The following is a 114,480-nucleotide window of genomic DNA, read 5'->3' as shown; positions in this document are numbered from 1 at the left end:
ATCGCGAACAGTACCGCAAATCGGGTGAGCCGTACATCATTCATCCGATTCAGGTGGCGGGGATCCTCGTCGATCTGGAAATGGACCCTTCCACAATTGCGGGCGGATTTCTGCATGACGTGGTAGAGGACACGGATGTCACCCTCGACGACCTGAAGGAAGCATTTTCTGAAGAAGTGGCGATGCTTGTCGACGGCGTGACGAAGCTCGGTAAAATTAAGTATAAATCTCAAGAGGAGCAGCAGGCGGAAAACCATCGAAAAATGTTTGTCGCTATGGCTCAGGATATCAGAGTCATATTGATCAAGCTGGCGGATCGCCTTCACAATATGCGGACGTTAAAGCATCTTCCGCAGGAAAAGCAGCGGAGAATTTCAAATGAGACGCTGGAAATTTTCGCTCCGCTGGCCCATCGGCTCGGGATTTCTAAAATCAAATGGGAGCTGGAAGACACCGCTCTCCGTTATTTGAATCCTCAGCAATATTACAGAATCGTCAACCTCATGAAGAAAAAGCGCGCGGAACGCGAACTTTATGTCGAAGAGGTTGTCAATGAAGTGAAAAAACGCGTCGAAGAAGTGAATATCAAAGCGGACTTTTCAGGACGTCCGAAGCATATCTACAGCATTTACCGCAAGATGGCGCTGCAAAATAAACAGTTCAATGAAATATATGATCTGCTTGCCGTCCGTATTCTTGTCGGAAGCATTAAAGACTGCTACGCCGTCCTCGGCATTATTCATACGTGCTGGAAGCCGATGCCGGGCAGATTCAAAGATTATATTGCGATGCCTAAGCCGAATATGTATCAGTCGCTGCATACGACCGTAATCGGGCCTAAAGGCGATCCGCTGGAAGTGCAGATCAGAACGTTTGAGATGCATGAGATCGCTGAATACGGGGTGGCCGCACACTGGGCATATAAAGAAGGCAAGGCTGCAAACGAAGAAGCGACATTTGAGAAAAAACTGTCCTGGTTCCGTGAAATTCTGGAATTCCAAAACGAGTCTACCGATGCGGAAGAATTTATGGAATCGCTGAAAATCGATCTGTTTTCTGACATGGTATACGTATTTACGCCAAAAGGCGATGTCATTGAACTGCCATCAGGCTCTGTGCCGATTGATTTTTCCTACAGGATCCACTCGGAGATCGGCAACAAAACAATCGGGGCGAAAGTGAACGGAAAAATGGTGACGCTTGACCATAAGCTCCGGACGGGCGACATCGTCGAGATTCTGACGTCCAAGCATTCTTACGGTCCGAGTCAAGACTGGGTCAAACTGGCGCAGACGTCCCAGGCGAAACACAAAATCCGCCAATTCTTTAAGAAACAGCGCCGTGAAGAAAACGTCGAAAAAGGCCGTGAGCTTGTCGAGAAAGAAATTAAAAATCTTGATTTTGAAGTGAAAGATGTTTTAACACTCGAAAATCTTCAAAAAGTTGCCGACAAGTTCAATTTCTCAAATGAAGAGGATATGTACGCGGCGGTCGGATATAACGGCATTACCGCTCTTCAGGTGGCCAACAGGCTCACCGAAAAAGAACGGAAGCTCCGTGACCAGGAAGAGCAGGAAAAAATCGTTCAGGAAGTCACTTCCGAGCCGAAACATTATCCGCAAGGGAGAAAACGGGAAGCGGGTGTGCGCGTAAAAGGCATTGACAACCTTCTCGTCCGCTTGTCGAAATGCTGCAACCCGGTGCCTGGCGACCATATTGTCGGTTTTATTACAAAAGGGCGCGGTGTATCTGTTCACCGGGATGACTGTCCGAACGTCAAAACGAATGAAGCGCAGGAACGTCTGATCCCCGTTGAATGGGAGCATGAATCACAGGTTCAAAGACGCAAAGAATATAACGTTGAGATTGAGATTTTGGGGTATGACCGTCTCGGGCTTTTAAATGAGGTGCTCCAAGCCGTAAATGAAACGAAAACCAACATCTCCTCTGTCTCCGGCAAATCCGACCGCAATAAAGTCGCTACGATTCATATGGCGATTTTTATTCAAAACATCAATCATCTGCACAAAGTGGTCGAGCGGATTAAGCAGATCAGAGACATCTATTCAGTCCGCCGGGTAATGAACTAAAAGGAGCTTGCTATGAAATTAGTTGTTCAGCGTGTAACAGAAGCGAGTGTGACGGTTGAGGGCGCTGTCGCCGGCCGGATCGGACCCGGTATTATGGCGCTTGTCGGCATCACTCATGAAGATACAGAAGAAGATGCCGCTTACTTGGCGGATAAAATCGTGAATCTTCGGATTTTTGATGATGAAAGCGGCAAGATGAATTTATCGCTTTTGGATACGGGCGGGGAGATTTTATCCGTTTCACAGTTTACGCTTTACGGCGAAACGAAGAAAGGGAGACGCCCGAATTTTATGAATGCGGCTAAACCGGATCAGGCTGTGCTCCTTTATGAAAAGTGGAACGAACTCCTTCGGGAAAAAGGAGTCAAAGTGGAAACCGGAATATTCGGAGCCATGATGGATGTTCAGCTGACGAATTCCGGGCCGATTACATTGATTATGGATTCTAAACAATAAAAAAGCTGCCGTTCGGCAGCTTTTTTTTATGATTGAAAATAATGTTCCAATCCGCTTTCAATTCCGTCTGTCACTTTTTCCTGATAAGAGCCGCTATGTATGATTGTTTCTTCTTGCGGTTGACTGAGATAGCCGAGCTCATACAGCATGGCAGGCTGTTTATTTTCCCTCAGGACGTAATAATCGCCAAACAGAACGCCGCGATCCGGGATAGGGGAACGCTTCACTACTTCAGAATGGACGTCTGAGGCAAGCTGGCGATCCTTAGACGGACTGTAATAATAAGCCGTGCTTCCCCGTGTTGACGTATCGGCATAGCTGTCATAGTGAATGCTGATAAAGGCATCCGCATTCCGGTAATGAGAGGTTGAAACCCTGGCCTGCAGGCTGATAAAAGTATCATCCTGTCTGGTGATATACACGTTTGCACCGGCGGCCCGCAATTTTTGGGCCAGCAGCTTAGCGGTTTTAATGGTTACGTTTTTCTCAAACTTTCCGGAGTAGCCGATCGTTCCGCTGTCTTTTCCTCCGTGTCCGGGATCAACGACGATTGTTTTGTTTTTAAGTGAGCCGCTGCCGCCTGACGTGTCGGGAGAAGGTGCTTCACCTGTTTCCTCACCGCTTTTTAACGTTTGTACGACCCAGTTTGCCACATATGCGGTTTGTCCGTTTTCAAGCCGGACTTCATACCATTTGCCGCTTGAGCCGACAATCGGGTAGGCTGCGCCTTTATCTGCTCTTTTTACGATAGAAGCGGAAGTCGAGGCCGAGCTCCTTAAGTTGGTGCCGCCGTAAACAATATACGCTTTTTTCGAGGAGCCTGAGCCCGCAGAACCGTCTCCCGAGCCGGATGCGCTGTCCGATGAGTCAGAATCCTTTATGATGTAGTGGCTTGCTGCCCAGCCTTTTTGCCCGTTTGCTTCAATTTTCAGCCAGCCGTGGTCTTCACTTAAGATGGAAACCTTTGTTCCGCGTGATAATTTAGTCATAATCGCTGAATCATGTGACGCTGCACTTCTGACATTCAATGAAGAAACGCCGACAGTCCCGTTTTTTGACCCGCTTCGGGCGGAAGTGGCTTTCGTATCCGATCCGCCGCTGTCCGCGGTGACGTATTCGGAAGAAACCCATCCGGTTGTGCCTTGATAAGAAATGTTCACCCATCCGCTGTTCTTGTCCAGCACGGATGCATGTGCGCCTTGCGGAAGTTTGCCGATGACTTCATATGATGTCCCCGGGCCTTTTCTGATGCGGAGGTCAGGATCGGTGGAAGTGACCGTTCCGCTTGTTGCGGATGAATGGTCTGCTCCCCCGGCTGTTTTTGATATCAGCCAGGAAACGACCCATCCGGTTTTACCGGGGCTCAGCTGAAGCTGCACCCAGTCTCCCTCTTCTTTAGCGATCGGGTATCTTTCCCCTTTTTTTACTTCAGCCTTAATTCCATAGCTCAGGCCGGGACCGCCTCTGACATTGATCTTGTCTGTCGCGATGACCGCTTCTCCCTCTGCGGCGATTGCGGTGTGGAATGACGGAAGAAGCGCTGTGATGATGACGCCGCATAAAATAAGAGCAAGAGTTCTCTTCTTCATGGCTGTCCTCCTTTCTGAACTAACTAAAATACATTCTTGTATAATATCGTATTTTCCTTGCTGAATGTTAAATAAAAATAAAATGGTTTGTTTATACTAGTCATAAATACAGCGAAAAGGTGTGCAAATCATGAAATATCAACCAAAAATGGGACGCGCGCTGCACGATGCGGAAGGAAATCTGCACTTCAGTGATCAGAGCGATAGCGAAAAGGCGGGTTTTCTTGAAGAGACGGCGACGGAGTTCGGTCTCTTATCGAAAGAAGCGGTCGCAAGGAAAAACAGACGGAATAAAACTTGACAGGGGAGTGCAATCCCATTATTATAATAGAAATTGATGTACATAAGTCATGATAACGATTTTGAACCGATAATGGAGAAGAGTAGGTCAGAATGCATGGAGAAGAGAGGAACCGTCCCGGGCTGAAAGCGGATCCGCACTGCATCTTTCTCGAAACAACACTCCGGAGGTTCCCTGCTGAACGCTTTTGCAAGTCATTAGGCAGCGGACGTGAACCTGCGTTAAAGGTCAGAGCGGGGATGCTTCGGCATTCCAACTAGGGTGGCACCACGGGTATAACTCTCGTCCCTACTATACATGTATAGTAGGAGCGGGAGTTTTTTTATTTGAAGAAAGACATTAAGGAGGCCTGTAACATGGCATATCACATTCCAAGAGGCACACAGGACATACTGCCGGGTGAATCAGACAGATGGCAGTTCGTCGAACAAATTATGAGGGAGACGTGCCGCACTTATCAATATAAAGAAATCCGCACGCCGATTTTCGAGCATACGGAATTGTTCGCAAGAGGCGTCGGTGAGTCTACAGATATCGTGCAGAAAGAAATGTACACGTTTGAAGACCGTAAAGGGAGAAGCCTGACGCTTCGGCCGGAAGGAACAGCCGCCGCAGTCCGCGCGTTCAATGAAAATAAATTATTTGCGAACCCGGTGCAGCCGACGAAGCTTTATTATGTCGGACCGATGTTCCGTTACGAACGTCCGCAGACAGGGCGTTTCCGCCAATTCTATCAATTCGGAATTGAAGCGATCGGCTCCAAAGATCCGGCCGTGGATGCAGAAGTCATTGCGCTTGCGATGAGTATTTACCGTAAAGCCGGTTTGAAACATGTCAAGCTTGTGCTGAACAGCCTTGGTGACCAGGACAGCCGCAAATCCTACCGGGAAGCGCTCGTCAAACATTTTGAACCGCGCATCGGAGAGTTTTGCTCAGACTGCCAGTCGCGCCTGCACACAAACCCGCTCAGAATTCTTGACTGCAAGAAAGACAGAGAGCATGAACTGATGAAAACGGCTCCGTCCATTCTTGATTACTTAAATGAAGAATCAGCCGCTTATTTTGAGAAAGTAAAACAATACTTAAACGATCTCGGCATCCCGTTCGAAATAGATCCGAACCTTGTCAGAGGGCTTGATTATTATAACCATACCGCTTTTGAAATTATGAGCAATGCCGAAGGATTCGGAGCGATTACAACCCTTGCCGGCGGGGGCCGCTATGACGGGCTTGTTGAACAGATCGGCGGACCTGAAGCGCCGGGTATCGGATTTGCGATGAGCATCGAACGTCTGCTGGCAGCCATTGACGCTGAGAAAACAGAGCTTCCCGTCAATCAGGGGATTGACTGCTACATCGTGACGCTCGGAGAAAAAGCGAAGGATTATTCCGTTTCCCTCGTGTACAAACTGAGAGAAGCGGGCATCTCAAGTGAAATCGATTATGAAAATAAAAAGATGAAGGGCCAATTTAAAACGGCTGACCGCCTCGGCGCACGTTTTATTGCGATTTTAGGGGAAGATGAGCTTGCCCAAAATAAAATCAATGTAAAAGATGCGGAAACAGGAGAGCAGCGTGAAGTGGTGTTAGACGAGCTGATACAAGTGTTAAAGGCAGATCAAAAGCAGTGAAGGAGAGGAACGCTATGTTTGGAAGAACATATTATTGTGGCGAGATAACTGAAAAAGCGATTGGCGAAACCGTCAAACTGAAAGGATGGGTGCAGAAGCGGCGCGATCTCGGCGGCTTGATTTTCATTGATTTGCGCGACCGCTCGGGTATTGTGCAAGTCGTGTTCAACCCTGACGTATCGAAGGAAGCCCTTGCCGCAGCGGAAGCAATCAGAAACGAATATGTGCTTGATATCGAAGGCACTGTTTCTGCCCGTGAAGAAGGCACGGTGAATCCCAACCTGAAAACCGGTAAAATTGAAATCAAAGCTGAAGCGGTGACGGTGCTCAGTACGGCGAAAACGCCTCCGTTTCCGATCAGTGACCAGGCGGCTGACGTTTCTGAAGACGTCCGGTTAAAACACCGCTATTTGGATTTGCGCCGCCCGGCGATGTTTCAAACATTGCAAATGCGCCACCAAGTCACAAAATCCATCCGCCATTTCTTGGATGAAAACGGATTTCTTGATATTGAAACACCGATTTTAACAAAAAGCTCTCCCGAAGGCGCCCGTGATTACTTAGTGCCGAGCCGGGTGCATGAAGGAGAATTTTACGCCCTTCCGCAATCGCCGCAGATTTTTAAACAGCTTCTGATGGTGTCGGGCTTTGAACGGTATTATCAAGTGGCCCGCTGCTTCCGCGATGAAGACTTGCGTGCCGACCGCCAGCCGGAATTTACGCAGATTGATATCGAAATGTCCTTTATGAGTCAAGAGGACATCATGGCTCTGGCGGAAGAGATGATGGCGAAAGTCATGCTTGAAACAAAAGGTGTTGAAGTACCGCTTCCGCTTCCGCGAATGACATATGAAGAAGCGATGAACAGCTACGGTTCCGACAAGCCTGACACCCGCTTCGGCATGCTGCTGACGGACGTGTCAGACATAGTGAAAGATACTGAATTTAAGGTGTTCTCATCAGCCGTGGCAAACGGCGGCGTTGTAAAAGCGATCAATGTCAAAGGCGCTGCCGGCGACTATTCCAGAAAAGATATCGATGCGCTCGGCGTTTTTGCCGGAAATTACGGCGCGAAAGGTCTCGCTTGGGTGAAAGTTGAAGCCGACGGCGTAAAAGGCCCGATTGCGAAATTCTTTGATGAAGAGAAGCAGGCAAAACTGGCTGAAGCGCTTGAAGCTTCTGAAGGCGATCTGCTCCTGTTCGGCGCTGATAAGTTTGAGGTTGTGGCTCAATCCCTCGGCGCGCTTCGCTTAAAGCTCGGCAAAGAACGCGGCCTGATTGACGAAAGCCTCTTCAACTTCCTGTGGGTTGTGGACTGGCCGTTACTGGAGCATGACGAGGAGGAAGGCCGTTTCTATGCGGCTCACCATCCGTTTACAATGCCTGTCCGTGAAGATCTTGACCTGATTGAAACGGCGCCTGAAGATATGAAAGCGCAGGCTTACGACCTTGTCTTAAACGGCTATGAACTCGGCGGAGGCTCAATCCGTATTTTTGAAAAAGACGTTCAGGAAAAAATGTTCGGGCTTCTCGGCTTTACAAAAGAAGAAGCGGAGGAGGAGTTCGGATACCTTCTTGAAGCCTTTGAATACGGCGCCCCTCCGCACGGCGGAATCGCGCTCGGCTTAGACCGTTTGGTTATGCTTCTTGCGGGCCGCACAAACTTAAGAGATACGATCGCTTTCCCGAAAACGGCAAGCGCAAGCTGCCTTCTTACGGAAGCGCCCGGCGAAGTGAGCGACGCCCAGCTTGAAGAACTTCACCTTTCTGTCAAAAGAAAAGTGAAACAGTAAAGATCAGCAGTTTGTTTCTTGAAAATCAAAATCTGCTGTGATATGATTTTGACAAGTTAAATAAAGTCCTGATGTGTTAGTTGTACACCTAGTTTTGACCGAACATTTTTTTGATTTGGGAGCCCGCATTTTTAAATGGCGTACATGCCTCTTTTCATTCGTTAAGAGGACTTACAAGATTTAAAAAAGGGCACCCACCTGCTGAGAGCGGGTTCAAAACGAAGGAAAGCTGCAACGGCACAATTGGGACTTTATTTTTTGTGCGCTAAAACCAGCGGCTTTTTGACAAGCCGAGTTTATAAAACCAGAATGTGGAGTGAGGTTCTTGTTACATCAGTTTTCCAGAAATGAGCTAGCGATTGGAAAAGAAGGGCTGGACACGTTAAAAAACAGCACGGTGGCCGTTCTCGGCGTCGGCGGAGTCGGTTCATTCGCAGCCGAAGCATTGGCGAGGTCCGGAGTGGGGCGGATCGTGCTTGTCGATAAAGATGATGTTGACATTACAAACGTAAACCGCCAGCTGCATGCGCTCTTGTCGACGGTGGGACAGCCGAAAACAGACTTGATGAAAGCGCGGATCGCGGATATTAATCCGGATTGCGATGTCGTCGCCTTAAAAATGTTTTATACAGAAGAGACATATGAGCAGTTCTTTGAGTATCCGCTTGATTACGTCATTGACGCGTCGGATACGATTCATTATAAAATTCATCTGATGAAAGAATGTCTGAAACGGAATGTTCCGCTGATTTCAAGCATGGGAGCGGCGAATAAAACAGACCCGACACGCTTTCAGATTGCTGATATTTCAAAAACCCATACCGATCCGATTGCCAAAGTCGTCCGCACAAGGCTTCGCAAAGAGGGCATTAAAAAAGGCGTACAGGTCATTTTTTCTGATGAAAGCCCGATCGTCATCCGTGAAGACGTCAGAAAAGAAGTCGGGAATGATGAAGCGAAAATCCGCAAAGCGCAAATGCCGCCGTCTTCCAACGCCTGGGTTCCGTCAGTGGCCGGTCTGATTATGGGCGGACATGTTGTCATGGAACTCTTAAAGGACATCGACATTAAACGGGTTAAAGATAAATAAAAAGAAAAACAGCCTTCTTCAGGAAAGGCTGTTTTTTTTATTTGAATCCGCCGTTTACACGAAAGATTTTGGCCGGTATCAAAAAAGACAAGAACACATAGGGTGTCCTTGTCCGGTTATTTTTTCTGCTTCATCAGTTTTTCATACACTTGCTTTATGGCGGCTTCAAATTTCCCCGTTTGTTTCGGTTTATAGTATTGCTTGTTTTTTAACGGTTCAGGCAAATATTGCTGTTCGACCCATCCGTTCTCGAAATCGTGAGGATATTGATAGCCGATCCCGCGTCCGAGCTCTTGGGCCCCTTTATAGTGGGCGTCTTTTAAATGTTTCGGCACATCGCCGATTTTACCTGTCCTGATGTCTTTGAGCGCCTCATCAACGGCTGAGATGGCGGAGTTTGATTTTGGCGAGAGGCATAATTCGATTACCGCATTGGCCAGCGGAATTCTCGCTTCCGGAAAGCCGATCCGTTCTGCGGTCTGAATCGCGCTCAGCACCCGGGGGCCTGCCTGCGGGCTTGCGAGGCCGATATCTTCATAGGCGATCACGAGAAGCCTTCTTGATATGCTTTCAAGGTCGCCGGCTTCGATCAGACGGGCCAGATAATGAAGGGCGGCGTTTGCGTCCGAGCCTCGGATCGATTTTTGGAAGGCGGATAAGACGTCATAATGCGCATCACCGTTTTTATCATGAGTATAGCTTTTTTTCTGCAGACATTCTTCCGCCGTCTCCCGTGTAATCCGGATCGTGCCGTCGCTTGATTCCTTTGTGGAGAGGACGGCAAGCTCAAGTGCGTTCAAAGCTGAGCGGACGTCTCCTCCGCACCCTTGCGCGAAATGATCCATCGCGTCGTCGTCCACCGAAACGCTGTAGGAACCGAGCCCCCGGTGTTCATCTGTGAGCGCTCTTTCCAATGCCTGCTTGATCAGATCGGGTGTTAACGGTTCAAGCTCAAATATCTGGGTCCGGCTTCTGATGGCCGGGTTAATGGCATGATAAGGGTTGGCGGTCGTCGCGCCGATTAAAATAATCATGCCGTTTTCTAAATAGGGCAGCAGAAAATCCTGCTTTCCCTTATCAAGCCTGTGCACTTCGTCAAGGATTAAAATGACCTGGCCTGACATTTTCGCTTCCTGTACGACAATCTCCATGTCTTTTTTATTATGAATGACGGCATTCAATTTCCTGAATGCGATGCTTGTCGATCCTGCGATCGCTGTGGCGATGGACGTTTTTCCGATGCCCGGCGGTCCGTACAGGATCATGGATGATAAGTGCTTTGCACGCACCATTCTGCCGATGATTTTATCCTCTTTGACCAAATGTTCCTGGCCGATAATGTCTTCGATATTGGCAGGCCGCATCCGATACGCCAATGGTTTCATGAACATCTCTCCTTACATATACAGGGTAACGGAAAACGGACGATTAGAAAAGCGAATTGCGGCGGGCCCCGTGTTTCAATGAAAATTAGGATAAGTTATGTTATAATAACAGTTGGTCTATAAGATACTAAACAGATTATTCATATCCATTTACTTGTATAAATTAACAATTAGAATTGACTGGGGTGTTCATATTGAAAATATCGACAAAGGGAAGATACGGGCTCACCATTATGATTGAATTGGCGAAAAAGCACGGAGACGGTCCGACGTCGCTCAAAAGCATCGCCCAAACAAACAGCCTTTCTGAGCATTACTTGGAACAGCTTGTATCACCGCTCAGAAACGCCGGACTTGTAAAAAGCATCAGAGGCGCTTACGGGGGGTACGTGCTCGGGGGCCAGCCTGAAGAGATAACGGCCGGAGATATTATCAGAGTGCTGGAAGGGCCGATCAGCCCGGTAGAAGTGCTTGAGGATGAAGAGCCTGCCAAGCGGGAGTTATGGATCCGCATCCGCGACGCTGTAAAAGACGTGCTGGACAGCACGACGTTAGAAGACCTTGCGAGCTACACGGACGGCGAGCAGGAAGCTTATATGTTCTATATTTAAACCAGAGGTGTACAGACAATGGAACGGATTTATTTAGATCATGCCGCGACTTCCCCGATGGATGAGCGTGTGCTCGAAGAGATGAAGCCCCATTTCTTCGGCAGTTTCGGCAACCCGTCAAGCATTCATTCATTCGGGAGAGAATCCCGGAAATGGGTCGATGAAGCGAGAGCGGACATCGCGCGCGAAATCAGTGCGAAAGAACAGGAAATTATTTTCACAAGCGGCGGCACGGAGGCTGATAATTTAGCGATTTTCGGAACGGCTGCCGCCCGGAAGAATGAAGGAAAGCATATCATTACGACCGCTATTGAGCATCATGCTGTATTGCACGCCTGCGAAAAGCTGGAAGAAGACGGCTTTGAGGTGACATACCTCATCCCCGGCCCTTCAGGACGGATCAGTGCAAATCAGGTGAAAGAAGCGCTCCGTGATGATACAATCCTTGTTACCGTCATGTATGGCAATAACGAAGTCGGTACCATTCAGCCGATTGACGAAATCGGAGAGCTGTTAAGCGGGCATCAGGCCTATTTTCACACAGATGCCGTCCAGGCATTCGGTTATATGCCGATTGACGTGAAAAAAAGCAGAATTGACATGCTGTCTGTTTCCGGTCACAAGCTTAACGGGCCTAAAGGGACAGGCTTTTTATATGTAAATCAAGAGGTGAAGCTGTCACCGATTCTTCTCGGGGGAGAGCAGGAACGAAAGCGCCGCGCGGGGACGGAAAATGTACCGGGCATCGCCGGCTTAAAAGAAGCGGTCGTCCTTTCAAACCGTGAGAGGGAAGAGAAAACAGCGAAGTATAAGGAGTTTAAGAACATCATCATGAGCACGCTGGAAAAATCCGGCGTCACAGCGGAGGTGAACGGAGATGCCGAGAAATGCCTGCCTCATATTTTAAACCTTTACTTTCCCGGTGTGCCGGTGGAAGCGCTGCTGGTCAATCTTGACATGGAAGGCGTTGCCGTCTCCAGCGGATCTGCTTGTACAGCGGGATCCGTTCTTCCGTCCCATGTGCTTACGGCCATGTTCGGAAGTGAGAGCGGCAGGCTGACTTCGTCAATCCGCCTCAGCTTCGGCCTCGGCAATACGGCGGAACAAATCGAAACAGCCGCCGAAAAGCTTGCCGCCGTCGTTAAACGGCTTGCTTAAAACGGCGGACTTACGTTTTTAATGGAGTGAATGCAAATGGAAAAACGGCCGGAGGATACAAGAGTCGTAGTCGGCATGTCCGGCGGCGTGGACTCTTCCGTGGCGGCCCTTCTGCTGAAGGAGCAGGGCTACGATGTAATCGGAATCTTTATGAAAAACTGGGATGATACGGACGAAAACGGTTTTTGCACGGCGACGGAAGATTATGAAGACGTCATCCGGGTCTGCAACCAGATCGGAATTCCGTATTATGCCGTCAATTTTGAGAAGCAATATTGGGAAAAGGTATTTCAATATTTCCTTGATGAATATAAAGCCGGAAGAACCCCCAATCCGGATGTCATGTGCAATAAAGAAATTAAGTTTAAGGCTTTCTTGGATCATGCTCTGTCACTCGGCGCGGATTATCTTGCGACGGGCCATTACGCCCGCGTGGACAGAAGCGCAGGTACAGTGCGCATGCTCCGCGGTCTGGATGAAAACAAGGACCAGACTTATTTTCTGAATCAGCTCAATCAGGAACAGCTCAGCAAAGTCATGTTCCCGATCGGTGATCTGCAAAAAAGCCGCGTGCGGGAAATCGCCAAAGAAGCGGAACTTGCGACAGCTGCGAAAAAAGACAGCACGGGAATCTGCTTTATCGGCGAACGCAACTTCAAAACGTTTCTCAGCCAATATCTCCCCGCTCAGCCGGGCGATATGATGACAATGGACGGAGAAGTAAAAGGGCGTCATGACGGTCTGATGTATTATACTATCGGACAGCGCCACGGTCTTGGAATCGGCGGAAGCGGCGAGCCGTGGTTCGCCGTCGGTAAAGATCTTGAAAAAAACATTCTGTATGTTGATCAAGGATTCCATAATCCGCTTCTGTATTCTGATAAGATCACGGCGACAAATGTCAGCTGGACGCGTCCCGGTCTGATGGACGGCGGCGAAATGACATGCACGGCGAAATTCCGCTACCGTCAGGAAGATCACAAAGTAACGGTGAAAATGACGGGTGATGATGAAGCGGAAGTCATTTTTGACGGGCAGGTACGCGCCGTTACGCCGGGACAAGCCGTCGTTTTTTATGACGGAGAAGAGTGCCTCGGCGGCGGAACGATAGATGACGTTTATAAAGACGGAACAAAACTGTGGTACGTATAACACATGTAAAAAACCTCAACTCGCATGTTGGGGTTTTTTAGCGAAAGGAAGTTAAAAATGGATTATAATAAAATCGGGATTGACGCCATGCAGGAGGGCGATTTTGAAAAAGCGGCAGAGGCTTTTACGAAAGCGATTGAGGAAAACGGGCAAGATCCGGTGCCGTATATCAACTTCGCAAATCTGCTTTCTTCTGTGAACGAACTCGAACGGGCGCTTGCATTCTATAACAGAGCGCTTGAATTGGACAATTCGGCGGCAGCCGCTTATTACGGTGCGGGAAACGTATATGTGATGAAAGAATCGTTTTCCGAAGCGAAGGATATGTTTGAAAAAGCGCTTCGCTCCGGAATGGAAAACGGAGATTTGTTTTATATGCTGGGGACCGTTCTCGTTAAATTAGAGCGGCCGAAGCTTGCACTGCCATATTTGCAGCGTGCCGTTGAATTAAACGAAAATGACACGGAAGCACGCTTCCAGTTCGGAATGTGCCTCGCAAATGAAGAAATGCTGGATGAAGCTCTGGCGCAGTTTGAGACGGTGATCGAGCAGGACCCAAGCCACGCGGACGCATTTTATAATGCCGGGGTCGCTTACGCGTACAAAGAAAATCGTGAAAAGGCGCTTGAGATGCTGGAAGGCGCAATCGGCATACAGCCTGATCATATGCTTGCGCTTCATGCGAAACAGCTTATCACCCAGTCATAACAAAAGGAGGGAAGGCTCGTGGATCAGCTGAACATCGAAGAACAGCCGTATGTAAAAGGCGTCATTCATACGGTCATTTATCACAATGACACCAACCTGTATACAGTGCTGAAAGTCAAGGTTGCAGAAACGTCTGAGGCGATCGAAGACAAGGTCGTATCCGTAACGGGCTACTTCCCTCTGCTGCAAGAAGATGAGACCTACACATTTTACGGAAAAACCGCCACGCATCCTAAGTTCGGCCTGCAATTTCAGGCTGAACACTTTAAAAAAGAAATTCCGACCACAAAAGAAGGGATCATTCACTATTTATCAAGTGATCTGTTTGAAGGAATCGGAAAAAAAACGGCAGAAGAAATCGTCAAAAAGCTCGGAGACGGCGCGCTCAATAAAATTCTGACGGATGCGTCGGTGCTTTACGATGTGCCGAAAATGTCGAAAAAGAAAGCGGATAAGCTTGCCGGAGAGCTGCAGCGGCATCAGGGGCTTGAGCAGATTATGATCTCTCTGAACCAATACGGTTTCGGGCCCCAGCTATCCATGAAAATATATCAGGCCTACGAAACGGAAACACTGGAGAAAATTCAGGAAAATCCTTATCAGCTTGTAAAAGACGTTGAAGGCATCGGCTTTGTGAAAGCTGACGAGCTGGGCGGAAAAATGGGTCTGTCAGGAAACCACCCGGAGCGGATCAAAGCGGCAATCTTATATACGATTGAATCGACCTGTCTTTCAGAAGGCCATACGTACATAGAGACAAAGCAGCTGATAATCAATACGCAAACGCTCCTGAATCAGTCAGCTGAAGGCGGCCGCGTCACGGAAATGGATGCGGCTGACGGCATCATCGCCCTCGGGGAGAGTAAGGATATCGTCATTGAAGGAGAGCGCTGCTATTTTCCGTCCTTGTTTTACGCCGAACAAAATGTCGCAAAACGCGTGCTCGACATTGCGGCTCAGACGGAGTATGCCGATCAATTTCCTGAATCGGAATTTCTGCTTGCACTCGGTGAACTGGAAGAACGGATGAATGTTCAATACGCACCAAGCCAAAAGGATGCCATTCAAAAAGCGCTGTCTTCACCGATGCTTTTACTGACCGGAGGACCTGGGACGGGGAAAACGACCGTTATTAAAGGAATCGTGGAATTATACAGTGAACTGCACGGAGTATCGCTTGACCCCGGTGATTATAAAAAAGACGAGGCGTTCCCGGTGCTGCTTGCCGCGCCGACGGGAAGAGCCGCAAAACGGATGAGCGAATCTACGGGTCTGCCGGCTGTTACGATACACAGGCTGCTCGGCTGGAATGGCGCTGAAGGGTTTACCTACAATGAAGATCAGCCGATAGAAGGGAAACTGATCATTATAGACGAAGCGAGTATGCTCGATATCTGGCTCGCCAGCCATTTGTTTAAGGCGCTTCCTAAGCACATTCAGCTCATTGTCGTCGGTGATGAAGACCAGCTTCCTTCAGTAGGACCGGGGCAGGTGCTCAGAGACCTTTTGGCTTCTGAGGTACTGCCGACCGTGCGCCTGACAGATATTTACCGTCAGGCTGAAGGATCATCCATTGTGGAACTTGCGCATGATATGAAAAAAGGACTGCTTCCAAAGGGGCTGACCGCGCCGACAAAGGACCGCTCATTTATCCGCTGTAATTCTTCACAGATTAAAGAAGTCGTGGATCAGGTCGTCTCGAACGCGTTAAAAAAGGGGTATACCTCCAGGGATATTCAAGTGCTTGCCCCGATGTACAGGGGAAAAGCGGGAATTAACGAGCTGAATATGCTTCTTCAAGACATCATGAATCCGCCGAAAGAAAAAAGGCGGGAGCTGAAATTCGGTGATGTCGTCTACAGGACGGGCGATAAAATATTACAGCTTGTCAACCAGCCGGAAAACAATGTGTTTAACGGCGATATCGGCGAAATCGTATCCATTTTTTATGCCAAAGAAAATACGGAAAAAGAAGACATGGTCGTCGTCTCGTTTGACGGCAACGAAATCACCTTTACGAAAAAGGATTTCAGCCAGTTTACCCACGCTTACTGCTGTTCCATTCATAAGTCGCAGGGAAGCGAATTCCCGATTGTCGTCCTGCCTGTCGTCAAAGGCTACTATCGAATGCTCAGGAGAAATCTGCTTTATACCGCCATAACAAGGGCGAAAAAATTTCTGATTCTTTGCGGAGAAGAAGAAGCGCTTGAATGGGGCGTCAAAAACAATGATGCCACCGTCAGACAGACGTCGCTTAAAAACAGGCTCACAGAGCAGACTGAAGAGATGGATGCAGAACTGGCCGCCCTGCAAAAAGAGCTGCCGTTCAGTGTATATGATGCGAACATCGGAATGGAAGGCATCACGCCGTTTGACTTTATGGAAGAAAAAGCGTAAATAAAACCCGGAGCATAAACATGCGCCGGGTTTTCGCCTGTGGAAGTCATTTCAAAGTATGCTGCCCGGCTTCTTGGCAAAACCTATACGTGTTCAACAAAAGGTGGTTGATCACACTTTGAGAACATGCCATGCAGCTGAAGGACGAACAGTATATGACGAAAACACCGGGCGCAGTCTCGGGATGATATCGGATGTATGTTTCTCTCTTGACGGCCGGTTTCTCGGTTTCGTGCTGGAGCAGAAACGCCTGTTTCACAACCGCCATCTTTTTTTAGAGGCAAGTGATATAAAAGAGATGGATCAAGAAGCCGTAGCTGCCGGTCATGCTCATTTGCAGCCTTTGCCGAAGAGCTGTTTCACCTTTGAACAGATTAAGATGCAGCCGGTGAAATCGCCTGATGGTGAAATGTTCGGTTTGCTGGAAGATGTATACTTTTGTTTGGACAGGGGCATAATCGTAGCATATGAACTCTCGGACGGCTTCTTTTCAGATCTGGCTGGCAGACGCCAAGTGCGCCGCGCCGCCGATACGCTTATTGAAGCGGGGAAAGAAGGCATCGTCCTGAACGGATAAGAGGTGTAGTCTGTGCTTGTATGTCCGAACTGCAAAAGTAAAGATATCGGCAAAATCGGCGTAAACCAATACTATTGCTGGGGCTGCTTCATTGAGCTGACGGTGGCCAAAGGCAAAATTGCGACACATCAAGTAGAGGAAGACGGCACGTTAAGCAGTCTTGATGATTTGTTTTCTGAAGACGAACGCAGTATCAATTTTTAAAGTTGAAAGGAGATACGCGCGATGGGCAGAACAATGACCTCTCTGTTGGCTTTAGGAGCTGGAGCCGTTATGTATCGTATGGCTTCTCAGTCCGATATGCTGAATAAAAAAGGTATGAAACGGATGAGAAGACGAGTCATGAAAATGTTTTAAGCAGAAAAAAGGATACTTCTCCGGAAGTATCCTTTTTACGTTTGTCTCGCTTCCAGCCGTCTGGCTGCGAGAGACAGGCAGTAATTGACCGCGAAATACATCAGGGCCGCCAGCAGAAAGATCGGGAAAAAATATCCCCCGTCAGCGCTTTGTCCGTTTAAAATCTGCGCGTTATGAATCAGTTCGGGCAGAGCGATGACGACCGCAAGTGACGTATCCTTTAATAAGGAGATAAACTGGCTCACAATCGGAGGAACCATACGCCTGAGCGCCTGCGGCATGACGACGAGAAAAAGAGTCTGCGTGTACGTCAGTCCTGAAGAACGTGCCGCTTCAATCTGTCCTTTGTCAACGGATTGCAAACCGCTTCTGATGATTTCTGACAGCATGGCCGATTCAAAAATCGTCAGCGCCGTAATGGCGGCCGCGGTAATTTCCAGTTTGATCCCGATTTCCGGAAGGGCAAAAAACGTAAAGAAAATGATTAATAACAGCGGCAGGTTGCGGATGGTTTCCACAATGGCCGCTATAATGCCCGAGACGATAGGAATTTTCGCATAGCGCAAAGTGCCGGCGGCAAGCCCGAAAATAAAACTCAGGACAATGGAGATCAGCGCAACATAAAGTGTGACCAAAAAGCCGTCCCATAAAAACAGCAGATGGTCAGGTGTATAGGCGCCGCTAAAATCCATGTTTTTCACTCTCCTTCTCTAATAACTCTTTCCGAGACGTCTTTCCAAATAGTGAACCCCGATGCTGAGCGGGATCGTTACTATCAAATAAAAAAGCGCGACGAAAATATAGACATCAAACACGACAAGAGTGCTTGAGGAAACGAGATCCGCCTGATACATCAAATCGAGTCCCGCCACCACTCCGAGTATTGATGAGTTTTTGACAAGGTTGAGAAATTGGTTTCCGAGCGGGGGAATCACGATTTTTACGGCCTGAGGAAGAATGACGTATCTCATCGCCTGACTGTATGTGAAGCCTGACGATCTGGCCGCTTCCATCTGCCCTTTTGAGACAGTCTGAATTCCGGCTCTGATGGCTTCTGCGATAAAGGCAGACGTATAAATCGTCAGCGCAATCGTTCCCGCCTGAAAGCCGTCCAGTCTCAGCCCAGCGTTCGGAAGTCCGAAATAAAAAACGAATGTGATGAGGAGAAGCGGGATGTTGCGGATAAATTCCACATACGCAGTGCCGATCCATTGAAGGGGTTTGAAAGCCGTGATTCTCATGACTGCGATCAGAACGCCCAGCGCAAAGCTGCCTGCCAGCGCGATGAAGCTCGCAAGCAATGTGTGCAGGAAACCGTCAATATACATATCGAAGTTTTCCGTTAAAATTGAAAAGTTCATCTATGTCACTCCTTATAAAACGGGGATGAGCATGCCTGCTCATCCCGCGGTCCTTTCTATTTTGCCGGTTCTTCTTTAATCCATTTTTTATAGATTTTTTCGTACCTGCCGTCGGCTTTCATTTTTTTCAAAGAGGCGTTGATTTCCTTGATGAGTCCGGATTGGCCTTTTTTGACGGCGATTCCGTAAGGTTCATCGGTGAAGGTTTCGCCTGTCAGCTGATATTGTTTATTTTCATCTGCCATGCCGTATAAAATCGCATTATCGGTTGTGAGCGCATCTCCCTGTCCCGCTTTAAGCGCAGTGAACGCTTCGGCGTAATTTTCAAATTCCAGCACTGAGGCGTCAGGCGCTTTTTCTCTGATGTTTTGTGAGGAAGTAGAGCCTTTTACCGCCAATACTTTTGAGCCTTTTCCCAGGTCTTCGGTGCTTTTGATGCTGCTTCCTTTTTTGACGAGCAGGGATTGCCCGGCTTCAAAATAAACATCTGAGAAATCAACTTCTTTTTTCCGCTCATCCGTTATTGTCATCGTGGCGGTGATGGCATCGATATCGCCGTTTTGCAGCATCGGAATTCTCGTTTTTGACGTCACTTCTTTAAATTCCGCTTTCTTCTCATCCCCCAGAATATCTTTTGCGAGCTGTTTTGAGATATCAATATCGAAGCCTTCAATATCACCGGAGCTTGGGTTTTTCAGCCCGAATAACCTCGTGTCGGTTTTGACGCCGAAGATGATTTTGTCTCTGTCTTTAATAGAGGCTAACGTGTCTTTTCCCGTTCCTTTTGAATCTCCGGACGTTTCTTTCCCTCCGCAGGCGGCCAGCATAAAGACGGCCAGCAGTGATATCAATCCCAATGACAACCATTTTGTTACGCGTGACATAAGCACTCCTCCGTTTCTTTTCAGTGATTTAAAATACGGCTTAAGAATAAACGCGCCCTCTCTTCACGGGGGCTTTCGTAAAATTCAACCGGTGCTGCTTCTTCTAAGATGGCTCCGCCGTCGATAAACACGATGCGGTCCGCCACTTCTTTTGCGAATCCCATTTCATGTGTGACGACTGCCATGGTCATGCCTTCCTTTGCGAGTGTTTTCATGACATCCAGCACTTCCCCGATCATTTCCGGATCAAGCGCGGATGTGGGTTCATCAAACAGCATAATTTCGGGCTTCATCGCAAGCCCCCTGGCGATGGCGACACGCTGCTGCTGGCCGCCGGAAAGCTGTGAAGGATAAGCGTCCGCTTTTTCCGGTATACCGACTTTTTTCAAATAGTATAAGGCCGTTTCTTTTGCTTCTTCTTTTGATTGCTTAAGCACTTTGATCGGTGCGAGCATGATGTTTTGCAGAACGGTTTTGTGCGGGTACAGATGAAAATGCTGGAACACCATGCCGATATTGCGGCGGACCTTATTTATATCCGTTGTCTTGTCATGGATGGAGACGCCGTTTACCGTTAAGGCGCCTCCATCAACTGTTTCCAGCTGATTAATGCAGCGGAGAAGCGTGCTTTTTCCCGATCCTGAAGGTCCGATGATAACGACGACTTCCCCTTTTTTAATGTGCAGATTAATGTTTTTCAGCACGTGGAAATGTCCGTAGTGCTTATTTACATCCTGAAATGAAATCATGGCCATCCTCCTTAAAAAAACATGAGTCATATTGACTGGACAGTTTTTGAAATCCTTTAACACATTACGATGGTTATACAGATTTTTATGAATATTATTTAGATTATTTCGTAATTTCTGATAATTGTTTCTATCAAGAGGTCTGCGTCATAAGGCGGAGTTTATGAAACGGGAATAATTCCGGCTTTCTGTCAAAAGATAAAGCAAGAGGTGAAACGTCATGCTTCAAAAACCGCTGCAGCTCTTAATGTGGACGGCTGTATGTCTGCTCGTTTTGTTAACAGTGTATGTCTTTTGCATGCTCGATATGTTATGGTCTCCCATTTGGCTTGTTATAAAATCTCTCTTTATTCCTATATTCATCGCAGTATTTATTGCTTATCTTTTACTTCCGATTACTGAATGGCTTCATAGAAAAGGGATGCCTAGAACTTTAAGCCTGCTTCTGATTTATTGCCTGTTTTTCGGCGGAATCGGCTGGGGGGTTTATAAAGGGGTTCCTGTTTTAATTGAACAGCTGCAGGATCTGTCTGAGAGCATTCCCGGTCTTGCCAAAAACTACAACAGCATGCTGAAGCATCTGCATAATCACACGGATCATTGGCCTGACGGCATGCACCATCGAATGGACAAAATGATTCAGCAGACAGAAACGTTTCTTGCCGGCACGATTGAAAGCACGATCAGAAGCATCCGTTTCGTGCTTGATTATATCCTGATCGCGGCGACGATTCCTTTTCTCGTGTTCTATATGGTGAAGGATATAGACGTCATGAAAAAGACAGTCTGGTATTTGACGCCGAAGTCCTGGAGAAAAAGGGGGAGTGAATTTCTGCGGGATGTGGACGACTCTCTCGGTGATTACATCCGCGGTCAGCTTCTCGTTTGTTTTTTGCTCGGGCTAATAGCCGGCGTTTCATTTTGGCTGTTCGGGCTTCCTTATCCGCTGATTTTGGGTCTTGCCATCGGGATTACGAATGTCATCCCGTATTTCGGTCCGTTTATCGGCGCTGTACCGGCGCTGCTCCTTGCGCTGGCGATTTCTGCTAAAGCTGTGATCATCGTAATCGTCACGATTTTTATTCTGCAATTTATAGAAGGAAACATTTTGAGCCCGCTTATTGTCGGGCGCAGTCTCAGAATGCACCCCGTCGTGATCATGCTGGCGCTCCTTGCCGGAGGAGAGCTCGCGGGCATTCCCGGCATGATTCTCGCTGTTCCGGCGGCAGCCGTTTTAAAAGTGACGGCCATACACTTTTTGCGGATCAGGACGGAACATTGACATTCGGGTTCTGCTTGTCTATAATTTCGAGTAGAATACATACGAATCTCGAGTGACGGATATGAGTACGCCGAAGCCCTGTTTAAGAGAGAAGCTCCGATACGCTGAAAGGAGCTTCAGCAGAAGATCGGCCGAAGCTAATCCTGAGTGCAGTTAAAGGCTGCCGCAGTCCTGCGTTACGGGATGAAAGGTGACAGGCCTTTTTCGGCCTGTAATCAGGGTGGTACCGCGAGACAGCTCTCGTCCCTGTGTGAACGCATGGTTTGCATAGGGAGAGAGCTTTTTTGCTGTCGCAAAAGAGAATTTCGGGTAGTGATAAGGAGGAATATAGATGAAACACTTAACTTCTGCTGAAGTGCGTCAAATGTTTTTAGATTTCTTTAAAGAAAAAGGCCATGCCGTTGAACCGAGCGCCTCATTGGTTCCGCATGAAGATCCGTCTTTATTATGGATCAACAGCGGCGTTGCGACGCTGAAAAAATACTTTGACGGCCGCGTTGTGCCGGAGAATCCGAGAATTGTAAACGCGCAAAAATCAATCCGAACAAATGATATTGAAAATGTGGGGAAAACGGCGCGCCACCACACGTTCTTTGAGATGCTCGGAAACTTTTCCATCGGTGATTATTTTAAAGAAGAAGCGATCACGTGGGCATGGGAGTTTTTAACGAGCGAAAAGTGGATCGGCTTTGATCCGGAGCTGCTGTCTGTAACGGTTCACCCTGAGGATGAAGAAGCTTATACGCTATGGGCGGAAAAAATCGGCGTTCCGGAAGAAAGAATCATCCGTCTGGAAGGGAACTTCTGGGATATCGGCGAAGGCCCGAGCGGACCGAATACGGAAATTTTCTATGACCGCGGCGAGAAATACGGCAATGACCCGTCAGATTCTGAATTGTATCCGGGCGGCGAAAATGATCGCTATCTTGAAGTATGGAACCTGGTATTCTCAGAGTTCAACCACAACCCGGACGGCACGTACACACCGCTTCCGAAGAAAAACATTGATACGGGTATGGGGCTTGAACGGATGGTCTCCGTGATTCAGGATGTCTCGACAAACTTTGACACTGATTTGTTTATGCCGATTATTGAAGCAACAGAGCGCATTTCCGGAGATGCTTACGGAAAGGATGCAGTGAAGGATACGGCCTTTAAAGTGATCGCCGATCATATCAGAACGGTCGCATTTGCGGTAAGCGACGGGGCGCTGCCTTCGAACGAAGGGCGCGGGTATGTACTGAGACGCCTCTTGCGCCGGGCAGTGCGATACGCGAAAACCCTCGGTATCAGCCGTCCGTTTATGTACGAGCTAGTACCGACTGTTGCAGGAATTATGGACGCTTTCTATCCGGAGGTGAAAGAAAAGCAAGAGTTTATCGCCAAAGTCATCAAAACGGAGGAAGAGCGCTTCCACGAAACATTAAACGAAGGTCTGGCCATTTTATCCGACGTGATAAAGAAAGAGAAGGAAAAAGGCAGCGGCATCATCTCCGGAAAAGACGTATTCAAACTGTACGATACGTACGGATTCCCGGTTGAATTGACGGAGGAATACGCGGAAGATGAGCAAATGACGGTTGACCATAAAGGCTTTGAAGCCGAAATGGAAAAACAGCGTGAACGGGCGAGAAATGCGCGCCAAGATGTAGGAAGCATGCAGGTTCAGGGCGGCGCATTGCGCGATATTACCGCAGAAAGCACATTTGTCGGCTACAGTGCCGTAAAAGCTGAAGCGAAGGTGATCGAGCTTCTTCATGACGGGCAATTAATCAGTGAGGCGCATGAAGGGGATACCGTCCAAATCCTTCTTGACAAAACGCCTTTCTATGCTGAAAGCGGCGGACAGATCGGTGACAGAGGAGTGCTGAGAAGCGAGCAGGCTGTCGTAACCATTAAAGACGTGAAAAAAGCTCCGAACGGTCAGCATGTACACGAAGGCACGGTGGATAGCGGCACGATTCAAAAAGGTGCAAGCGTGACGGCTGAAGTTGAAGATCAAATGAGAAGCGGCGTGGTGAAAAACCATACGGCTACCCACCTTCTGCACCAGGCGCTGAAAGACGTTCTCGGCACACATGTCAACCAAGCGGGTTCACTCGTTACCGAAAACCGTCTGCGTTTTGACTTCTCTCATTTCGGTCAAGTGACGAAAGAAGAACTTGAACGCATTGAAGGAATCGTCAACGAAAAAATCTGGGAGAGCATTCCGGTAGCGATTGATTTGAAACCGATCAATGAAGCGAAAGAAATGGGCGCGATGGCCCTGTTCGGCGAGAAATACGGCGATATCGTCCGCGTCGTACAAGTCGGAGATTACAGCCTTGAGCTTTGCGGCGGATGCCATGTCACGAATACGGCTGAAATCGGCCTGTTTAAAATCGTATCCGAATCAGGGATCGGCGCAGGGACACGAAGAATTGAAGCCGTAACAGGAAAAGGCGCTTATCAGGAAATGAACAGCCAGCTCAGCCTTCTGCAGCATGCTGCGGACGAGCTGAAATCAAACGTAAAAGACGTACCGAAGCGAATTCAGTCTCTTCAAGCGGAGCTGAAGGAAGCGCAAAGAGAAAATGAATCATTGCTCAGCAAACTCGGCAATGTGGAAGCCGGAGCCATTCTGTCTAAAGTAAAAGACATCGGCGGCGTAAAAGTGCTGGCTGAAAAAGTAAATGCGAAAGACATGAACCACCTTCGCACTATGGTGGATGATCTGAAAGCGAAGCTCGGTTCTGCGGTCATCATTCTCGGCGCCGTGCAAAATGAGAAAGTCAACCTTTCAGCAGGCGTGACGAAAGACCTGATCGAAAAAGGCCTTCATGCCGGCAAAATGGTCAAACAAGCGGCTGAAGTCTGCGGAGGCGGAGGCGGAGGCCGTCCGGACATGGCGCAGGCCGGCGGAAAGCACCCTGAAAAATTGGAAGAGGCGCTCGCATCTGCGGTAGATTGGATAAAATCCGTTTTATAATCCTTTCAAGTAGTGTAGAATGATGATAAGATGAGGACCTCAGGCTGAACTTTGCCTGCGAATTTGGGAAAGAGGTGCAAAACGGTGAGCTCGTTTGATAAAACGATGAAATTTAATTTCTCCGATGATTCTGCTGAAACAAACGTCGAAGAAGTGCTGAATACGGTATATGATGCGCTTCAGGAAAAGGGGTACAATCCTATCAACCAGATTGTCGGATACTTGCTGTCTGGAGATCCTGCATACATTCCTAGGCATCGCGACGCCCGGAACTTAATTCGCAAACTGGAACGTGACGAATTAATCGAGGAATTGGTAAAATCCTATCTAGAACAGCATAAAGAGGCGTAAATACATTCATGAGAATATTGGGACTTGATCTTGGAACGAAAACACTCGGCGTAGCTTTAAGCGATGAAATGGGCTGGACCGCTCAAGGCATTGAGACGATAAAAATAAACGAGGCTGAAGGAGATTACGGTCTGGACCGTTTATCCGAGCTGATGAAAGACTATAATGTAGAGAAGATCGTGCTCGGTTTTCCGAAAAACATGAACGGGACGATCGGTCCGAGAGGCGAAGCCAGCCAAACATTTGCGAAACTGCTTGAAACAGCGTACAATGTCCCTGTTGTGCTGTGGGACGAGCGTCTGACGACGATGGCGGCTGAAAAAATGCTGATCGCGGCTGACGTCAGCAGGCAAAAACGAAAAAAAGTCATTGATAAAATGGCGGCTGTCATGATCCTTCAAGGATATCTGGACAGTTTAAACTAAGAGGTGAAAAAAATGGAACACGGCGAAAAACACATTACAATTGTCGATGATCAAGGCAACGAACAGCTTTGCGAAGTGCTGTTCACATTTGAAAACGACACATTCAACAAATCTTACGTACTTTATTATCCGATTGATGCTCAAGACGATGATGAAATCGAAATTCACGCTTCAAGCTTCGAACCGAACGAAAATGGTGAAGACGGCGAACTGATGCCGATTGAAACCGATGAAGAGTGGGAAATGATCGAAGAAACGCTGAACACGTTTTTAGCGGAAGAAGACGAAGAATAAAATGAACGGAAAAAGCCGGAGCGCATATGCGCTTCGGCTTTTTTTTGTAATAAATTGCCGAATGCACATGAATCATGTAGTATAAGAGCTGTTGGGAGGAAAATACTTGTATGAATATCAATCAGACTAAACATTCATTTCCGCGTAAAAACAAAAAAACGACGATAATACTGTCCTCCGTGATCGCTCTGCTTATCATCATTTGCGGTGCTTTTTTCTATGGGAAATCTCTGCTGTCTCCGGTTGACAAAGGCAGCAAAACGGCAGTCAATATTAATATTCCGAGCGGTTCTTCCGTTTCGGCAATCGCTGAAATTCTTGAGGATCAGCATGTCATCAAAAGCAAAAAAGCATTTCAGCTGTATGTGAAGTATAAAGGCGCTTCCGGGTTTCAGGCGGGATTTTACCACCTGAATAAAGGAATGGATGCGGATGCGATTATCAAAAAACTGACCGCGGGATCAACGGGATATGCCTTTCAGATATCCGTTCCTGAAGGAAAACAGCTTACGCAGATTGCGGAGGCGATCGCAAAAGAAACTTCATATTCAAAAGAAGAGATCATGGCGAAACTGGATGACAAAACATTCATCGGCAAACTGAAGAAACAGTTTCCTGATACGATAACGGACGCACTTTCAAACAAGAAGCTCAAGCATCCGCTCGAAGGCTATCTGTATCCGGCCACATATCCGTTTAATGATCCGGATGCATCGCTTGACACGATTTTGACGGCAATGGTTCAGGAAACAAACACCCGTATCGAAACGTATAAATCTGAATTGGAAAAAAAGAAACTTTCCGTCCATAACGCGCTGACGATGGCATCGCTTATTGAAGAAGAAGCCACCGCCAAAGCCGACCGTCACAAAATCGCCAGCGTTTTTTACAACAGGCTCGAAGAAAAAATGCCGCTGCAGACTGACCCGACGGTATTATATGCGGCCGGTAAGCATAAAAGCCGGGTCTACTACAAAGACCTGAAAATTGATTCTCCGTTTAATACGTATAAACATAAGGGGCTGCCGCCGGGACCGATTGCAAATGCCGGTGATTCATCATGGGAAGCGGCTCTCCGCCCTGACAAAACGGATTATCTCTATTTCCTTGCAAAATCAAACGGCGAGGTTGTTTTCACCAAAACATTAAAAGACCATAATAAAGCGAAGGAAAAGTATATTTCCAAAAAAGACAGCGAATAAAAGGAGGGCAAAAGCTCTCCTTTTATTCCATTCTGAAAAGTTTTATGATAAAATATATCGGGTTGTTTACTTATGGATAAAGAAGTGTCTTAAGAGAGTGTCCCCGCGGATTCGTCAGGGGCACTCCTTTTTAGAACGGAGGCTGTTTGCCGTGAATGATCGGTATGAACAAATAAACGAGTATATAAACGCGATGCTGAAGCCTCGGCCTGATAAAGTGAAAAAGCTTGAAGCCTATGCAAAAGAGCACCATGTTCCGATTATGGAAGAAGCGGGCATTGAAGTGCTGCTTCAAATGCTGTCGATTCAACAGGCGAAAAACATTTTGGAAATCGGCGCGGCAATCGGATATTCCGCCATACGGATGGCGCTTGAGCTTCCGGATGCGAATATTTACACGATTGAACGGGACGACAAACGCTATGAAGAAGCTGTGAACAATATAAAAGACTTTGAAATGGAAAACCGGATTCGCGTAATGCACGGGGATGCGCTGGAACTTTCTGAGTCTGTCCGTGTCACGGCTCCTTATGATGCCATTTTTATCGACGCGGCCAAAGGCCAGTACACGAACTTTTTTGAGCTCTATGAACCGATGCTTGCGCCGGATGGAGTCATTTTTACGGACAATGTTCTGTTTAAAGGGCTGGTGGCACAAAATCACTCGGACATTGAGCCGAAAAGAAGACGGAAGCTTGTTGAAAAAATTGATCAATATAACCAATGGCTGATGGACCGGCCTGACTATCAAACGGTCATACTGCCGGTCGGAGACGGCATCGCCATCAGTAAAAAGAAGAGGTGAAGGATCATGAAAAAACCTGAACTTTTGGTGACTCCGACTTCTGTACAGGATATTCTTCCGCTCATTCAAGCGGGCGCAACGGCCCTGTTAGTCGGAGAACAGAGAAACGGCCTGAGACTGGCCGGTGAATTTTCAAGAGAAGATATAAAAGAAGCCGTAAAGACAGCTCATCAGGAAGGCGCGAAAGTGTACGCCGCCGTCAATGCTATTTTTCACAACGAAAAAGTGGACGAGCTGAACGGCTATCTTGCCTTTTTGCAGGAGGCCGGCGTTGATGCGGCTGTTTTCGGTGATCCGGCCGTTTTAATGGCGGCGCGTGAAGCGGCTCCCGAGCTTAAACTGCATTGGAGCACGGAAACAACGGGAACCAACTACTATTCCTGCAATTACTGGGGACGCAAAGGCGCACGGCGGGCAGTGCTGGCTAAGGAATTAAATATGGACAGCATCATTGACATAAAAGAAAACGCCGAAGTGGAAATTGAAATTCAAATCCACGGCATGACGTGCATGTTCCAATCGAAGCGTTCTTTAGTGGGCCATTACTTCGAATACCAAGGTAAAGTCATGGACATCGAACAGAAGAAAAAAGAAGCGGGGATGTTTCTGCATGACAAGGAACGGGGCAATAAATACCCGATTTTTGAAGATGAAAACGGCACGCACATCATGAGCCCGAACGATGTGTGCATGATTGATGAATTAGAGGACCTGATGGACGCCGGCATCGATTCTTTCAAAATCGACGGAGTTTTGAAGTCTCCTGAATACTTAACTGAAGTGACCCGCATGTACAGAGAAGCAATCGATTTGTGCTTCGAAAGCCGAGAGACATACGAAGAGAAAAAAGAGAGCTGGATAGAGCGGATTGAAAGCATTCAGCCTGTGAACAGAAGCATCGATACAGGATTCTTCTTTAAAGAAACGGTCTATTAAAAAGGAGGGTGCAACGGATGACAGCCGTAAATCAAACCATTTCCAAAGTCGTAAACGGAAAACGCGTCATTACGAAAAAACCTGAACTCCTTGCTCCGGCAGGAAACCTTGAAAAATTAAAAATTGCCGTTCATTACGGAGCGGACGCGGTTTTTATCGGAGGACAGGAATACGGACTCCGCTCAAATGCGGATAACTTCTCAATAGAAGAAATCGCAGAGGGCGTAGAATTTGCCAAAAAATACGGGGCAAAAATATATGTGACAACAAACATTTTCGCCCATAATGAAAATATGGACGGTCTGGAAGAATACTTAAAAGCGTTGGGAGACGCAAAAGTTGCCGGAATTATCGTCGCTGATCCGCTGATTATTGAAACATGCCGGAGAGTGGCCCCGGACGTAGAAATTCACCTCAGCACACAGCAGTCCCTTTCCAACTGGAAAGCGGTGCAGTTCTGGAAAGAAGAAGGGCTTGACCGCGTAGTGCTTGCCCGTGAAACGAGCGGACTGGAAATTAAAGAAATGAAGGAAAAGGTGGATATTGAAATTGAAACCTTTATCCACGGCGCCATGTGTATCGCTTATTCAGGCCGATGCGTGCTGAGCAATCACATGACGGCCCGGGATTCCAACCGCGGCGGCTGCTGTCAGTCCTGCCGCTGGGATTATGACCTGTATCAGACAGACGGTGCAAACGCGGTCGCGCTCTACGACGAAGAAGACGCTCCGTTTGCGATGAGCCCGAAAGATTTAAAATTGATTGAATCCATCCCGCAAATGATCGAGATGGGCATCGACAGCCTGAAAATTGAAGGCCGGATGAAATCGATTCATTACGTTGCGACGGTTGTCAGCGTGTATCGCAAAGTCATCGACGCATACTGCGCTGATCCTGAAAACTTTGTCATTCAAAAAGAATGGCTGGATGAGCTGGACAAATGTGCAAACCGGGATACCGCGCCTGCTTTCTTTGAAGGCACGCCCGGGTATGAAGAGCAGATGTTCGGTGAACACGGAAAGAAAACAACATTTGATTTTGCCGGTCTCGTGCTCGCGTATAACGAGGAAACTCAAATGGTGACGCTCCAGCAGCGCAATTTCTTTAAACAAGGTGACGAAGTGGAATTTTTCGGTCCTGAAATCGACAATTTCACATTCACAATCGGCACTATTTGGGACGAAGACGGAAACGAGCTTGATGCTGCCCGCCATCCCCTGCAAATCGTTACATTTAAAGTAGACAAAAAGATTTATCCGAGCAACATGATGAGAAAGGGGAAGTAATCACCAATGGGTAAGAGTCCTGTAGTTATAGGCATCGCAGGAGGTTCCGGATCAGGAAAAACAAGCGTCACCCGTTCCATCTATGAACAGTTTAAAGGACACTCGATTTTAATGATCCAGCAAGACCTTTATTATAAAGACCAAAGCCATCTTCCGTTTGAAGAAAGGCTGAACACAAACTATGATCACCCGCTCGCATTTGATAATGACTATTTAATCGAGCATATTCAAGAGCTTTTGAATTACCGGCCGATAGAAAAGCCGATTTATGATTATAAACTGCATACGCGTTCTGAGGAAACCATTCCGGTTGAGCCGAAGGATGTCATTATTCTGGAAGGCATTCTCGTTCTCGAAGATAAAAGACTTCGCGACCTCATGGATATGAAACTTTATGTCGACACGGACGCGGATCTCCGTATCATCAGACGGATTATGAGAGATATTAACGAAAGAGGCCGCTCGATCGATTCTGTCATTGAGCAGTATGTGTCCGTCGTCAGACCGATGCACAATCAGTTTGTTGAACCGACGAAACGCTACGCGGACATCATTATTCCGGAAGGCGGACAAAACCACGTCGCGATTGATCTGATGGTCACGAAGATTCAAACGATCCTTGAACAAAATGCAATTTTGTAATACCATAGCATAGACATAAATAACTCAGACCATATTATGTATAGGCTGGAAGGGAATGAGACAGTTCCCTTCTTTCCCTGTTTATAAACCGAAACATTTGCAGAAAACACACATTCAGTTTAAGATAAACAGTACCTATATGGGAGAGAAGAACGAGGACTGCCCTGTGTTCTCATTCTTGATTTTTTCGTTTATGCTCTCATACATAATCACACGTTATTGTTGAGGGACAACCACCAAGGAGTGAAGGAACATGGCACAAGAAAAAGTTTTTCCGATGACTCACGAAGGAAAACAAAAACTAGAACAAGAATTAGAGCAATTGAAAACGGTTAAACGTAAAGAAGTAGTAGAACGCATTAAAATCGCAAGAAGCTTCGGAGATCTGTCAGAGAACTCTGAGTATGATTCTGCAAAAGAAGAACAGGCATTTGTGGAAGGGCGCATCACGACGCTTGAAAACATGATCCGCAATGCGAAAATCATCGAGGACGACGGCGGTTCAAATGTAGTCGGTTTGGGAAAAACCGTATCATTCATCGAATTGCCGGACGGTGAAGAAGAATCTTACACGATTGTCGGAAGCGCTGAAGCTGATCCGTTTGAAGGGAAAATTTCAAACGACTCGCCAATCGCCAAAAGCCTGCTCGGCAGAAAAGTGGACGAAGAAGTGACAGTTCAGACGCCGGGCGGAGAAATGCTCGTGAAAATTGTGAAAATTTCATAAGATCCGTTTAACAATGAAACACCTCGTCCAAAATGTGGATGAGGTGTTTTTTTATGATCGTATCAAAAAGGCTGAAAGCGGCCGTGATTTGTTTTCTGCTCGTGTTTTTCTTTCTGCTTGCGAGGCTGGCTGAAATTCAGCTGTTTTTCACAGAATCTTTTTCAAAATCCAATATTAATCTGATTCAGGAAAGCGTCAAGCAGCGGACGGAAGAAGTCCTTATTTCAGACGGACGCGGCTCTTTTCTTGATCGGAACGGCAAAGAACTGACCGGAAAAAAGCAGCCTGCCGTCATACTGTTTCCCTTTCTCGTGACGCAGGATTGGCCGGTTGACCGGGTATCTGACATTCTCGGAATGAAACAGGGGGAGCTCAGGCAGCTGCTCACGGAAGCGAAAAAACCGGTGGTCCTGAACAGCAGAAAAATAAAACATTTGACGAAACAATCCGTGTCAAATATCAATTCTTTGAAATATCCCGGCATTTACGGCGTATATATGAAAGACAGCAAGGAAACAAACATAGCCGCTCATCTGTTGGGCGCGACAAACCAGGACCCTGAGCTTTTGAAAAAGAAATACCCCGGCAGGAAGGAACTGCCGATCACGGCAAAGATCGGGACAAGCGGGATGGAGCGGACGTTTGATGAGTTTTTACTGGCGGATCAGGACACAAAACTTTTGTATCATGTCGACGGAAGGGGAAACCCTTTATTCGGAATGGACGTCAAATATACGGCTGAAGCAAACGCGTTTTATCCGCTGCAAGTCAAAACCTCCATCGACCGCAATATTCAAAAAGCAATGGAAGATGTATTGAAAGACCGCGGGTTAAAAAAGGGGGGAGCCGTCCTTTTAGACATTGAAAAAAGCAGTGTGCTCGGAATGGTATCAAAGCCTGACGCCGACATGTCAAAGCAGCAGACACTGCAAAATTACATGCTGACGCCGATTTATCCGGGATCAGTGTTTAAAACGGTGATCGCCGCAGCCGCAATAGAACAAAACGAAGTGAAGCCGGGCACATCCTTTAACTGCAATCTCAACCTGTACGGAGAGCCGGGGGATGACAAAGGCACGCTCAGTTTTGGAGAAAGCTTTGCCCAAAGCTGCAATTATACGTTTACAAGTCTTGCGGAAAAATTGATCAAAAAAGATGATTCCGTTATTGAAAACATGGCGGAAAAACTCGGTCTCACACAGCGGGCGGGCTGGGAAGGCAAGCTGTACCGGGAAGACGGATTCAGGCAGCTGTATAATGAAAAAAGCGGGGTCATTTGGGGAGATGACAAAGACAAAACCGTAAAAAAAGCCGTCGCACAGACGGCGATCGGGCAAAAAAACGTGAAAGTCACGCCTCTTGAAGTCGCCAATATGATGGCGGCGATCGCGCGCGGCGGTGAAAAAAAACAAGTCAAAATCGCGGACAAAATTGAATACAAAAACAAAACGACGATGGCGTCATTCAAAGATCAGCCGTTAAAAGGGGAAAACATCGACAAATATACGGCGCAGCAGCTTCAAAAAATTCTCAGAGAAGTCGTCACCTCACCGAAAGGAACCGGCCGAAGGTTTCAGGATCTGCCGTATGAGATAGCAGGCAAATCGGGAACGGCCCAGACGGGAATGTTCACAAAAGATAAACAGACGCTTTACCACAAATGGTTTGCGGGATACTTTCCCGCGGACAAGCCGAAATACGCTCTCGTGGTGCTGCACATGGACACGCCGGGGGATAAGGCTCTGACAAATACAGTGTTTTATGATATTGTTAAAAAGGTACATGAAAATGAAATAAATCAGACATAGAACAACCGCTCAGCCCATGTTAAAATATATGCTGAGCAAGAGGGATAAAGGAGTGCAGAATGATTGAGCAATAAACAATCTCGTTTTGAAAACCGTGATAAGCGCAGAAAAGCAAATATGGTGCTTAACATTTTAATTGCTATCGTATCTATTCTTATTGTCGTCGTTGCCGTCAGCCTCTTCATCAACAGTCCGTCGAGCGACGTGAGCGAAAAAGCGGACACGAGCCAAAAGCAGGAAACACCTGCATCAGGCAAGACGAAGCAGACATCCGATGAAGACATAAAAGACAGCAAAAAAGATACGGCATCAGACGATGACAAAAAAGATAAACAGGATAAGGACACATCTGATTCATCTTCAGACTCTGACAGCAAAAAAGACGATGATTCATCGAAAAGTGATGACAGCAGCAAAAAAGACTCTGTTTCAAGCGATCCTTTTAAAGGCGCAAAAATAACAGAGGGCGGCTCATCAAGCGATGTCGAGAAAACAATTGTTAACCCAAAATGGAAAGCGGTCGGCACAAAGCAGACGGGAGAACATGCGGCGACGTATGACTCAAGCTCTGAAGACTGGTCCGAAATGCTTGACGCCATCTCTTACGCAACAGGCGTGTCAAAAGATCATATGACAGTGCTGTGGCTCGGAAACAATGGAAGCCCGCAAGATGCGAAGGGTAAAGTTTTAGACAAAACGAACGGCAAAAAGTATCAGGTCACCATCACTTGGAAAGACAAAAAAGGCTGGAAGCCGACAAAAGTAGAAACCTTAAAATAACCGCAAAAAAGCAGCTGATTATTCAGCTGCTTTTTTCTGTCATACGTCAGCTGAAAAATGCACCGACGCGCTGTAAAGGATTCTGCCGTCAACGGCCGTCACCTGATGGGATACGGAACGGACGCGAAGCATAATCGCCTGGTTGTTTTCAATCTGAACGTTTATTTTCTTTTCAAGCTCCTGCAAAGATGCCGCTTCGAAAAATTCTACTTTATCTTTGATTAAATCCAATTGAAAATTCATCAGTACAGATCCTCCTGATTTTTCTTCTGAGTCAATGAAAGTATAAGCCTTTCTGCCGTAATTGCGCAATAATCCCAAAGTATTTTAGTACCCTTCCATTCTTTTTTGTGATAGGATAGGAACTGTTCCACGATTAATCCATACTATACTCATAGGAATTATAAAATATGGAGAGTGAAAAATATGGGCCGTGAATTTATTCCTTTATTTGAAGATTGGGCAGCGACTTATGATGCCACAGTGCACGGGGCTGACAAACAATATGCCGCTGTTTTTAAAGGATATGACAACATTCTTGACAGCATTGTCGCACTTTCAGGTTCAAACGTTTTAGAGTTCGGACCGGGAACGGGGAATTTAACGGCGAAATTAGCCGCTGCGAACAAAAAGGTGTTTGGTGTAGAACCGTCTCCGTCAATGAGAAAACTGGCGGCTGACAAGCTTTCTGACAAAGCCGTGTTCAGTGACGGAGATTTTCTGGAGTTTCCCGCTCCGCCTTTTCAAATAGATACCATCGTCAGCTCGTACGCCTTTCATCATTTAACCGATGAAGAAAAGCGAACGGCTGTAAAGCAGTATGGCGCAATCCTTCAGAAGCATGATAAAATAGTGTTTGCCGATACAGTCTTTAAAGATCATGAAGCTTATGATGAAGCCATTAAAAAAGCAATCCGAAACGGCTATCATCAATTAGCGGACGATTTAAAGACGGAACATTATCCGACACTCGGGACAATGAAAAACATCTTTTCAGAAGAGGGATTTGCCGCGCGGTTTACGCAGCAAAATGACTTTGTCTGGATAATGGAGGCGATTAAACGGTAAATCGAAGGGATTGTGTATAAATGAAACTGGCAGTCATCGGAGCAATGGAAGAGGAAGTTACGATTTTAAGAAGCAAACTGAAAGACGCAAAACAAGAGATGATCGCTCACTGTGAGTTTACAACTGGCAGCTATGAAGGCGTCGAAGTCATCTTGCTGAAATCAGGTATCGGGAAAGTCAACGCGGCGATCAGCACGACGCTTCTGCTTGACCGTTTCAAACCTGATTATGTGATTAACACAGGCTCAGCGGGCGGTTTTCATCATACATTGAATGTAGGCGACGTCGTCATCTCAACAGATGTCCGCCATCATGACGTGGATGTGACGGCGTTTGACTATGAATACGGACAGGTGCCGGGTCTTCCGGCAGCATACAAAGCTGATGAAAAGCTGATCAGTATTACTGAGGAAGCGGTTTCTGAACTTAACGGCATTCAAGTCGCCAAAGGCACAATCGCAACGGGAGATTCTTTTATGAATGATCCGAAGCGGGTTGAAGACGTACGCGCCAAATTTGCGGATTTGTACGCGGTTGAAATGGAAGCTGCGGCTGTCGCACAGGTGTGCCACCAGTTCAAAACGCCTTTTGTTGTCATCAGAGCTTTATCTGATATTGCCGGAAAAGAATCTGACGTTTCATTTGATAAATTTTTAGAACAGGCTGCCGTTCATTCAACTGAGCTTGTCCTGAATGTCATCAAACGAATTCACTAAGCGGGGGATTCTCGTTCTCCTCCGCTTTTCCAGGAGGAGGACATATATTGAACGTGATAACAGATATTACAGAACTGATCGGAAATACACCGCTGCTCCGTCTCAAGCATTTTGATATACCGGAGGGAACAGCGGTTTATGCTAAGCTTGAGATGATGAATCCGGGCGGAAGCATTAAAGACAGGCTGGGCGGGATGCTCATTGAAGATGCGCTTCGCACGGGAAAGGTGAAACCGGGCGGCGTTATCATTGAGGCGACTGCCGGAAACACCGGGATCGGACTCGCTCTGTGCGCCAGAAAGCATCAGCTTCGCGCCGTTTTTTGCGTCCCGGAGCATTTCAGCAGAGAAAAGCAGCAAATTATGAAAGCTCTCGGAGCGGACATCGTGCATACGCCGAGAGAAGAAGGCATGCAGGGAGCCATCCGAAAAGCGCTTGAACTGGAGAGAGAGATTAATAATTCTTATGCCGTTCTGCAATTTAAAAACCGAGTAAATCCATTGACTTACTATAAAACGATCGGGCCCGAAATATGGAACGCGCTCGGCGGGGATATCCATGCTTTTGTCGCAGGGGCGGGTTCCGGCGGCACCTTTGCCGGTACGGCAGCTTATTTAAAGGAGAAAAATCCTGCCGTCAAAACGGTGATCGTTGAACCGGAAGGCTCGATCCTGAATGGAGGAGAGCCGCATGCCCATAAAACGGAAGGCATCGGCATGGAGTTTATCCCGGATTATATGGACGAGAACCATTTTGACGCCATTTACACGGTGGAAGACGATACGGCGTTTTCGCTTGTCAGAGAAGCGGCCGAGAAAGAAGGCCTCTTAATCGGAAGCTCTTCAGGGGCGGCTCTTTATGCAGCGCTTGAAGAAGCGAAAAAAGCGCCCGCCGGATCAAATATCGTCACTATTTTCCCTGACGGCAGCGATCGATATATAAGCAAAAACATTTTTCAAGGAGGTCAGTAAGATGAAGAAAAAAACGCTGATGGTGCACGGAGGAATTACGGGAGATGAAAAAACAGGAGCGGTTTCCGTACCGATTTATCAAGTAAGCACGTACCAACAGCCGAAAGCGGGCGAGCATACGGGTTATGAATATTCAAGAACGGCCAATCCGACGCGCACGGCGCTTGAAAGCTTAATTGCGGAGCTTGAAGGCGGCGCGGCGGGATATGCGTTCGGCTCAGGCATGGCTGCGATTACTGCCGTCATGATGCTGTTTGACAGCGGCGATCATGTTATTTTGACGGATGATGTATACGGCGGCACTTACCGGGTGATGACAGGCGTGCTGAACCGCTTCGGCATTGAAGCGGACTTTGTCGATACGAGCAGCAAAGAAAAAGTCCAAAAAGCCATTCGCCCGAATACGAAAGCCATTTATATCGAAACACCGACAAACCCGCTATTGAAAGTGACTGACCTCAAACTGATGTCTGACATCGCAAAAGAAGCGGGTGTATTGCTTATCGTCGATAATACGTTTTACACGCCGTATTTCCAACAGCCGCTGAGCTTCGGAGCGGACATCGTGCTTCACAGCGCGACAAAATATCTCGGCGGCCACAGTGATGTCGTCGGCGGCTTAGTCGTTACGGCTGATAAAGAACTGGGCGAAAAGCTTCATTATGTGCAAAACTCAACGGGCGGCGTTTTAGGACCGCAGGATTCATGGCTTTTGATGAGAGGCATTAAAACGCTGGGACTCAGAATGGATGCCATCAATTACAGCGCCGGAAAAATCGCCGGGCTGCTTGAAGCGCATGATGCCGTTCAGACGCTCTACTATCCCGGATCAGCGAAACACCCGGGCCATGAGCTGACAAAAGCGCAAAGCTCCGGTTTCGGCGGAATGATTTCCTTTGATGTCGGCAGCAGCGAACGCGTCGACGCGTTTTTAGAAAAATTGAACCTGTTTACGATCGCGGAAAGTTTAGGAGCGGTTGAAAGCTTAATCTCCGTGCCGTCCAGAATGACGCACGCATCGATCCCGCGCGACCGCCGGCTTGCGCTTGGCATTACCGACGGGCTCGTGCGGATCTCAGTCGGTATTGAGGATACTGAGGATTTAACGGCGGATGTGAAACAGGCGCTTGATTCACTTTTATAAAGAATGGATAGATTTACATTCTCTGTCGGCTGTCAGCTTGTATTATAATGTTGGTAGACTATAAAACTGGCAGGTGACCTTATATGGAGAAGAAAAGACTGAAATCATTAATAGAAGATTTTAAGCATTACGCATTTATTCTGCTTGCAGTCAGCACCTTCATTTATATCGGCGCGGTTCTTCCCGGACAAGGGCTGACCGCGGGCCAGAAAATGCTGATGTTTGTAACGGATTGTGTATTTTTAGCGGGCGCTTATTTCTGCGTTGACCGTTCACTTATTTATAAAAAGAGGCTGGAAGAGGCCGATGAATAAAAAAAAGCCATTGTCTTTTGACAATGGCTTTTTCGTTTCTTATTCAGACGGGGTTTCGCGTAATTCTTTTCCCATTCCTTTTAAAAACTGCAGCCCGAAGCCGAGCGCGCGGTTAATATCAGGATCACCGACGGCTTTCATCAGTTCAAACATACTGACTTTCCTGTCCTCTTTTAAAAATCTTTGCGCCTGATCCGTCCCGGCCATGGCGCTTTCTAAAAGTCTGCCCATAAATTCGGGATCAGCTTTTGACAGCGCGCCTCCCGCGGCCATCATCGTATTCAGGAGATTGGTGACAGGTTCCCGGGAAATCTGTCCGAGTGCGATTTTGGCAATCTCCTCTTTTGCCTGGAGCATATAGCCGGCGGCATCAAAAATGCCCAAGCCATTCAGCTCTGCCATGATGGACATCGTTTTCGCGACGGCTTCTTCATTTTCTGCGAGAAGCGTCTTCAGTTCTTCCAGTTTTTCAGCTTTTAGCTGTTCCTCTGTTTTCGTTTCTTTTTGAATTTCAGTAATTGGGCTTGCCATAATGTTTCCTCCTTTCCTTAATCAGTTAAGTGCACATAGCCCGGACGGTTCCATTTTCGCTGAGCTTCCACACCGTTTTGCGGATGACGTTTTTTGTTCCGCGGATTCGTTTTCGGAAGCGGCGGAGTATCACAGGAACCGAGCACTTCCATGCGGACTTTTGTCTGCTTATAGGCAGGTGTATGTGTCCGTGAATCATACGCAGGCCCGGTCAGGAAATTAATCGCAGAATCTTTATCTGTAGAGTTCATCGGCAGATAAAGCTCATTCGCGCGGACGCGGTCTGTCACAAGCGCGTTCAATTTAACCGCCCCAAAAGGAGAGACGAGCCGGATCATTGTCCCGTCGCAAATTCCGCGTTCAGCCGCGAGCTCCGGCGATACTTCAACAAATACATCCGGAACTTTAGACTGAATGCCTTTTGACTTGTTTGTCATGTTTCCTTCGTGGAAATGTTCAAGCATCCGTCCGTTGTTAATATGCAGGTCATATTCTTCAGGGAATACAGCAGGCTCCACCCAATCGCTCAGCGCAAAACGGGCTTTTTTGTCCGGGAAGTTAAAGCCGTCTTCATAAAGAAGCGGAGTGCTTTCTCCCGTAAAGCTTCCCCATAGGAAGCTGTTCCAGCCGCTAAGAACGTCGTAGCTTGCTTTTCCGAACAGCGGAGAAAGGCTCGCCATTTCTGAGAAAATGTCGCTAGGATGCGTGTAATTCCAATCAGCGCCTAAACGATTGGCGACTTCCTGAATAATCCACCAGTCGGGTTTTGCATCGCCGAGTGTCGGAAGCGCCTGATACAACCTTTGCACACGCCGCTCTGTGTTTGTAAATGTTCCGTCTTTTTCAAGAGATGGAACCGCAGGCAGGATGACATCCGCGTATTGCGCCGTTCTTGAAAGGAAAATATCCTGCACAACAAAGAAATCAAGGCTGGATAAAATGTCATGAACATGGTTGGCGTTTGAATCGACGAGCGCCATATCTTCACCGACGAGATACATGGCTTTCATGTTTCCTTCTTCAATCGCATGGAGCATTTCGATATTATCAAGACCCGGCTTGCCGTCAATTTCAACACCGTAAGCTTTTTCGAATTTAGCGCGTGCCGCATCATCGGTAATATGCTGATATCCCGGAAGCCAGCCTGGAAGAGTTCCCATATCGCAAGCGCCTTGAACGTTGTTATGTCCCCGCAGCGGATAGGCTCCGGCGCCCGGACGGCGGTAGTTTCCTGTGGCAAGCAGCAGGTTTGAAATCGCCGCTGATGTATCAGAGCCGCCTGTATTTTGAGTAACGCCCATGCCCCAAAGAACACAAGTGCCGTCTGCATCACGAATCATTTCGGCAATGCGGATGATTGTATCCTGAGAAAGTCCGGTGATGCGCTCCGCATAGTCCAATGTGTATTTTTCCAGCGTTTCTTTATAATCATCAAAGTAGTTGACATTTTCATCAATAAACGCTTGATCGTGCCAGCCTTGGTCAATCATATATTTCGTTACTGCCATGAGCCAGACCTGGTCAGTCCCTTGTTTCGGGCTGATAAAGAGGTCGGACCGTTCAGCCATTTCATTTCTGCGCAGATCGGCAACAATCAGTTTTTGGCCGTGCAGTTTATGGGCGCGTTTCACGCGTGTGGCCAGAACCGGATGTCCTTCCGCCGGATTGGCGCCGACGATGAGCACGAGGCCCGCTTTTGCGATATCTTTAATTGTGCCGGCGTCTCCGCCCATACCGACGGTGCGGAATAAGCCGTCCGTTGCCGGTGACTGGCAGTAGCGTGAGCAGTTATCCACGTTGTTGGTTTCAAATACTTGGCGTGCCAATTTTTGAATGACGTAGTTGTCTTCATTCGTAATTTTAGAAGAAGAAATAAAACCGACAGAACCATTTCCGTGTTCGGCCTTGATCGAACCGAGTCTTGAAGCGACAAGATCAAGAGCTTCTTCCCATGACGATTCAACAAATGCGCCGTTTTTCCGGATAAGCGGTTTTGTAATCCGTTCTTCCGAATTCACGAAGTCCCAGCCGAATTTCCCTTTCACACAAGTGGAAATCGCGTTAACCGGAGCATCGGAAACAGGCTGAATTTTAAGGATGTCACGTCCTTTTGTCCATACTTCAAAAGAGCATCCGACGCCGCAGAACGTGCAGACTGTTTTCGTTTTTTTCGTCCGTTTATCGCGCATAGCCGCTTCCACTTCAGACACGGCGAAGATGCTTGTATAGTCGGGTTCAACATTTTTCACTAAATCAATCATCGGTTCCATGACATCTTCTTTTATTCCTGTCATAAATCCGGCTTGGCCGAGCATTGATTTTTCCATCAGTGCGTTACAAGGACAGACAGTGACACACTGGCCGCAGCTGACGCAGGAAGATTCATTAATGGCGACGCCTTCATCCCAAATGACCCGCGGGCGGTCGCGCTCCCAATCAATCGAAAGGGTCTCATTCACCTGAAGGTTTTGACACACTTCCACACATTGGCCGCAGGCGATGCATTGGTTCGGATCATAGCGGTAAAACGGGTGAGACATATCAACCGCGCACTTTGAATCATCTTTCGGCGTATACGGATATTTCTGATGCTCAATTCCCATCATTTCCGCTGTATTATGCAGTGTGCAATTGCCGTTGTTGTTATCGCATACCGTACAGTAAAGCAGGTGATTCTCGAGCAGGCGGTCCATGGCCTCTGTCTGAGCCTCTTTTACCCTTCCCGACGTAAGCGAGATGGACATCCCGTTTTCTGCAGCCGTGGAACAAGAGCGCTGCAATTTCCCGTTTACTTCAACAATACAGGTGTCACATGTTTGAATCGGATCCACTTCCGGTACATGGCATATTTGCGGAATCTCAATTCCGTTTTGGTTTAAAATATCTAAAATCTTAGACCCCTCTGGTGCTTCATACTCCGTGCCGTCAATTTTGACACGGATAGACTGAACGTCTGTCACTTCCAATTCCCCTCCATCTTTTAAACTCGAAAAAAAGCCATGCACATAGATACCGGCCTCCTGTACGGAGAACGGTATAAATACGCATGGCGGAATAGTTCACTAGCAAGTCTTACTAACAGACCAATCCTATTTGTATAAAACGATAGACTCATAACACGTTTCCTATTACAAATCCATCTTCACTGCTTTTATTATAAGGTGATATTTATTATAATACAATACGAAAGGAAAACTTTAACCAGGTGAAATGTCACAAAGGGGAACCGGGAATGTCTTTCATAGGCTAAAATCGGAGGGGACAATATGTCTAAAAAAATTCATGAATTTAACGATATTATCCGGAAATTGCGCAAAGAATTATTTGGAAAGGGGCCTGAACGAATTCACACCGTTTTTGTGGATAACATGGCGGTATCTACGCTTTACGGCAATCTAAGCGCAAGTGAGCAGTTTATCGCACGCACGCCTGAAGGAAGAGAGATGGTTCATGCGGCGCGAACCAGCTTAATTCAGGAACTGTATTCAAAACAAACGCCTGACGGAATGGAAGAGCTCATCGGAGCAAAGCTTGTGCATCTGTTTTCAGATATTAAAATAGAGGAAAATATTGCCGTATCGGTGTTTGTCTTTGACCGCTCAATTGAAGAGCATAAAGAAGAAATCAAAAGCTGACAATATTCAATTGACACGAAATTGTCACATTTGATATGATATGAACTGCCAGCAGTGGCCTAAGGACGATTTTTTATGGAATGTGTGCATGATCTGTACATATTCTATACCGCATATTTTCATTCTGCTTGATATTGTTGTATGGGTATGCATACAAGTTAGGCAGCATTCAAACCCCGTTTTTTCAGACGGGTTAATTGAATGCTGCCTTTTTTGTTAGGCGTCTTTGGAAACTGCGGGCTGAAATGATAAATGGAGGGGTTATTATGGCTTTTCGTAAACCGGACGAAATAGCGGAGCTTGCGGTCGAATCAGGGGTAAAAAAGGTGCATTCACCGCTTTCAGCACTGATTGTATTAGGATTTTTGGGAGGAGCGTTTATCGCACTCGGTTATTTGCTTGATATCCGTGTCATCGGCGACCTTCCGAAAGAATGGGGAAGCCTGTCGAGTTTAATCGGGGCGTCCGTGTTTCCCATCGGATTGGTGCTCGTCGTTCTTGCCGGCGCGGAGCTGATTACGGGAAATATGATGTCGGTATCCATGGCGCTGTTTTCCAGAAGAATATCCGCCGGTGCATTAGTGAAAAATTGGGTGATCGTGACGTTGATGAATCTTGTCGGCGCACTGTTTGTCGCTTACTTTTTCGGACATGTTGTCGGATTAACCGAAACAGGACCTTACTTGGAAAAAACGATTGCGGTCGCACAAGGCAAATTGGATATGCCGTTTGGAAAAGTCATTGTTTCGGCGATCGGCTGTAACTGGCTTGTCTGTTTGGCCGTCTGGCTTTCTTTCGGCGCAGAAGACGGAGCCGGAAAAATCGCGGGTATATGGTTTCCGATTATGGCGTTTGTCGCAATTGGTTTTCAGCACGTTGTAGCCAATATGTTTATCATCCCGGCTGCGATATTTGCAGGCTCTTTTTCGTGGGGTGATCTGATTGGCAATCTCATTCCGGCCTTTATCGGGAATGTCATCGGCGGGGCAGTGTTTGTCGGTCTTATTTATTTTATTGCATATTCAAAAAAAGATCAGAAAAAGCAAGGGATGAAAAGAGTTTCCTGAGGTAAGAAAGATGCCGGAAAACACGGACAATTGAAGCGGAATGCCAGCACATTTTCCGTCCAAATCTTGAAAAAAATGTTTACAAAATGGAAGCCGATGGATATACTTACAAAGTAAGAAAAAAGCAAAGGGAGGTTGAATCACATGACGACGTTAAACGGCAATCAAAATCTACAATTGAACCGATTCAGCCTGTGGAAGAGTTCGTGTCCTTCCTTAACCTCTGCCCGTCAAGCACGTTAATTTCGGAGTATCAGGACATTCGCAGCTCCCCGCAGGGAAAGAAGCACCGTCTTCTTTTGTCTGCGGATTTAGTCTGCCCGCAGCGCATATGAACTTTGCTGCGGGTTATTTTCGCTTGTGCGGATATTGAAAGGGGGTGAGCGATAATGACCATTAATCTTTTCTTTTTAACACTGACCATTTCAAAGCGTTTTAAAAGTGCGGAAGAGTATGAACGAGAACAGCAGGTCGAAGAGTTTTATAATGAAGCGAAAGAACGCCAGCTGAAACACTTTTATATGAACTAACGGACACGAAGGGCCAAAACGGAGGAGAAGGAGGAGATTATCATGTTCAGAATTGAACTGCTGAATCATTACACAATGGAGAAGGACCAGGTTTAGCGAGGATGTTGCTGTCACGTCGCAGACGGCCTGCATACCATGGTAAAGAAAGAAAAATTGGTAAGCGGGTGATAGCATGCAAGGCGGTCAGAACAGAATTCCATCCATCGGGCACGGGTATGCGTCAATGCCCCATTCATTTAAGCACGGCTACGGCAACCCGTATCGCCGGCAGAGAATGGCGGCGCTTTCCCGGCAGACAAGATATATAGCACCGTATTATTGGTACTAGAGCAGGCGGAAAACCTACGTTTTCCGTCTTTTTTTTATGAAAACAAATATAAATTTCAAATAAATCGAAACGTTCATGAAGAGAAGTGCGTCTAGTTAGTACCTCATACTAATATGAGGTAATATTATTTCTGAATAATAAATCACAGGAATGGAAAAGCGGGTGTTATACAATGTTGCAACACACATCTTCAGCATTAAAACGAATGCGCGCGAAATACTTTGCTGCATCAGAACCGGCAGAGTCAGTCATTCAGCAAATCTTGATGGACATACAGGAATACGACCGCATTTTGGAAATCGGGACCGGAAACGGCTCAATGTTTAAACAAATCATCGGACAGCTTGAAAAGGGCAGTCTTAAAAGCATAGAAACATCGAAACGTAAAATACGGAAAACACAGCGCGCAAACCGTTCGGTTATAAAAGCCGGGCTCGGAAACATTCAGCAGGGGAGACCGGAAAGCATACCGTTCTGCGACCGCAGTTTTCATAAAGTCTTCTCGTTACATACTGCTGAAACAGTCAGCGATTACCGGACGGCATGTAAAGAAGTGTACCGCGTTCTTCAAATTGACGGGTGTTTCTATATGGTTTTGAAACCTTCGCGGATGAGTGAAAAGGATGTGATTGAGGTGCTCTATGATCAGCATTTCAGAGACATTTCAGTTGTCAGCAGAGATTCATTCCATTTTATTACTGCCATTAAATAGAATATTTCTTGGGAAATAAAAAGAGCTGCTTAAGTCACTGCAGCTCTTTTTGTGGAATTGGGCATATTTCCTTATTTTTGGTTATTTCACATATATTTTATATTAAAAAAAGTTTTTTTCTTATACAATGGTAATCAAATGACCGTACATTTTAAATATTTTGAACAAACGGAATGAATATTCATTCCGCGTTTAGAAAGGGGGATGAAATGACAGCTTCAAATAAGGTTGAACTCATTATGAAAGCGTCGCTTACTTTGTTTACAGATAGAGGATTTGACGCCACGACGATTCCGATGATTGCCGCTCAGGCCGATGTCGGAACCGGCACAATTTACCGTTACTTTGACAGTAAAGAGACACTTGTGAACGTACTGTATCAGGAAAGTGCGCAGCGTTTTATGAAAAAAGTCAAAACGGACTTTCAGGGGATATCTGTTAGAGAAGGGTTTCATCACCTGTTTTATTGTCTGATTGATTTTACGAAGGAAAGTGAGTATGCATTGTTTTTTCTTGAAACGAATAAGGACGCCTACTTTCTGAATGAAACGAGCCGTAAGCTTCTTGATGAAATAACACAGATGCTTGACGTCTTTTTTCAGCGCGGCAAGTCTGAAGGCGTGCTCCGCAATCTGCCGTCCAATGTGCTGATGGCGCTGCTGCTCGGGGCATATCTCAAACTCTATCAGCTTGTCCGGACGGGAAGCGTCGAAATAACAAAACCGTTTCTGAAAGAATTGGAACAATGTTCTTGGGATGCCATCAGAACTCATTAATTATTCGCCGAAGGAAGGAAGATCGATATGAAACAGCTAAGCGCTATACCACAGCCGAAAACATACGGGCCTCTGAAAAATCTCCCTCACTTGGAAAAAGAAAAACTGTCACAATCGCTTTGGAAAATTGCCGAAGAATACGGCCCGATCTTTCGTTTTGAATTTCCGAGCTCTGTCGGGGTCTTCGTCTCAGGCCGCGAGCTCGCGGCAGAAGTCTGTGATGAAAAGCGATTTGACAAAAATCTCAGCAAAGCCTTGCTGAAGGTCCGTGAGTTTGGCGGTGACGGACTATTTACGAGCTGGACTCACGAAAAGAATTGGCAGAAAGCGCATCGGATTTTATTGCCGAGCTTCAGCCAGAAGGCGATGAAAGGCTATCATTCAATGATGCTGGATATTGCCATGCAGCTCGTGCAGAAGTGGAGCAGATTAAATCCGAATGAAGAAATTGACGTTGCCGAAGATATGACGCGCCTGACGCTGGATACAATCGGCCTGTGCGGATTTCATTACCGCTTTAACAGCTTTTACCGCGACACACAGCATCCTTTTATCACAAGTATGCTTCGTGCGCTGCAGGAGGCAATGCGCCAATCACAAAGACACAGCCTGCAGGACAAGCTGATGATCAAAACGAGACATCAGTTCCAGCAGGATATTGAAGAGATGAATTCGCTTGTAGACCGGATCATCGCTGAGCGGAGGGAAAATCCGGATGAGAATCTGTCTGACCTTTTAGCATTGATGCTTGAAGCGAAAGACCCTGTAACAGGGGAAAGGCTGGATGATGAAAATATCCGTTATCAAATCATTACCTTTTTGATCGCTGGGCATGAAACCACAAGCGGGCTGCTTTCTTTTGCGATATACTGCCTGCTGAAAAATAAAGATAAATTGAAAAAAGCCGTTCAGGAAGCCGAGCGGGTGCTGACGGGAGAGACCCCTGAATATAAGCAGATTCAGCAGCTGACATATATCCGCATGGTGCTAAATGAGACTTTGCGGCTGTATCCGACTGCCCCGGCATTTTCTCTGTACGCGAAGGAAGATACGGTTCTCGGCGGGAAATATCCGATTGCGAAGGGACAGCCGGTGACGATTCTGACTCCTCAGCTGCACCGGGATAAAAGCGCGTGGGGAGAAGATGCCGAGTTATTCCGTCCGGAAAGGTTCAGCGATCCCGCGGCAATTCCGGCTGATGCGTATAAGCCGTTCGGAAACGGACAGCGCGCATGCATCGGGATGCAGTTTGCCCTGCAGGAAGCGACAATGGTGCTCGGCCTTGTCCTGAAACATTTTGAACTGATTGATCATACTGATTATGAGCTTACGATTAAAGAAGCTCTAACCATTAAGCCCGGTGATTTTAAAATCCGTGTGAAAAACAAGGACGTGTCCAATCATCAGCCCGTGCAAAACCATAAAGCTGAAGGAAGCGGTCACAAAGAAGAAACGAAAGAAATCCCGTCCCACGGAACGCCGCTTCTCATTCTTTACGGATCAAATTTAGGAACTGCGGAAGGAATCGCGGAAGAGCTGGCTGATATCGGAAGAAGCAAAGGATTTTCAACTGAAAGCGGCCCGCTCGATGATTATGCCGGGAAACTGCCTGTAAAAGGCGCAGTCGTTATTGTTACGGCTTCTTATAACGGGGCGCCTCCTGATAATGCGGCGGGTTTTGTGAAATGGATGGAAACCCTTGAAGATCAGGAATTAAAGGGTGTTTCTTACGCCGTCTTCGGCTGCGGAGACCGCAACTGGGCCGCCACTTACCAAAGGATCCCCCGCCTGATAGACAAAGTGCTTGAAGAAAAAGGGGCAAAACGGCTGACCTCTATCGGGGAGGGCGACAATGCCGATGATTTTGAGTACAGTCAGGAAGCCTGGGAAGACTCATTCTGGAAGGACATCATGAAGGCTTTTCATATAGAGGCCGCTCCAAAACAGACAAACAAATCACAGTTATCAATCGAATACGTAAGTGAAGCAGCCGAGACGCCGATTGCCAAAACGTACAAAGCATTTGAGGCGGAGGTCATCACGAACAAAGAGCTTCATACCGAAAGCAGCAAGCGCTCAGTCCGGCATATTGAGCTGCGTCTCCCCGAAACAGAAACGTATCAGGAAGGAGATCATCTCGGGGTGCTTCCGCAAAACAGCGGGGAACTGATCAGCCGTGTCATTCGCCGATTCGGTCTTGATCCGAACCAGCACTTTAAGATCAAGGGCCGGCAGCTGCCTCATCTGCCGATGGACCGGCCGGTTAATGCGCCGGAGCTTTTGGCGTCCTATGTAGAGCTGCAGGAGCCGGCAACGAGAGCCCAGCTTCGCGAACTTGCCGCACATACCGTGTGCCCGCCGCACCAAAAAGAATTGGAGCATCTTTATTCTGATGATGCGGCATATAAAGAAAACGTGCTGAAAAACCGAATGACCATGCTGGACCTGCTGGAAGATTATCCTGCATGTGAACTGCCGTTTGAGCGCTTTTTAGAACTTCTGCCGTCCTTAAAGGCGCGCTATTATTCAATCTCAAGCTCACCGAAGGCAACCAGCGGGGAGCTCAGTATCACGGTCGGCGTTGTGACGGCTCCGGCATGGAGCGGCCGTGGGGAATACCGGGGCGTGGCTTCGAACTATTTAGCCGGATTACAAAAAGGCGATTCTGCCGTCTGTTTCATCCGCTCGCCGCAGTCGGGTTTCGCATTGCCTGAAAATCCGAAAACGCCTCTCATTATGGTCGGAGCAGGCACAGGAATTGCGCCGTTCAGGGGATTTATCCAGGCGCGGGCTGCCGAAAAAATGTCTGGTAACAGCCTGGGCGAAGCTCATTTATACTTCGGCTGCCGGCATCCTGAACAAGACGATCTGTACAAAGATGAATTCGACCATGCGGAGAAAAACGGCCTTGTCACCGTGCATCGGGCGTATTCCAGGTTAGATCAGGACTGTAAAGTATATGTACAGGATGTTCTGCTTCGCGAGGCTGCACAAATTATTGCCCTTCTTGACCAAGGCGGCCATCTCTATATATGCGGTGACGGAAGCAAAATGGCTCCGGCTGTCGAAAATGTACTGCTTCAGGCGTATGAAAAGGTGCATAACACTGATTCAAAAGTTTCCTTGAATTGGCTTGAACAGCTGCAGGCGGAAGGAAGATATGCGAAAGATGTTTGGGCAGGTATGTAACAGAAGAGTGAGACAACTGAAGAATGTTTTTTAATTGAAGAAAGCCGGCACGATATTTGAAATCTACTGAATCAAAAGGAATAGTTATAGGGAGTATCGTGCCGGCCTTATCTTTAGTATCGGACAAAAGGCACAAATCTTTAATGTTTTTATTGATTCACATGCAGGCGGCTATGTCCCTTTTTTCTGAATTCCGCCAGAAATAAAATCGGATAAGACAGCAATAGCAAAACCGAAATAAATGAAATGATACCGATCCAATGAAAATGCGTCCAAAAGAAACCGCCGCAAGACCCTGCCACGCTTGAACCGATATAGTATGCAAGCAGATATAATGAAGAGGCTTGCGCGCGATGATCACCGGCTGCGCGGCCGACCCAGGCGCTTGCGATCGAATGCGCGCCGAAAAAGCCGAAGGTAAAGACGGCAATCCCCGCGATTTTAAGCGCAAGCTGGGGCAAAAGTGTCACCGCTGCGCCGGCAAGCATAACAAAAATCGCAATCTTAATCATTTTCGCGCTTCCGAAAAGATCTGCTTTTTTCCCCATATAGACAGAGCTGAACGTTCCCGCGAGATAGACAATAAAAATAAAACCGATCACAGTCTGCGACAAATGATAAGGAGCCGCCATTAAATGAAAGCCGATATAATTATATAATGTCACAAAACTCCCCATTAATATAAATCCCAGAGGTATTAACAAAAGCAGCCGTTTGCGGTGCAGGACCGCTCCGTATTCCTTACATGCCGCTTTTACGCCCGCATGCCGCTCAGATGAATGGCGCGGAGCCGGAAGAAAACGCCAAAACAAATAGCTTAATACAATAGAAAGAATGCCGATGATGGCAAGCGCCGGCCGCCAGCCGAATACATCGGTCAGAAGCCCCGTTAACAGCCTGCCGCTCATTCCCCCGATGCTTGTGCCGCTGATATACAAGCCCATCATTTTCCCGAGGCCCTGCGGATCAAACTCCTCGCCTACATATGTCATAGCGACAGCCGGAACGCCTGCCAGGAAAATACCGAGCAGCCCCCTCATCGCCAAAAGCGCCGGAAAAGCCGGACTGAACGCTGTTAATAGACCTAAAACAGAAGTGGCTGTTAACGACAGCACCATTAATTTTTTTCTGCCGAATCCGTCAGACAACGAAGCGGCGGCCAATAATGAAAATGCCAAAACGGCTGTTGAGATGGATAAAGTTAAGCTGGCAGCCGCAGCGGAAATATGAAACTCTTCCGAAAACAAAGGCATAAGCGGTTGTGTCGTGTAAAGCGTGGCGAAGGTCACAAAGCCGCTGATAAACAGAGCCAAGCTGGCCTTTCTGTAAGCCTTTGTATGAGGCTGAATAAACGTCATGAATGTCCCTCTTTTCTCACTGTTGGTTATATATGTATCGTACGCTTTTCATTTCAATGTGTCTAATTTATAATAACTATAGAATTAATGCGTGTAGGTTATGAAGAAAGGGGAGAAGGAGAAAATGGAGCTTCATCAAATTGACAACTTCATTGCGGCGGCAGCTCATCAGCATTTCACAAATGCGGCAAAAGAAAGAATGATTTCTCAGCCGGCATTAAGCCGATCGATTATCAGGCTCGAAGAAGAATTAGGCGCGCCGTTATTTTTCAGAGATACAAAAGCCGTCCGGCTGACAAGGCACGGAGAGCAGTTCTTAATAAAAGCAAAACAAGCGAGACGAGCTTTAAATGAAGGCGTTGAACAAGTGAAAAAGAATATGAGCCTGGAGCACGGCGAAATATCTGTATCTTTCCTTCATACGCTCGGGCTGCGCTTAATGCCTCAGCTGATTGCCGAATTTAAAAAGCTATACCCAAACGTGACCTTCCGGCTTTATCAAGGCGCAAATGAAACGCTTCGCAAAATGGTGGAAACGGGAGATGCGGATATCTGTCTCAGCTCCCCGCCGCTTCCCAGCGAGCTTTTACAATGGACAGTGCTGGAGAAAGAGCCTCTTTATGCGGTGCTACCTGAGAACCACCCGCTTGCAGGAAATAAAAGCATTCAAATGAAAGAGATGCAGGACGAGGATTTTGTGGGTTTTAAACCGGGATACGGGCTGAGGTATATGTTTGATCTGATGTGCCGGGATTTGAATATACACCCGCATCTCGCATTTGAAGGAGAGGAAGTGTCAACCATATTAGGGCTGACCGCCGCGGGTCTGGGGGCTGCAGTGCTGCCGAAAACCGCGGAGCATTCATACTTTCCGGTCGTTTTTCTTCCGGTTGCAGATTACCAATGCGAACGCACCATAGCGTTAGCCCAGCTGAAAAACCATGCTCTCTCTCCCGCTGCTGAGCGTTTTAAACAGTTTGCACTTGAGTATTACAAAGCACGCAACTGAGCGGTCATTTTATTAAAATCGAAGTTGAAAATAAAGCAGAAAGAAATACAGAAAACGGAGGAAAAGCATGGCGAAAAAAACAGTGAAAACAAATGCTGTCCGTATCATTGAGCAGCAAAACATTCCCTATGAGCTATTAGGTTACAAAACAGAAGGGGGACAGCCCGCAGACGGTCTTTCCGTTTCACAAAAAATCGGATACGCTGCCGAATATGTTTATAAAACCTTAGTGGCATCTGCAGGAACTGATCGTTATTACGTCTTTGTCGTTCCCGTTGCAAAAGAACTGAATCTGAAAAAAGCTGCGAAGGCGGCAGGTGAGAAGAAAATAGAAATGATTGCCATGAAGGACCTTTTGGGAGTAACCGGCTATATGCGCGGCGGCTGCTCTCCGATCGGCATGAAAAAAAGGTTTCCGACTTTTATTGATAGATCCGCTGAAACACTGGAGTTTATGATTGTCAGTGCGGGGAAAATCGGAATGCAGCTGAAAGCAGCGCCTCAAGATTTAGCCGAAGCAAGCGGGGCGGTATTTACAGACATTGTATAAATGTCCGATGAATCTAATAGAACACGTTTCAAGGGAGAATGATAATGAAAAAAAGATATGAAAACTTGAATGGCGTGAAGAATGAACATGGATTCAGGGACATGTGGAAATGGATGAAAGAACGAAGAGAAAAAAGTAAAGACTTAAGCGAGAACATTCCGAAAGCGGTCACAAGGGATGTCCGTGATGTTGCCGTCAATCGGACGGAAACCGCCATAACATGGATCGGCCATTCTTCATTTCTGATCCAAATACAGGGGCTTAACATAATGACCGACCCTGTATGGGCGCGGAGGATGGGTTTTCAAAAACGGCTGACAGAGCCGGGATATGAATTGAGCGAACTGCCCGACATTGATGCCGTGCTCATCTCACACGGGCATTATGACCATCTTGATTTTCCGAGTATAAAAAAACTGAGAGGAAACCCGGATTTTTACGTGCCTGCGGGATTGAAAAAGCTGTTCAACAAAAAAGGCCGCAAAAAGGTTCATGAAATGAATTGGTGGGATCGTTTTGAGATGCGGGGGGTGAACATATCATTTGTTCCGGCCCAGCACTGGACACGGAGAACGCTTTGGGATACCGATACCTCTCATTGGGGAGGCTGGGTCATAGAAAGCAAAAACGGCGAGTCCATCTATTTTGCAGGAGATACAGGCTATTTTGAAGGCTTTAAAGAAATCGGAGAGAGGTTTCGTATTAAGGCGGCTCTGATGCCGATCGGAGCATACGAACCGGAATGGTTTATGCAAGTGTCACATATCAATCCGGAAGACGCCGTGAAAGCGTTTTTGGAGCTGAAGGCTGACAGCTTCATTCCCATGCATTACGGGGCATTCCGGCTTGCTGATGATACAGGCCCGGAAGCATTAAGCAGACTGCACGGCGAGTGGGATCGGCTTGCATTACCTCCTGAAAACCTGAAAGCATTAGCGCTTGGCGAAACATTTTGGCTGTAACAGCAGGTTTTCGCTGCCGACACCAATCGTTTAAAAACGGTTGGTGTTTTGACGTCAATCAAAGGTGAATTGTCTCTGTATAAAACATGATTTTTCCGGAACCTGCGGTAAAAAACAAAACTTTTTACTCTTTTGTTTCACTATAAAATGAAAACGGTTTCGTATGCGCAGTATATTTAACCTATCACAATTGCTCCAGCAGAAACGGATAGGAAGGATAGAAAAACAGATGAAATACATGAATTCAAGGCAGAAAAAGATTTTGTATCTGTTGTTATCTGAACCTGATGACTACTTAGTTGTGCAAGATTTCGCAGACAGGGTCCGCTGTTCTGAAAAAACGATCAGGAATGATTTGAAAACGATTGAAGATTTCCTGAATGAACATGCTCAAGCTCAGCTGATCCGCAAACCGGGATTAGGCGTCTATTTACATATATCTGAACAGGAAAGGTCACGGTTAAGCCGGCAAATTTATAATGAGCACTTTACGTGCAGGCACAAGACCGATGAAGAAAGAATACTTCACATCGCTTATGATTTATTAATGAATTCAAAGCCCGTTTCCGCAAAAGAAATTGCTGCACAGCATTTTGTAAACAGAGCTTCCATTAAAAAGGATGTAAGTGCGGTTGAAGAGTGGCTGAAGCGATTTGATCTCATACTGGTTTCTAAACAGCGGCTCGGCTTAAAGATTGAAGGGGACGAAAAAAACAAAAGAAAAGCATTGGCGCGAATTTCAGATTTGATTGATAATGCGGAATTTACAAGCCAATTTATAAAAAGTAAGTTTTTAAGTTATGAAGCGGACTTTGTGAGAAAAGAAATCAAGTTATTACAAAAAAACCATTCTATCTATTTTACGGATGAAACATTTGAAAGTTTGCTGCTGCATACATTGCTGACTATCCGCCGTATCAAAATGAAACAGCCGGTCGCCATTTCTGCAAGACAGCTGGACGCGGTAAAAAAGAAGAAAGAATATGAATGGACACTGGCTTGTTTAAAACGGCTTGAGCCGGTATTTGCCATCCGGTTTCCTGAGGAAGAAGCCGTCTATTTAACTTTACATATAATAGGCGGGAAAGTCCGCTATCCATCGCAGCTAGAAAAGAAGCTTGATCTTGAAGATTCTGAGCTTTCCAAAGTCGTCAGGCATTTGATCAATCGTGTTTCAGAACTGCAAATGCTGGATTTTTATAAAGACCAGGAACTGATCAACGGATTGAACATTCATCTCGATCCGGTGTTGAAGCGGCTGAGCTATGATCTCTCTGTTTCAAATCCCATGCTTCACGACATCAAAAAAATGTACCCTTATTTGTTTCATCTTATCATTGACGTTTTAGAAGACATCAATCAAACATTTGATCTTTATATTCCTGAAGAAGAGGCGGCCTATTTGACGCTGCATTTTCAGGCAGCGATCGAACGGCTGCGCCGAAACAGTCATAACCCTAAAAGGACGATCATCGTCTGCCATATGGGCATTGGCATGTCACAATTGCTGCGGACTAAAATTGAACGCAAATTTCATTACATTACGGTAAAAGACTGTATCGCAAAAGCGGAGCTGACAGAGTATATCAAAAAGCATAAAGATATAGATTTCGTCATTTCTACGATAGGGCTTGGAAATGTAACGATCCCTCATATTGTCGTATCACCGCTTTTGGAGTCTGCTGATGAAAAGAAGCTCAGCGCATTTCTGCAACAGCTTGATATATCACATCGCCGGGAGCAAAAAACGTTTAAAATGCTGAACGATACGACTCCGTTTCTCGTTTTTTTACAGCAAGAGACAGAGCACCGTTATCAGGTCATTGAAAAGCTGGCGCAGGCTTTGTATGAAAAAGGCTATGTAGAAAAAGAGTATGGCATTCATGCAGTAATGAGAGAAAAAATGTCGGCGACAAATATCGGGGCGGGTATTGCCATCCCTCACGCGAACTCTAAATATATCAAACAATCAGCCATTGCAATCGCCACCTTAAAAGAGCCGATTGAATGGGGGACAGAAAAGGTGTCGGTCGTTTTTATGCTTGCTGTCAAACACGAAGATCAAAACAAGGTAAAGCAATTATTCAGTGAGCTTTCCTATCTTAGCGAGCAGCCGGCATTTATTCAAAAACTGACGGAAGAAAAAAATGTGATGATGTTTTTATCGTATTTAAACTATTAAAAGCAGGGAATGGCTCCCTGCTTTTTTTCTGTTTATAGGGAAAAATGCCGTTATTTCCGGAACTTATGGTAAAAAAACGTGCTTATCACAGGCTGATTTCAGTATAAAGTTGAGACAAGATCTTGAAATTCAGACTGCAAAGGAGGATTTATATGAAACTGTTAGCGATTACATCATGTCCGAACGGCATTGCCCATACGTATATGGCTGCTGAAAATTTACAAAAAGCAGCCGGCAGATTAGGCGTTGAGATCAAAGTGGAAACCCAGGGGGGAATCGGGGTGGAAAATAGGCTGACCGAAGAGGAAATCCGGGAAGCAGACGCAATCATTATCGCGGCGGACCGTTCGGTGAACAAAGACCGATTCGCGGGAAAAAAGCTGCTGGCCGTCGGGGTTCAGGAAGGCATCCGCAAACCGGAAGAATTAATTCAAAAAGCGCTTAGCAGTGAAGTGCCGGTCTATCAATCTGCTTCAAAAGCTGAATCCGCAAGTCAGCAGGGCAAAAAACAAAACCCGATTTACCGTCATTTAATGAACGGCGTTTCTTTTATGGTTCCTTTCATTGTCGTCGGCGGATTATTGATAGCGGTTGCATTGACGCTTGGAGGAGAAAAAACACCAAAGGGCTTAGTCATTCCGGACGAGTCTTTTTGGAAGACGATTGAACAGATCGGCAGTGCTTCTTTTTCATTCATGATCCCGATTTTAGCCGGGTATATCGCGTTCAGCATCGCTGATAAGCCGGGGCTTGTCCCCGGAATGATCGGCGGATATATTGCGGCATCCGGCAGCTTTTACGACAGTGCAAGCGGCGCAGGATTTCTTGGAGGAATCATTGCGGGATTTTTGGCGGGATATGCGGCGCTTGGAATCAAAAAATGTAAAGTTCCTAAAGCAATACAGCCGATTATGCCGATCATTATTATTCCGGTGTTTGCCTCACTGATCGTCGGTTTGGCGTTTGTCTTTCTGATCGGCGCCCCCGTCGCTCATATTTTCGCATCATTAACGGTTTGGCTTGCGGGAATGAAAGGTTCGAGTTCAATTCTTCTGGCATTGATTTTAGGAGCGATGATCTCCTTTGATATGGGAGGACCCGTAAACAAGGTGGCCTTTCTTTTCGGATCGGCAATGATCGGAGAAGGAAATTATGAAATCATGGGCCCGATTGCCGTTTCCATTTGTATACCGCCGATAGGGCTTGGGATTGCAACGTTTTTAGGAAAAAGAAAATTCGCCGCCGCAGAAAAAGAAATGGGAAAAGCATCATTTACGATGGGCCTTTTCGGTATCACGGAAGGAGCCATTCCATTTGCGGCCCAAGACCCCCTTCGTGTGATCCCGAGTATTATGGCGGGTTCTATGACCGGATCGGTGATAGCGATGATCGGCCATGTGGGGGACAGAGTGGCACACGGCGGCCCCATCGTTGCTGTACTTGGAGCAGTAGATCATGTACTGATGTTTTTTATCGCTGTAACAGCAGGCTCTCTTGTCACCGCTCTGTTGGTTAATGTACTGAAGAAAGATATGGCGAAATCCCCCGCGCCCGGCGAGGTGCTGCCGTCTGACGCACCAAATGAAGCTGCAGCGGCAAAAGAAACAAAGGAACCATCTCAGGCTGACAGCCGAAAAGCCGGGATGACCGAAATCAAAAAACTGACTGACATTATCAGTACGGACTTGATTGAACCGCATTTATCCGGCGAAACGAGGGATGACATTATCGATGAAATGATCGCGAAAATGTCCCGTAAAGGTATGCTGCTGTCTGACAGCGGATTTAAGCAGGCCATTTTGAGCCGGGAACAGCAGGGAACCACGGCGATAGGTATGAATATCGCCATTCCGCACGGAAAGTCTGAAGCCGTCAAAACGCCGGGTGTCGCATTCGGAATAAGACGTTCGGGTGTTGACTGGAACAGCCTTGATGGTTCTGATGCAAAACTGATTTTTATGATTGCCGTACCGAAGGAAAGCGGCGGAAATCAGCATCTGAAAATATTGCAGATGTTATCCCGAAAACTGATGGATGACAGCTATCGGGAAAGGCTGCTCTCCGTTCAGACAAAAGAAGAGGCGTATGAGCTTCTGGAAGAAATCGAATAAAGCGGGGGATGATCATGTCTACTGAACCAATATTTTTCAATCCGGTTTTCAAAGAAAGAATTTGGGGAGGCGCTGCCCTGCGTGATTTTCACTATAATATTCCGTCAGAGCGGACAGGGGAGTGCTGGGCCTTCGCCGCTCATCAAAATGGACAGAGCACAGTTCGAAACGGCATGTATAAAGGATGTACGCTCGGTGAATTGTGGGAGCATCACAGAGATTTATTCGGAAACCTTGAAGGAGATCGTTTTCCTCTTCTTACAAAAATTTTGGATGCGGACCAAGACCTGTCCGTTCAGGTGCATCCGAATGATGACTTTGCCAAAATGCATGAAAACGGGGAACTTGGAAAAACCGAATGCTGGTATATCATTGATTGTGCAAAAGATGCGGAGATCATTTTCGGCCACAACGCAACAACAAAAGAAGAACTGATATCCATGATTGAGCGCGGAGAATGGGACGGGCTCCTGAACAGAATTAAGGTAAAGCCGGGAGATTTCTTCTTTGTCCCAAGCGGCACCGTTCACGCGATTGGAAAGAGCACACTTATTTTAGAGACGCAGCAAAATTCAGATACGACTTACAGATTGTATGATTACGGAAGAAAAGATGCGGACGGCAGGATGCGCGAGCTCCATTTGGAAAAAAGTATAGAAGTGATAGACGTTCCATCTGTCCGTGAACGGCCGACCGTTCACTATAAACAAACAGATGATCTGCTGGCAGCTGTTTTAATAGAATGTCCTTATTTTTCAGTCGAAAAGTGGGTTGTAAAAGGTGAAGCAAATCTATTCCAGCATCATCCCTTCCTTCTTGTCAGCGTGATCGAAGGAGACGGAATAATGATTGCAGGCGGGCATGAATATCCCTTTAGAAAAGGAGATCATATTCTCCTGCCTTCCGGTTTGGGAGAATATAAACTGGCAGGCCATGCAAATTGTATTGTGTCTCATCTGTGATCCTCAAAACCCTTCTCTAGCATCAGAGAAGGGTTTCTCATCACTTTTGCAAAAATACCGAAATTTCCAGCGTATCAGTGGTTCGTTCCTGAATTTATTCTCTCAATTTGTATATCTCCCGAGCCATTGATTCAAGTATGTACATAGCGGGGATTTGGGTGGTGATATTCGCATTTTCAACCCATTCTTCCGTCACGTAATATGAAATATTCACATCGGACATTTTGGCAATGGTTGAATGTTTATGATTTGTAATACTGATGACCCGGCTGCCTTCTTGTTTCAGCTGATTCAGATGAGTCACCGTAGAATCTCCTTCACCTGAAACCGATAATGCGATCGTGATACTGTTATGGCGGAAATGGGAATGGGCCGGAAAGTAAGGATCTTTAATATACATTGAAAGTTTCCCTAAGCACGAAAAATATCTGGCTCCGTATTCGGCGAGAATTCCTGAACTTCCCACTCCGATAAAAATAACGCTTTCTGCATCGGCCGCAAGGACTGCTGCTTCCTTCAGCTTTTCTTCCATCCCTCCGCTTACTGTTCTTTCAAAAAACTCGGCAACGGAATGATGGGGACTCTTTAAAATCGTTTTTTTATTTGCCTCCGTATACATTTTCAGCTTCACCTTAAACTCCGAAAACCCTTCACAGTTTATTTTTTTGCAGAAACGTAAAATAGAAGCCGTAGATACATGGGTTTCATTTGCCAATTCACGGATTCGCATATAGACGACTTTCTCGCTGTTTTGGGAGATGTAGTTGTATAAAGAAGTTTCAAGCTCGTTAAATGAAGCAATCATTTCGTGTGTGAACATGCAGGGGGATTCTCCTTTTTATGAGAATGGTGAATGTACATCTAATCGTAACATATCATTTTTAAAAGAAACATAGTGTTATATTTATGTGACAAATCACTTTTTGTGTCATTCAAAACAAGACGTCAGCCAATGATTTACGGCGCAAAACAACTGCGGATATAATTCGTTCATACGCTTTATGCATGATCTCTTCAAGGGTCTCTGACAAAAGCGGCCGAAAAAAGGAGGACAATATGAGTATCAAACTGATAGCGGTTGATATGGACGGAACGTTTTTGAATGATGAAATGGCATATAATAAAGAGCGTTTTATGAATCAGTATCGTGAATTAAAAGCGCGGGGAATTAAATTTGCCGTAGCAAGCGGAAACCAATATGCGCAGCTTACATCCTTCTTTCCGGAAATCAAAAGTGAAATCGCTTTCATTTCTGAGAATGGCGCTTTCGTCGTGAATGCCGGAGAAGAATTATTCGCGGGTAACATGTCTGAAGACACTATAAAAGCAGTGATCCGTGCTTTAGAGCAGTATGAGGTGAAAAACGTCATTGTCTGCGGAAAAAAAAGCGCGTATATTCATGAAAATGTCGGTGAAGATGAATATCTGCATGCCAGTAAGTATTATTATGTGTTAAAAAGGGTGCCGCATTTTGAAAACATCGATGATGACATTTTGAAATTTTCCATCAGCTTTCCCGCCGAACATTGTTCCGCACTTCTGAGCCATTTAAAAAACGCCATCGGGTCTTTCGTCACGCCTGTATCAAGCGGGCACGGTGACATAGATCTGATCATACCGGGGCTTCATAAAGCAAGCGGGATTAAGCTTCTCCAGAAACAATGGGGGATAAATGCTGAAGAATGCGCGGCCTTCGGAGACAGCGGCAATGATCTGGAAATGGTGTCCGCCGTGAAATACGGGGTCGCCATGGATAATGCGCAGGAAAGCATTAAACAGGCTGCCGCGCATATCACGCAATCAAACAATGAAGAAGGGGTCTTAAATGCGATTGATTCCATCCTCAAATGTGAAAAACCCTTTGTCTGAAAAAGACATTTTAACTGCGGAGGTGCTGAACGATGATTAAATTAGTGATTACGGATTTAGACGGCACATTTTTAAATAATCAAGGCGATTTTGACAGAACGTTATTTGAAAAGACAAAACGAGTAATGGAGGAACAGCATGTCGCTTTCGCCATCTGCACCGGGAAGCAGTGTGAAAGAGTGGAAGCTTTATTCGGAGAAGATGCGAAAGATTTTTGGATTTTAGGAGACAGTGCCACACGTATAAAAAAGAACGGCAAGTTCGTATATGAATCTTTGATCAGCAATGAAGCGGGACTGTCAATTATAGGCGCTTTAGAAAAAATCAGCTGCGGGCATAGCATTATCGCATGCACAAAAAATGGCGCGATCGTAAAAGAAAATCTGTCTGAAAGTGAGATGAAATATGTAAATGCCTCTTATGCACATGTAACGAAAATAACTGATTTTACTGAGATAAAAGATGATTTTATCAAGATTACGGTTCATGATCCCGACGCCAACTGTCCGGAAACGAGAGAAAAGCTGCATGAATTTTTTCACCAATTATATATCGTAGCATCAGAGGATACCTGGATGGACATTGCAAATATCGGAATACATAAAGGAACAACAGTACAAGAACTGCAGCGATTATTAGGGGTTTCGGCTGATGAAACAATGGCGTTCGGAGACGGCCGCAATGACAAAGAATTGATGGAAGCGGCATCCTGCAGCTTTGCGGTTAAGAATGCCATTGACGAAATAAAAGATGCAGCGCACTTTGTCATCAAATCAAATGAGGAAAGCAGCGTCATGCACACGATTATGAGAATATTAGCGCTGCAAAAACAATGATGGGCTAAAATCAATGCGGCAGGACTTACTAGGGATAGAAAAAGCGGGCTATCCTCAGACTTTAATTCACTCCTGATTTTCCTAAAGTATGTTAAAAATGAATAAATATCTATATTTGACTCGATGGTATTGGTATAATATGTATAAAATGAATGAAGCGGTGTAATATCAAGATGAAAAAAATCACTTCATATCAGACAAAAAGCAGGAACTGCCTCGTTTTGAAATTGGGAGGTGTTTGTATTAGCCCGCTGTTAAGCCCCGCGTATATCATTCTTATTTTTCTTCCGGCAGCTTCTTTTCTGTTAGGGATATTAGGGTATTTCATCTTTAAAAAAGTATGGATGACGGTTGTTATTGTCTTCATTTTGTCCTTGATATTCATGTTTATTGTAATAGGCGCCGAACCGACATTTTTCATTTGGGTGGCTATGATGACGGGGAGCTGTTTTGTCTCCGGTTCAATTACTAAGACGATATGGACTTTCGCAAAGCGAAAGTATTAGACAGAAGAATCCTGTTTGAACAGCTATCTTTTTTTTGTCGATTGAAGAAAAAGAAGTATAGAGTTATCCGTTATGTTCTTATATTTTGTCTGTTGTTGTCAGAACGGGCTTTCTGTTGAAAATGTCTGTCTATCGTTTTGTTCTTTTTTAACTAAACGGAGCACTATAATTGAACTGTAGATACATAGAAAAACAAAAAAGGATAAGGAGGATTTTTATGTTTCAAACCTTAGACCATTTTTTGAAATCTTGGGAATTCGAAGCCGATGCGACACAAAAACTGCTGAATCATCTGACTGATGAATCACTTAAACAAGAAATCACTTCACAACATTGGACTTTGGGCCGTATTGCATGGCATACTGTCGCTGCCATTCACATCATTACCTCAAACACAGATTTAACGTTTCACGCTCCGGCCGAAGATTATCCTGTTCCTGCATCGGCGCGGTTTATTGCTGAGAGTTATCATCAAGCCAGTAATGCATTTGTACAGGCGTTAAAAACGCAATGGACTGACGATACACTTCAAGAATGTGTCAACTTTATTGGTCAGCAATTGCCAAATGGTTCACTTTTGATGTTTTTAATTCAACATCAAAACCATCATCGAGGACAAATGACTGTCCTTATGAGACAAGCAGGTTTACCTGTTCCGGGTATTTACGGTCCGGCAAAAGAGGAATGGATTAAATTCGGTTTGGAAGCTCCGAAATAGGATATTGTTGTAAGGGCTCGAATGAATAGATGATACCAATCGATGTTGGTATCTTTTTTGTTTTTTAGAGTTATTAAACCGGTATCCATGACATGCAGACGAATCAACAGTTCAAAAGATGTAAAGTAAATAAATGCAGAAAGGTGATTATGATGATAACTAAAATGACGCAATTCAATATGAAAGACTTCAATAAACCAAACGAACCTTTCGTTGTTTCAGGGAGAATCATCCCTTCATTTGAGGACAATGTTTGGACATATACAGAGGAGAAATTTGCTGAACCTTATGTCAAAAAATATGACGATGAAGACATTGATGTCAGTTATATTGAAGAAGAGGATAAAGTTGTCTTTTTTTATTACGCAGAGAACGACTGTGTCGGCCGGAGTAAGCATGAAAGGGGAGTTAAAGTGAATTACATTTATAAGAAAAAGGAAAAGAAAAATGGAAATTGTATCATTTCAATCAGAGATAAATGGGAGAATGCACTTATTGAGTTTGGACAAAAAAATAATCAAATTGAGATTATGATCAATTATCGTAACGAGAAAACAACCAAGCTTTCACTGCCAATCGAGACTTTTGAGAAAGTGTATGAGGATATTAAAATAGGCCGGAGAGAAAGTTAATCATTCTGTTTGAAAATGACCATGAAGTTCGTAAGCAGTATGGTTTTAACACGCATTTGGATTTCCCTGGCAAAGTAAAGGTTTTTGGGGATTTATGTTAAAATTATAGTAAGAACCTTGTGCAGCGGACAGGGAGTTTCGTTGCTTCATAAGGAGAGGGAACTATGAATAATATTCACATACTGGGAGCCTCCGGAGTCGGAACTTCAACATTGGGTGTTGCATTATCAAAGCATTTGCCTCATATGCATCTTGATACTGATGATTACTATTGGACAGACAAATTCACTAAGAAAAGAGAAATTCCTGAAAGAAGAAAGTTGCTTGAAAAAGACTTGACAATAAATGAGAAATGGATTCTTTCTGGCGCAGTGTGCGGCTGGGGCGATGATCTAAAAAGTTATTTTGACCTTGTCATCTTCTTATGGATTCCGCAAGATATACGGCTTGAGAGATTAAGGCATAGGGAATTTCAGCGTTATGGAAACGAAGTGTTAGCCGGCGGCAGTAAATATGAACAATCAAAAACATTTTTAGAGTGGGCTTCTTTATATGATAATGCCGGAATGGAAGTTAGAAGCAAAGCTTTACACGAAAATTGGATGGCAGATTTATCTTGTCCATTGTTAAAAATTGAAGGAGATTACTCAGTCAATGAAAGAGTTGATCGTGTCTTGGATTATCTGAATTCTAATTAAACTAACGGATGGAGATAATTGCAAAATCCAAAATTCAAAGACAGTTCCGATCATTTTAACGGAGCTGTTTTTTTATACCGCTTTCAGTTTCTCTGTTGTGAAGTGATTTATTTTCGGCAGTATCCCACAATAGAGAAGTGATTTGTTCTTCGTTAAGTTCTCCGTTGGAGTATCTCTCTAAAATTCTTATAAATCGTTCATCACCTAATTAATTATTTCTTTGTTTATTTTTATTCTCCATCTCATTTTCACACCGAATTAAAGCCCTCTCATAACGAGAAGGGCTTTCCGCCTTTTAATACTTTCTCCTTAAAAAGAAGGGGAAGGCTTTATCCGTTTATCCCTCGTATCGTTTATTAATCAACTCTGTAAACATGGGGGATTATTGGTTAACTTAGAATTTTTTTGATCCAAACAAATAGCTTTAAAAAAGTTACCGGCAACTTTCTGCGGCATATCGCAGTGTTCAATTGTTTAGTGCTATTTTTTCATAATCTTTACAAATCTGAAAAAGTCATCATCATCCGGCAGGGGCTTGTCATCTTCGCGTCCATTGCGATGCATATGCGGATCAGAGTGATGTTCATTGTAGAACTCTACGATATGGAATCCGCACTTATTCACATAGAAGTTGATATTTCGCTTTTCAAAATAAGGTGTCACGGTTTCCCAAAGCACAGTATCCGGATACTGTGCTTCTATGGCTTTCCAAGCAGAAAGACCAATCCCCTGGCTGTGATGTTCTGGAGATACATAGAATAAATCTAGCGAATTATGATGTGTTTCGCTGTTGATACGTACTACTGCACCACCTACCTTCTCACCATCCCGAAGAATATGATATACGACTGCTCCGGGAGCGTCGAAAGACTCCTGAACATCATTGTCCGATGGAATCGGTCCATCTTCGCAATCACCGAACGTTTCAATCACGGCGATCGCAAAGGCTTCTTGTAATTTTTTTTGGAATTCTGGCAGATCAGATTCCTTTGCTGGTTCCAGAATAACTTTTGGTTCCTTTTTTGTTTTCATGATTGCTCACTCCTTCAGTTGCTGAAATAACGAGTTCAGTCGTTCAGTGTAATTCCAGCTGCTCTGCCGCTTTTTCTTCCGCGGTAAATTTGGCGTTAAAATACTTCAAAAGCTTTCTCCTGTCTTTTTGTATTTTTTCTTTGTTTCATTGGAAAACAAGCTGCATGTAACCCTTATTTACTATCGTTCACTACCGTATTAAGTGTCGTATGCGGGATTTGTCATCATTCTCGAATTTTTCCTGCGAAAAGTTACAAAAATAGTCGAATGGGCCGCCTTTGACTATGAACATGCATAAAAGATTCAATTTAGATTCGATCATGAGCAATGCACATTGAGTAAACTCCGATGAATTTATTAGCCCAAAGAAGCCTAAATGATATAAAAATAACTAGTATATATATCAAATCTATCCGTTTAATGCCCGCTTCAGTCAACAACAAATTTGAAGTCATGCAATCTGTGCAAAGGGGTTATTTCTGTATTGATTTTTCCGAATGCAGCGGAGTTGCTTTAGGACTCCCGTTTACTTTGCCGTACGTCAGCTTGCGCCATACTAATTCCATCGGACCGTACTTAAATCGTTTCAACCACAATGTACTAAAGCTCATAAGCACGAAGTACACGGCCAGACTGAACATGAACGTGCCGGCGGATTGAATATGATCCGCAAGCCCGAATCCGTACCTGAGGAACAGAACTGTTCCAATGATAGAGTGAAGCAGATAACAGGTCAATGACATCCGTCCGACTTTGGTGAATATCATCATAGGGCCTCGCAGCTGAGGAACATACAGAAACAGCATTGCAAAAGTGCTCATATAAAACATACTTCCGGTTAAGCCGCCATTTTGACCCAAGACAGAGGAAATGTCCTTCCACAGCATATTCTCAGAAAGATTAAACATGTCTAGTAATATACTGCTTTGTGTTATTAGAAAAGCGATTGTGCTAATGATCCAGATACGCTTCCATATGAACTTTTTCGCTTCCATGTCTTTGAAAAATTCCATCTTAACAAAGTACACGCCCAGCAGAAACATGAGAAACATGGAATAGACCATGGAGAAAGAGCCAGCAGCCATCGTGACCATATCTGTCCACCGAGTGCTGATGGATTCCATGTAGGTAAGGCTTGTGTGGCTAAACAAAGTAAACTCTGAAAAATTCGGGTTTTTTGACCCTGCAGTATTGATGACATTGTACAACATTGTGAAAACAGGAGTCAGGAATTGAAACACGATAAGTGCGATAATCCATCTAAGCACCGTTTTGGCCGTGCGTTGATAGAAGGCGAGTAACAGGAAGCCGCTTACGGCGTAAAAGGTCAATATGTCACCGACCCAAACAAATGTGATGTGCAAAATGCCAAACCCCAACAGGATAGATAACCTGCGGGCAAACAGCTTGTTGGGACTATCTACCTTCTGCGCGGCTCGATTCATAAAGATCATAAACCCAACTCCGAACAAGAAGGAGAATAATGTAACGAATTTCCCTTCGGCAAACCAGGAAACCAGATTGTGCAGGACGTCATCGGAGGCCATTTCGAATCCCTTTACTGAATCTACGATCAGAAAATAGTTGACAATAATAATGCCAAGCAAGGCAAATCCACGTACGATGTCCAGAAAATGAACCCGTTCCCGCAGACTCACTGGTTGCCCGCGTCCTTCTTTTTGTACAATCATATCAATACTCCTTTCCCATTTACCATTGCAATGTGCAGTGCTGATCTGAAAAATTTGAGCCTTACAATGGATAAATATAAAGACAGAATCTTAACAATTTATGAAGGTTCATCATTTTTTTTAAAATGTGACAAACTTGTGGCGAACATCAGCTTTCATAAACTGTTAAGATTTACGTGGTATCTTATAACGTACGTGTTACTTATGAATGATATATAGTAAGGTCACACGAGAGATAACATCAAGAATCATGAGGTGAAAAAGGCATGACCCATCGAATATTAGTCGTAGAGGATGATCGGGATATTGGTGATCTTTTGGAGGAATCCCTTACGCGTTCAGGCTACGAGGTGTTAACAGCCAAGGATGGAAAGCGAGCATTGCAACTTGTGAATGACTCGCTTGATTTGGTTATTTTGGATATTATGATGCCAGGCATCTCGGGAATCGAAACCTGTCAGCACATTAGGAAAACCTCTAACGTCCCAATTCTGTTTCTGACGGCCAGATCGAGTACACTCGATAAAACTGAGGGATTACTCGCCGGCGGCGATGATTATATGACTAAACCCTTCTCGGAAGAGGAACTTCACGCTAGAGTGATTGCTCAATTACGCAGATATACAATCTATCAGGAAAAGAAGGAACAGGAAGAAACATTTCTTATCGGGGGCAACCTGAGAGTGAGCGAAGAATTTAATGAGGTTTACAAAGAGGAGCAGCAAATCAAGTTGTCAGATCTGGAATATCGTATCTTGAAACTGCTGATGAGCAAACGCAACAAAATATTTTCTGCTCAAAATATATATGAGAGTGTGTGGGGACAGCCTTACTTTTACTGTTCTAACAATACGGTGATGGTGCATATTCGGAAACTGCGCTCCAAAATTGAGGATGATCCGGCACGTCCGGTTTATATAAAAACTGAATGGGGAAGAGGATATCGATTTGGCACATCGTAAATTCACGCTAACCAAAAAACTGGCTTTGCTGATCATGGTTGCTGCGATTGTGAGCGGTGTGATCTTTCTGACGTTGCAAAAGATTACAGATGATCTGATCGAGGGATATCTGAGTTCGGATGAGTATTATCACAAGGAGTCAGCGAGATACATTCAAAAATTCAGTCAGTACGTTTCAGAAAATGGGTTGTCTACATCGGATAGAAAAGCGTTTGGCGAGTGGGTCAAAAAAGAAAATTACATTAACCTCACCATATTTAAGGATCAGGAGCTGCAATATGATTCCGTTTATTCCGAATCGGATTATGGAAAGGAAAAGCTGACTCAGTATGCTCAAAATCATTCACATCCTGTCAAGTTCAGCGATGGTGAAGGACGAGTCATTATCGACGGTTTCTACTCTTCCCGATATTATGATCTGGCCTTTACATTGGATTTGCTCGGTGCAACCCTCATCTTTTTAATCATTGTTCTCTTGGGCATCCGTCAAAGTCTTCGCTACCTTAAAACGCTTCACCAAGAGATTCATATTCTTGAAGGGGGCCAGCTGGACTACGAGATGACGATAAAAGGGCATGATGAATTAGCGATGATTGCAAAGAGCATTGAGGATCTGCGGAAAGCTTTCTTGGACAAACTTAAAGCTATCGAGGAATTGCAAGCAGAGAGCCGCAGCCTGGTTACCGAAATGTCGCACGATATGCGCACACCGCTGACGTCGCTGATCATGAATCTGGAGTTTGCCAAAAAAGAAGGAGGCGAAGCGGGTACCAGCAAAGATCGTTATGTAGCCAATGCTTATGGTAAAGCACTGCAATTAAAAAACTTGTCTGACAATCTGTTTGCGTATTTCCTGCTGAATAAGGAACATGGGGCCGACCTGGAGACCGTTGCAGTGAAAGAAGTGATCTACGATCTAATATCAGATCAGATTGCTATCCTTCATCAGGAGCATTTCCGGGTCCATATTTCAGGCGAGCTGCCGGAAACCTATATTAACGTGAATTTGGAGGAGCTTGGTCGTGTATTTGATAATGTGATGTCAAACTTATTTAAATACGCAGATCCGGAAGAAGAAATCAGCATCACGTTTGTATCGGATCAAGAAATATTTGAGATTCATGTTAGCAATACGATTAAACTTGCGGATGTAACACCGGAAAGCAACGGACTCGGTGAAAGAAGCATTGCGCGAATGATGTCCCGCATGCAGGGGCAGTTTCACAGTATACAAAAGAATTCCAAGTACTGCATCGTGCTGCGATTTTGGAACAGAAAGATGTAGGCTGCGAATCAAAACGACGAAAATATTGAAATAGGAGACAACAAGATGAGATTTTCCAACAATTTCAAAAAGGCACCTTACCTGTTACAAGCGCTTCTCAATGTCTGCCTGTTCTTCCTGGCCATAGCCTTAAGCGGACTTCTGATCAGCGAGACATGGTACATTGTGCAATTCGTATACAAGTCACTGTTCAACAAAGTGGACAGCTATTATGAGATGCTTGGGGAACTGCTTATATTCTTCATGTACTTTGAGTTCATTGCTTTGATTATCAAATACTTCAAATCAGACTTTCATTTCCCGCTTCGGTACTTTATTTATATTGGCATCACGGCTGTCATTCGTTTGATTATCATCGATCATGATCAGGCGATCTCAACGTTCTGGTGGGCGATGGCCATTCTTGCAATGATTTGTGCATTCTTTATTGTCAATAGACGAAATTCTGTTGTTGAACATTAATAAATTAGTTCACTTTATACCGATACGCCACTGAAATGTCCTATGACTTACTTGAATACTAAATAGGTGTAAAAAGTGGTTATTCATACGGATTGAAAAAGAAGAACACGCAGCAGACTCACTTGCTCTTGTTTGGGGCAAGTGTTGACAACCCCATTACTGGTTTAATTAAAAGAAGGGGTATAAAACCTGTATCAATGGTGTTACTCGATATCTGCGACACAGGTTTTATATGTAGGTAACTAATATTCCTATATATGTAACATTGCATTTTTTATGATGCAATAGTTCACTCTATTTCTGCTTTCAATTTTTCGAACCACTCTAAATTAACCAAGTGATGTGAACGGGAATTTTCGTTCATACGGCGAAAGTAATTGATTGTGCCGGGAATTTCTTGAGTGATGGACAGGTATTCATCAAGGAGCTCGATTCGAGTTTTAGTCTGATCGATTTGTGATTGGATCAGATCCAGTAATTTATTTTTGTCGAATTCATCGGCAAAGAGTAACGCCCCATAAAATTGCAGGTTCACATATTCCGATTTGGTGCCGTATTTGATCATTAATTTTTCGAATTCTGCCCTTCCCGAATCTGTGACTTTAAAGTTACGGATTTCACGCCCGCCGGTTGAGGATTTCTGCTGAATCTGTTCAATCAAACACTTTTCTTCAAGTTGCTGCAGATTGTAATAAAATGAACCTTTCGTGAAGTTAACGATGTACTTGTAATGACGTTTTTCCATTAAGGCCAGAAGTTCATAGCCGTGAGCTCCGGGGTTTTGGATGAGCAAGCCAAGGATAAGTAAGGGAATCATGGTTTCATCACCTTCGCCATCCGCGCCTCAAATTCCGCGTACGTGATTTCACCCAAAGCCAAACCCATACTATGAAGGTAAATCTGTTCTGTTTTAGAATAGTCACCATTCACTTTCAGTGATTGCTCCTCTCCCGAAATGGGTTTCAGGATATGGTGCTTTTTCGAAAAAGCCTCGAAATAGCGGTAACCGAATTTGCGTTGTGAAGCTGCGTCTAAATGAATGCCATCAGGATTCGCAGTCAAACCTGTTGCAGTAACAAAATAACAATTCTGTTGTTCATTAGCAAAACGCAGCAATTGTTCATTAACCTGTCGAAATTCAGTCGCGTGCTGTCCAAAACCAGTCTTCCCAAGAAAGTCACCAAGCCCTCCAATAATCAACGGTACCTCATCAAGTTTCAACTCGTTTCTTAGCGTCCCGATGATAAGAGTTAATTTCTCGTAATAAGTTTCATGCAGCGAACGATAACTGTCACTCTCACCTTGGTGCCAAAGGATTCCGCAAATTTGACTGGATCGGAGGGCGAAGCGGGTTTCGGACAAAGCATGCTGAAAAAGGATGCCTTCCGGATGCCAGTCATTCAATGAACTGCCACCTTCCGCACACGGGATCAAGCCAATTTCTTCATCGGGATGAGCTTTCGACCATGCATCTGCAAAAGATGCGGCCAGGCCAACGCCGGAAACCGGACGGTCGTAATTAATCGGCTCTGTCATCATCTGCCACTGTCCATTGCGCAGCATTTTTATTTTTTCATTATAGATAGGGTCTACTTCATTCAAAAATCCACGGCCCGCCATATTCGACTGCCCCAACATTAAAAAAGACTTTATCATCTAATTTTTCACTTCTTTACATCAATATTTTAGTCTAATTAGACTATAGTCAATTCAGCTTGTCTTGTAAAGTTTCAACTAGGTTTTATTTTTTTATTAGTATGTATGAAAAACAAACTAACATTGAAAATTTGGTGGATATATTTGAGAATTAGCAAGTTCTTTTGCTTTAGGTCTTGATAAACAATGAAAAAACAACAAAAACCCTGTGATGTAAGGGTTCCTATGAGGTTCAAAATCATTTTTCATAGGAAATACATTCAATGTTGGGGGTGTAGCCCAAATGAAATGGATTGTTAAAAAGGGAGGGCTATGTTGAAGGGGTAAAATATCAATGAAAAATTATTAAAAAGGTTAACGATTGTACCAATTCTATTCATTTGTTATGTTTTATTTTTAAATCCTGAAGTTATACTTGAAGAGCAATGTCCTAAAATGCAGAAAAAGCCGGGATGTCAGATCCGGCTTTTCGCTCACTTTCCCTTCTTCTTCCGCTTCTCCTTCTCCGCCCGATAAAACTCATGGAACATCTTCATCAATGCGCGTTTTTCAATCCGCGACACGTAACTCCTTGAAATGCCGAGCTCCTTTGCGATCTCGCGCTGCGTTTTTTCTTTTTTTAAATCAAGCCCGAAGCGGCCGACGATGACTTCTTTTTCGCGGTCGTCTAAAATATCGATATATTTTTTGACCTTTTCAAGTTCCATGTTGAGCTGAATGGTGTCGATCACATCTTCGCTTTCCGACTTAAGGACATCGATCAGGCTTATTTCATTCCCTTCTTTATCCTGGCCGATCGGATCATGAAGGGAGACGTCTTTTTTCGTTTTTTTCAATGCGCGCAGATGCATTAAAATCTCATTTTCAATACATCGTGCGGCATATGTGGCAAGCTTCGTGCCTTTTCCGGCTGAGTAGCTTTCAATTCCTTTAATCAGCCCGATTGTACCGATGGAGATCAGATCTTCCGCGTCCTCTCCCGTGTTTTCGAATTTTTTCACAATATGGGCGACTAAACGGAGATTATGTTCGATCAGCATGTTGCGGGCGTGTTCATCTCCTTCAGCCATAAGGTCTAAGTATTTTTTCTCCTCATTATTTGAGAGCGGTTGTGGAAAGGCATTATTTTTCACGTATGATACTAAAAACACAAGTTCTTTCACAATAAACCCGAGCGCTGCAAAAACACCTGTCACCGTCCTCACCTCCACAAAGTTATGTAGGCAATCGCCTATATGTAACTGTATGTGTCGGTAGGGCTGTTTGTGTCTGTACAGGGAAATTAATCAAAATCCGGTTTTATTTCTTACAGCCTCTTGATTTTTGCTGATTGAGCCTGTATATTGTTAAAAAAAGTAAGGGTAAAACAATATAACCGAAAAGCGCTGAAGAGACGAGTAGACAGATATCATTCATGACAGAGAGCTCCGGGAGCTGTGAAGGAGTATGAATGGATGTGTTGAAACAAACCTCTTAGCTTCGCATCGGAATCATGCAACACGACGATGATGCGGCGGATACTCCTGTTACCGAGTAAGCTTTGTACCCGGCAAGGCCGGCACCAAACCGAATTGAGGTGGCATAGCGGGCTGTTTCCCGTCCTCAAGACTTTATTGTCTTGAGGGCGTTTTTTATTTCTAAGGGAGGGATGAGATGAAAAACCTGAAGTCTTGGCGGTACCCGTTGCTTCTGTTAACCGGAATCGGGATAGCAAATATTGGTGAATGGATCTATTTTTTGTCTCTTAATCTTATTGTCTTAAAAGAAACGGGGTCTGCTTTTGCGGTTTCCATCCTTTATTTAATCAGGCCTGCGGCTGTTTTGATGACAAATGGGTGGGCGGGCAGCATCATCGACCGGTGTAACAAACGGAATATGATGATGTCGCTTGATTTCATCCGGGCTGCATTCATTGCCGTTCTGCCGCTGATGTTTACAGCACGGTCTTTATTTTCCGTTTATTGTATCGTATTTTTGATTCAAATGGCCAATGCGATGTTTCGTCCGTGTTCCATGGCGTATGTGACGATGCTTATCCCGGCTGAAAGGAGAAAACGATTCAATTCACTAAGGGCTTTGTCGGAATCAGGGGCTTTTCTCCTCGGGCCGGCTGCGGCCGGGCTGCTTTTTATCGCCGGCACGCCGATTTTTGCGATTTGGGTGAATGCGGCGGCTTTAGTGCTGTCCGGTTTCATCACGATGATGCTGCCGAACCTTGAAAATGGGCCTCACGTACATTCTCCCGCACAGAAGCTTTCTTTGGCAGTTTACAAACAAGATTGGAAGCTCGTCTATCGCTTCAGCCGAACAGCGCGAAACGTCATGATCATTTATTTTTTATTCAGTCTGGTCATGACCGTTATGCCATCAGCGCTTGATTCGCTTGAAGCCGCTTTTGCAAAAGAGGTTCTTCAGCTGACTGATGCCGATTACGGTTTTCTCGTCAGTGTCTCAGGGGCAGGCATTATCGCGGGGGCGCTTGTCAATGTGTTCTTTAATAAAAAAATGCCGGCTTCTTTATTGATGGGAATGGGCTCTTTATTCACAGCGGCCGGATATATGATTTATGCGTTTTCTGACGTTTTTTGGACGGCTGCTTTCGGATTTTTCCTTCTCGCTTTTTTTCTGGCGTTTGCCAATACAGGCTTTCTGACGTTTTATCAAAAGAATGTTCCGGTGGACATCATGGGGAGAGTGGGGAGCTTTTATTCATTAATCGAAGCCGTCTTCATTATAGTAGTAACGGCGGTTTTCGGAGCAGCTTCTGTCAGTTCTTCCGTCCGCGGCATCGTCATCGCAGGCGCTGCTGTTATGCTGGTGTTGGCAGCCGTTTTATGCTCGTTCTTATTTGCGGCCGCAAAAAGGAGGACTCCTGATGTATTTCAAGCGGATCAATTTAAACAAACATAAAGAGACGGCCGTTTCGTTTCGTGAGGATTCGTTTTTCGTCAGCTTTGGCACGGCGGATCATTTTAATAGGGATGAATATCTCAGGTGGCTGTCATCCCAAATCAAATGCTTTCCCGACGGTTTTATGCTGCTTTTTCATAACGGACAGCTAGAAGCTTCCATCAAATTTTACCGCAGCCAAAAAATCGGTTATGTGCACCTTTACTGAGCAGCAAAGAGAACGCGGAACGAAGCTGCATCAATTTAGAATTAAACGGAAAAGTTCTCAGAATGAGAGGAGCCGTACCGCCGGAATAGGGGGCGGTACGCGTTTCATTTTTTCGTTGTTTTTAAAAGGCCGGGAAACTTCTTATAAATGACCGCCATTAAGACGAGCATATACATTCCATAAATCCCGAAAGACAGCAGTTTGTTGCTTGTAAATGAAGCGCCTGCGACCGTCACGATCACAATGTTCGGAATTTTGCCGAGCACCGACGCAGAAAAAAAGATCGGCCATCGGATATTACTCAGCCCGCAGACGGTATTCATGGCAAGCGACGGTATAATCGGAATCAGCCGCCCGAAAAGCACCGCCGTAAACGCGTGCTGATGAAATGAATCTTCATATTGGGCCGCGGCCGGGTAAGCCAGCAGCTTTTTTCTGGCCCAGTCTCTGAATCCGTACCGGACGAGAAAAAACAATGCCATTGTTCCGAGCATCGCGCCTGACAATGTAATCCACACCCCGTTTACAATCCCGAAAACCGCTCCGTTTAAGGCCGCGATAATGGCGAATGGAACAATCGGAAAAAATACGTCAGCTGCGACCAGAAGGATACTCATAAGCACGGCATACATGCCGCCCGCGCGAATCATGCTGAGCCAGACGTCTTTTTGCATAAAGCCGATCATTACGACAGCAATGATGACGGCAAGACTGAATCCCTTTTTTATCATCTGCACGTTCACCTCTTTTCAATTAGTATACAGCACAAATCTATCTCCTTCTATTAAAATAAGCTGTCCGATAAGCGTATTTGTTTATCAGCATTTGCCGTTTGATGAGAAACGGCTGCACCCGGATTTGAACAAAACAAGCGGGAAGCGGGTGATGTGCATCATTTGATGCAGAGAATCATTTTTTATAAAAGGGGACACGTTAACAGTAGTGTTTACTGGAGGTGTAAACGTTGAGATACTTTCATCTGATCATCATGATATGCGTCCTCACGAGTCTCACTGCCGTGTCCGCCGATGCGAAATCTTTAAAAAGAAGTGACATGGAGAAGACGGGAAACGTGTACTGGGATATAAGGTCTGAAAAAAAGAAACTATCTTTAACCTTCGATGACGGCCCCCATCCTGTCTATACGGAGGCTGTGTTAGACGTGTTGAAACAGCACAATGTTAAAGCAACCTTTTTTTGTGTCGGGAGCCGTATAGACAAATACCCCATAACGGCAAAACGCATCGTTGAAGAAGGGCATGAAATCGGCAACCATACGATGAACCATGTTTATTTTCACCGACTGAAACGCAAAGACGTTTTACAAGAGCTTCACAGCTCAGCGCATCATATCACATCGCTGCAGCCGGAAGGGGACAAGTTATTCCGCCCGCCGGGAGGGTCGCTGAATCATACGGCTTTCAAAAGCATCTTAAAAGAGGGCTATCATATCATCATGTGGTCATGGAACCAAGATCCGAGGGACTGGAAAAGGCCCGGGAAAGGAAAAATCGTCAGGCACGTTGTTTCACATGCCAGAGATGGAGATATCGTTCTTCTGCATGACGGCGGAGGAAACCGGCGCCAGACGGTTGAGGCTTTGAAAGAAATCATTCCCAAGCTGAAAAAGCAGGGCTACACGTTTGTTAAGGTTTCGGATTTGATCGGACAGGATTCCGGCCCTTTTCATATCCAGTAAAGAGAGCGCCGCGTTGAAAGCCGCCAAAGAGATGTGTACCATAGGAGGTAAGGTTTGGGGGGAGAGAAAATGAAGTTTGCTGTTCTTTTTATTACGATAATCTGTCTATTATCAGGATGCGCCGCGGGCGAAGAAAAAAGTGTTGTCGCGTTCGGCGACAGCAATACGCGCGGTTCCAACTGGGATTATCGTGATTATCCGAAGGCGCAGCAGTGGGTAAACATTTTAAAAACAGCGGAACGCGGCCGTCTTACGGTTATAAATGCGGGAATAGGCGGCCAGACGACTGAGGATGCGCGCCTGCGCTTTCAAAGCGACGTGCTGGACCGTAAGCCCCAATATTTATTTATCATGTTCGGAACAAATGATGCGGGCATTTTGACGGGCGATCAGCCGAGGGTATCAAAGAAACGGTTTAAAGAAAACCTGACTTATTTCATAAACGAAAGCAGAAATCACGGCATAAAGCCGATTTTAATGACGTGCATCCCGGTTATAGAAGGAAACGGAACGCATCATCTCTATTACTATGCGAGATATAAAGCCTCAGCCTTTAAAGAAAAAGGCGGCGCGAGAAAATGGCATAATTCCTATAACGGCGTTACGAGGCAGGTTGCAGCTGAGTTGAAAGTGCCGCTGGTGGATAACTGGAAACACTTTATACGCGCGGACGGCGGCAAAGATACAGACCGGGCGCTGATCCAATCCGGACTGATAGATCCCTCCGGAAATCATATGACGCCAAAAGGCGCCAGAATCTTAATTGAAGGCATAAAAAATGGGCGGGTTTTGGAACGCTGACGCCGTCAGCTGCCTAAACCGTTTTGCTTCTGCTTCATAGGCTGTAGAAAAAACATCTTTTTGGAGGCGATTGCTATGAACCGCGGTTTCCCTCCGCAATATCCTGTATGCCCGCCTCCTCGGGTGAATGCGGGGTACTGGTACGCATTTTTTGTTGTGCTGCTCGTCGTCATTCTCGTCCTGGGCGGTCTGTATTGGTTCAATATATAGCAGCCGTCCTCTTAAACACCTCTATTTTAGGGGTGTTTTTTGTTGAAAGTGGTAGTAATGCGCATAACCGAAGTGATATAATATCAGTCATCTGAGTAAAAAAAGGAAATTCGCCCGGGAATTTTTTTCTGTTTAAGAAGAAACGGAAATAATGTGTCCGAGCGATCTTCTTTTGATTTCGTTTTCAATTAACTCGATAAATTCACGGCTCAAATTCATTTCATTGGCTTTGAAATAAGATTCTATTAGTAATTCATCAGAAAGCTTTCTCATGCCGGGGACCCAATTAATGGGAGTGGCACCTCCTTATAATTGTAATCAATCATCAGACGCAAGCATATGATGGAAGGTTGCGTTTCAATCATGGTGAGGTTATCTTTAATCTACCATGAAATACAAATAAGAACAATCGTCCTGTTATCCACACTCGTAAGTGGATAACTTGTTAGTATCTTGTTTATAATCTGGATAAATCCGGATGTAATAAGAGTGGATAATGTGTGTAATTTTATCCACAACTGGTGAAGAAACCCAATTTTTGTCGAAATTTTTTTACTGAGTCCGACTTTGTTTTTAAATCTGACAGGTTTCGACATATAGATGATAGAAAGAAAAGGAAGGGTGCGGGTTTTGTTAAAAAAGTTTTTTTTACCTGACGAATTTGTGAAAAATATATTTCATATCACACCGGAAAAGCTCAAAGAACGCAATGTGAAAGGGATTATTACAGACCTTGACAACACGCTTGTGGAGTGGGACAGACCGAGTGCGACACCTCGATTAATCGAATGGTTTGAAGAAATGAAGGAGCACGGCATTAAAGTCACGATCGTCTCCAATAATAATGAACGAAGAGTGAAATTATTCTCGGAGCCGCTTGGCATACCGTTTATTTATAAGGCAAGAAAACCGATGGGACGCGCCTTTAAAAGAGCCGTCAGCAGCATGGATCTGAAAAAAGAAGACTGTGTGGTCATCGGCGATCAGCTGCTTACTGATGTTCTCGGCGGAAACAGAAACGGGTATCATACGATCCTCGTCGTGCCTGTCGCTTCCTCTGACGGAGTCATGACGCGCTTTAACCGCCGGATTGAACGGAGAATATTGAGTTCTTTGAAACGTAAAGGCCATATTCAGTGGGAGGATTAGAAATGGAAAAGGTTGTTTGCATCGGCTGCGGAGTAACGATCCAGACCGAGGATAAACAAGGTCTCGGATACGCGCCAAAGGCATCGCTCACGAAAGAGAATGTCATCTGCCAGCGCTGCTTCAGACTGAAAAATTACAATGAAATTCAAGATGTTTCATTAACGGATGATGACTTTTTAAATATCTTGCACACAATCGGCGATACTGACTCTCTTATTGTCAAAGTCGTTGATATTTTTGATTTTAACGGAAGCTGGATAAACGGGCTGAACCGCTTTGTCGGCGGTAATCCGATCATTCTTGTCGGTAATAAGGCCGATATCCTGCCGAAATCCGTAAAACGGGAACGGCTCGTTCAATGGATGAAACGCGAAGCGAAAGAATATGGCTTAAAACCCCTTGATGTCTTTTTAATCAGTGCTTCCCGCGGACAAGGGATGAAGGAAGTCATTGACGCCATTGAACATTACCGCGAAGGGCGCGATGTGTATGTGGTGGGCTGTACCAATGTCGGCAAATCCACATTTATCAACCGGATTATTAAAGAGGTCTCAGGGGAAGAGAATATTATTACCACCTCTCAATTTCCGGGCACGACGCTTGACGCGATTGAAATCCCGCTCGATGACGGATCTGCGCTTTACGATACGCCGGGAATCATTAACCATCACCAGATGGCGCATTACGTGGACAAGCGTGACTTAAAGGTGCTGACACCGAAAAAAGAACTGAAGCCGCGCACTTTTCAGCTGAATGAAAAACAAACGCTTTATTTCGGCGGGCTTGCCCGGTTTGACTATGTATCAGGCGATAAAACGGCGTTTGTCTGCTATATGCCGAATGAATTGATGATTCACAGAACAAAGCTTGAAAATGCTGATGACTTATACGAAAAGCATGCGGGAGAACTGCTTACCCCGCCCGGAAAAGATCATTTGGATGAATTTCCGGAGCTTACGCCCCACACGTTTACGATTAAAGAAGGAAAGACGGATATCGTTTTTTCCGGGCTCGGCTGGGTCACGGTGCAGCAAGCAGATAAAAAAATAACGGCATACGCTCCGAAAGGCGTACACGTATTTGTCCGCCGTTCATTAATATAGAGAGAAGGGGAGAGGGAGCATGAAACAATTGTACGGAGTAATCGGAAATCCGATCGGGCATTCAATGTCACCCGATATTCATAACGCGGCTTTGCAAGATAAGAACATCAACGGGCAGTATTTTGCGTTTCAGGTGGAACCTCATCATCTCAAGGACGCCGTTAACGGAATCAAGGCGCTTGGCATCTGCGGAGTGAACGTCACAGTCCCGCATAAAGTCGCGATCATGGAGCATCTGGATGAAATACATGAAAGCGCGAAAGTACTCGGGGCCGTAAATACCGTCAAAAGAGAGGGAGACAGGCTCATCGGGTATAATACTGACGGAGATGGGTTTTATAAATCCTTAGTCAAAGTATTGGACAAACCGATATCAGAGCTCTCCATCCTCATGATTGGGGCGGGAGGAGCGGCAAGAGCGATTTTTACGACGATCGTCCGCAGAGAGCCGAAACAATTTGACGTTTGCAACCGCACGCCGGAAAAAGCAGAAAGTCTGATTGCGGCTGCTCCCTCTTTTCAGCAGAAACGCGCCCTTACTTTAAAAGAAGCTGAAAATCAGCTTGAACAATATGACGTCATTATTCATACAACATCTGTCGGCATGTATCCGAAAACGGATGCCGTGCCGCTCTCATTGGAACGGGCCAAAACGGGCGCCATCGTTTGTGATATCGTATACAACCCGATTCAAACGGCGTTCTTAAAAGAAGCTGAAAAAAGAGGTTTAACAACCCTTGACGGTGTCGGCATGTTTGTGGAACAGGCCGCACTGTCTTTCAAGCTGTGGACGGAACAAGAGCCTGACAGCGGCTTAATGAGAGCGATTGTTGTAGGAAAACTAGGAGGAACACAATGTTAACAGGAAAACAAAAACGGTTTTTGCGTTCAAAAGCGCATCATTTAACGCCTATTTTTCAAGTGGGAAAAGGCGGAGTCAACGAAAACATGGTGAAACAGATTGCCGAGGCTTTAGAAGCAAGAGAGCTGATTAAAGTCAGCGTGCTTCAAAACTGCGAAGACGATAAAAATGATGTCGCAGAAGCCCTTGTGAAAGGCACCCGCTCACAATTGGTGCAGACGATCGGAAATACGATCGTATTGTATAAGGAATCAAAGGAAAATAAACAAATCGAGCTTCCGTAAGGTGGTTGACATGAAGAAAATCGGAATATTCGGGGGCACATTTGACCCTCCGCACAACGGACATCTTCTGATGGCTAATGAAGTCCTTCATCAGGCGGAGCTCGATGAGATTTGGTTTATGCCCAATAAAATCCCTCCGCATAAGCAGAATGAAGACTTTACAGACAGCCGGCACCGGGTGGAGATGCTGAAGCTTGCCATCAGCTCTAATTCCGGCTTTAAGCTTGAGCTTGCGGAAATGGACCGGAAAGGCCCTTCTTATACCTATGATACCGTCCGTTTACTGAAGGAGCGGCACCCGAACGACAAGCTTTTCTTTATTATCGGGGCGGATATGATTGAATATCTGCCGAAATGGTACAAACTGGACGAACTGCTCACGCTCATTCAATTTATCGGAGTGCGGCGCCCGGGGTATCATATTGAGACCCCGTACCCGCTGCTTTTTGCCGACGTTCCGGAATTTGACGTTTCGTCAACGATGCTGAGAGAACGTCTCAAAGCAAAAGAGCCGACGCAATACTTAATGCCGGATAAAGTGAGGCAGTATATAGAGGAGAATGATTTATATGAATCGTGAGGAAGCACTTGCCTGCGTCAAAGAGCAGCTGACCGAGCATCGCTACATCCACACAATCGGCGTGACAGATACGGCGGTTATTCTCGCAGGCCGGTTCGGAGCAGACCCGAAAAAAGCGGAAATGGCGGCTGTTTTTCATGATTATGCGAAATTCCGGCCGAAAGAAGAAATGAAGCAGATCATCGTGCGGGAAAAAATGCCGGCTGAGCTCTTGGATTACAATGCCGAGCTGTGGCATGCCCCTGTGGGAGCGTATCTGGCTGAGAAAGAAGCGGGGATCACTGATCCTGAGATCTTGGATGCAATCCGCTATCACACGTCAGGGCGTCCGGGAATGACCCTTTTAGACAAAGTCATTTACGTTGCGGATTACATTGAACCCGGCCGCCATTTTCCCGGAGTGGAAGAGGTGCGCCGTCTGGCGGAAACGGATCTGAACGAAGCGCTCATACAAGCGATGAAAAATACAATGATATTTCTGATGAAAAAAAACCAGCCGGTCTTTCCGGAGACGTTTGCAACCTATAACTGGCTGGTGTCTCAAAATTGACAGGAGGAATATGTAAATGAATCAAGCTTCCGTATTAAAAATCGCGGCAAAAGCATGCGACGATAAACGTGCAGAAGATATTTTAGCGCTGGACATGGAAGGAATCTCACTTATAGCGGATTACTTTTTAATCTGCCACGGGAATTCTGATAAGCAGGTTCAGGCAATTGCGCGTGAAATTAAAGATCAGGCAGAAGAAAACGGCATTGATGTCAAAAAGATGGAAGGGTTTGATGAGGCCCGCTGGATTTTAGTTGATCTCGGCGACGTCATTGTCCACGTTTTCCATAAAGATGAAAGAAGCTACTACAATCTTGAAAAGCTATGGGGCGACGCGCCGCTCGCAGAGCTTGAACTCGGCTTGAACTCATGATTTACCAAGGCTTCGCCGGCGTATATGACGAGTTAATGTCACATGCGCCGTATGATGAATGGGCGGGCTGGATCGAAGCGTCTCTTCCGGAAAAGGGAAGGGTGCTTGATCTTGCCTGCGGAACCGGAGAAATATCCATCAGGCTTGCTGAAAAAGGCTGCGAAGTCACGGGGATTGATTTGAGTGAAGATATGCTGAGCTGTGCCCAGCAGAAAAAAACGGGAAAGCCGATTCTTTTTCTCCAGCAGGATATGAGAGAGCTTTCCGGTTTTGAAGAACAGTTTGATGCCGTTGTCATCTGCTGTGATTCCCTAAATTACTTAAAAACGAAAAATGATGTCTTAAGCACCTTCAAAAGTGTTTTTCAAGTTTTGAAGGAGGGCGGCCTGCTTCTGTTTGACGTCCATTCCCCATTTAAAATGACGGAGCTTTTTCCGGACAGCACCCATGCGGATCAGGATGAGCAGATCAGCTATATCTGGCAAAGCTTTGCCGGCGATGAAGAGCTTTCTGTCATCCATGATATGTCTTTTTTCGTATGGAACGGACAATCTTATGACCGCTATGACGAGACGCATGAGCAAAAAACATTTTACATTGAAGAATATGAACAAATGCTTGCAGAGACCGGATTTAAACTGAAAAAGGTGACAGCTGATTTTACAGACCGGCCTCCTTCAACAGAGTCTGAACGTCTTTTCTTTACGGCAGGCAAACCAAAAACCATCGTTTAAACGGAACGATGGTTTTTAAAATGCATTTTTTGCGATTGGCGAGATAAAGCACTTTATGGCATACTCAGTTACACGTGAAATTGCTTCTTCACTAACGATATATCTTCATCGTATTTGTCATGTGTACGCTGAAAGACACGGTTGAACATATCCTGAACACCGCTTTCGAGAGCCTTCAGTCCTTCCCCGGTGACGCCGCCTTTTACGCATACTTTTTCCTGCAAGGCGGGAAGCGTGTAATGCCCTGTTTCCAGAAGCTTTCCGAGACCGACAAGCATTTCCGTCGACATAATCACGGCTTCTTCTTTGGTGATGTCCGTTTCTTCCACTGCCGCGTCAATAAAGCGCTGAACGAGATAACTCATAAAAGCGGGCCCGCAGCTGACAATGTCTGACGCCGCTCTTGTAATGCCGCTGCTGATTTCTACAGGTTTTGAGATATGAGTGAACAGCGTTTGAATATCCGCTTTTGCAGACTCGCTGCAGCTTTTGCCGAACGTAACAAGCGAGACGCCGGCCAAGGCGCGGTTCGTAATGCTCGGAATGACGCGGGCCGTCTGACACGGAACCGTATGTTCAATCTGATCCGTCTGAACGGGACTGGTAATGGAGATTAAAATGTGATCTTTCCGTAAATGCGGTGTGAGTTTTTTCAGCAAAGGATATATATCCAGCGGCTTTACACAAATGAATATTATTTCATTTTCCTGTACGAGCTTTTCCTGATCCTCGGTGACATGGATGCCGCTGAAACGTTCTTTTAGTTTTAATGCTTTTTCGATTGTTCTGTTTGTGATGGTGATATGTGAGGGATCGGCAGCGTTTGATTCGATAAACGATTCAATCAGGATCGTCCCCATGTTTCCGGTGCCGATAAAGCCTATTTTCAATGAATTCCCCTCCTTTTTCCCTTAATCCTCTAAACCTTATGCGGGGAGGCAATGCAATATGACGAAAGCGATGATGACGGAGCGGCTGCGGCGGAACCTGAAAATTCTGGGCGCTTGTCTTGCGGCAGGGGCGGTTTTTATCTGTATTTGGCTGTTTCGTTCTGAAAAGGAAGAGCCGGTCAAACAGCAGTCCGTGCTCGGCCAAACAGCCTCAGCATCCGTCGCGGACAAAAAAGACACCGCAGCCGATAAGATTATGATTGATGTGAAAGGCGCGGTCCGAAATCCCGGCGTGTATGAAATGAAAGCGGGAGACAGGGTGACGCAAGCCATTGAAAAAGCCGGCGGCCTGAAGAAAAAGGCGGATGAATTGAATGTTAATTTAGCAGAGCAGCTGCAGGACGGGACGATTGTTTATATTCCGAGTGAAGGCGAAGAGGAGAATCGCCCGAAAACAGCGGCGGGTGAAAAGGAGAATGCAGCTGTCAATATCAATATGGCATCTCTGGACGAACTTCAGGCGATTTCCGGGGTGGGGCAGAAAAAAGCGGAAGCGATTATCGCCTACCGAGAAGAAAACGGACGGTTTCAGACTGCTGAAGATTTGATGAATGTATCAGGCTTTGGAGAAAAGTCATTTGAGCGGATAAAAACTTCCATTACGGTAAAGTGAATTGACGGTTCTGCTTAAATCTATGTAAACTTAGAAAAGCAACAAGACTTTTTGGAGGGAACACTTGTGGAACGAATCTCATGGAATCAATATTTTATGGCGCAAAGCCATTTGCTGGCGCTGAGAAGCACATGTCCGAGACTGTCAGTCGGGGCAACCGTAGTCAGAGATAAGCGGATGATTGCCGGCGGATACAACGGCTCAATTGCCGGCGGCGTCCATTGCGCTGATGAAGGATGCCTTTTAATAGATAATCATTGCCAGAGGACCATACATGCAGAGATGAATGCGATTCTGCAATGTTCTAAGTTCGGTGTTCCGACGGAGGGTGCCGAAATTTATGTGACGCATTATCCTTGTATTCAATGCTGCAAATCAATTATCCAGGCAGGCATCAAAACGGTTTATTATGCTGAAGATTACAAAACACAGCCTTATGCAAAAGAGCTGTTCAGCCAAGCCGGAGTCAAGGTGGAGCAGGTCGAACTTGATGAAATGATCATCGATCTGAAAAACCGCGAAAAATTGTCTTTTGTAGCAGGTCTGATTCAGCAATTATCTGATGCGGGGGTTAAGGCAGATGAACTGAAAAAAATTCATGAACAGGCCAATGAGCTGTTTACCAGTTACGTATAAATGAAATATAAATACCTTCTTCTGCCTCTGGCGGCGGTTTCTGCAACTGCGGGAATTGCCGCCGCTCATGTCTTCTGGGTTCTGCTCCTTTTTCTTCTGTATCTTCTCTTTATTATTGTAAAAACAAAGCAGTATGCTCCGGTTATCGTCTGCCTCGTTTCTTTTTGTGTTTATTTCTTTCTTTATACGGTTTGTGACGCTGCGAATGTAACGCGCTATCAGGCCGGCAGTTATACTGAACAGGCCGTCATCACTAATATTCCGAAGGTTGACGGAGCGAAAATGTCAGCCGTTATCCGTACACATGACAAGGAAAAATGGGCGGCTTCGTACAAAATCCGGTCTCTTGAGGAAAAGAGACTCATTGAACAGCTTGAACCGGGGATGCGCTGCACATTTACAGGCTCTCTGGAACAGCCTGCACATGCGACGGTTCCCGGAGGTTTTGATTATAAGGAATATCTTTACTCTCAGCAGATTCACTGGTTATTTTCCGTGACTTCCATTCAGCAGTGTGAAAAATCCAAACAGCCGCTGTTTAAACTGCTGAACATCAGAAAAAATTTGATTTCGATCATTCGGAATCACGTGCCTGAATCTTCCGCCGGAATTGTTGAAGCGCTGACCTTAGGTGAAAGATTTTCTATAGAGGACGATATACTGAGTGCATATCAAAATTTGGGAGTCGTTCATTTAATGGCGATTTCCGGAATGCATGTCGGTCTTATTACGGCGGGATTATTTTATGCTCTGATCAGAATCGGGCTGACAAGAGAAAAAGCAGGAATTTTGCTGCTGCTGTTTTTGCCGGTGTATACGCTGCTGAGCGGTGCCGCCCCATCCGTATTGCGCGCATCCCTCATGCTGGGATTTTATATCGCCGGAACTCTTGTTAAACGCGGCATTCATTCCTCTGCTGCATTGTCCCTGTCTTATCTGCTGCTCCTGCTGTTTAATCCTTACTTCCTTTGGCAGGCGGGCTTCCAGCTTTCCTTTGCGGTAAGCGCCTCTTTAATTCTTTCATCCTCCATTTTAAAGAAAGCAGGGAAAAGCAGACTTGCCGGGCTTGCGATGGCCTCATTCATTGCAGAGCTCAGCTCACTTCCGTTTCTTCTCTATCATTTTCAGCAGATTTCACTTGTCAGTTTTCCGATGAATATGGTGATGGTGCCATTTTATACGTTATTTGTCATTCCGGTTTCTGTCATCGGTTTCCTTCTTCTTTTACTCTCAAGGCAGATGGGAGAATGTTTGTTTGGTATGTTTGACCTTGTGATGAAGCCTGTGCATGATTTCATTACATATGCGGCATCCGTTGATTTATTTACTATGATTGTGTCAAAGCCTGACTTTCTTTCCCTTCTTCTGCTTGCGGTTTCCGTTTTTACGCTTTTTGCGGCTTTGGAAAAGGGAGGTTTTTTAAAACTCAGGAAATCGGCTCTTTTTTTCTGCGCGGTTTTGGCTTATTTAATATGCCGTCCGTATTTCAGTCCATGGGGAGAAGCGGATATGCTTGATATCGGGCAGGGAGACTCACTGTTTATAAGCGCGCCGCACCGCAAAGGGACCGTAATGGTTGATACAGGGGGAGTGATTGCTTATCCCGGAGAATCATGGAAAGAAAAACGCCACCCGTATTCTATCGGCGAGAAGGTTTTGATTCCATTTTTAAACGGAAAAGGGGTGAAAAAGCTGGATGCACTGATTTTAACCCATGCGGATCAAGATCACATCGGGGAAGCCGGAGTGTTAATCAAAAATCATAGAGTCAAACGGTTAATTGTCCCCGTGGGATTCGTAAAAGAACCGAAGGATCAGAACATATTAAATATGGCGAAAGAAAACAACATTCCCGTTGCCGAAGCAAAGCGAGGCGACACCATTACAGCCGGTGATCTTCAGTTTCAGGTGCTGTCTCCGGAGTCGTCTGACGGAAGGAGTAAAAATGATTCGTCACTGGTGCTTTGGACGGTTTTTGGCGGAGTGAGCTGGCTTTTGACGGGAGATTTAGAATCGGACGGCGAAACAGAAGTGCTGAAAACGTATCCGAATCTGAAGGCTGATATATTGAAGGCGGGTCATCACGGCAGCAAAAGCTCAACGAGTGAAGCCTTTTTGAAGCAGCTTCAGCCGGAAGCGGCGCTGATTTCAGCAGGAAAAGAGAATCGATACCATCATCCGCATGAAGAAGTGCTGGATCGTTTGAAGGCGTACTCTGTAAATGTGCTTCGCACCGATATCAGCGGAACGATTCAATACAGATTTAAAAAAGGCGCCGGAACGTTTTCCGTCTTCCCTCCATATGATATAGAAGAAACCAGGGCGCAAGAAGTAAAAAAGACTGCCGATTGACAGCAGCCCGGAATGCGGCTAAGAGCCGATAAGATGGATGGCTGTTGCCATCACGAACAAAAAGGCGAAAAATCCGAAGGACACGACAAAACCGACAGCTGAGTCAACAGCATCATTTCGTTTGCTTTGAACGTTTTTTTCAAAATCATTCAATTTCATCCCTCCTGACTTCCCTAAGTATACTGGAATTGTTTTGAAAAATCTAGAAGTGATGGTAACGTTTTCTGTTCTTGTGATTATCGCCTTTTTACAAGCAGACCCGGGAGCTTGTGAATCAGGCGTTTATTATAAATGAGGAAGCTGTCCTTAAAGCTTCCTCTTTACTATTTGCCGAACTCAATTTAGGATAGAAGGGGATCAAGAAAGAGAGGAAGTCATACGATCATGGTATTTGATGTTTGGAAAGCCCTGAAAAAAGGGGATGTCCGCTCCGTTTATTGCTTATACGGAAAAGAAACGTATCTGCTCCAAGAAACTGTCAGCCGGATCAGACAAGCTGTCGTTGATGAGGAGACAAAGGATTTTAACCTGTCTGTTTTTGATCTTGAAGAAGATCCGCTTGACCAGGCCGTAACCGATGCGGAAACGTTTCCGTTTATGGGAGAGAAGCGGCTGGTCATCGTAAAAAATCCGTCTTTTTTAACAGGGGAAAAAAAGAAAGAAAAAATAGAGCATAATACAGCCGCTCTGGAGACTTATCTGAAGGAGCCTGCGCCTTATACGGTCTTTGTGATTGTGGCTCCGTACGAGAAGCTGGACGAACGGAAAAAGCTGACGAAAGCGCTGAAGCAAAAAGCCCTTATGATTGAAGCTAAGGAGCTGAATGCAAAGGAGACGACTGATTTTACGATTAATCTGGCGAAATCCGAAAATAAAATGATCGATACAGAAGCTGCCGAGCATTTGGTTCTGCTTGCAAACGGCCATCTGTCATCCATATATCAGGAAATACAAAAACTCTCCGCCTACACCGGTGACAGACATGAGATCACACTTGAAGATGTCCGGGAGCTCGTCGCAAGAAGTTTGGAGCAGAATATTTTTGAGCTGATCAACAAAATCGTGAACCGAAAACGGACGGAAAGTCTTCAAATATTTTATGATCTTTTAAAACAAAACGAAGAACCGATCAAAATTATGGCGCTGATCGCCAACCAATTCCGTCTGATTATGCAGACAAAGTATTTTGCGGGACAAGGATACGGCCAAAAGCAAATCGCTTCCAACTTAAAGGTGCACCCCTTCCGGGTAAAACTGGCGATGGATCAGGCGAGGCTTTTTTCTGAAGAAGAGCTGCGGCGTATTATAGAAAGACTCGCGGTGATGGATTATGAAATGAAAACGGGGAAAAAGGACAAGCAGCTCTTGCTGGAACTCTTTCTCCTTGAGCTTCTCCGGACTGAATGAAAAAAACGATCCCCGTTAAAGGGATCGTTTTTGTATTATGCAGAAAGTCCGTTCACTTGTTTCGCAAGTCTAGATTTGTATCGAGCTGCGGCATTTTTGTGTACAAGACCTGTTTTCACTGCTTTATCAATGCGTTTCGCTGCTTCAGAAAGAGCAGTTTTCGCTTTATCCGCTTCGTTGTTAGCAACAGAAGCTTCAACTTGTTTGATTGCAGTACGCATAGCAGATTTGATTGTCGCGTTATGAGCGCGGCGTTCGTTGTTTGTTTTTGTACGTTTAATCGCTGATTTAATGTTTGGCATGTGTTTCACCTCCTAAGATACAACCTGTAGCACAGTGTCTTAAGGTTAAATCTTCTTCACAATAGAACAAATTGTATTCTATCAAACAGAACTTTAGATTGCAATATAAATGTAAAGTATTTTTCGTTGATGGGTAAATTCGCATGATTCGTTTTGTAAATGGCCACACTATGTACCACGATGATTGAAGGAGGTCTTCCCTGTGAAAAACAACGAACTGGATGTCAATCAATTTCTGATACGGACGGATTTAGCGGTAGAAACGAAACAGGCGGTAAAAGACGGACAAGCCGGTCAGAAAAAAGAAATAAACGGGTTTATTGAAAAAGAACGCGACAAGGGCGGCATTAAAGTCAGAACCGTCGATATTACCAAAGAAGGCGCCGAACTATCGGGGAAAAAGCAGGGACGCTATGTCACGATCGAGGCTCAAGGGGTTCGGGAACACGACTCTGACATGCAGGAAAAAGTAACGGAAGTGTTTGCCGAGGAATTTTCCGCCTATCTGTCGGCATTAAAGATTCCAAAGGATGCAAGCTGTTTGATCGTGGGTCTCGGCAACTGGAATGTGACGCCGGATGCGCTCGGCCCTCTCGTGACCGAAAACCTTCTTGTGACAAGGCATCTGTTCAGGCTTCAGCCGGAAAACGTGCAGGAAGGGTACAGGCCGGTCAGCGCGCTTGCTCCCGGTGTGATGGGATTAACGGGAATTGAAACGAGCGATATTATTCAAGGCGTGATCAAAGAATCAAAGCCGGATTTTGTGATCGCGGTAGACGCTCTTGCGGCCAGAGCCGTTGAAAGGGTGAACACGACCATCCAATTTTCTGATACGGGCATTCACCCGGGATCAGGCGTCGGCAATAAGAGAAAAGAATTAAGCAAGGAAACGCTCGGCATTCCCGTCATCGCAATCGGGGTACCGACTGTCGTTGATGCGGTTACGATCGCAAGCGATACGGTGGATTATATATTAAAACATTTCGGAAGAGAGATGAAAGATGACAGCCCGTCAAGATCTCTGGTGCCCGCCGGAATGAACTTCGGCAAAAAGAAGGTGCTGACAGACGAAGACCTTCCGGGAGAAAAAGAACGCCAATCCTTTCTCGGTATTGTCGGCACGCTGGACGAAAACGAAAAACGCCAGCTGATTCACGAAGTGCTTTCTCCGCTCGGCCATAATCTGATGGTCACGCCGAAGGAGATTGACACCTTTATTGATGATATGGCGAACGTACTTGCAAACGGGTTAAACACCGCCCTTCATGAAAAAGTGTCACAAGATAACAAAGGTTCTTATAATCATTAAAATGGTTCTACCTCCTCTAGCTTGTTCATAGAGTAATTACTAGACAAGCGCTGGAGGGATTCAAATCATGAGAAAAAAACGCAGAAACCGTCAAATTGTCGTTGCAGTAAACGGTGGAAATGCGCTCAAGGGCATGTTTTTGTTTATGACAAGCCTTATCGTTATTTTCGTATTATCGGGTGTGCTCACATCGCTTCGCCCTGAACTGAGGCTTTCTTCGGATTCTCTTCACGGAATTGCCGGAGAACTTCCAGGTGACGCGTTTGCACACCTCCTCGGCATGGAAAATCATTATTTCGCCTCAGAGCTTCCTGAAAAAGACTCTTTTCAGCTGTCCCGGCTTTCCTTAAAACTGGCGACAAGCATTAATATGGAAGACCCGCGGAGTTTTTTGGGACGTGAGCTGCCGGGATTTGCCCAATACGATACGGAGATCCTTCTGGCGGGGCAGGGGACGGATTATACGAATATGCCGGCTGAATCTCCGCCGCCGTCAAAGGTGATGGAAAAAGAAAAAGAAGTGAACCTGGCAGAAATCGAAAACAAAACGAAAAAAGAAGAAACGGCGCCGCCAAAACATTCAACAGGCAGCAAAAAAGTCGTTTTTATTTACCACACTCATAATACCGAATCCTATCTTCCTCTGTTAAAGGGGGAAACAAATCCGGATAACGCCCGCCATTCGAAGGCCAATGTCACACTTGTCGGAGATATGTTCGGAAAAGCGCTTGAAGCGCAAGGTGTAGGAGCGACCGTAGATAAAACCGACATTCAGGCCCGCCTGAACAAAGACGGCTTAAATTATGCGCGAAGCTACGACGAATCAAGGCCGGTCGTAAAAAGCGCGCTCGCCAAAAATAAAAACCTGCAATATACCATAGACATTCACCGGGATTCCCGCCGCAAGAAAAATACGACAGCCGACATCAAAGGAAAAAGCTATGCCAGAGTCGCCATCGTCGTCGGCAAAAAAAGCGCTAATTTTGAAGAAAACTATAAACTCGCAAGTGAACTTCATAAGCTCATGGAGAAAAAATACCCCGGCTTAAGCGTCGGTGTTTTATCAAAAGGCTCTCCGGGAGATAATGGAGTATACAACCAGGATTTAAACGACCGGTCGCTTCTGCTGGAATTCGGGGGCGTGGATAACAATCTTGAAGAACTGAGGCGTGCATCAGATGCCGTGGCCGATGTGTTCAGCGAACTGTACTGGGATGCAGAAAAGGTCAGCTCGCAATCAGGAGAGAAGAAAAAACAATAGAAATCAGGTGATTCGAATGATCCGTTTTACCGGCAAATGCCTGCTGATCGCCATTGTCATGTTTTTCGGCGTTTTGTTCGGCATGCAGCAGGCAAACAGCGGAATGCTTGATATGAAAGGATACAAAGATCCCTCCTTAAAAGGAGCATTCACGCTCGGCGGCGGAGAAGGACAGGAAAAAGAAGCATCCATTTTGGGGCAAACCGTTACGGCGAAAGATCTGGAAGAAAAACAAAAACAGCTGGAACAGGCGGAAACCTTCAACCTGTTTTCAAAAGCCGGAGAAACCCTTTCAAATACCGTGACGGACTCGGCGCAGGCGATGTATGAGTGGGTTTCGAAACTGAACCGTTAGCATTGATGAAGAGAAAAGCGGATGATTCCTTAAAGGAAGCTTTTCTCTTTCTTGTTTTAATTGAATGTTTACAATCCTATTGATATAATCTAAGCTAGTGTATTTTGCGTTTAATAGTAGGAGTGATAGATTGTGACAGATAAAGAAAAGCGTTTAGAGAGGCAGTCAAGAATCCGGAATTTCTCCATCATCGCCCACATAGACCACGGCAAATCGACCTTGGCGGATCGGATTTTAGAAAAAACATCGGCGATCACCCAGCGGGAAATGAAAGAACAATTGCTTGATTCAATGGACCTTGAACGCGAACGGGGAATTACCATCAAATTAAATTCCGTTCAGCTGAAATACAAAGCTAAAGACGGAGAAGAATATATATTTCATCTCATCGACACGCCCGGACACGTCGACTTTACATATGAAGTTTCGCGAAGCCTGGCTGCCTGTGAAGGCGCGATTCTCGTTGTTGATGCGGCTCAGGGAATAGAAGCGCAGACATTGGCGAACGTCTATCTGGCGCTTGATAATGATCTTGAGATTCTTCCTGTCATTAATAAAATCGATCTCCCGAGCGCAGAGCCAGAACGTGTGCGTCAAGAGGTTGAGGACGTTATCGGCCTTGACGCTTCAGACGCCGTCCTCGCTTCAGCGAAAGCGGGCATCGGCATCGAAGACATTTTAGAACAGATCGTAGAAAAAGTGCCGGCTCCCGCGGGAGATCCGGAAGCTCCGCTGAAAGCGCTCATCTTTGACTCGCTTTATGACGCGTACCGCGGAGTCGTCGCGTATATCAGAGTCGTAGAAGGAACAGTCAAACCGGGCCAGAAAATTAAAATGATGGCAACCGGAAAAGAGTTTGAAGTCATCGAAGTCGGCGTCTTCACGCCGAAAGCGCAGCCGGCTGACGAATTGACAGTCGGTGACGTAGGCTATTTGACAGCCGCAATCAAAAACGTCGGCGACACCCGTGTCGGTGATACGATCACGAGCGCGGTTAAGCCTGCGGCAGAAGCGCTTCCGGGCTACCGCAAACTCAATCCGATGGTATACTGCGGACTTTATCCGATTGACACAGCCAAATATAATGATTTGCGCGAGGCTCTGGAAAAACTTGAATTGAACGATTCATCTCTTCAATACGAGGCGGAGACGTCACAAGCCCTCGGCTTCGGCTTCCGCTGCGGTTTTTTAGGAATGCTTCACATGGAAATCATTCAAGAGCGGATTGAACGGGAATTTAAAATTGACCTTATCACGACCGCGCCGAGCGTTATTTATGACGTTTATATGACGGACGGCGAAAAGATCATCGTGGATAACCCGTCAAACATGCCTGACCCGCAAAAAATAGAGCGGGTGGAAGAACCTTATGTCAAAGCGACGATGATGGTTCCGAACGATTACGTCGGAGCGGTTATGGAGCTTTGTCAGGGGAAACGGGGCAACTTTATCGATATGCAGTACTTAGACGCCAACCGGGTCAGCATTGTATATGAGATGCCTCTTGCGGAAATCGTATATGAATTTTTTGATCAGCTGAAATCCAGCACGAAAGGGTACGCCTCTTTCGATTACGAACTGATCGGCTACAAACCGTCTAAACTTGTCAAGATGGACATTATGCTGAACGGAGAAAAAATCGACGCCCTTTCATTTATCGTGCATCGCGATTACGCGTACGAACGCGGAAAAGTAATTGTGGAAAAACTGAAAGAGCTTATTCCGCGCCAGCACTTTGAAGTACCGATTCAAGCGGCGATCGGACAGAAAATCGTGGCCCGCTCAACCATTAAGGCCATGCGGAAAAACGTCCTTGCAAAATGTTACGGAGGAGACATCTCGCGGAAACGGAAGCTTCTTGAAAAACAAAAAGAAGGAAAACGCCGGATGAAGCAGGTCGGCTCAGTAGAAGTGCCGCAGGAAGCGTTTATGGCCGTTCTTAAAATGGATGACAGCCCGAAAAAATAACGGAAGCCGCCGCAGTCCCGCGCTGCGGCTTCTTTCTGTAAAGAAGAAGGTGTTTCAAAATGAAATCAGCTTATATTCATATTCCGTTTTGTGAGCATATCTGCCACTATTGCGATTTCAATAAATATTTTATTCAGAGCCAGCCTGTCGATGAGTACTTAAACTCACTCGAAAAGGAAATGATAAATACAATAGAACGGACGGGACGCCCTGATCTCCGCACGATTTTTATCGGGGGAGGCACGCCGACATCGCTCTCACCCGTCCAGCTGGAAAAATTGATGGATTCCATTCACCGCGTGCTGAAGCCTTCTGACGGACTCATAGAATTTGCCGCGGAAGCGAATCCGGATGATTTGTCCCCGGAAAAATTAAAAATCATGAAAAATGCCGGTGTCAACCGGCTGAGCTTCGGTGTTCAAACCTTTGAAGATGAGCTTTTACAAAAAATCGGAAGAGTGCATAAACAAAAGGACGTATTCACTTCCTTTGAACGTGCGAGGGCTCTCGGCTTCGACAACATCAGTCTCGATTTAATGTTCGGCCTGCCGGGTCAGACGCTGGCCGATCTTGACAATTCCGTCAAAACGGCTTTGTCTCTTGATGCGGAGCACTACTCCGTTTACTCGCTGATCGTAGAGCCGAAAACGGTGTTTTATAATTTAATGCAAAAAGGCCGCCTGCATCTCCCGGCGCAAGAACAAGAGGCCGAGATGTATGAAACGGTCATGAGGCAGATGAGTGAAGCGGGCATCCGTCAATACGAGATCAGTAACTTTGCAAAGCCCGGATACGAGTCCCAGCATAATCTGACGTATTGGAGCAATGAAGAGTATTTCGGTTTTGGCGCAGGCGCTCACGGATATATCAGCGGCACGCGCACCGTCAACGCCGGGCCTGTGAAACATTACATGCAGCTCATCGAAGAAAAGGGGCTGCCTTACCGTGACACGCACGAGGTGACACGTGAGGAGCAGATTGAAGAAGAAATGTTCCTCGGTCTCAGAAAAATGTCCGGCGTACAAAAGCAAGCTTTTCTTGATAAATTCGGACGCTCGGTCGACGAACTGTTTCCCGATGTTCTCAAAGATTTAACCGAAAAAGGCCTGATTTGTGACACGGAAGAATCGGTTGCATTAACGCATGAGGGCAAATTATTAGGAAATGAGGTTTTTGGCGCTTTTTTGGGTGAGTTATAATTGACATTTTTCTTTTGGTTTGTTACTTTTGATATAGAATTAGCACTCGCTGACCTTGAGTGCTAACAGGGGTGATGATGATGTTAACAAATCGTCAGCTGTTGATCCTGCAAGTGATTATTAATGATTTTATACAATCAGCGCAGCCTGTAGGATCAAGAACTCTTTCAAAAAAAGACGAGATTACATTCAGCTCTGCAACGATCAGAAACGAGATGGCTGACTTGGAGGAATTGGGCTTTATTGAAAAAACCCATTCATCCTCAGGACGGATTCCGTCGGAAAAAGGGTACAGGTATTATGTCGATCATTTGCTGTCACCCGTCAAGCTGACAAAAACCGATCTGGATTTAATTCACTCGATATTTAAAGAAAAAATCTTCGAGCTGGAAAAAACAGTCCAAAAATCAGCGCAAATCCTGTCCGACCTGACAAACTACACATCGATTGTCCTCGGGCCGACGCTGAGCGAGAACTATCTTAAACAGATTCAAATCGTACCGATCCAGCCGGATAAGGCGGTCGCCATCCTCGTCACGAACACGGGGCATGTCGAAAACCGCACCATCAATTTCCCGGCTAAAGTGGATTTGGCCGATATTGAAAAACTGGTCAATATACTAAACGATCGATTAGCGGGCGTGCCGATGGACGAACTGAATGAGCGCATTTTCAAAGAGGTTGTCACATATTTAAGGCAGCATATCGCCAACTATGACAGCATACTTGAATCGCTCCGCTCTACATTCCATCCGGCGGCCCACGTTGAGAAATTGTTTTTCGGCGGAAAGATCAACATGCTGAATCAGCCGGAGTTCCATGATATTGAAAGGGTCCGCTCGCTCTTATCTTTAATTGAAAAAGAGCAGGATGTTCTGAAGCTGTTTCAGTCATCAAAAGCCGGGATTTCAATCAAAATCGGGAAAGAAAACGACTACGAAGAAATGGAAAACTGCAGCTTAATCACGGCCACCTATACAGTTGATACGAAGCAGATCGGATCAATCGCGATTATCGGGCCGACGCGCATGAATTATTCAAGAGTCGTCAGCCTGCTGCAGCACGTGACTTCGGACTTGTCAAAAGCATTCACAAGTTTGTATGATGAATAAGGGAATTTTGGCAATCATTTTCAGTCATCTTTTTACAGCATTTGAGGGAGGTGAACACAATGTCAGAAGAAAAACAAACCGCAGAACAGGTTGAAGCAGCAGAACAAGAAGAAGTGACAGAACAGGCAGAACAAGCCGCTTCACAAGAGCAGCATGAAGAAACGGCAGGTCAGGAAGAAGCCCTTCAGCACCAAATTGATGAATTGCAGGGTTTGCTTGATGAAAAAGAAAACAAGCTTTTGCGTGTTCAAGCAGACTTTGAAAACTATAAACGACGCAGCCGCCTTGAAATGGAAGCTGCTCAGAAATACCGTTCTCAAAACGTCGTAACGGAAATCCTTCCGGCTCTCGACAACTTTGAACGGGCGTTACAGGTAGAAGCTGAAAGCGAGCAGACAAAAAGCTTGCTGCAAGGTATGGAAATGGTCCGCCGCCAGCTGATGGACGCACTTGAAAAAGAAGGCGTTGAAGCCATCGAAGCTGTCGGTCAGGAATTTGATCCGAACCTTCACCAAGCCGTCATGCAGGTGGAAGATGAAAACTTCGGCAGCAATATTGTTATCGAAGAACTGCAAAAAGGCTACAAACTGAAGGATCGCGTCATTCGTCCTTCAATGGTAAAAGTGAATCAATAACTACATAGCAGGAGGTAATTCAAAGTGAGTAAAGTAATCGGAATTGACTTGGGTACGACAAACTCATGTGTGGCAGTGCTTGAAGGCGGAGAGCCTACAGTTATCGCCAACGCTGAAGGAAACCGTACGACTCCGTCAGTCGTTGCATTTAAAAACGGCGAGCGCCAAGTAGGGGAAGTGGCAAAACGCCAATCCATCACAAACCCTAACACAATCATGTCTGTCAAACGCCATATGGGTACTGACTATAAAGTGGAAATCGAAGGAAAAGACTACACGCCTCAAGAAGTGTCAGCTATTATCTTGCAGCATCTGAAAGCATATGCTGAAAGCTACCTCGGCGAAACAGTTTCAAAAGCCGTTATCACGGTTCCTGCATACTTCAACGATGCAGAGCGCCAAGCGACAAAAGATGCCGGTAAAATCGCTGGTCTTGAAGTAGAGCGTATTATCAACGAGCCGACTGCAGCAGCGCTTGCATACGGACTTGATAAAACGGACGAAGACCAAACAATTCTTGTTTACGACCTTGGCGGCGGTACGTTTGACGTATCTGTTCTTGAACTTGGCGACGGCGTGTTTGAAGTCCGTTCAACTGCCGGTGACAACCGTCTTGGCGGGGACGACTTCGACCAAGTCATCATCGATCATCTCGTAGCAGAATTCAAAAAAGAAAACGGCATTGATCTTTCAAAAGACAAAATGGCGCTTCAGCGTTTGAAAGATGCGGCTGAGAAAGCGAAAAAAGATCTTTCCGGCGTTTCATCTACACAAATTTCTTTACCATTTATCACAGCGGGAGAAGCAGGTCCTCTTCACCTTGAGCTGACACTGACCCGCGCTAAATTCGAAGAGCTTTCCGCTCACCTTGTTGAGCGCACAATGGCTCCTGTCCGTCAGGCTCTTCAAGATGCGGATCTTTCTGCGAGCGAAATCGACAAAGTTATCCTTGTCGGCGGATCAACACGTATTCCAGCCGTACAGGAAGCAATCAAAAAAGAAACGGGTAAAGAAGCGCATAAAGGCGTAAACCCTGATGAAGTTGTAGCGCTGGGTGCAGCGATTCAAGGCGGCGTCATCACGGGAGACGTAAAAGACGTTGTTCTTCTTGACGTTACACCGCTTTCTCTCGGTATTGAAACAATGGGCGGCGTGTTCACGAAACTGATCGACCGCAACACGACAATTCCGACGAGCAAGTCTCAAGTATTCTCAACTGCAGCTGACAACCAAACGGCTGTTGACATTCACGTGCTTCAAGGTGAGCGCCCGATGTCTGCCGACAACAAAACGCTCGGCCGCTTCCAGCTTACTGATATCCCGCCTGCACCGCGCGGCGTACCGCAAATCGAAGTTTCTTTCGATATTGACAAAAACGGTATCGTAAACGTAAGAGCGAAAGACTTAGGCACAGGAAAAGAACAAAACATTACAATCAAATCTTCTTCAGGTCTTTCTGATGATGAGATCGAACGCATGGTAAAAGAAGCGGAAGAAAACGCTGACGCTGATGCGAAGAGAAAAGAAGAAATCGAAGTCCGCAACGAAGCTGACCAGCTTGTGTTCCAAACGGAAAAAACATTAAAAGATCTGGAAGGCAAAGTGGACGAAGAGCAAGTGAAAAAAGCAAACGACGCGAAAGACGCGCTGAAAGCCGCTATCGAGAAAAACGAAATTGAAGACATCAAAGCGAAAAAAGATGAGCTTCAAACAATCGTTCAAGAGCTTTCTATGAAGCTTTACGAAGAAGCGGCGAAAGCGCAGCAGGCTGAAGGCGGAGCAAACGCTGAAGGCAAAAAAGCGGATGACAACGTTGTCGATGCGGAATACGAAGAAGTAAAAGACGACGAAACGAAAAAATAAGTTCTGTCCCGCATGGCTATAGGCGGAAGAACACACAGCATATTCTGATTCAACAGACAGAAAGTCAAAGTCAGGCATCTCTTGGCTTTGACTTTTTTTCTTGCCCGGGATAAAAGGAATTGAAAAAACATAATTCAAAATGATACAATCTAATTTATGTGAGAAATTCGGGAGAGTGAAGCGAGATGAGTAAGCGTGATTACTATGAAGTGCTTGGGGTAAGTAAGAGCGCTTCAAAGGATGAAATCAAAAAAGCCTATCGGAAGCTTTCAAAAAAATATCATCCTGATATCAATAAAGAATCCGGAGCAGATGAAAAATTCAAAGAGGTAAAAGAAGCGTACGAAGCGCTCTCAGACGACCAAAAACGCGCTCAATATGACCAATTCGGCCATACAGACCCTAACCAGGGATTCGGCGGCGGTTTCGGAGGCGGCGGAGACTTCGGCGGCTTCGGTTTCGATGACATCTTCTCAAGCATCTTCGGAGGCGGCACGAGACGCCGTGACCCGAATGCGCCGCGGCAAGGCGCGGATCTGCAGTATACAATGACCCTGTCATTTGAAGACGCGGCTTTCGGGAAAGAAACGATCATTGAAATTCCGCGCGAAGAGAATTGCGAAACATGTAAAGGGTCTGGCGCGAAGCCGGGAACAAAGCCGGATACGTGCTCGCACTGCGGAGGTTCTGGCCAGCTGAACGTCGAACAGAACACGCCGTTTGGCAAAGTGGTTAACCGAAGAGTCTGCCACCACTGTGAAGGAACAGGAAAAATCATCAAAAACAAGTGTTCTGACTGCGGCGGCACGGGCAAAGTGAAAAAACGGAAAAAAATCAATGTCACGATTCCTGCCGGTGTGGATGACGGACAGCAGCTGCGCGTTCCGGGCCAAGGTGAACCGGGCGTAAACGGAGGGCCGGCGGGAGATCTGTTTGTCGTATTCCATGTGCGCGCCCACGAGTTCTTTGAGCGCGACGGAGACGATATTTATTGCGAAATGCCGTTAACGTTTGCCCAAGCGGCACTCGGAGACGAAGTGGAAGTGCCGACGCTTCACGGAAAAGTGAAATTGAAAATACCTGCCGGCACACAAACAGGCACGAAATTCAGATTAAGAGGCAAAGGCGTTCAGAACGTCCGGGGCTACGGACAAGGCGACCAGCACATTGTCGTCCGCGTCGTCACACCGACGAATCTGACAGACAAACAAAAAGACATCATCCGCGAGTTCGCTGAAGTCAGCGGAAACCTGCCGGATGAACAAGAAATGAGTTTCTTTGACAAAGTAAAACGCGCATTTAAAGGCGAGTAATGATTGGATAGGAGTTGGTAGTTTTGAAATGGTCCGAAATCAGCATTCACACAACACATGAAGCGGTCGAACCCATCTCAAATATTTTGCATGAAGCTGGTGCGAGCGGGGTTGTCATCGAAGATCCGCTTGATTTAATGAAAGAGCGTGAGAATGTTTACGGGGAAATCTACCAGCTCGACCCCAATGATTACCCCGATGAGGGTGTCATTGTCAAAGCGTATCTGCCGATCAACAGTTTCCTCGGCGAAACGGTGGACGGCATAAAAGAGACGATTAATAATCTGCTTTTGTACGACATTGATTTGGGCAGAAACACAATCACCATTTCTGAAGTTAATGAAGAAGAATGGGCGACAGCTTGGAAAAAGTATTATCATCCTGTGAAAATTTCTGAAAAGTTCACGATCGTTCCCACTTGGGAAACGTACACACCTGTTCATACAGATGAACTGATTATCGAAATGGATCCGGGTATGGCATTCGGTACGGGAACGCATCCGACAACCGTTCTGTGCATTCAGGCGCTTGAGCGTATCGTTCAAAAAGGCGACCGTGTCATTGATGTCGGCACCGGTTCAGGAATTTTAAGCATCGCGGCCGCCATGCTTGAGGCCGAATCGGTTCATGCGTATGACCTTGATCCGGTCGCTGTTGAAAGCGCGCGTCTGAATGTGAAATTGAACAAAGTGAGTGATACGGCTGAAGTGAAGCAGAACAATTTGTTAGACGGCATCACGGGCGAACATGATGTCATTGTCGCAAATATTTTGGCGGAAGTGATTCTCCGCTTTACATCACAGGCGTACGACCTGCTCAAAGACGGAGGCCATTTTATTACTTCAGGCATTATCGGCCAGAAAAAACAGGAAGTAAAAGAAGCGTTGGAAAAAGCCGGCTTTACCATCATAGAAATTCTGTCTATGGAAGATTGGGTCAGCATCATCGCGAAAAAATAACAGTTAGTAGGTGTCACAGCGTATGCAACGATATTTTATCGAGCTCACGAAGCAGGAGATGGACGAAACTCCTGATTTTCAAATCACGGGGGAAGACGTCCACCATATAGCGAACGTCATGAGAATGAGTGCGGGAGACCGGATTATCTGCTGTTCGAAAGACGGCCATGAAGCGTTATGCCTGCTTAAAGAGGTTTCTAAAGATCATATATCATGCAGCATTGCTGAATGGACGGGTGAAAACCGTGAACTGCCTCTGAAGATCAGGATCGCCAGCGGCCTCCCGAAAGGCGATAAGCTTGAATGGATTATCCAAAAAGGGACCGAGCTGGGGGCAAGTATGTTCATCCCTTTTCAAGGCGCCAGATCCGTCGTTAAGCTAGACGACAAAAAGGCAAAGAAAAAGCGGGAGAGATGGGCGAAAATCGCGAAGGAAGCGGCGGAGCAATCGTACCGCAATGAAATTCCCGAAGTGAAAACCGTTCATACGTTCCGGCAGCTGCTTGAAATGGCGGAGAATGTCGATAAATGTGTCGTTGCATACGAGGAGTCATCAAAGCAGGGAGAAACGGGCGCTTTCGCTGCGGAGCTCAAAAGCCTTCCGCAAGGTTCGTCTCTTTTAATCGTATTCGGCCCTGAAGGCGGTCTGACTGAGTCTGAAGTTCATCAGCTTTCAGAAAAAGGCGCCGTCTTATGCGGCCTCGGACCGAGAATTTTACGGACTGAAACTGCGCCTCTTTACGCGTTAAGCGCAGTTTCCTATCATACAGAGTTATTAAGAGGTGATCAGTAATGGCAACTGTTGCTTTTCATACCCTTGGCTGCAAGGTCAACCATTATGAAACAGAAGCAATCTGGCAGCTGTTTAAAGATGCGGGTTATGAACGAAAAGAATTCGAACAGACAGCAGATGTATATGTCATTAATACATGTACGGTAACAAACACGGGAGATAAAAAAAGCCGTCAAGTCATCAGACGGGCGATCCGCCAAAATCCTGACGGCGTCATCTGCGTAACAGGGTGCTATGCGCAAACCTCTCCGGCGGAAATTATGGCCATCCCGGGTGTTGACATCGTCGTCGGCACGCAGGATCGTGAAAAAATGCTCGGTTACATTGAGCAGTACAGGGAAGAGCGCCAGCCGATCAACGGCGTCGGCAATATTATGAAAGCACGCGTGTTTGAAGAGCTGGATGTTCCCGCTTTTACTGACCGCACAAGAGCGTCGTTAAAAATCCAAGAGGGCTGCAACAACTTCTGTACGTTCTGCATTATCCCTTGGGCGCGCGGCCTGCTTCGTTCCCGCGATCCTGAAGAAGTCATTAAACAGGCGCAGCAGCTGGTGGATGCCGGCTATAAAGAAATCGTCCTGACGGGGATTCATACGGGCGGCTACGGCGAAGATATGAAAGATTATAATTTCGCCAAGCTTCTCCGCGAGCTGGATACGCGTGTAGAAGGACTGAAGCGGATCAGAATTTCATCTATTGAAGCAAGCCAAATCACTGATGAAGTGATTGAAGTGCTGGATGCGTCTGATAAAATCGTCCGTCACCTTCATATCCCGATTCAGTCAGGATCAAACACCGTTCTGAAACGGATGAGACGCAAATATACGATGGAATTTTTCGCGGACCGTTTAAATAAGCTGAAAGAAGCGCTGCCGGGTCTGGCCGTCACATCTGATGTCATCGTCGGTTTCCCGGGAGAAACGGAAGAAGAATTTATGGAAACATACCGGTTCATTAAAGAACATAAGTTTTCAGAGCTTCACGTATTCCCTTACAGCAAACGCACCGGAACACCTGCGGCCAGAATGGAAGACCAGGTTGACGAGAACGTGAAAAACGAACGGGTGCATAAGCTGATCGCGCTGTCTGACCAGCTTGCAAAAGAATACGCCTCCGATTATGAAGGAGAGGTTCTGGAAATCATTCCGGAAGAGGCGTTTAAAGAGTCTGATGAGGAGGGCATGTTCGTCGGCTATACGGACAATTACATGAAAGTCGTCTTCAAAGGCACGGAAGATGTAATCGGCAAACTTGTCAAAGTCAAAATTCAAAAAGCGGGCTATCCGTATAACGAAGGACAATTCGTCCGCGTCGTTGAGGATGAAATGACCCGGAACATGCGCATGTCTTCATAACAGATAAAAAAACCGGTGCCTTCCCGCATCGGTTTTTTACGGTTTCGGAGGAATCAGCCTGTCAATCAGCCGGTAAAACAAATGTGTGAACGGCAGAAACAATAAGGCGGTGACTACGTTAAATAACAGGCTGAAATGCGCAATCATCTGCGCGGGATCATCAGACAGGCGCTCCGTAAAACCTGCTGATGCGGACAGGAAGGGAAATACGAGCAGCACGCCGAGAATATTAAACACAACGTGAGCACCGGCGGTCTGTCTGGCGGCATAACCGCCTGAAACAGCAGCCATGACGGCCGTGACGCATGTCCCGATATTAGATCCCAGAACGACGCTGACCGCTTGTTCAATGCCGATCACCCCTTCGTTCATAAAACTCATCAAAATGCCGATGCAGACGGAGCTTGAATGAATGATTGCCGTCAATATCATACCGATAAAAAGAGCGGACCAGCTCGAATCATTCACATGTCGCAAAACCTCCGCCCCTGCCTTCATTTCTGTCAGCGGAACGGCGAGCCGGCTGAAGCATGTGATGCAAAAAAAGATGATGCCGAGACCGAGGAAGCTTATGCCGATCTGCCTGAACGGATATTTACGGAGGAGGATAAACACAAGGCCTCCGATAAAAAGCACCCAAATGAGCACATCCATCTTTATGGCTAAAAACTCCGTCGTAAACGTGGAGCCGACATTTGTGCCGAGAATCATCGGAATGGTCCGTTTAAAAGATAAAGCGCCTGCGCTGACAAAGCCGATGACAATGACCATGAAGGCTGAGCTGCTCTGAAGAAAACCAGTGAATACGATGCTTATGAGAAAAGCTTTCAAAGGGTGGTCGGTAAATAAGAGCAGGCTCTTCTCAATTTTTGAATACGTTAAGGCGATCAGGCCCTGCCTGAGCAGGCTCATTCCGAGTAAAAAAACCAGGATAAGTGCGGTAAAGAGAATCAGTATCATCAAATGAAACACCCCTTTCCATCATTATATAGACAAGCAGCTTTATTCATGACGGAAAAGTGAGCTCGCTTAGTTGACCTGACTGATGGCTTATATTATAATGTCAAAGTACATGTTTATATATGTATCTTTTTAAAGGTAGTCGATTGGTGTATTCGGAGGGAGGGAAAGAGAATGTCAAAAACGGTCGTTAGAAAAAACGAATCGCTTGAAGATGCTCTTCGTCGCTTCAAACGCAGTGTATCAAAGACAGGTACTTTGCAAGAAGCAAGAAAGCGCGAATTTTATGAAAAACCTAGCGTAAAGCGCAAGAAAAAGTCAGAAGCTGCTAGAAAACGCAAATTCTAAAAGAGGGTGGATTTATGAGTCTTCTTGAGCGACTTAACCAAGATATGAAGCTGTATATGAAAAGCCGTGAGAAAGACAAACTGACTGTCGTTCGAATGGTGAAAGCTTCACTTCAAAACGAAGCAATTAAGCTTAAGAAAGACAGTTTGACCGAGGATGAGGAACTTACTGTCCTATCTCGTGAACTTAAGCAACGTAAAGACTCCCTCCATGAATTTTCAAACGCTAATCGTTTAGATTTAGTAGATAAAGTTCAAAAAGAGCTGGACATTTTAGAAGTTTATTTACCGAAGCAGCTTTCTGAAGAAGAGCTGCAGACAATCGTAAATGAAACCATCGCTGAAGTCGGTGCGAGCTCCAAAGCGGACATGGGCAAAGTGATGAGTGCTATTATGCCTAAAGTAAAAGGTAAAGCTGACGGCAGCGTAATTAACAGACTTGTCAGCAGTCAATTATCTTAATTGACAAGAAAAAAGACATCTTTCCTTGAGAGATGTCTTTTTTTATACATAAAAAAATGAAACTAAAGTTCATTTGTTACGTATATAAAGAAGAACGAAACGGGAAGGAGGGTATATTTGCCTTGTTCCGAAAAAAAACCGGAATTGCTGTTGCTCTATTGGGCTTATTTGTATTATCTTTATTAGGGGTTCAATTGAACGCGAAAGCTGATCACCCATCGGTTTATGTCATCCCGGTTGAGAAAAATGTCGAACAGGGGCTCGCCTCGTTTTTATCGCGTTCTTTCAAAGAAGCGAAGGAGTCCGGCGCGTCACACATTATTCTTGACATCAATACACCGGGAGGCGCCGTTCAATCAGCCTTGGATATTGCGGATATCATCGGCCGCGCGGATGTGCCTGTTACCGCTTACGTTAATAAACGGGCGCTTTCTGCCGGAGCGTATATAGCGCTTCAGGCAGATGAAATCTATATGGCGCCGGGCGGAAAAATGGGTGCCGCAGCCATCATCGACGGAAAGGGAAACGCGGCAGACAAAAAGGCCCAATCACTGTGGCATGCAGAAATGGAGGACGCAGCGGTTAAAAACAACCGAAATCCGAAATACGCCCTGGCCATGGCAGATCCCGCCATTAATGCAAAGGAAGCGGGCGCCCCAAAGGGAAAACTGCTGACACTGACAGCTGAAAAAGCCAAGGAAGTCGGATATTCGGAGGGCACGGTTTCAGACCTTGATGCTTTATATACAAAGCTCGGTTTTGACAAAGCGGATGTTCACCATGCAAAAGAAGGTTTCGTCGGCAAACTGGGCAGATGGCTGACAAATCCGTTTGTTGTCCCCGTCTTATTAACGCTTGCTTTGCTTGGTTTGACCATTGAATTGTTCTCGCCGGGCCTCGGGATACCGGGTGCCGTCGGACTGACGGCCATGCTGCTGTTTTTCACCGGGCATATCGCTGCCGGATTCGCCGGCTATGACAGCGTATTCTTATTTTGCGCGGGCTTGGTTTTTATCCTTTTAGAGATATTTCTGCCCGGAGGCATAATCGGTCTTATCGGTATTGCAGGCGTCATCGCGAGCCTCTTTCTCGCTGCGGGCAGCTTTACCGTAATGGCGGTTTCTCTCTTGATCGCCATTGCTGTGTCTATTACAGCCTTTATCATATTAACAAGGGTGTTGGGGAAACGAATGAAATTCTTTAAAAAATTAATATTAACTGATTCAACAAGCACGGAGAGCGGTTATGTTTCAAATCAGAACCGGACGGAGCTGTTGGGAAAAGTCGGCGTTACCGCTACAGCCCTCAGACCGTCAGGCACCGTCATTATTGATGATGAACGTCTGGATGTCGTCTCGGAAGGATCATTCACTGAGAAAGACAGACAGGTGAAAGTAGTGAAAGCGGAAGGCTCACGCATTGTCGTGAGAGAAATATAGATGATAACCTTGAGGAGGAATTAGATGGAACTGTCAAGTTTGGCGATTTTAGCATTAGTTGCTGCTGCCATTATTGTGTTAGCCATATTCTTCACCTTTGTACCGGTGATGCTATGGATTTCGGCGCTTGCGGCAGGAGTCAGAATCAGCATTTTCACTTTGGTCGGGATGAGGCTGCGGCGCGTCATACCAAGCCGCGTTGTCAATCCGTTAATTAAAGCGCACAAAGCCGGCCTGTCCGCAACAACAAATCAGCTCGAAAGCCATTATCTGGCCGGAGGTAATGTCGACAGGGTGGTCAATGCCCTGATTGCGGCACAGCGCGCCAATATTGAGCTGTCATTTGAACGCTGCGCAGCCATTGACCTGGCCGGGCGTGACGTATTGGAAGCCGTACAGATGAGCGTTAATCCGAAGGTCATTGAAACACCGTTTATCGCGGGTGTCGCCATGGACGGAATTGAAGTAAAAGCAAAAGCCAGAATCACGGTAAGAGCCAATATTGAGCGCCTTGTCGGAGGAGCGGGAGAAGAGACGGTTGTCGCCCGTGTCGGAGAAGGGATTGTCTCGACAATCGGTTCTTCTCACAATCATAAAAAAGTGCTTGAAAACCCTGATATGATTTCGCAGACCGTACTTGGCAAAGGGCTGGATTCAGGCACCGCATTTGAAATTCTTTCGATTGACATCGCCGACGTTGATATCGGCAAAAACATCGGAGCGATTCTTCAGACGGATCAGGCAGAAGCAGACAAAAACATTGCGCAGGCCAAAGCCGAAGAGCGCCGCGCCATGGCGGTCGCCCAAGAGCAGGAAATGCGCGCTCGCGTAGAAGAAATGCGTGCAAAAGTCGTGGAAGCAGAAGCCGAAGTGCCGCTTGCGATGGCAGAAGCGTTGCGTGAAGGAAACATCGGCGTCATGGACTATATGAACATAAAAAATATCGACGCGGATACGGACATGAGGGATTCTATCGGCAAGCTGACGAATGACCAGCAAGATGAAGACCAACAATAACCTCTCTATTAAGGAGGGAGCCGCTATATGCACGAGATTCTGACAAATCCGCTCGTCATTGCCGCCGTCATCGGCATTATATCGGCAATATTCGGCAAGAAAAACAAAGATGAAAAACGTCCGCCGGGTACACGTCCCGGAAATCAGGCAAAAAAGCAGGATCAAAAACAGCCGCAGAAAGAGCATAAGCCGGAAGCGGAAGAATTGCCTGACGTTTCAGAAGAGAACCCTTTTGAGCAAAAAAGAAGGGAAGCTGAAAAGCGCCTAGCGGAGACGGAGCAGATGTTTAACGGGTTCGAACATAAGCTGACATCCGCACGCGCACGAAACGCGTCTCTGAAGAAATCAGCCCTCAAAATAAATAAAGAAACTGCGGTCCAAGGCATTATATTCAGTGAGGTTTTGGGTCCGCCCCGTGCAAAAAAACCGCACCGGACCATGCGGAACATCGGTAAAAAATAAAGTGTTAGAACCCCTTTTCAAATCATACATATGAGATGAAAGGGGGTTCTTTTTTTATGGGGCAAAGAAAGAATCGTGTAAAGGCATGGCTGACAAGAGCATTGGAAATTCCCCCGGACGTTATGATGGATCTGCCTCGTATTACGATGGTCGGCAGACTTCATATCTACATAGAGAATCACAGAGGCCTCCTGCTGTTCAGCGAAGAAGAAGTCAGGCTGATGCTCAAGCAGGGGCAGTGTATCATATCAGGAAAAAACTTGGTCATTAAGGCAATCCTTCCTGAGGAAATCCTTTTGGAAGGCACGATAGATCACGTACGATATGTCGATTCATAAAGCCGGGGGGAAATAATGTGAAAAACAAATGGCTGTCATTTTTTTCGGGTAAAGTCCAAGTGGAAGTCAAAGGAAAAGGGATTGAACGGCTGCTGAATGAATGTACGAGAAACGGAATCGCCATCTTTGCGGTGAAAAAAAAGCAAGACTGTGTTCTGCTGATGATTCAGCTTCAAGATGTACATGCTTTCAGAAGAGTCATCAGAAAACATGAATGCAAAGCAAGCTTTACAAAAAGAAAGGGTCTTCCCTTTCTGCTTCTCAAATCAAAATTAAATCTGGGCTTCACTGCGGGATTTGTGATATTTTTTGTTATATTGTTTCTTTTGTCCAACATGATTTGGGAAATTGATATTAAAGGGGCCAAGCCCGAAACCGAGCATCAGATGGTAAAGCACCTTGAAGAAATCGGTGTGAAAAAAGGCCGTTTGCAATTTTTAATGATGACGCCGGAGAAAATTCAAAAATCATTAACAAACGGCATCGATAATATTACGTGGGTCGGTGTGGAATTGAACGGGACAGCCCTTCATATGAAAGTGGTCGAAAAGAACGAACCGACAAAAGAAAAGTACGTAAGCCCCCGCCATATCGTTGCCAAAAAGAAGGCGGTCATCAAAAGGATGTTCGTGCAAAAGGGGCAGCCGATGGCTTTTGTGAACGATCATGTTGACAAAGGACAGCTCCTCGTCTCAGGACTGATCGGAAATGAAGACCGGAAAGTCGCCTCAAAAGCGGAAATTTACGGAGAAACATGGTACAAGTCAGAAGTAACCGTGCCCCTTGAAACATCATTTACGCTATATACGGGTAAAGTAAGGACGAAGCACAAGCTGTCTTTCGGATCATGGGGCGTGCCTTTTTGGGGCTTCGGGTTTAATGAGGAGCCGCTGAAACATCCGAAAACAGAGGAAGAAAAGCATCCGTTTCAATTTCTGGGGATGAAGCTTCCGGTTTCTTACGTTTCAGAACAGACAAGAGAAAGTGAAACATCCGTGCGGACTTATACGAAAGGCGAAGCGGTTCAGGCCGGTATCAAAATGGGAAGACAAGATGTAGAAAAGCGATTAAACGGCAGCGGAGAGGTGGAAAGTGAAAAAGTTTTGCACCAATCCGTTGAGAATGGTAAAGTAAAGTTGATTATTCTCTACCAAGTTATAGAAGATATCGTTCAAACCACACCTATTGTTCAGGGAGACTAAAGAATGGCAGAACATTTACTTGCGATTAATCACAAACTGAAAAGCCCGGACGAAGCACTTTCTTTGTTCGGCAGCCAAGATGCCTTTTTACATTTAATGGAGAAGGATCTGGGCATTAGCCTCATCACACGCGGTGAAACCATTTACGTTTCCGGGAATGATGAAACATTTGAGATCGCTGACAGATTATTGGGCTCGCTCCTTACTTTAATTCGCAAGGGGATCGAGATTTCGGAACGTGATGTGCTGTATGCCGTAAAAATGGCAAAAAAAGATGAACTGGACTATTTTGAAAGCATGTATGAAGAGGAAATAACGAAAACGGCAAAAGGCAAACCGATCCGTGTCAAAACCATCGGCCAACGAGAATATGTGGCGGCGATGAAGAAAAACGACATGGTGTTCGGCATCGGACCGGCGGGAACCGGCAAAACTTATTTGGCGGTCGTAAAAGCGGTGCATGCTTTAAAAAACGGCCACATTAAAAAAATCATTTTAACAAGACCCGCTGTGGAAGCCGGCGAGAGCCTCGGTTTTCTGCCCGGAGATTTAAAGGAAAAAGTAGATCCTTATCTGCGCCCGCTGTATGACGCGCTCCACGATGTGCTCGGAAGCGACCATACGGAGCGTCTTATGGAGAGAGGGGTTATCGAAATCGCCCCGCTTGCCTATATGAGAGGGCGGACGCTTGACGACGCGTATGTGATTCTTGATGAAGCCCAGAATACCACTCCCGCTCAAATGAAAATGTTTTTGACGAGATTGGGTTTTGGCTCTAAAATGATCATTACGGGCGACGTAAGCCAAATTGACCTGCCGAAAGGCGTCACATCGGGACTTGCAGTGGCGAAGGATATGCTGAAGGACGTAAACGGCATCTCCGTGATTGAACTTGACCAGACAGATGTGGTCAGGCATCCGCTTGTTGCAAAAATTATTGAAGCTTATGATAAGCAAAAGTAATGCAAAAATGACCCGATCTCCCGTTATCGGGTCATTTTTATATGATGTGTTCCTGATGTTTCAGGGAGGAGGTTCTTGTTTTGAAAAAGAAGGGAAAGGGCAAAAGCGCCCGGGAACGGTTCCGCAGTTTCAGACATGCCCGCTCAGCCCATGTGCTGCTGTACCTGCTGCTTTCAGCGATCATGTTTGGTTTGCTCTTTATTCATGTAAAACCTGAATCACTTAATTTGGATTTGTTTGCAGTCAGTGATAAGACGATTTACGCGCCCGCCACAGTGGAAGATCAGCAGGCGACGGAATCGAAAAAACAGGCGGCCGAAGATGCGGTGGAAGATCAATACACTCTGAAAAAAGGCTATACCGACAATCGGCTTGACCTGATCACTTCCATTTTTGACAGCATCGGCGAAGTGAAAAAAGATGCGGAAAAAGACAAAAAATCACCTTCGGAAAAATCACTGGTAAAATCGGTGAAAAACAAGCTGACACAGGATGTCAATGAATCCGTCTCGGAAGATGCCATTAAATCGCTTCTCCATGCAAACAATGAAGATTTCTCATTTGTGAGGGATTCCGTCATTACCGCGGTGAATACGGTGATGAGCAGTGAAATTCCTTCTGAAAAGCTTGCTGAAGCGAAGGATAAGGTCGCAAAAGAGCTGAAAAGCGCTTCTGTGCCGTCAAAATATTTAGCGGCTGCGACTGAAATCGGAAAATACGCGGTCATCCCGAATTACGTATTTGATCCGAAAGCGACGGATGAAAAACGCCAGGAAGCGTCAGACAGCGTCCAGCCGGTACAGATCAAACAGGGACAGGTTCTCGTGGAAGAGAATGATCTGATTGACCGGGAAGTGTACAGGAAGCTTGAACTGACGGGTCTTTTGAATAATTCCAACCTGTTAAAACCGATCAGCGGTCTCCTTCTGATGATCGGCCTGTTTATTGCCACGCTTGTCTACTATTTTGAGAAACAGCAGCAGGAGCTTAAGCTGAAAAATAAATCTCTTTTGCTGTTTTCTATCATTACAACGCTTATTCTCGTCATTATGGAAGTCGTCAGTCTCTTTCAGAAGATTGAATACACCAATATCGGCTATCTTGTGCCGATCGCCGCCGGTGCGATTTTAATCAGGCTGCTGCTCAATGAAAGGCTCGCCATTTTAGGAAGCATCATTCTGGCGATCTGCGGCAGTATGATGTTTAATCAGGGTGTGACGGGAACATTTAATTACGTCATCGGCATTTACTATTTAATCAGCAGCATTTCAGGCATTCTGTTTTTGGGAAAACATAATGCGAGGTCAAAAATATTGCAGACGGGACTGTTCGTCTCATTTATTAATATGATTATCGTGCTGTCGCTTTTATTAATACAAAATACGGCGCTGTCACCGGTTGAAATCGGAACGCTGATGCTGATGGGGGTCGTCTCGGGACTTGCTTCATCCGTTTTGATTATCGGTCTGATGCCGTTTTTTGAGACGGGATTCGGCATTCTTTCAACAATGAGGCTGATTGAACTGTCTAATCCGAATCATCCCCTGCTTCGAAAGATTTTAACGGAAACACCCGGTACATATCATCACAGCGTCATGGTGGCAAATCTGTCGGAAGCGGCTTGTGAAGCCGTAGGGGCAAACGGTCTTTTAGCACGGGTCGGAGCGTATTATCACGATCTCGGCAAAACGAAACGTCCGCAATATTTTATTGAAAATCAGATGAATATGGATAATCCGCATGACAAGCTGTCTCCGCAGCTCAGTAAAAATATCATTATCGCACATACGACAGACGGTGCGAATATGCTCAGAAGCTATAAGTTTCCGAAAGAGCTTGTGGATATCGCGGAGCAGCATCACGGAACGTCCCTTTTAAAATTCTTTTATTATAAAGCGAAAGAAAAGGGCGACCAGATTACAGAGAAAGAGTTCCGCTACCCGGGGCCGAAGCCGCAATCGAAAGAAGCGGCTATTATCTCAGTGGCCGACAGCGTTGAAGCCGCCGTCCGTTCCATGCATAATCCCAATCCCGAGCGGATCGAAAAACTGGTGCGGGGAATTATATCCGATAAGCTTCAGGACGGACAATTCTCAGAATGTGACCTCACATTCCGAGAACTGGATACGATCGCAAAAACACTATGTGCGACTTTAAAAGGAATTTTCCACTCCCGGATTGAATATCCGGAGGCTACGAAGAAGGTGAAATAAATGAGTTTACTCATAGATATTGTTGATGAAACGAACAGCGTCTCAGCTGATGCGCTCCAAGAAGTGGAGAAGCTGCTTCAATTCGCGGCGGAAAAAGAAGGCGTTCAGGACCAGGCTGAAGTATCGGTCACGATTGTGACAAATGAGGAAATCAGAGAAATCAACAGAGACTACCGGGGAAAAGACACTCCGACTGACGTCATTTCGTTTGCGCTTGAAGAAGAAGGCGAAGACGAGGTTGAAATCGTAGGCGCCGACATGCCGCCTGTTTTAGGAGATATTATCATCAGCGCTGACAGAACGAAAGAGCAGGCGGAAGAGTACGGCCATTCATTTATGAGAGAGCTCGGTTTTCTGGCCGTGCACGGCTTTTTGCATTTGCTTGGCTATGATCACATGACAAAAGAAGAAGAGGAAGAAATGTTTTCAAAGCAAAAGGATTTGCTGGATGAGTATGGACTCACGAGATCATAAAAACGAGTGGAGCAGGTTCCTGAAGAGCTTTGTCCATGCATGGAGGGGAATCTGGAAAACGGCGCGGTCAGAGCGGAATTTTCAATTTCATATTACCGCGGCCTGCGCCGTTATCGTTTGCGGTTTTCTCACCGGGCTGAGCACAGCCGAATGGGCCGTTGTTTTGATGCTGATCGGAGGAATGCTTGCTTTGGAGCTGTTAAATACCGCGATAGAGCATGTTGTGGATTTAGTTACCGATCAGTATCACCCGCTCGCAAAAGCGGCAAAGGACGCGGCCGCCGGAGCCGTTTGCGTCTTTGCCGTGATATCGTGTATCATTGGTTTACTCATCTTCTTGCCGAAGATATGTTAGCAGAAGATTCTTACAATTATTTTACATTGCCAAAAATGGGCGTGAAAAACCAATCATAATTATGTAAAATAAAAGTGACAGCGGTATCATACAGGATAAAGGTAAGAGAGGAATTAAGTACACATGAACAGACAAGAATTGATTGCAGAAGCATTAAAAGCGCGGGACACAGCGTATGTGCCGTATTCAAATTTCAGAGTGGGAGCCGCTCTTCTTACCAAAGACGGAAAAGTGTACAGAGGCTGCAACATCGAAAATGCGGCATACAGCATGTGCAACTGTGCTGAACGCACGGCGATATTCAAAGCTGTTTCCGAGGGGGATACGGAATTTGCGATGCTCGCCGTGGCTGCGGATACTCCGGGACCGGTTTCGCCGTGCGGAGCCTGCAGACAAGTAATTTCCGAGCTGTGCTCAAAGGATATGCTTGTTATTCTGACCAACTTACAAGGACAAATAAAAGAAATGACTGCGGAAGAATTATTACCAGGCGCATTTTCATCGGAGGATTTACATGACGAACGAAAGCTTTAAATCAGGATTTGTATCTATCATCGGAAGGCCGAATGTAGGAAAGTCTACCTTTTTAAACAGGGTCATCGGTCAAAAGATCGCCATCATGAGCGACAAACCCCAGACGACAAGAAATAAAGTCCAAGGGGTGCTGACAACCGGCACGTCGCAGACCATTTTTATTGATACACCGGGCATTCACAAACCAAAGCACAAGCTTGGCGACTTTATGATGAAAGTGGCGCAGAATACGCTGAAAGAAGTTGACTTGGTGTTATTTATGATTAACGCCGAAGAAGGGTACGGAAAAGGCGACGAGTTTATCATTGAAAAGCTCGGACAGACGTCTACACCGGTCTTTCTGATCGTTAACAAAATTGATAAGATCCATCCTGACCAGCTGCTTCTTTTAATTGATGAGTACCGTACGCGCTATCCGTTTAAGGAAATCGTGCCGATCTCAGCTTTGGAAGGGAACAACGTCGAAACCCTTCTCGCGCAGATTGAAGCGTATTTACCGGAAGGGCCTCAGTTCTATCCGAGCGATCAGGTGACTGACCATCCCGAGCGGTTCATTATTTCTGAACTGATCAGGGAAAAGGTGCTCCATCTGACAAGGGAAGAAGTGCCGCACAGCATCGCTGTCGCTATCGAGTCCATTAAAGGGCAGGAAAACGGCTCCGTCCATGTCGCCGCCACCATTGTGGTCGAGCGGGATTCTCAAAAAGGCATCGTCATCGGCAAAAAAGGAGCGCTTCTGAAAGAAGTCGGCAAAAGAGCGCGGGCTGATATTGAAGCTCTTTTGGGCTCACGCGTTTACCTGGAATTATGGGTGAAGGTGCAGAAGGACTGGCGGAATAAAATGTCTCAGCTGCGTGATTTCGGCTTCAAAGAGGATGAATATTAATTCATCTAAGGCGCATGCCTGAGGTGTGAGATTACCTCACAGAAGCAGGGATTCGTTAGCAAAATTTGTTTAACATGAAAAGGAGGACATCAGGTCAAGATAAGGGTAAGAATTTGGATTGCAAGCTAGTTTAATGATGAAAGGTGGGTTTTTTGTGTTGAATTTTACCTGGAACGTATTTTCTCAAACAGGAAGTGTTGATACGTACCTTCTTTTTAAAGAACTGGAAAAAGAGAACCTGGAAAGACCCGAAGAACCGGAAGATGAGCTAGCCCGAATTGATTTTCCAATTTTGTAAACCTCTTGGCCCCTCCCATTGTTGGAAGGTGCGGAAATGCTGACTAAATGTGAAGGAATCGTGCTCCGTACGAATGACTACGGGGAGACGAATAAAATCGTGACATTGCTGACGAGGGAACACGGCAAAATCGGCGTCATGGCAAGGGGCGCCAGGAAGTCAGCCAGCCGGCTGTCAGCAGTCAGCCAGCCGTTTTTGTACGGGTCATTTTTAATGCAAAGAACATCCGGACTCGGCACGCTCCAGCAGGGTGAAATGATTCTCAGCATGAGAACGATCAGAGAAGATTTATTTTTGACGGCGTATGCCGCTTTTATCGCTGAACTCACTGACAAAGGAACGGAAGAGAAGAAACCGAACCCCTATTTATTCGAATTGATTCTCGAATCCTTTAAGAGGCTGAATGACGGGACTGACCCGGACGTGAT

The 114,480-nt window shown here is 45.9% G+C and carries 118 protein-coding genes, 1 other RNA gene, 3 pseudogenes and 2 other annotated features (2 of these 124 cut by a window edge); of the genes and pseudogenes, 100 read left to right on the top strand and 22 right to left on the bottom strand.

Features of this window, described 5'->3' with window-relative positions; genetic code table 11:
* Together relA and dtd are read left to right on the top strand one after the other, a co-directional pair.
* Positions 1-2,090: the 3' portion of a GTP diphosphokinase gene (gene relA / locus ACKTRM_RS12615; protein WP_003152716.1), read on the top strand. 115 nt of this gene lie to the left of the window's left edge; the window shows 2,090 of its 2,205 coding nt (coding positions 116-2,205); its start codon lies beyond the left edge, outside the window; its stop codon occupies positions 2,088-2,090.
* A 12-nt stretch (positions 2,091-2,102) separates the two neighbouring features.
* Positions 2,103-2,546 (top strand): D-aminoacyl-tRNA deacylase, encoded by a 444-nt coding sequence (gene dtd, locus ACKTRM_RS12610; RefSeq protein WP_012118085.1) that lies wholly within the window; start codon positions 2,103-2,105, stop codon positions 2,544-2,546.
* Between the two features lie 26 nt (positions 2,547-2,572).
* On the opposite strand, the gene ACKTRM_RS12605 is transcribed toward dtd, so the two are convergent.
* Positions 2,573-4,135 carry an SH3 domain-containing protein gene (locus ACKTRM_RS12605; protein WP_012118084.1) on the bottom strand — a complete coding sequence of 521 codons (1,563 nt, stop codon included), beginning with the start codon at positions 4,133-4,135 and terminating at the stop codon, positions 2,573-2,575.
* A gap of 130 nt (positions 4,136-4,265) precedes the next feature.
* Between ACKTRM_RS12605 and ACKTRM_RS12600 the strand changes: the two genes are divergently transcribed.
* The 5 genes from ACKTRM_RS12600 (at position 4,266) to ACKTRM_RS12580 (ending at position 8,950) form a co-directional block, all read left to right on the top strand.
* Positions 4,266-4,436 carry a YrzK family protein gene (locus tag ACKTRM_RS12600; RefSeq protein ID WP_012118083.1) on the top strand — a complete coding sequence of 57 codons (171 nt, stop codon included), beginning with the start codon at positions 4,266-4,268 and terminating at the stop codon, positions 4,434-4,436.
* 60 nt (positions 4,437-4,496) lie between these two features.
* Positions 4,497-4,729, top strand: a binding site (T-box leader).
* 63 nt (positions 4,730-4,792) lie between these two features.
* Complete coding sequence (hisS, locus tag ACKTRM_RS12595; protein ID WP_012118082.1) at positions 4,793-6,067, top strand: histidine--tRNA ligase; 1,275 nt, start codon at positions 4,793-4,795, stop codon at positions 6,065-6,067.
* Positions 6,068-6,081: 14 nt separating this feature from the next.
* Positions 6,082-7,860 (top strand): aspartate--tRNA ligase, encoded by a 1,779-nt coding sequence (aspS, locus tag ACKTRM_RS12590; RefSeq protein ID WP_012118081.1) that lies wholly within the window; start codon positions 6,082-6,084, stop codon positions 7,858-7,860.
* Between the two features lie 62 nt (positions 7,861-7,922).
* A non-coding RNA gene (ssrS, locus tag ACKTRM_RS12585) (6S RNA) lies at positions 7,923-8,114 on the top strand.
* 71 nt (positions 8,115-8,185) lie between these two features.
* Entirely contained in the window at positions 8,186-8,950 is a 765-nt protein-coding gene (locus tag ACKTRM_RS12580; protein WP_012118080.1) for a tRNA threonylcarbamoyladenosine dehydratase, read from the top strand.
* Between the two features lie 116 nt (positions 8,951-9,066).
* Here ACKTRM_RS12580 and ACKTRM_RS12575 read toward each other — a convergent pair whose 3' ends face one another.
* Positions 9,067-10,335 carry a replication-associated recombination protein A gene (locus ACKTRM_RS12575; RefSeq protein WP_012118079.1) on the bottom strand — a complete coding sequence of 423 codons (1,269 nt, stop codon included), beginning with the start codon at positions 10,333-10,335 and terminating at the stop codon, positions 9,067-9,069.
* A gap of 194 nt (positions 10,336-10,529) precedes the next feature.
* Here ACKTRM_RS12575 and cymR point away from each other — a divergent pair, with 194 nt between their 5' ends.
* The 8 genes from cymR to ACKTRM_RS12535 all read left to right on the top strand — a co-directional run bounded on the left by cymR (position 10,530) and on the right by ACKTRM_RS12535 (position 17,295).
* Positions 10,530-10,946 carry a cysteine metabolism transcriptional regulator CymR gene (cymR, locus tag ACKTRM_RS12570; protein ID WP_003152730.1) on the top strand — a complete coding sequence of 139 codons (417 nt, stop codon included), beginning with the start codon at positions 10,530-10,532 and terminating at the stop codon, positions 10,944-10,946.
* An 18-nt stretch (positions 10,947-10,964) separates the two neighbouring features.
* Positions 10,965-12,104, top strand: coding sequence for a cysteine desulfurase family protein (locus tag ACKTRM_RS12565; protein WP_012118078.1), 1,140 nt, complete (start codon positions 10,965-10,967; stop codon positions 12,102-12,104).
* Between the two features lie 36 nt (positions 12,105-12,140).
* The gene (gene mnmA, locus ACKTRM_RS12560) at positions 12,141-13,256 is read left to right on the top strand and encodes a tRNA 2-thiouridine(34) synthase MnmA (protein ID WP_012118077.1); all 1,116 of its coding nucleotides are present in this window, start codon (positions 12,141-12,143) and stop codon (positions 13,254-13,256) included.
* 87 nt (positions 13,257-13,343) lie between these two features.
* Positions 13,344-13,964, top strand: a complete 621-nt coding sequence (locus ACKTRM_RS12555; protein WP_088461189.1) for a tetratricopeptide repeat protein — start codon at positions 13,344-13,346, stop codon at positions 13,962-13,964.
* A gap of 18 nt (positions 13,965-13,982) precedes the next feature.
* The gene (gene recD2 / locus ACKTRM_RS12550) at positions 13,983-16,361 is read left to right on the top strand and encodes an SF1B family DNA helicase RecD2 (RefSeq protein ID WP_007408204.1); all 2,379 of its coding nucleotides are present in this window, start codon (positions 13,983-13,985) and stop codon (positions 16,359-16,361) included.
* Positions 16,362-16,479: 118 nt separating this feature from the next.
* Positions 16,480-16,938 carry a PRC-barrel domain-containing protein gene (locus ACKTRM_RS12545; protein ID WP_007408205.1) on the top strand — a complete coding sequence of 153 codons (459 nt, stop codon included), beginning with the start codon at positions 16,480-16,482 and terminating at the stop codon, positions 16,936-16,938.
* A gap of 12 nt (positions 16,939-16,950) precedes the next feature.
* Positions 16,951-17,142, top strand: coding sequence for a hypothetical protein (locus tag ACKTRM_RS12540; protein ID WP_003152738.1), 192 nt, complete (start codon positions 16,951-16,953; stop codon positions 17,140-17,142).
* 21 nt (positions 17,143-17,163) lie between these two features.
* Positions 17,164-17,295 carry a YrzQ family protein gene (locus ACKTRM_RS12535; RefSeq protein ID WP_003152741.1) on the top strand — a complete coding sequence of 44 codons (132 nt, stop codon included), beginning with the start codon at positions 17,164-17,166 and terminating at the stop codon, positions 17,293-17,295.
* 35 nt (positions 17,296-17,330) lie between these two features.
* On the opposite strand, the gene ACKTRM_RS12530 is transcribed toward ACKTRM_RS12535, so the two are convergent.
* From ACKTRM_RS12530 to ACKTRM_RS12515, 4 genes are read right to left on the bottom strand one after another with little or no spacing between them, the layout of a single operon-like run.
* The gene (locus ACKTRM_RS12530; protein WP_012118075.1) at positions 17,331-17,987 is read right to left on the bottom strand and encodes an amino acid ABC transporter permease; all 657 of its coding nucleotides are present in this window, start codon (positions 17,985-17,987) and stop codon (positions 17,331-17,333) included.
* 18 nt (positions 17,988-18,005) lie between these two features.
* Positions 18,006-18,656 (bottom strand): amino acid ABC transporter permease, encoded by a 651-nt coding sequence (locus ACKTRM_RS12525; RefSeq protein WP_012118074.1) that lies wholly within the window; start codon positions 18,654-18,656, stop codon positions 18,006-18,008.
* Between the two features lie 56 nt (positions 18,657-18,712).
* On the bottom strand, positions 18,713-19,540 hold the full coding sequence (locus tag ACKTRM_RS12520) for a transporter substrate-binding domain-containing protein (protein WP_012118073.1): 828 nt from the start codon (positions 19,538-19,540) through the stop codon (positions 18,713-18,715).
* Between the two features lie 20 nt (positions 19,541-19,560).
* The gene (locus ACKTRM_RS12515; protein ID WP_012118072.1) at positions 19,561-20,289 is read right to left on the bottom strand and encodes an amino acid ABC transporter ATP-binding protein; all 729 of its coding nucleotides are present in this window, start codon (positions 20,287-20,289) and stop codon (positions 19,561-19,563) included.
* 220 nt (positions 20,290-20,509) lie between these two features.
* On the opposite strand from ACKTRM_RS12515, the gene ACKTRM_RS12510 reads away from it, so the two are divergent.
* The 13 genes from ACKTRM_RS12510 (at position 20,510) to ACKTRM_RS12450 (ending at position 33,795) form a co-directional block, all read left to right on the top strand.
* Positions 20,510-21,571: an AI-2E family transporter gene (locus ACKTRM_RS12510; RefSeq protein ID WP_007408210.1), complete on the top strand. Its 1,062-nt coding sequence runs from the start codon at positions 20,510-20,512 to the stop codon at positions 21,569-21,571.
* Positions 21,572-21,614: 43 nt separating this feature from the next.
* Positions 21,615-21,822 (top strand) — a binding site (T-box leader).
* Between the two features lie 80 nt (positions 21,823-21,902).
* Positions 21,903-24,539: an alanine--tRNA ligase gene (gene alaS, locus ACKTRM_RS12505; protein ID WP_012118071.1), complete on the top strand. Its 2,637-nt coding sequence runs from the start codon at positions 21,903-21,905 to the stop codon at positions 24,537-24,539.
* Between the two features lie 84 nt (positions 24,540-24,623).
* Positions 24,624-24,890 carry an IreB family regulatory phosphoprotein gene (locus ACKTRM_RS12500; protein ID WP_012118070.1) on the top strand — a complete coding sequence of 89 codons (267 nt, stop codon included), beginning with the start codon at positions 24,624-24,626 and terminating at the stop codon, positions 24,888-24,890.
* Between the two features lie 8 nt (positions 24,891-24,898).
* The gene (gene ruvX, locus ACKTRM_RS12495) at positions 24,899-25,315 is read left to right on the top strand and encodes a Holliday junction resolvase RuvX (RefSeq protein WP_003152750.1); all 417 of its coding nucleotides are present in this window, start codon (positions 24,899-24,901) and stop codon (positions 25,313-25,315) included.
* Between the two features lie 12 nt (positions 25,316-25,327).
* The gene (locus tag ACKTRM_RS12490) at positions 25,328-25,609 is read left to right on the top strand and encodes a DUF1292 domain-containing protein (RefSeq protein ID WP_003152751.1); all 282 of its coding nucleotides are present in this window, start codon (positions 25,328-25,330) and stop codon (positions 25,607-25,609) included.
* 110 nt (positions 25,610-25,719) lie between these two features.
* Positions 25,720-26,811 carry an endolytic transglycosylase MltG gene (gene mltG / locus ACKTRM_RS12485; RefSeq protein ID WP_012118069.1) on the top strand — a complete coding sequence of 364 codons (1,092 nt, stop codon included), beginning with the start codon at positions 25,720-25,722 and terminating at the stop codon, positions 26,809-26,811.
* Positions 26,812-26,962: 151 nt separating this feature from the next.
* The gene (locus ACKTRM_RS12480; protein WP_012118068.1) at positions 26,963-27,616 is read left to right on the top strand and encodes an O-methyltransferase; all 654 of its coding nucleotides are present in this window, start codon (positions 26,963-26,965) and stop codon (positions 27,614-27,616) included.
* A gap of 6 nt (positions 27,617-27,622) precedes the next feature.
* Positions 27,623-28,552, top strand: a complete 930-nt coding sequence (locus tag ACKTRM_RS12475; protein ID WP_012118067.1) for a peptidase U32 family protein — start codon at positions 27,623-27,625, stop codon at positions 28,550-28,552.
* Positions 28,553-28,569: 17 nt separating this feature from the next.
* Positions 28,570-29,838 (top strand): peptidase U32 family protein, encoded by a 1,269-nt coding sequence (locus ACKTRM_RS12470; RefSeq protein WP_003152759.1) that lies wholly within the window; start codon positions 28,570-28,572, stop codon positions 29,836-29,838.
* Positions 29,839-29,844: 6 nt separating this feature from the next.
* Positions 29,845-30,480 (top strand): uridine kinase, encoded by a 636-nt coding sequence (udk, locus tag ACKTRM_RS12465; RefSeq protein ID WP_003152763.1) that lies wholly within the window; start codon positions 29,845-29,847, stop codon positions 30,478-30,480.
* Positions 30,481-30,733: 253 nt separating this feature from the next.
* Positions 30,734-31,207 carry a transcription elongation factor GreA gene (greA, locus tag ACKTRM_RS12460; protein ID WP_003152766.1) on the top strand — a complete coding sequence of 158 codons (474 nt, stop codon included), beginning with the start codon at positions 30,734-30,736 and terminating at the stop codon, positions 31,205-31,207.
* 53 nt (positions 31,208-31,260) lie between these two features.
* Positions 31,261-33,015, top strand: a complete 1,755-nt coding sequence (locus ACKTRM_RS12455) for a peptidoglycan D,D-transpeptidase FtsI family protein (protein WP_012118066.1) — start codon at positions 31,261-31,263, stop codon at positions 33,013-33,015.
* Positions 33,016-33,078: 63 nt separating this feature from the next.
* Positions 33,079-33,795 (top strand): YrrS family protein, encoded by a 717-nt coding sequence (locus tag ACKTRM_RS12450; protein WP_012118065.1) that lies wholly within the window; start codon positions 33,079-33,081, stop codon positions 33,793-33,795.
* Positions 33,796-33,834: 39 nt separating this feature from the next.
* On the opposite strand, the gene ACKTRM_RS12445 is transcribed toward ACKTRM_RS12450, so the two are convergent.
* Positions 33,835-34,038: a YrzA family protein gene (locus ACKTRM_RS12445; protein WP_003152771.1), complete on the bottom strand. Its 204-nt coding sequence runs from the start codon at positions 34,036-34,038 to the stop codon at positions 33,835-33,837.
* A gap of 183 nt (positions 34,039-34,221) precedes the next feature.
* Here ACKTRM_RS12445 and ACKTRM_RS12440 point away from each other — a divergent pair, with 183 nt between their 5' ends.
* The 5 genes from ACKTRM_RS12440 to ACKTRM_RS12420 all read left to right on the top strand — a co-directional run bounded on the left by ACKTRM_RS12440 (position 34,222) and on the right by ACKTRM_RS12420 (position 38,008).
* Complete coding sequence (locus tag ACKTRM_RS12440) at positions 34,222-34,863, top strand: class I SAM-dependent methyltransferase (RefSeq protein ID WP_012118064.1); 642 nt, start codon at positions 34,222-34,224, stop codon at positions 34,861-34,863.
* A 20-nt stretch (positions 34,864-34,883) separates the two neighbouring features.
* Positions 34,884-35,579, top strand: coding sequence for a 5'-methylthioadenosine/S-adenosylhomocysteine nucleosidase (gene mtnN, locus ACKTRM_RS12435; RefSeq protein ID WP_003152774.1), 696 nt, complete (start codon positions 34,884-34,886; stop codon positions 35,577-35,579).
* A 47-nt stretch (positions 35,580-35,626) separates the two neighbouring features.
* Positions 35,627-36,550 (top strand): O-acetylserine dependent cystathionine beta-synthase, encoded by a 924-nt coding sequence (locus ACKTRM_RS12430; protein WP_015387961.1) that lies wholly within the window; start codon positions 35,627-35,629, stop codon positions 36,548-36,550.
* Position 36,551: 1 nt separating this feature from the next.
* A complete protein-coding gene (locus ACKTRM_RS12425) occupies positions 36,552-37,694 on the top strand; it encodes a bifunctional cystathionine gamma-lyase/homocysteine desulfhydrase (RefSeq protein ID WP_012118062.1) in 1,143 nt (380 codons plus the stop codon).
* 83 nt (positions 37,695-37,777) lie between these two features.
* Positions 37,778-38,008, top strand: coding sequence for a YrhC family protein (locus ACKTRM_RS12420; RefSeq protein ID WP_012118061.1), 231 nt, complete (start codon positions 37,778-37,780; stop codon positions 38,006-38,008).
* A gap of 39 nt (positions 38,009-38,047) precedes the next feature.
* Here the strand turns inward: ACKTRM_RS12420 and ACKTRM_RS12415 are convergent, their stop codons facing one another.
* Together ACKTRM_RS12415 and fdhF are read right to left on the bottom strand one after the other, a co-directional pair.
* Positions 38,048-38,539, bottom strand: a complete 492-nt coding sequence (locus ACKTRM_RS12415) for a DUF1641 domain-containing protein (protein WP_003152780.1) — start codon at positions 38,537-38,539, stop codon at positions 38,048-38,050.
* A 17-nt stretch (positions 38,540-38,556) separates the two neighbouring features.
* Positions 38,557-41,499 (bottom strand): formate dehydrogenase subunit alpha, encoded by a 2,943-nt coding sequence (gene fdhF / locus ACKTRM_RS12410; protein WP_123912814.1) that lies wholly within the window; start codon positions 41,497-41,499, stop codon positions 38,557-38,559.
* A 306-nt stretch (positions 41,500-41,805) separates the two neighbouring features.
* On the opposite strand from fdhF, the gene ACKTRM_RS12405 reads away from it, so the two are divergent.
* From ACKTRM_RS12405 to ACKTRM_RS12375, 7 genes are all read left to right on the top strand, one after another.
* Positions 41,806-42,174, top strand: coding sequence for a DUF2294 domain-containing protein (locus ACKTRM_RS12405; RefSeq protein WP_007408224.1), 369 nt, complete (start codon positions 41,806-41,808; stop codon positions 42,172-42,174).
* 266 nt (positions 42,175-42,440) lie between these two features.
* Positions 42,441-43,241, top strand: coding sequence for a formate/nitrite transporter family protein (locus tag ACKTRM_RS12400; protein ID WP_007408225.1), 801 nt, complete (start codon positions 42,441-42,443; stop codon positions 43,239-43,241).
* Between the two features lie 389 nt (positions 43,242-43,630).
* Positions 43,631-43,771, top strand: a complete 141-nt coding sequence (locus ACKTRM_RS12395) for a YrzI family small protein (RefSeq protein ID WP_003152787.1) — start codon at positions 43,631-43,633, stop codon at positions 43,769-43,771.
* Between the two features lie 172 nt (positions 43,772-43,943).
* Positions 43,944-44,099 (top strand): hypothetical protein, encoded by a 156-nt coding sequence (locus ACKTRM_RS12390; protein ID WP_007408227.1) that lies wholly within the window; start codon positions 43,944-43,946, stop codon positions 44,097-44,099.
* A 172-nt stretch (positions 44,100-44,271) separates the two neighbouring features.
* On the top strand, positions 44,272-44,811 hold the full coding sequence (locus ACKTRM_RS12385; protein ID WP_012118059.1) for a class I SAM-dependent methyltransferase: 540 nt from the start codon (positions 44,272-44,274) through the stop codon (positions 44,809-44,811).
* A 209-nt stretch (positions 44,812-45,020) separates the two neighbouring features.
* Positions 45,021-45,587 (top strand): TetR/AcrR family transcriptional regulator, encoded by a 567-nt coding sequence (locus ACKTRM_RS12380; RefSeq protein ID WP_014418456.1) that lies wholly within the window; start codon positions 45,021-45,023, stop codon positions 45,585-45,587.
* A gap of 27 nt (positions 45,588-45,614) precedes the next feature.
* Complete coding sequence (locus tag ACKTRM_RS12375) at positions 45,615-48,776, top strand: bifunctional cytochrome P450/NADPH--P450 reductase (protein ID WP_012118057.1); 3,162 nt, start codon at positions 45,615-45,617, stop codon at positions 48,774-48,776.
* Between the two features lie 149 nt (positions 48,777-48,925).
* Here ACKTRM_RS12375 and ACKTRM_RS12370 read toward each other — a convergent pair whose 3' ends face one another.
* A complete protein-coding gene (locus ACKTRM_RS12370; RefSeq protein ID WP_012118056.1) occupies positions 48,926-50,134 on the bottom strand; it encodes an MFS transporter in 1,209 nt (402 codons plus the stop codon).
* Between the two features lie 124 nt (positions 50,135-50,258).
* Between ACKTRM_RS12370 and ACKTRM_RS12365 the strand changes: the two genes are divergently transcribed.
* The 6 genes from ACKTRM_RS12365 to manA all read left to right on the top strand — a co-directional run bounded on the left by ACKTRM_RS12365 (position 50,259) and on the right by manA (position 57,910).
* Positions 50,259-51,143 (top strand): LysR family transcriptional regulator, encoded by an 885-nt coding sequence (locus ACKTRM_RS12365; protein ID WP_012118055.1) that lies wholly within the window; start codon positions 50,259-50,261, stop codon positions 51,141-51,143.
* 67 nt (positions 51,144-51,210) lie between these two features.
* Entirely contained in the window at positions 51,211-51,693 is a 483-nt protein-coding gene (gene ybaK / locus ACKTRM_RS12360) for a Cys-tRNA(Pro) deacylase (protein ID WP_012118054.1), read from the top strand.
* A gap of 44 nt (positions 51,694-51,737) precedes the next feature.
* Positions 51,738-52,655 carry an MBL fold metallo-hydrolase gene (locus ACKTRM_RS12355; protein ID WP_007408233.1) on the top strand — a complete coding sequence of 306 codons (918 nt, stop codon included), beginning with the start codon at positions 51,738-51,740 and terminating at the stop codon, positions 52,653-52,655.
* 229 nt (positions 52,656-52,884) lie between these two features.
* Positions 52,885-54,837, top strand: coding sequence for a BglG family transcription antiterminator (locus ACKTRM_RS12350; RefSeq protein ID WP_012118053.1), 1,953 nt, complete (start codon positions 52,885-52,887; stop codon positions 54,835-54,837).
* A 152-nt stretch (positions 54,838-54,989) separates the two neighbouring features.
* Positions 54,990-56,948, top strand: a complete 1,959-nt coding sequence (locus ACKTRM_RS12345; RefSeq protein WP_012118052.1) for a fructose-specific PTS transporter subunit EIIC — start codon at positions 54,990-54,992, stop codon at positions 56,946-56,948.
* A gap of 14 nt (positions 56,949-56,962) precedes the next feature.
* Positions 56,963-57,910 carry a mannose-6-phosphate isomerase, class I gene (gene manA / locus ACKTRM_RS12340; protein WP_012118051.1) on the top strand — a complete coding sequence of 316 codons (948 nt, stop codon included), beginning with the start codon at positions 56,963-56,965 and terminating at the stop codon, positions 57,908-57,910.
* 94 nt (positions 57,911-58,004) lie between these two features.
* Here the strand turns inward: manA and ACKTRM_RS12335 are convergent, their stop codons facing one another.
* The gene (locus tag ACKTRM_RS12335) at positions 58,005-58,730 is read right to left on the bottom strand and encodes a MurR/RpiR family transcriptional regulator (RefSeq protein ID WP_012118050.1); all 726 of its coding nucleotides are present in this window, start codon (positions 58,728-58,730) and stop codon (positions 58,005-58,007) included.
* Between the two features lie 236 nt (positions 58,731-58,966).
* Here ACKTRM_RS12335 and ACKTRM_RS12330 point away from each other — a divergent pair, with 236 nt between their 5' ends.
* From ACKTRM_RS12330 to ACKTRM_RS12305, 6 genes are all read left to right on the top strand, one after another.
* Complete coding sequence (locus ACKTRM_RS12330; protein WP_012118049.1) at positions 58,967-59,779, top strand: Cof-type HAD-IIB family hydrolase; 813 nt, start codon at positions 58,967-58,969, stop codon at positions 59,777-59,779.
* A 32-nt stretch (positions 59,780-59,811) separates the two neighbouring features.
* The gene (locus ACKTRM_RS12325; protein WP_012118048.1) at positions 59,812-60,615 is read left to right on the top strand and encodes an HAD-IIB family hydrolase; all 804 of its coding nucleotides are present in this window, start codon (positions 59,812-59,814) and stop codon (positions 60,613-60,615) included.
* Positions 60,616-60,767: 152 nt separating this feature from the next.
* Positions 60,768-61,121: a DUF2651 family protein gene (locus tag ACKTRM_RS12320; RefSeq protein WP_307772228.1), complete on the top strand. Its 354-nt coding sequence runs from the start codon at positions 60,768-60,770 to the stop codon at positions 61,119-61,121.
* Positions 61,122-61,338: 217 nt separating this feature from the next.
* On the top strand, positions 61,339-61,839 hold the full coding sequence (locus ACKTRM_RS12315) for a DinB family protein (protein WP_012118046.1): 501 nt from the start codon (positions 61,339-61,341) through the stop codon (positions 61,837-61,839).
* A gap of 152 nt (positions 61,840-61,991) precedes the next feature.
* Positions 61,992-62,471, top strand: coding sequence for a hypothetical protein (locus ACKTRM_RS12310; protein WP_012118045.1), 480 nt, complete (start codon positions 61,992-61,994; stop codon positions 62,469-62,471).
* Between the two features lie 164 nt (positions 62,472-62,635).
* A complete protein-coding gene (locus tag ACKTRM_RS12305) occupies positions 62,636-63,169 on the top strand; it encodes an ATP-binding protein (RefSeq protein ID WP_012118044.1) in 534 nt (177 codons plus the stop codon).
* 480 nt (positions 63,170-63,649) lie between these two features.
* Here the strand turns inward: ACKTRM_RS12305 and ACKTRM_RS12300 are convergent, their stop codons facing one another.
* Together ACKTRM_RS12300 and ACKTRM_RS12295 are read right to left on the bottom strand one after the other, a co-directional pair.
* Positions 63,650-64,201, bottom strand: a complete 552-nt coding sequence (locus tag ACKTRM_RS12300) for a GNAT family N-acetyltransferase (RefSeq protein ID WP_012118043.1) — start codon at positions 64,199-64,201, stop codon at positions 63,650-63,652.
* Between the two features lie 473 nt (positions 64,202-64,674).
* A complete protein-coding gene (locus ACKTRM_RS12295; protein ID WP_012118042.1) occupies positions 64,675-65,892 on the bottom strand; it encodes a DUF418 domain-containing protein in 1,218 nt (405 codons plus the stop codon).
* A 266-nt stretch (positions 65,893-66,158) separates the two neighbouring features.
* On the opposite strand from ACKTRM_RS12295, the gene yrkP reads away from it, so the two are divergent.
* From yrkP to psiE, 3 genes are read left to right on the top strand one after another with little or no spacing between them, the layout of a single operon-like run.
* A complete protein-coding gene (gene yrkP / locus ACKTRM_RS12290; RefSeq protein WP_012118041.1) occupies positions 66,159-66,854 on the top strand; it encodes a two-component response regulator YrkP in 696 nt (231 codons plus the stop codon).
* Positions 66,841-68,139 carry a two-component system sensor histidine kinase YrkQ gene (gene yrkQ, locus ACKTRM_RS12285; protein ID WP_012118040.1) on the top strand — a complete coding sequence of 433 codons (1,299 nt, stop codon included), beginning with the start codon at positions 66,841-66,843 and terminating at the stop codon, positions 68,137-68,139. The genes yrkP and yrkQ overlap by 14 nt, the downstream gene beginning before the upstream one ends.
* 45 nt (positions 68,140-68,184) lie before the next feature.
* Positions 68,185-68,601 carry a phosphate-starvation-inducible protein PsiE gene (gene psiE / locus ACKTRM_RS12280; RefSeq protein WP_012118039.1) on the top strand — a complete coding sequence of 139 codons (417 nt, stop codon included), beginning with the start codon at positions 68,185-68,187 and terminating at the stop codon, positions 68,599-68,601.
* A gap of 289 nt (positions 68,602-68,890) precedes the next feature.
* Here the strand turns inward: psiE and ACKTRM_RS12275 are convergent, their stop codons facing one another.
* The 3 genes from ACKTRM_RS12275 to sigK form a co-directional block, all read right to left on the bottom strand.
* The gene (locus ACKTRM_RS12275; protein WP_012118038.1) at positions 68,891-69,418 is read right to left on the bottom strand and encodes a PadR family transcriptional regulator; all 528 of its coding nucleotides are present in this window, start codon (positions 69,416-69,418) and stop codon (positions 68,891-68,893) included.
* Entirely contained in the window at positions 69,415-70,257 is an 843-nt protein-coding gene (locus tag ACKTRM_RS12270; protein ID WP_012118037.1) for a sialate O-acetylesterase, read from the bottom strand. The genes ACKTRM_RS12275 and ACKTRM_RS12270 overlap by 4 nt, the downstream gene beginning before the upstream one ends.
* Before the next feature lie 473 nt (positions 70,258-70,730).
* Positions 70,731-71,453 carry an RNA polymerase sporulation sigma factor SigK gene (gene sigK, locus ACKTRM_RS12265; RefSeq protein ID WP_007408248.1) on the bottom strand — a complete coding sequence of 241 codons (723 nt, stop codon included), beginning with the start codon at positions 71,451-71,453 and terminating at the stop codon, positions 70,731-70,733.
* Between the two features lie 457 nt (positions 71,454-71,910).
* Here sigK and ACKTRM_RS12260 point away from each other — a divergent pair, with 457 nt between their 5' ends.
* On the top strand, positions 71,911-73,167 hold the full coding sequence (locus ACKTRM_RS12260; protein WP_012118036.1) for an MFS transporter: 1,257 nt from the start codon (positions 71,911-71,913) through the stop codon (positions 73,165-73,167).
* On the top strand, positions 73,133-73,375 hold the full coding sequence (locus ACKTRM_RS12255) for a hypothetical protein (RefSeq protein WP_023357051.1): 243 nt from the start codon (positions 73,133-73,135) through the stop codon (positions 73,373-73,375). The genes ACKTRM_RS12260 and ACKTRM_RS12255 overlap by 35 nt, the downstream gene beginning before the upstream one ends.
* A 104-nt stretch (positions 73,376-73,479) precedes the next feature.
* Here ACKTRM_RS12255 and ACKTRM_RS12250 read toward each other — a convergent pair whose 3' ends face one another.
* Positions 73,480-74,106, bottom strand: coding sequence for a TVP38/TMEM64 family protein (locus tag ACKTRM_RS12250; RefSeq protein ID WP_012118035.1), 627 nt, complete (start codon positions 74,104-74,106; stop codon positions 73,480-73,482).
* 233 nt (positions 74,107-74,339) lie between these two features.
* Here ACKTRM_RS12250 and ACKTRM_RS12245 point away from each other — a divergent pair, with 233 nt between their 5' ends.
* From ACKTRM_RS12245 to ACKTRM_RS12235, 3 genes are all read left to right on the top strand, one after another.
* Positions 74,340-75,074, top strand: coding sequence for a polysaccharide deacetylase family protein (locus tag ACKTRM_RS12245; protein ID WP_012118034.1), 735 nt, complete (start codon positions 74,340-74,342; stop codon positions 75,072-75,074).
* A 69-nt stretch (positions 75,075-75,143) separates the two neighbouring features.
* Positions 75,144-75,875 carry an SGNH/GDSL hydrolase family protein gene (locus ACKTRM_RS12240; protein ID WP_012118033.1) on the top strand — a complete coding sequence of 244 codons (732 nt, stop codon included), beginning with the start codon at positions 75,144-75,146 and terminating at the stop codon, positions 75,873-75,875.
* A gap of 75 nt (positions 75,876-75,950) precedes the next feature.
* Positions 75,951-76,085 carry a hypothetical protein gene (locus ACKTRM_RS12235; RefSeq protein ID WP_003152848.1) on the top strand — a complete coding sequence of 45 codons (135 nt, stop codon included), beginning with the start codon at positions 75,951-75,953 and terminating at the stop codon, positions 76,083-76,085.
* 132 nt (positions 76,086-76,217) lie between these two features.
* Here ACKTRM_RS12235 and ACKTRM_RS12230 read toward each other — a convergent pair whose 3' ends face one another.
* Complete coding sequence (locus tag ACKTRM_RS12230) at positions 76,218-76,358, bottom strand: sporulation histidine kinase inhibitor Sda (RefSeq protein ID WP_003152850.1); 141 nt, start codon at positions 76,356-76,358, stop codon at positions 76,218-76,220.
* A 357-nt stretch (positions 76,359-76,715) separates the two neighbouring features.
* Here ACKTRM_RS12230 and ACKTRM_RS12225 point away from each other — a divergent pair, with 357 nt between their 5' ends.
* The 8 genes from ACKTRM_RS12225 to ACKTRM_RS12190 are packed head-to-tail and all read left to right on the top strand — an operon-like array spanning position 76,716 to position 81,720.
* Positions 76,716-77,234: a YqeG family HAD IIIA-type phosphatase gene (locus tag ACKTRM_RS12225; RefSeq protein ID WP_007408254.1), complete on the top strand. Its 519-nt coding sequence runs from the start codon at positions 76,716-76,718 to the stop codon at positions 77,232-77,234.
* Between the two features lie 2 nt (positions 77,235-77,236).
* Positions 77,237-78,337 carry a ribosome biogenesis GTPase YqeH gene (yqeH, locus tag ACKTRM_RS12220; RefSeq protein ID WP_012118032.1) on the top strand — a complete coding sequence of 367 codons (1,101 nt, stop codon included), beginning with the start codon at positions 77,237-77,239 and terminating at the stop codon, positions 78,335-78,337.
* A 19-nt stretch (positions 78,338-78,356) separates the two neighbouring features.
* Positions 78,357-79,199 carry a shikimate dehydrogenase gene (gene aroE / locus ACKTRM_RS12215; protein ID WP_012118031.1) on the top strand — a complete coding sequence of 281 codons (843 nt, stop codon included), beginning with the start codon at positions 78,357-78,359 and terminating at the stop codon, positions 79,197-79,199.
* Complete coding sequence (yhbY, locus tag ACKTRM_RS12210) at positions 79,193-79,483, top strand: ribosome assembly RNA-binding protein YhbY (protein ID WP_007408257.1); 291 nt, start codon at positions 79,193-79,195, stop codon at positions 79,481-79,483. The genes aroE and yhbY overlap by 7 nt, the downstream gene beginning before the upstream one ends.
* 10 nt (positions 79,484-79,493) lie before the next feature.
* Positions 79,494-80,063: a nicotinate-nucleotide adenylyltransferase gene (locus ACKTRM_RS12205; RefSeq protein WP_012118030.1), complete on the top strand. Its 570-nt coding sequence runs from the start codon at positions 79,494-79,496 to the stop codon at positions 80,061-80,063.
* Positions 80,053-80,613, top strand: a complete 561-nt coding sequence (gene yqeK / locus ACKTRM_RS12200; protein WP_012118029.1) for a bis(5'-nucleosyl)-tetraphosphatase (symmetrical) YqeK — start codon at positions 80,053-80,055, stop codon at positions 80,611-80,613. Before ACKTRM_RS12205 ends, yqeK begins: the two co-directional genes overlap by 11 nt.
* Positions 80,614-80,629: 16 nt before the next feature.
* Positions 80,630-80,986: a ribosome silencing factor gene (gene rsfS / locus ACKTRM_RS12195; RefSeq protein ID WP_007408260.1), complete on the top strand. Its 357-nt coding sequence runs from the start codon at positions 80,630-80,632 to the stop codon at positions 80,984-80,986.
* The gene (locus ACKTRM_RS12190) at positions 80,983-81,720 is read left to right on the top strand and encodes a class I SAM-dependent DNA methyltransferase (RefSeq protein WP_012118028.1); all 738 of its coding nucleotides are present in this window, start codon (positions 80,983-80,985) and stop codon (positions 81,718-81,720) included. The genes rsfS and ACKTRM_RS12190 overlap by 4 nt, the downstream gene beginning before the upstream one ends.
* A gap of 68 nt (positions 81,721-81,788) precedes the next feature.
* Here ACKTRM_RS12190 and comER read toward each other — a convergent pair whose 3' ends face one another.
* Entirely contained in the window at positions 81,789-82,610 is an 822-nt protein-coding gene (gene comER / locus ACKTRM_RS12185; protein WP_012118027.1) for a late competence protein ComER, read from the bottom strand.
* Positions 82,611-82,668: 58 nt separating this feature from the next.
* Here comER and ACKTRM_RS12180 point away from each other — a divergent pair, with 58 nt between their 5' ends.
* From ACKTRM_RS12180 to ACKTRM_RS12170, 3 genes are all read left to right on the top strand, one after another.
* Positions 82,669-83,283 (top strand): helix-hairpin-helix domain-containing protein, encoded by a 615-nt coding sequence (locus ACKTRM_RS12180; protein WP_012118026.1) that lies wholly within the window; start codon positions 82,669-82,671, stop codon positions 83,281-83,283.
* A gap of 66 nt (positions 83,284-83,349) precedes the next feature.
* Positions 83,350-83,919 carry a ComE operon protein 2 gene (locus ACKTRM_RS12175; protein ID WP_003152868.1) on the top strand — a complete coding sequence of 190 codons (570 nt, stop codon included), beginning with the start codon at positions 83,350-83,352 and terminating at the stop codon, positions 83,917-83,919.
* Positions 83,920-86,271, top strand: coding sequence for a DNA internalization-related competence protein ComEC/Rec2 (locus ACKTRM_RS12170; RefSeq protein ID WP_012118025.1), 2,352 nt, complete (start codon positions 83,920-83,922; stop codon positions 86,269-86,271).
* Positions 86,272-86,289: 18 nt separating this feature from the next.
* On the opposite strand, the gene ACKTRM_RS12165 is transcribed toward ACKTRM_RS12170, so the two are convergent.
* Positions 86,290-86,424 carry a YqzM family protein gene (locus ACKTRM_RS12165; RefSeq protein WP_003152870.1) on the bottom strand — a complete coding sequence of 45 codons (135 nt, stop codon included), beginning with the start codon at positions 86,422-86,424 and terminating at the stop codon, positions 86,290-86,292.
* 40 nt (positions 86,425-86,464) lie between these two features.
* On the opposite strand from ACKTRM_RS12165, the pseudogene ACKTRM_RS12160 reads away from it, so the two are divergent.
* Positions 86,465-86,616: pseudogene (locus tag ACKTRM_RS12160) on the top strand (hypothetical protein).
* Positions 86,617-86,655: 39 nt separating this feature from the next.
* Positions 86,656-87,697: pseudogene (holA, locus tag ACKTRM_RS12155) on the top strand (DNA polymerase III subunit delta).
* Positions 87,698-87,713: 16 nt separating this feature from the next.
* Here holA and rpsT read toward each other — a convergent pair.
* Positions 87,714-87,980 (bottom strand): 30S ribosomal protein S20, encoded by a 267-nt coding sequence (rpsT, locus tag ACKTRM_RS12150; RefSeq protein ID WP_003152876.1) that lies wholly within the window; start codon positions 87,978-87,980, stop codon positions 87,714-87,716.
* 202 nt (positions 87,981-88,182) lie between these two features.
* On the opposite strand from rpsT, the gene gpr reads away from it, so the two are divergent.
* The 12 genes from gpr to mtaB all read left to right on the top strand — a co-directional run bounded on the left by gpr (position 88,183) and on the right by mtaB (position 102,102).
* Positions 88,183-89,289 carry a GPR endopeptidase gene (gpr, locus tag ACKTRM_RS12145; RefSeq protein WP_007408268.1) on the top strand — a complete coding sequence of 369 codons (1,107 nt, stop codon included), beginning with the start codon at positions 88,183-88,185 and terminating at the stop codon, positions 89,287-89,289.
* Positions 89,290-89,356: 67 nt separating this feature from the next.
* Positions 89,357-90,550: a stage II sporulation protein P gene (spoIIP, locus tag ACKTRM_RS12140; RefSeq protein ID WP_007612673.1), complete on the top strand. Its 1,194-nt coding sequence runs from the start codon at positions 89,357-89,359 to the stop codon at positions 90,548-90,550.
* Between the two features lie 16 nt (positions 90,551-90,566).
* Positions 90,567-90,905, top strand: coding sequence for a YqxA family protein (locus ACKTRM_RS12135; protein WP_007408270.1), 339 nt, complete (start codon positions 90,567-90,569; stop codon positions 90,903-90,905).
* Positions 90,906-91,037: 132 nt separating this feature from the next.
* Positions 91,038-92,873, top strand: coding sequence for a translation elongation factor 4 (gene lepA / locus ACKTRM_RS12130; RefSeq protein WP_012118023.1), 1,836 nt, complete (start codon positions 91,038-91,040; stop codon positions 92,871-92,873).
* A 59-nt stretch (positions 92,874-92,932) separates the two neighbouring features.
* Positions 92,933-94,072 (top strand): radical SAM family heme chaperone HemW, encoded by a 1,140-nt coding sequence (gene hemW / locus ACKTRM_RS12125; protein WP_012118022.1) that lies wholly within the window; start codon positions 92,933-92,935, stop codon positions 94,070-94,072.
* Positions 94,073-94,152: 80 nt separating this feature from the next.
* On the top strand, positions 94,153-95,184 hold the full coding sequence (gene hrcA / locus ACKTRM_RS12120) for a heat-inducible transcriptional repressor HrcA (protein ID WP_003152889.1): 1,032 nt from the start codon (positions 94,153-94,155) through the stop codon (positions 95,182-95,184).
* Positions 95,185-95,243: 59 nt separating this feature from the next.
* Positions 95,244-95,819, top strand: a complete 576-nt coding sequence (gene grpE, locus ACKTRM_RS12115; RefSeq protein WP_003152892.1) for a nucleotide exchange factor GrpE — start codon at positions 95,244-95,246, stop codon at positions 95,817-95,819.
* Between the two features lie 24 nt (positions 95,820-95,843).
* Positions 95,844-97,682 carry a molecular chaperone DnaK gene (gene dnaK, locus ACKTRM_RS12110; protein ID WP_007408273.1) on the top strand — a complete coding sequence of 613 codons (1,839 nt, stop codon included), beginning with the start codon at positions 95,844-95,846 and terminating at the stop codon, positions 97,680-97,682.
* Between the two features lie 185 nt (positions 97,683-97,867).
* Complete coding sequence (gene dnaJ, locus ACKTRM_RS12105) at positions 97,868-98,995, top strand: molecular chaperone DnaJ (RefSeq protein ID WP_003152895.1); 1,128 nt, start codon at positions 97,868-97,870, stop codon at positions 98,993-98,995.
* A 23-nt stretch (positions 98,996-99,018) separates the two neighbouring features.
* Positions 99,019-99,954, top strand: coding sequence for a 50S ribosomal protein L11 methyltransferase (gene prmA / locus ACKTRM_RS12100; RefSeq protein WP_012118021.1), 936 nt, complete (start codon positions 99,019-99,021; stop codon positions 99,952-99,954).
* A gap of 22 nt (positions 99,955-99,976) precedes the next feature.
* Positions 99,977-100,747: a 16S rRNA (uracil(1498)-N(3))-methyltransferase gene (locus ACKTRM_RS12095; protein ID WP_007408275.1), complete on the top strand. Its 771-nt coding sequence runs from the start codon at positions 99,977-99,979 to the stop codon at positions 100,745-100,747.
* Entirely contained in the window at positions 100,747-102,102 is a 1,356-nt protein-coding gene (mtaB, locus tag ACKTRM_RS12090) for a tRNA (N(6)-L-threonylcarbamoyladenosine(37)-C(2))-methylthiotransferase MtaB (RefSeq protein WP_007408276.1), read from the top strand. Before ACKTRM_RS12095 ends, mtaB begins: the two co-directional genes overlap by 1 nt.
* Before the next feature lie 36 nt (positions 102,103-102,138).
* On the opposite strand, the gene ACKTRM_RS12085 is transcribed toward mtaB, so the two are convergent.
* Positions 102,139-103,065 (bottom strand): Na/Pi symporter, encoded by a 927-nt coding sequence (locus tag ACKTRM_RS12085; RefSeq protein WP_007408277.1) that lies wholly within the window; start codon positions 103,063-103,065, stop codon positions 102,139-102,141.
* 171 nt (positions 103,066-103,236) lie between these two features.
* Between ACKTRM_RS12085 and rpsU the strand changes: the two genes are divergently transcribed.
* The 15 genes and pseudogenes from rpsU to recO form a co-directional block, all read left to right on the top strand.
* On the top strand, positions 103,237-103,410 hold the full coding sequence (gene rpsU, locus ACKTRM_RS12080; protein ID WP_003152957.1) for a 30S ribosomal protein S21: 174 nt from the start codon (positions 103,237-103,239) through the stop codon (positions 103,408-103,410).
* 14 nt (positions 103,411-103,424) lie between these two features.
* Positions 103,425-103,871, top strand: coding sequence for a GatB/YqeY domain-containing protein (locus ACKTRM_RS12075; RefSeq protein WP_007408278.1), 447 nt, complete (start codon positions 103,425-103,427; stop codon positions 103,869-103,871).
* Between the two features lie 122 nt (positions 103,872-103,993).
* A complete protein-coding gene (locus ACKTRM_RS12070) occupies positions 103,994-105,310 on the top strand; it encodes an NfeD family protein (protein ID WP_012118019.1) in 1,317 nt (438 codons plus the stop codon).
* A gap of 24 nt (positions 105,311-105,334) precedes the next feature.
* Positions 105,335-106,327 (top strand): flotillin-like protein FloA, encoded by a 993-nt coding sequence (floA, locus tag ACKTRM_RS12065; protein ID WP_007408280.1) that lies wholly within the window; start codon positions 105,335-105,337, stop codon positions 106,325-106,327.
* Positions 106,328-106,354: 27 nt separating this feature from the next.
* Positions 106,355-106,789 carry a hypothetical protein gene (locus ACKTRM_RS12060; protein WP_012118018.1) on the top strand — a complete coding sequence of 145 codons (435 nt, stop codon included), beginning with the start codon at positions 106,355-106,357 and terminating at the stop codon, positions 106,787-106,789.
* Positions 106,790-106,845: 56 nt separating this feature from the next.
* Positions 106,846-107,127: a sporulation protein YqfC gene (yqfC, locus tag ACKTRM_RS12055; RefSeq protein ID WP_003152966.1), complete on the top strand. Its 282-nt coding sequence runs from the start codon at positions 106,846-106,848 to the stop codon at positions 107,125-107,127.
* 17 nt (positions 107,128-107,144) lie between these two features.
* Positions 107,145-108,369 (top strand): annotated as a pseudogene (gene yqfD / locus ACKTRM_RS12050) (sporulation protein YqfD).
* Entirely contained in the window at positions 108,333-109,292 is a 960-nt protein-coding gene (locus ACKTRM_RS12045; protein ID WP_007408283.1) for a PhoH family protein, read from the top strand. Before yqfD ends, ACKTRM_RS12045 begins: the two are co-directional and overlap by 37 nt.
* Before the next feature lie 80 nt (positions 109,293-109,372).
* Positions 109,373-111,505 carry an HD family phosphohydrolase gene (locus ACKTRM_RS12040; protein WP_007408284.1) on the top strand — a complete coding sequence of 711 codons (2,133 nt, stop codon included), beginning with the start codon at positions 109,373-109,375 and terminating at the stop codon, positions 111,503-111,505.
* Positions 111,506-111,979 carry an rRNA maturation RNase YbeY gene (ybeY, locus tag ACKTRM_RS12035; protein WP_012118016.1) on the top strand — a complete coding sequence of 158 codons (474 nt, stop codon included), beginning with the start codon at positions 111,506-111,508 and terminating at the stop codon, positions 111,977-111,979. It abuts the gene before it with no gap.
* A complete protein-coding gene (locus tag ACKTRM_RS12030; protein ID WP_015240233.1) occupies positions 111,960-112,334 on the top strand; it encodes a diacylglycerol kinase family protein in 375 nt (124 codons plus the stop codon). Before ybeY ends, ACKTRM_RS12030 begins: the two co-directional genes overlap by 20 nt.
* A 123-nt stretch (positions 112,335-112,457) precedes the next feature.
* On the top strand, positions 112,458-112,868 hold the full coding sequence (locus ACKTRM_RS12025; protein WP_003152976.1) for a cytidine deaminase: 411 nt from the start codon (positions 112,458-112,460) through the stop codon (positions 112,866-112,868).
* Positions 112,849-113,754, top strand: coding sequence for a GTPase Era (gene era / locus ACKTRM_RS12020; protein WP_007408285.1), 906 nt, complete (start codon positions 112,849-112,851; stop codon positions 113,752-113,754). Before ACKTRM_RS12025 ends, era begins: the two co-directional genes overlap by 20 nt.
* Positions 113,755-113,908: 154 nt before the next feature.
* Positions 113,909-114,052, top strand: coding sequence for a YqzL family protein (locus ACKTRM_RS12015; protein ID WP_007408286.1), 144 nt, complete (start codon positions 113,909-113,911; stop codon positions 114,050-114,052).
* 36 nt (positions 114,053-114,088) lie between these two features.
* Positions 114,089-114,480, top strand: partial view of a DNA repair protein RecO gene (gene recO / locus ACKTRM_RS12010; RefSeq protein ID WP_012118014.1) — the 5' portion only. 376 nt of this gene lie beyond the right edge of the window; only the first 392 of its 768 coding nucleotides appear in the window; the start codon lies at positions 114,089-114,091; the stop codon falls past the right edge of the window.

Origin of the sequence: Bacillus sp. D7-8, from assembly GCF_052055895.1 — a bacterium.
GTDB classification, from domain to species: Bacteria; Bacillota; Bacilli; order Bacillales; family Bacillaceae; genus Bacillus; species Bacillus velezensis.
Note: the sequence above shows the minus strand (reverse complement) of the source record. Positions and strands in the feature narration are given on the sequence as shown.

Bases quoted from the DNA above. Each gene is read 5' to 3' on its own strand.
- dtd (WP_012118085.1), top strand. From the start codon at position 2,103: ATGAAATTAGTTGTTCAGCGTGTAACAGAAGCGAGTGTGACGGTTGAG.
- ACKTRM_RS12605 (WP_012118084.1), bottom strand. From the start codon at position 4,135: ATGAAGAAGAGAACTCTTGCTCTTATTTTATGCGGCGTCATCATCACA.
- ACKTRM_RS12600 (WP_012118083.1), top strand. From the start codon at position 4,266: ATGAAATATCAACCAAAAATGGGACGCGCGCTGCACGATGCGGAAGGA.
- hisS (WP_012118082.1), top strand. From the start codon at position 4,793: ATGGCATATCACATTCCAAGAGGCACACAGGACATACTGCCGGGTGAA.
- aspS (WP_012118081.1), top strand. From the start codon at position 6,082: ATGTTTGGAAGAACATATTATTGTGGCGAGATAACTGAAAAAGCGATT.
- ACKTRM_RS12575 (WP_012118079.1), bottom strand. From the start codon at position 10,335: ATGAAACCATTGGCGTATCGGATGCGGCCTGCCAATATCGAAGACATT.
- ACKTRM_RS12565 (WP_012118078.1), top strand. From the start codon at position 10,965: ATGGAACGGATTTATTTAGATCATGCCGCGACTTCCCCGATGGATGAG.
- mnmA (WP_012118077.1), top strand. From the start codon at position 12,141: ATGGAAAAACGGCCGGAGGATACAAGAGTCGTAGTCGGCATGTCCGGC.
- ACKTRM_RS12555 (WP_088461189.1), top strand. From the start codon at position 13,344: ATGCAGGAGGGCGATTTTGAAAAAGCGGCAGAGGCTTTTACGAAAGCG.
- ACKTRM_RS12535 (WP_003152741.1), top strand. From the start codon at position 17,164: ATGGGCAGAACAATGACCTCTCTGTTGGCTTTAGGAGCTGGAGCCGTT.
- ACKTRM_RS12530 (WP_012118075.1), bottom strand. From the start codon at position 17,987: ATGGATTTTAGCGGCGCCTATACACCTGACCATCTGCTGTTTTTATGG.
- ACKTRM_RS12525 (WP_012118074.1), bottom strand. From the start codon at position 18,656: ATGAACTTTTCAATTTTAACGGAAAACTTCGATATGTATATTGACGGT.
- ACKTRM_RS12520 (WP_012118073.1), bottom strand. From the start codon at position 19,540: ATGTCACGCGTAACAAAATGGTTGTCATTGGGATTGATATCACTGCTG.
- ACKTRM_RS12515 (WP_012118072.1), bottom strand. From the start codon at position 20,289: ATGATTTCATTTCAGGATGTAAATAAGCACTACGGACATTTCCACGTG.
- ACKTRM_RS12510 (WP_007408210.1), top strand. From the start codon at position 20,510: ATGCTTCAAAAACCGCTGCAGCTCTTAATGTGGACGGCTGTATGTCTG.
- alaS (WP_012118071.1), top strand. From the start codon at position 21,903: ATGAAACACTTAACTTCTGCTGAAGTGCGTCAAATGTTTTTAGATTTC.
- ruvX (WP_003152750.1), top strand. From the start codon at position 24,899: ATGAGAATATTGGGACTTGATCTTGGAACGAAAACACTCGGCGTAGCT.
- ACKTRM_RS12490 (WP_003152751.1), top strand. From the start codon at position 25,328: ATGGAACACGGCGAAAAACACATTACAATTGTCGATGATCAAGGCAAC.
- mltG (WP_012118069.1), top strand. From the start codon at position 25,720: ATGAATATCAATCAGACTAAACATTCATTTCCGCGTAAAAACAAAAAA.
- ACKTRM_RS12475 (WP_012118067.1), top strand. From the start codon at position 27,623: ATGAAAAAACCTGAACTTTTGGTGACTCCGACTTCTGTACAGGATATT.
- ACKTRM_RS12470 (WP_003152759.1), top strand. From the start codon at position 28,570: ATGACAGCCGTAAATCAAACCATTTCCAAAGTCGTAAACGGAAAACGC.
- udk (WP_003152763.1), top strand. From the start codon at position 29,845: ATGGGTAAGAGTCCTGTAGTTATAGGCATCGCAGGAGGTTCCGGATCA.
- greA (WP_003152766.1), top strand. From the start codon at position 30,734: ATGGCACAAGAAAAAGTTTTTCCGATGACTCACGAAGGAAAACAAAAA.
- ACKTRM_RS12455 (WP_012118066.1), top strand. From the start codon at position 31,261: ATGATCGTATCAAAAAGGCTGAAAGCGGCCGTGATTTGTTTTCTGCTC.
- ACKTRM_RS12445 (WP_003152771.1), bottom strand. From the start codon at position 34,038: ATGAATTTTCAATTGGATTTAATCAAAGATAAAGTAGAATTTTTCGAA.
- ACKTRM_RS12440 (WP_012118064.1), top strand. From the start codon at position 34,222: ATGGGCCGTGAATTTATTCCTTTATTTGAAGATTGGGCAGCGACTTAT.
- mtnN (WP_003152774.1), top strand. From the start codon at position 34,884: ATGAAACTGGCAGTCATCGGAGCAATGGAAGAGGAAGTTACGATTTTA.
- ACKTRM_RS12425 (WP_012118062.1), top strand. From the start codon at position 36,552: ATGAAGAAAAAAACGCTGATGGTGCACGGAGGAATTACGGGAGATGAA.
- ACKTRM_RS12420 (WP_012118061.1), top strand. From the start codon at position 37,778: ATGGAGAAGAAAAGACTGAAATCATTAATAGAAGATTTTAAGCATTAC.
- ACKTRM_RS12415 (WP_003152780.1), bottom strand. From the start codon at position 38,539: ATGGCAAGCCCAATTACTGAAATTCAAAAAGAAACGAAAACAGAGGAA.
- ACKTRM_RS12405 (WP_007408224.1), top strand. From the start codon at position 41,806: ATGTCTAAAAAAATTCATGAATTTAACGATATTATCCGGAAATTGCGC.
- ACKTRM_RS12400 (WP_007408225.1), top strand. From the start codon at position 42,441: ATGGCTTTTCGTAAACCGGACGAAATAGCGGAGCTTGCGGTCGAATCA.
- ACKTRM_RS12395 (WP_003152787.1), top strand. From the start codon at position 43,631: ATGACCATTAATCTTTTCTTTTTAACACTGACCATTTCAAAGCGTTTT.
- ACKTRM_RS12390 (WP_007408227.1), top strand. From the start codon at position 43,944: ATGCAAGGCGGTCAGAACAGAATTCCATCCATCGGGCACGGGTATGCG.
- ACKTRM_RS12385 (WP_012118059.1), top strand. From the start codon at position 44,272: ATGTTGCAACACACATCTTCAGCATTAAAACGAATGCGCGCGAAATAC.
- ACKTRM_RS12380 (WP_014418456.1), top strand. From the start codon at position 45,021: ATGACAGCTTCAAATAAGGTTGAACTCATTATGAAAGCGTCGCTTACT.
- ACKTRM_RS12375 (WP_012118057.1), top strand. From the start codon at position 45,615: ATGAAACAGCTAAGCGCTATACCACAGCCGAAAACATACGGGCCTCTG.
- ACKTRM_RS12370 (WP_012118056.1), bottom strand. From the start codon at position 50,134: ATGACGTTTATTCAGCCTCATACAAAGGCTTACAGAAAGGCCAGCTTG.
- ACKTRM_RS12365 (WP_012118055.1), top strand. From the start codon at position 50,259: ATGGAGCTTCATCAAATTGACAACTTCATTGCGGCGGCAGCTCATCAG.
- ybaK (WP_012118054.1), top strand. From the start codon at position 51,211: ATGGCGAAAAAAACAGTGAAAACAAATGCTGTCCGTATCATTGAGCAG.
- ACKTRM_RS12355 (WP_007408233.1), top strand. From the start codon at position 51,738: ATGAAAAAAAGATATGAAAACTTGAATGGCGTGAAGAATGAACATGGA.
- ACKTRM_RS12350 (WP_012118053.1), top strand. From the start codon at position 52,885: ATGAAATACATGAATTCAAGGCAGAAAAAGATTTTGTATCTGTTGTTA.
- ACKTRM_RS12345 (WP_012118052.1), top strand. From the start codon at position 54,990: ATGAAACTGTTAGCGATTACATCATGTCCGAACGGCATTGCCCATACG.
- manA (WP_012118051.1), top strand. From the start codon at position 56,963: ATGTCTACTGAACCAATATTTTTCAATCCGGTTTTCAAAGAAAGAATT.
- ACKTRM_RS12335 (WP_012118050.1), bottom strand. From the start codon at position 58,730: ATGTTCACACACGAAATGATTGCTTCATTTAACGAGCTTGAAACTTCT.
- ACKTRM_RS12330 (WP_012118049.1), top strand. From the start codon at position 58,967: ATGAGTATCAAACTGATAGCGGTTGATATGGACGGAACGTTTTTGAAT.
- ACKTRM_RS12325 (WP_012118048.1), top strand. From the start codon at position 59,812: ATGATTAAATTAGTGATTACGGATTTAGACGGCACATTTTTAAATAAT.
- ACKTRM_RS12320 (WP_307772228.1), top strand. From the start codon at position 60,768: ATGAAGCGGTGTAATATCAAGATGAAAAAAATCACTTCATATCAGACA.
- ACKTRM_RS12315 (WP_012118046.1), top strand. From the start codon at position 61,339: ATGTTTCAAACCTTAGACCATTTTTTGAAATCTTGGGAATTCGAAGCC.
- ACKTRM_RS12310 (WP_012118045.1), top strand. From the start codon at position 61,992: ATGATAACTAAAATGACGCAATTCAATATGAAAGACTTCAATAAACCA.
- ACKTRM_RS12305 (WP_012118044.1), top strand. From the start codon at position 62,636: ATGAATAATATTCACATACTGGGAGCCTCCGGAGTCGGAACTTCAACA.
- ACKTRM_RS12300 (WP_012118043.1), bottom strand. From the start codon at position 64,201: ATGAAAACAAAAAAGGAACCAAAAGTTATTCTGGAACCAGCAAAGGAA.
- ACKTRM_RS12295 (WP_012118042.1), bottom strand. From the start codon at position 65,892: ATGATTGTACAAAAAGAAGGACGCGGGCAACCAGTGAGTCTGCGGGAA.
- yrkP (WP_012118041.1), top strand. From the start codon at position 66,159: ATGACCCATCGAATATTAGTCGTAGAGGATGATCGGGATATTGGTGAT.
- psiE (WP_012118039.1), top strand. From the start codon at position 68,185: ATGAGATTTTCCAACAATTTCAAAAAGGCACCTTACCTGTTACAAGCG.
- ACKTRM_RS12275 (WP_012118038.1), bottom strand. From the start codon at position 69,418: ATGATTCCCTTACTTATCCTTGGCTTGCTCATCCAAAACCCCGGAGCT.
- ACKTRM_RS12270 (WP_012118037.1), bottom strand. From the start codon at position 70,257: ATGATAAAGTCTTTTTTAATGTTGGGGCAGTCGAATATGGCGGGCCGT.
- ACKTRM_RS12260 (WP_012118036.1), top strand. From the start codon at position 71,911: ATGAAAAACCTGAAGTCTTGGCGGTACCCGTTGCTTCTGTTAACCGGA.
- ACKTRM_RS12255 (WP_023357051.1), top strand. From the start codon at position 73,133: ATGTATTTCAAGCGGATCAATTTAAACAAACATAAAGAGACGGCCGTT.
- ACKTRM_RS12250 (WP_012118035.1), bottom strand. From the start codon at position 74,106: ATGATAAAAAAGGGATTCAGTCTTGCCGTCATCATTGCTGTCGTAATG.
- ACKTRM_RS12240 (WP_012118033.1), top strand. From the start codon at position 75,144: ATGAAGTTTGCTGTTCTTTTTATTACGATAATCTGTCTATTATCAGGA.
- ACKTRM_RS12235 (WP_003152848.1), top strand. From the start codon at position 75,951: ATGAACCGCGGTTTCCCTCCGCAATATCCTGTATGCCCGCCTCCTCGG.
- ACKTRM_RS12230 (WP_003152850.1), bottom strand. From the start codon at position 76,358: ATGAGAAAGCTTTCTGATGAATTACTAATAGAATCTTATTTCAAAGCC.
- yqeH (WP_012118032.1), top strand. From the start codon at position 77,237: ATGGAAAAGGTTGTTTGCATCGGCTGCGGAGTAACGATCCAGACCGAG.
- aroE (WP_012118031.1), top strand. From the start codon at position 78,357: ATGAAACAATTGTACGGAGTAATCGGAAATCCGATCGGGCATTCAATG.
- yhbY (WP_007408257.1), top strand. From the start codon at position 79,193: ATGTTAACAGGAAAACAAAAACGGTTTTTGCGTTCAAAAGCGCATCAT.
- ACKTRM_RS12205 (WP_012118030.1), top strand. From the start codon at position 79,494: ATGAAGAAAATCGGAATATTCGGGGGCACATTTGACCCTCCGCACAAC.
- yqeK (WP_012118029.1), top strand. From the start codon at position 80,053: ATGAATCGTGAGGAAGCACTTGCCTGCGTCAAAGAGCAGCTGACCGAG.
- rsfS (WP_007408260.1), top strand. From the start codon at position 80,630: ATGAATCAAGCTTCCGTATTAAAAATCGCGGCAAAAGCATGCGACGAT.
- ACKTRM_RS12190 (WP_012118028.1), top strand. From the start codon at position 80,983: ATGATTTACCAAGGCTTCGCCGGCGTATATGACGAGTTAATGTCACAT.
- ACKTRM_RS12180 (WP_012118026.1), top strand. From the start codon at position 82,669: ATGACGAAAGCGATGATGACGGAGCGGCTGCGGCGGAACCTGAAAATT.
- ACKTRM_RS12170 (WP_012118025.1), top strand. From the start codon at position 83,920: ATGAAATATAAATACCTTCTTCTGCCTCTGGCGGCGGTTTCTGCAACT.
- rpsT (WP_003152876.1), bottom strand. From the start codon at position 87,980: ATGCCAAACATTAAATCAGCGATTAAACGTACAAAAACAAACAACGAA.
- spoIIP (WP_007612673.1), top strand. From the start codon at position 89,357: ATGAGAAAAAAACGCAGAAACCGTCAAATTGTCGTTGCAGTAAACGGT.
- ACKTRM_RS12135 (WP_007408270.1), top strand. From the start codon at position 90,567: ATGATCCGTTTTACCGGCAAATGCCTGCTGATCGCCATTGTCATGTTT.
- hemW (WP_012118022.1), top strand. From the start codon at position 92,933: ATGAAATCAGCTTATATTCATATTCCGTTTTGTGAGCATATCTGCCAC.
- hrcA (WP_003152889.1), top strand. From the start codon at position 94,153: ATGTTAACAAATCGTCAGCTGTTGATCCTGCAAGTGATTATTAATGAT.
- grpE (WP_003152892.1), top strand. From the start codon at position 95,244: ATGTCAGAAGAAAAACAAACCGCAGAACAGGTTGAAGCAGCAGAACAA.
- dnaJ (WP_003152895.1), top strand. From the start codon at position 97,868: ATGAGTAAGCGTGATTACTATGAAGTGCTTGGGGTAAGTAAGAGCGCT.
- ACKTRM_RS12095 (WP_007408275.1), top strand. From the start codon at position 99,977: ATGCAACGATATTTTATCGAGCTCACGAAGCAGGAGATGGACGAAACT.
- mtaB (WP_007408276.1), top strand. From the start codon at position 100,747: ATGGCAACTGTTGCTTTTCATACCCTTGGCTGCAAGGTCAACCATTAT.
- rpsU (WP_003152957.1), top strand. From the start codon at position 103,237: ATGTCAAAAACGGTCGTTAGAAAAAACGAATCGCTTGAAGATGCTCTT.
- ACKTRM_RS12075 (WP_007408278.1), top strand. From the start codon at position 103,425: ATGAGTCTTCTTGAGCGACTTAACCAAGATATGAAGCTGTATATGAAA.
- floA (WP_007408280.1), top strand. From the start codon at position 105,335: ATGGAACTGTCAAGTTTGGCGATTTTAGCATTAGTTGCTGCTGCCATT.
- ACKTRM_RS12060 (WP_012118018.1), top strand. From the start codon at position 106,355: ATGCACGAGATTCTGACAAATCCGCTCGTCATTGCCGCCGTCATCGGC.
- yqfC (WP_003152966.1), top strand. From the start codon at position 106,846: ATGGGGCAAAGAAAGAATCGTGTAAAGGCATGGCTGACAAGAGCATTG.
- ACKTRM_RS12045 (WP_007408283.1), top strand. From the start codon at position 108,333: ATGGCAGAACATTTACTTGCGATTAATCACAAACTGAAAAGCCCGGAC.
- ybeY (WP_012118016.1), top strand. From the start codon at position 111,506: ATGAGTTTACTCATAGATATTGTTGATGAAACGAACAGCGTCTCAGCT.
- ACKTRM_RS12030 (WP_015240233.1), top strand. From the start codon at position 111,960: ATGGACTCACGAGATCATAAAAACGAGTGGAGCAGGTTCCTGAAGAGC.
- ACKTRM_RS12025 (WP_003152976.1), top strand. From the start codon at position 112,458: ATGAACAGACAAGAATTGATTGCAGAAGCATTAAAAGCGCGGGACACA.
- era (WP_007408285.1), top strand. From the start codon at position 112,849: ATGACGAACGAAAGCTTTAAATCAGGATTTGTATCTATCATCGGAAGG.